We start from the raw sequence: 115343 nt of genomic DNA, 5'->3' as shown, positions 1-115343 counted from the left end.
TCACCGACTTCGCCGCGGCCGACTCCGCGCGGCTGCGCGAAGCCGAGGTCCTGCTCACCGGCTGGGGCTGCCCGCCTCTCACCGAGCAGGCCCTCGAACTCCTCCCGTCCCTGCGCGCGGTGGTGCACACCGCCGGCACCGTCAAGGGGCTGATGACGGAGGCCGCCTGGCGGCGCGGGCTGTCCGTCACGAGCGCGGCCGAGGCCAACGCCCAGCCCGTCGCCGAGTTCACGGTCGCCGCGATCGTCTTCGCCAACAAGCGCGTCCTCACTACCGCCCGGGCCTACCGGGAGTCGCGCAGCCAGCTCAACCCGCTCACGCTGTACCCCGGGATCGGCAACTACGGCCGGACGGTCGGCATCGTCGGTGCCTCGCGCATCGGCCGCCGGGTCATCGAGCTGCTGCGCTCCTACGACGCCCACGTGCTGGTCCACGACCCATACCTGGACGGGGACGAAGCGAGAGCCCTCGGGGTCGAGCCCGTCGACCTGGACGAACTGATGGGCCGCAGCGACGTGGTGAGCGTGCACGCGCCGCAGACCCCCGAGACCCGCCACCTGATCGACGCCCGCCGCCTCGCCCTCATGCGCGACGGCGCCACCCTCGTCAACACCGCACGCGGCACGCTGGTCGACACCGAGGCGCTGACCGCGGAACTGGTCCCGGGCCGGCTGCACGCCGTCCTCGACGTCACCCACCCCGACGTGCTGCCGGCCGGCTCGCCGCTCTACGACCTGCCGAACGTGCTGCTCACCCCGCACATCGCCGGGTCCCTCGGCAACGAACTCGGACGTCTCGCGGCCTGCGCGGCCGAAGAGTTGGAGCGGTACGCCCGAGGACTCCCCTTCGCCTACGCCGTCCACCCGGCGAGCCTGGCCCACTCGGCCTGAACACCCGCCATCCGCCACCCGCCACCCCCACCTGCCGTCCGCCGCCGAACCCGGAAGCCCCTCATGACGCTCGGTCCCCCCTCTCCCTCCACCGGTCCAGCCGAGACCGCCATCCTGCCCACGCCGGGGCAACTCGCCTGGCAGGAAGCCGGATTCGGGATCTTCCTGCACTTCGGCATCAACACCTTCAACGGCGTCGAGTGGAGCGACGGGACCCTGGACCCGGCCACCTTCCGGCCCGCGCAGCTCGACGCGAGCCAGTGGGTGCGTACCGCCGCCCGGGCCGGAGCGAAGTACGTCGTGCTGACCGCCAAGCACCACGACGGCTTCTGCCTCTGGCCGACCGAAACCACCGCCTACTCCGTGGCCTCCTCACCCTGGAAGGACGGAGCGGGCGATGTGGTCGCCGAACTGGCCGAGGCCTGCGGGGAGGCAGGTCTCGGCCTCGGGCTGTACCTCTCCCCCTGGGACCGCAACGCGGACTGCTACGAGCGGCCCGCCGAGTACGACTCCTTCTACCTCCGCCAGCTGGCCGAACTATGCACCCGCTACGGACCGTTGTGCGAGCTGTGGTTCGACGGCGCGGGATCAGAGGGACGCACGTACGACTGGGACGCCGTCATGGCCGTGATCGACCGGCACCAGCCGGACGCCATGGTCTTCAACATGGGCCGCCCCACGATCCGCTGGGTCGGAAACGAGGAGGGGCTCGCCGCCGACCCCTGCCGCTACGTCACACACTCCACGGGCATCAGCCTGTACGACGAGCGGCAGGCCGAGCTCGAATCGGCCGCCTACCTGCCGCCCGAGTGCGATGTCCCGCTCCGCGCCGACTGGTTCTGGCAACCCGGGAACCACGACACCCTCAAGAGCCGCGAGGACCTGCTGGAGATCTGGTACTCCTCGGTGGGACTGGGCGCCGGCCTGCTCCTGGGCGTCCCGCCCGACCGGCGTGGACTGATCGACGACGCCGACCGGGCCCGACTCCTCGATTTCACCGGAGAGTTGGAGCGACGCCTCGGCGATCCGCACGCCTCGGTCCTCACGGCCGACGGGCACGACCTCCTCGCGGACTTCGGCCGGCCCGTCCGCGTGGACCACGTCGAACTGCGCGAGGACCTCACCCGCGGCCAGCGCGTGGACGGCCACGAGGTCTGGGCGGACGACCGGCTGATCGCCTCCGGCCACACGGTGGGGGTCCGGCGCGTCCACCGGGTGGAGCCTCTCACCGTACGGGAACTGCGCATCCGGCTGACCGGAACCGGGACCCGCCTGGCCGCGGTGACGGCGGCCGGACCGCAGCAGCCCGAGCCCGGCGGGGCGGGCTAGTCGGCGACGCCCCCCGTGCTCTGGCAGGCGGTCCGCTGGCGGACCCTTACCGCAGCCGGGCCGGCTACGGCGCGTCGGCCGCGCCCGCCACCGCGACCGGCGACGTCGCACCCGCCACGGACAGCCGGGGCTCGCCGGTCCCGTCCGCGGGGACGGTCCAGACGTCGCTCGCGCGGCCGTCGGCGCCCGGCAGGGCGTAGGCGACCGTCCCGTCGTCCGTCCAGGCCGCCTGGTCGTCCACGCCGCGGGTTTCGGCGAGCGGGGTCTCGGCCATCGTCCGCAGGTCGAGGACGTACAGCCGCCAGGGTGCGGCCGGGTCGTCGGACACCTTCTTCTTGAAGGCGACCCGCGTGTTGTCGGGGGACAGGGAGGGACATTCGACGTTCTCCCGCAGCGTCCTCGCCGACCAGTCGCCCATGTTCCCCTCGACGAGGTACGTACGCCCCTTCGTGGAGACGGTCGCGTAGAAGCGGCTGTCGTCGCGGGCGAAGCTCACGCCCCAGTAGTTGACGTCGGGGGAGTGGTAGCGGACACCGTCGATGGTGAGCGGCATCTCCTCCAGGGACTTCACCAGGTACCCCGTGCGCAGGTCGAGGACGGCCGTGCGGGTGGAGAAGCCGGTGGTGGAGTACGAGTCCCCGGTGGCGAACACCGTCCAGGCGAGCATCTGCCCGGACGCGGACACCCGCGCCCGGGTCGGAACCCCGGGCAGGGTCTTCCGGCTCACCTCGCGCAGCTGCCGGTCGAGGACGACGGCGTACGTCTTCGGCAGCACCCCGGGCTCGGCGCGCAGGCAGAGGGCGGTGCCCCCGGCGGCGTGGAACCGGTCGCAGACGGGGCCGCCCGCGGTGCGCTCCGCTCCGCCTCCCGTCGCGGGCAGGGGCTGGTGCGCCACCCGCCCCGTGGCGGTGTCCCGGAAGTACAGGGCGGGACCGTCGAGGGTGAAGGAGGCTTCGGCGGCGCCGCGTTGACCGGCCGGCCGGTTCCCGGCGTGCAGGGCGTACCCGGTGGCGGAGCCCGCGAGGAGGACGACCGCGGCAGCCGTGACGGCGGTACGGGCCCGGCCGCCGAGCCGCCGCGCGGGCGCCGGGGTGGTGGGCGGTGCGGTGGGCGGTGTGGTCATGAGGTGCTCCTCTCACTGGTGGGGGACTGCGCCGACCCCAGGGCCGGGGTAGCCGTATCGCCCGTATCGCCCGGAGCGTGCGCATCACCCGCATCGCCCGGCGCGCCCGGATCGCGCGGCAGCAGTGTCCAGCCGCCCGCCAGCGCGGCGAGCAGCAGCGCCGCGGCCCCCCAGAGCGCGGGTCGCGGCCCCCACACCGTCCACGCGGCGCCGAATCCCGCCGCGGCGAGCATCCGGGCCAGGGCCTGGCCGGTCTGGAGCACGGCGAGCCCGCCCGCCCGGCCCCCGGCGGGCAGTACCGGCCCGGCGAGGGCCATCAGCACCCCGTCGGTGGCCGCGTAGAAGATCCCGAGCAGCGCGAGGACGGCCGCGAGGAGCAGCGGGGCCGGCCCGCCGTCCGGAGCGAGCAGGACGAGGTAGGCGCCGAGCAGGGCGAGGTGTCCGTACAGGAACGGCCGCCGGCGCCCGACCCGGTCGGCGATCCGGCCCACCGGGACGGCCAGGAGCAGGTAGCCGGCGGCCGCGCCGAGCGGCAGCAGCGGGAACCAGCCGGGATCCAGGCCGAGTCGGCGCTGGAGCAGGAGGTAGACGAAGGCGTCGCCGATGGTGGCGCCGCCGAGCAGGGCGGCGGCCCAGAGGATCCGCCGGAAGGCGGGGTCGCGCAGCGCCCCGAAGGCCTTGCTCCGGGGCGGAGTCGGGCCGGGCGCGGCGGTCGGGCGGCCGTTGCCGGGAACGTAGAGGACCAGGAGCAGCACGCCGAGCAGGCCGAAGCAGAAGCTGGCGACGAACACCGCGTCGTACGCGCCCGCGGTGGCCCAGAGCAGGGCGAAGGCGGCGAGCGGGCCGAGCAGGGCGCCGGTGGTGTCCATGGCCCGGTGCACGCCGAAGGACCGGCCGAGTTCGCCGGGAGGGCTGTTGAGGGTGATCAGGGCGTCGCGTGGCGCCGTACGGATGCCCTTGCCGACCCGGTCGGCGGCCAGGGCCGCGGCGATCGGGCCGGTGGCACCGCCCGCGAGCAGCAGGCCGAGCCGGGAGCAGGCCGAGACGGCGTAGCCGATCCCCGCGACGTGCTTGTACCGGTGGCCGCGGTCGGCGAGGTGCCCGCCGAGCAGCCGTACGACCGCGCCGGCTCCTCCCATCAGCCCGTCGAGGAAGCCGAATTGGAGGGGGGAGAGGCCGAGTCCCAGGACGAGGTAGAGCGGCAGCACCGCGCTGACCATCTCGGAGGAGACATCGGTGACGAGGCTGACCGTGCCGAGCGCGAGGACGGCGGCGGGGACGCGCCGGCCCGCCCCCGTGGTGGGGGGCGGGGCCGGAGCGGCCCGGCGGCCTGTGGTGGCCAGGTACATCAGTGGCAGGTGTACTTCGGGCTGGTGTCCTTGACCGTGCCGTCGGTGGCGACGTAGGTCCAGCTGTAGGCCGAGTCGGTGAAGTCCAGCTTCAGGACCCCGTAGGTACCGCTGATCCGCTTCTGGCTGTTGGGCTGGACGTCCTCGATGTCGTACGGGTCGGCGCCGCCCATGCCGCCGACGATCTCGGTGATCCCGTCGGCGGTGGCGTTGCCGTTCGGGTCCTGCGGGGCGAACCGCTCGTAGTGGTGGTCGTGGCCGCCCAGCACGAGGTCGGCCTTGGCGCCGTACAGGATGTTCCAGACGGGCTTGCTCACCGGGTCGTTGCCGTGCCCGCCGGAGGAGTACAGCGGGTGGTGCCAGTAGGCGGCGATGCAGCCCTTGGTGTTCGCGGCGAGGTCGGCCTTGAGCCAGTCGATCTGGGCCTTCTGGTCGAAGGAGTTGGAGTCGAGGGCGATGAAGTGCCAGTTGCCCTCGTTGAAGCTGTAGTAGCTCTTGCCCTGGGGGTAGGCGACGGCCCCGAAGTAGGCCTTGTAGCCGGCGAGCGGTCCGGCGGGGTCGTAGGTCTCGTGGTTGCCGGGCACCGGGCGGGTCTTGTCCTTGAACGCGCCCCAGGAGGTGTCGTAGTAGTTCCGGTAGTCGGAGAGCCGGGCGTCGTCGTACTGGTTGTCGCCCATCGTCAGATAGAACTTCGGGTTGATCTTCTGGGCCTGCGCGGCGGTCTTGGGGTGGGCGCAGGAGCTGTCCGAGGCGGTGCACTGGGCGGCGATGTCGCCGGCGGCGACCACGGTGAAGGCGCCGGTGGGCGGGGGAGTCCCGCCGTCGAGGGTGCCGTACACCTCGACCTCGTACAGGGAGTACCCGTAGGAGGTGCCGCGGGCGGTTCCGTACACGCGCAGGTAGCGGCCGCTGCCGGAGAGGCCGGTCCAGTCGTCGGTGCCGCCGTTCCCGGCCGTCTCGTTGGCGAGACGGGTCCAGGTGGCGCCGTCGGCCGAGATCTCGACGCGGTACGTCTTGGCGTACGCAGCCTCCCAACGCAGCGCCACCCGCGTGACGTTGGCGTTCGCGCCGAGGTCGACGCGGATCCACTGCGGGTCCTTGCCCTCGAGGCTGGCCCACCGGGTGGTGGAGCTGCCGTCGAAGGCGTTCTGCGGACCGAAGCTCGAACTCTCCACGGAGGACGCCGTGGCGGTCTTGCCGCGCGAGATGAGGGGGTCGGCGGCGGCGCCCGCCCGTTCGGGATAGGCGAGCAACAGGCCGCCTACGAGGAGGAGTACGGCGGTGAGGACCACACCGATCGTGCGGCGTGATGTGTGAACATGAGGCGTGCTTGGGGTGTTCAGGCTCATTCCTGACTCCCTGGCCTGGTGGGTGGCGAGAGCTGGCACCGGTACGAGACCCCGTGTCCCTGCCCGGGTGCGGGCAGGGACGGGCGTGGTCACAGCGGCCGGGTCAGAGCTCTCGCTGAGCGCGTCATGCCCACGGGTACGGGCACCGCGCCGAGCCGCCGAAGCGGGATGCTAGCAAACAGGAAACTTTCCTACCAGTCATTCGCGGCAGGAGAATCGGCCCCGGCAGGAGACGTGGCCTGCGGCGGAGACCGAGCCGGAAGCGGCGACCGGGTCTGCGGCGGGAGCGTTCAGGAGATCGCGTACCACTGGCTGGCCCAGCCGGTGTTGATCGTGCTGGTGGACTGCTCGGCGAGGTTCAGGCCGGCCGGGAGCGAGGTCTGACCGGTCAGGACGGTGCTGTAGCGCAGGCTCGGCGGGTTCAGACCCGCGTTCACCGAGATCCCGGCGCCCGTGGCCTTGAGGGTGAGGGCGTTCGTGGCCCAGTCGCCGTTGAGGAGGAGGGCGACGAAGTAGGTGCCCGGAGCGGCGGAGAACGGCTTGGCGAGGGGGAACGGCTTGGCTATCGCGTCGGTCATCAGCAGCGGGGAGATGTCCGCGGTGGACGCGACCAGGGTGCCCTTGGCGTCGTACACGCCGAGGTAGCAGTCGGACAGCCGGGCGTTCGGGTCGATCCCGGCCAGGCCCAGCCAGATGTTGGACCAGGTGAGCTGCTCGCGCAGCACCATCCGGACCAGGGTGACCCGTCCGCCGACCCCGGCCGCGGACTGGGCGGTGACGTGCCCCGCGTCGTTCGGATCCCCGGTCCAGGCCAGCAGGTTCTGGTCCTGCGGCCGGGGCCCCTCGTACCCGGCGCCCCCCGGCACCGGCGCGGGGGAGGCAGCTGCCGACGGGGAGGCGCCGACGGCCCCGTTCCCGGCCGTGCTCCCGCGGGACGCCGAGCAGCCGGACAGGACGAGGGCCGCCGCGAGCATGGCGGCGAGGCCGGCCGAGGCGGTGGTGGTACGGGTGCGCATGGTCCCCCCATGAGGTGCCGAAGTGCGAAGGAAGCCATGGTCACACGGGCTGTGCCCGCTCCGGACAGGCCGCCCCCGCTCCGAACGGGCCGCCCCCGCTACTGGCCCACCCTCCCGTCGACGCACTCGCGCAACAGGTCGGCGTGCCCGCAGTGACGCGCGTACTCCTCGATCCGGTGCACCATCAGCTCCCGCACCGCGATCCCGTCCTTCGCCAGCCGCTCGCCCAGATCCGGATGCGCGGCCAGCGCGGCGTCGGTCGCGGCCTGCTCGCGCTCCAGATCGGCGTACGCCCCGTCGACCATGTCCTGCTCGGCGACGGCTCCGTCGAAGTCCCCGTCGCGTCGGCCGTACAGCTTCGGCAGCGGCTCGCCGTCGGTGATCCAGCTCTGCCAGTCCCGTTCCACCTCGGCGAGGTGGCGCACCAGACCGAGCAGCGACATCGTGGACGGCGGGACCGACCGCCGGGCCAGCTGCTCCGGATCCAGGCCCTCGCACTTCATCCGCAGGGTCAGGCGGTAGTCCGCGAGGAAGTCCTGCAATGTGGCGAGCTCACCCTCCGCACTGCTCTCCCCGCTGTTACGGGGGTCGTCGTCCGGGTCCGCCCACATGTCGGGGTAGACGGTCGCCCGGGTCCATCGCTCGCCTTGATCGCTCATGCGTCCCATGTTCGTCAGCGGGGGAGCGATCTCGCCAGCGGGTTTCTCCTGGAACGCAGAATGGCAAGGAGGTATTTCCACTCCTTGCCACTCTCAACTTATAGCGCAGCGGGGGGCTTGCGGCAAGGCCCCGGCGGTGACGCAGAATCACTGGCCGAAGGCGGAACCTGCGGAAATGGTGATTGCGTGACGAACGACGTGCCCGACGTGACCGACGTGACCGTTGTCGGCGGTGGACCGACCGGATTGATGCTGGCCGCCGAGTTGCGCCTGCACGGCGTCCGCGTGGTCGTGGTGGAGAAGCTGACCGAACCGACCGGAGAATCCCGCGGCCAGGGCCTGCACACGCGCAGCGTCGAGCTGATGGACCAGCGCGGCCTACTGGACCGGTTCCTCGCCGCCGGCGAGAAGTTCCAGGTCGGCGGCCTGTTCGGCGGCATCATGAAGCCGTGGCCGGACCAGCTGGACACGGCGCACCCGTACGGCCTCGCCATCCCGCAGCCGGTCACCGAGCGGCTGCTCGGCGAGCACGCACTCGAAGTCGGCACCGAGATCAGGCGCGGCCGCGAAGCGGTCGGCCTGAGCCAGGACGAGGACGGGGTGACCGTCGAGCTGGCGGACGGCACGCGCCTGCGCTCGCGCTACCTCGTCGGCTGCGACGGCGGCCGCAGCACGGTGCGCAAACTCCTCGGCGTCGGCTTCCCCGGCGAGCCCGCCACGGTCGAGACCCTGTTGGGCGACATGGAGGTGACCGAGGATCCGGAGACGATCGCCGCCGTCGTCGCCGAGGTCCGCAAGACCCAGCTGCGCTTCGGCGTCAGCGCGGGCGAGAACGGGACGTGCCGCATCGTCGTACCCGCCGACGGCGTGGCCGAGGACCGTACCGCGCCGACCCTGGAGGAGTTCAAGCAGCAGCTACGGGCCTTCGCGGGCACCGACTTCGGCGTGCACTCGCCGCGCTGGCTGTCCCGCTTCGGCGACGCCACCCGGCAGGCCGAGCGCTACCGGGTCGGCCGGGTCCTGCTGGCCGGCGACGCGGCGCACATCCACCCGCCGACCGGCGGACAGGGGCTCAACCTCGGCGTCCAGGACGCCTTCAACCTCGGCTGGAAGCTCGCCGCCGCGGTCAACGGCTGGGCCCCGCAGGACCTCCTCGACAGCTACCACGCCGAACGCCACCCGGTGGGCGCCGCCGTACTGGACAACACCCGCGCCCAGATCACCCTGCTCGGAACCGAAGCGGGCCCCACCGCGCTGCGGGAACTGTTCGCGAAACTGATGGACTTCGAGGAGGTGAACCGGTACGTGACGGGGATGATCACCGCGGTCGAGGTCCGCTACGACTTCGGCGAGGGCCACGAACTGCTCGGCCGCAGGCTGCGGGACGTGGAGCTGAAGCGCGGACGCCTCTACGAGCTGATGCACACGGGCCGCGGAATCCTGCTCGACCAGACCGGCCGGCTCTCGGTCACCGGGTGGGCCGACCGGATCGACCACGTAGTCGACGTCAGCGGGGAACTGGACGCGCCCGCCGTACTGTTGCGCCCGGACGGCCACGTGGCCTGGGCCGGCGAAGACCAGCACGACCTCGACGCCCATCTGCCGAAGTGGTTCGGCGCCGCCACGGCCTGAGCGCGCGCGGCCGCTCCCCGGCTCCTACCGGTACTGGTTCCTGTACTCCTCGCCCGTCGGGCCGAAGTCCATGAAGGGGGTGGCGAGGAACGCGATGAGGAGGAGCACGCCGACGATGCCAGAGGACAGGGGGAGGATCCCGGGTATCCACCGCCCCGCACCGTCGGCGCGAACGGCCTTGCCGGAGTCGAGCGGGTCGTAGCTGACCTCGACACTGGGGCGGCCGCTCGAGTCGAGGAACCTCCTCGGGTTCCCGTCCAGGTCCGAGTACAGGTAGAGCCACGGCTGCGCGGAGTCGTGTGCGTAGTCGGCCGTCACCGTGATCCCGTGCCGGGGCAGGCGCCAGGGCCTGAGGCCCTCCGGGGCGAGCAACCAGGCCGCGATGGTGAACGTGAAGCCGACGCCGCCGGAGAGGACGGTGAAGACGACGTTGACGGGGTCCGCGAAGAACACGACGACCACGCTCATGGCGATGATGGCGAGGAAGGACCCCGCCACGAGCCACTTGAGCTTCCAGTACACGGCTTCCCTCGGGGTCCTGGCCTCCGGCTCGCGCCCGGTGGTACGGGTGATGACGAGGGCGGAGCCGTCGACCACGGCGGAGCCGGCGCCGGCCGGCGGAAGCGCGGCGTTCACCGCCCGTGCGAAGGCGGTGGCCGCCGCCTCGCTGACGTCCTCGACCCGGTAGACGGTCGGCGCGGTCGCGGCGGGCGCCGTGAGCCTGACCTCGACGGCCCGGCCTTCCGCGTGGACGCGCGCGATCGCCGCGAAGGGGATGCGGTGCTAGTGGGGCGCCCGGCACAGGACCAACTCCTGGTCGGCGACGCGGAGATCCGTCCCCTTCCTGCCGTGGAGGATGGGTATGGAGGGTGTGATCGACATGGCCGGATTCTATGCACGCGGATCCTGTTCGCCGTGCACCACGATGGCGGCCGACAGACTGCGGGGGACGGCCCCGGCATCGAGGAGCACCCGCCATTCCAGGGGGCCGACTTCGAGGAACTCCAGCCGGGTGAGCCCGGCGACCTCCGTGGGGTCGGCGAGCGTGCCGGGGCAGGCGGAGAGGGTTCGCAGGCGCGGCAGCCCGGCCAAGGGCGCGAGACTGAACGGCGGACCGCTCCGCGCCCCGATGGACAGGACCTCCAGCCCGGGGTGGACGGCTGCCTCGATGCTCCGCAGGCTCGACGAGTTGACCCACGCGACGGCCGCCGCGGCCTGCTGGACCTCCCCACTGCCGGACTCCGTACGCGACTCCGGACCCGGCTCCGCACCGGGCCGGTCCAGCGCGAAGTCGGTGAGGGAGTCGGCGACGAGGCCGGCGCCCACGCTCTCCTCGTGGGAGAGGACGACCACTTGTCCGGTGTGGCCGCGGGGACCGGGCGTCAGGTCGACGGCCAGCCGGTCACCGCTCCGGGCAGCCGCCCGCGGAGCGTCCGCTCCAGCAGCGCCGGGTCCGCCGACGGCGCCGGCGCCGCTCCCGGCACCGGATCGGGCAGTCGGTGCCATGGCTCGGGCAGCGCCCCCTCGACGAGGACGAGCGCCCCCGGATGCGGACCGAGGCCCGCCTCCACGGCTGGGCTGGGCTCCAACAGGTGAAGCAGCGCCCTGCCCGCCGGCTCGACCTCCAGCACGAACGACACCGCCTCGACGCCGTCCTTCGACAGGGCGCCGCGCACGCGCTCGACGGCGCGGAACCGTAAGAGGGGCCACTGACACCCGATCCGCATCAGCTCCGTCGGGCGAGCAGCTGCCGCCATCGTGGTTGCTCGGCGATCAGGCAGGCTGAGGCCAGCACCGTCACGGAGACGGCGGCCCACGTCGACCAGACCGCCCACGAGGCGGCGACAGCCGCGACCAGGTGGAGCAGGACCAGACCGACGGTGACCACGCCGGGGACGGGTACGAGGATGCGCTCCCTCGGCACCCCGTGGTCACCGGGCGTACCGAAGAGCGCCACCGTGGCGAGAAGAAGGACGACCGACGCCACGGCGAGCGGCACGGAGTACGGTGCGAGCACCCAGGGAGTGGCGACCCAGGCGGCCAGCATGCTGAAGAAGCGGAGCGGGTCCGCCAGACGTGTCACACGCCGACTTTCCCACACGGTGCTGCGGTGCGGGACTCTTCTGACAGCGTGGAATAGCCGCCTGCGCGCGGCAGTTGATCACGTCATGACTCAAAATGCCGGTCCCCGCGCCCTGTCCGACGAAGCCCTCTCCCAACTGCTGGGTACGCAGCAGTTCGGCACGCTCGCCACCAACAAGAGCAGCGGCCACCCCCACCTCACCACGATGCTCTACAACTGGGACGCCGAAGCGCGCATCGTGCGGTTCTCCACCACCGCCGACCGCGTCAAGGTCCGTCAGCTCAGGCGCGATCCACGTGCGGCCGTACACGTTCCGGGCGGCGACGTGTGGTCGTTCGCCGTGGCCGAAGGCGAAGCCGAGGTCTCGGAGGTCACGACGACACCGGGGGACGCGACCGGGCGGGAGCTGCTCGCGATGGTGCCGGAGGCCGCGAAGCCGCAGGACGAGGACGCCTTCTTGGAACAGCTGGTCGCCGAGCGCCGCGTGGTCATCCGCCTGAAGGTGTCCCGGCTGTACGGGACGGCACTCGACATCAACGGCTAGGACCGGTCGGCTTGGCCCCGCAGGGACGCGCGCAGCAGAGCGTGGTCCTCCGTCATGCCGTGCGGGCCGACCAGGACTGCGGCGAGGCGGAGCTCCTCGGTGCTGCCGCGGCCGGCCTCCTCCTGCCGCAGGAGGAGGCGCAGAGGCTGCAAGTCCCCCGGCTGCCGGTCGTACTGGGCTGCGCGCAGGACGCTGGCCCGCCGTACGGGATCGTTCGCGATCGCGTCCCAGCAGGTGCGGTCCACCCGCATCCGGGCCAGAACGGCCCGGCCGGGAGCGAACACCGCCTGCCAGAGCGGCGGACGAGGAAGCCGGTCCTGCAACTCGTACGCGCAGCCTTCCTCCGCGTTCACCAGGAGGAACTCGGGCTCGGTCCGCAGAAGGCATTCCCGGAGCCTGCGCAGTCCCAGCCCACCGAGCAGCGTGCTGCGATCGGCGTCCAGCCCGGGGGCGTAGGCGCTCCGGATCTCGTCCTCGGCCCCTCGTCCAAGTCGCCGCCGGCGAGGCCCGCTTCACCCTCGGAGCTCGCGTGCAGCACGGCCTCGTCGGTGCAGAGGAAAGGGTTCCGCCAGCGTCGTCGCCCGCCCGCCACGGCCCTCAGCGGCACTCCGTTCGCCAGACGGACCTCTTCCACGTGCTCGGCCCGGTCGAGGTCGAAGCCGAAGGATTCCGCGGCCCGTCCCGCCAGATCAGGATCCCGGCGCAGGACGGCGAGTACGCGGTCGCGGCGCGTCACGGCCGGACGCCGACCGACGGGTTCTGGCCGCTCTTCCGTGCCGGGTCGACTGCCCGCGTCCAGCTCACGGCGTAGTACAGCAGCCGCGCGTCCTCGCCGACCGGGAGCATGCCGGCGGCCGTCATGACGTGCTGCGAGGCCGTGTTCTCGCGGTCGGTGTCGCCCGACACCGAGGCCGCCCCGTGCGCGCGGGCGTGTTCCAGCAGGGCCCGCAGGGCCTCGGCGGCGTAGCCCCGGCCCCGTACGGCGGGCACCAGCCCGTAGCCGGCGACCACCCGGCCCTCCTCGTCGGCAGGGCCGTGGAAACCGGCGCCGCCGATCAGCAGCCCGTCGGAGCGGCGCTGGATCTCGAACGCCCCGTACGGTGCGGGGTCGCCCGTGTCGGCCAGCACCCGCAGGTACCGCTCGGCCCCGGCCCGGTCCCCGGCGTCCGGATACCCCTCGGCCCAGCGGTCCTGCGGACCCGGCGTTCCGGCAACGACCCGCCGGGCCCGGTCCGCGTCCAGCGGGAGGAGGACGAGGCGTGGGGTCTGCAGAGGGTCCATCCCCCAGGAGATACCAGGCCCGCTCCGCTCACCGCACCCGGATATCAGCTGCCGTCTCCGGGGGCTCGCGCCGGTCGGCCCCCACCCCGCTCCTGCGGGGCGAGGCGTTCAGTCGTCAGCGATCTGCAGGGCCAGCGCGAAGTGCACGCCGTCCGTTCCTGCGAGCAGGCTGTCGAACAGCGGGGTGAGCCCGTTCACGGCGCCGCACCCGGCGTCGTGGTTCGTCCACCAGCTCGCCTCCGGCCCGAGGAGGGACACCACCCGGTCCGCCGCGCGCTCCGCAGCCTCGACGGGCAGGTGCCGGTGGTCCGGCCAGACGAGGTCGACGGTCGCGACCCGGACCAGGAACGCGGCGGCCTCGTGGGCTTCCACCGGTTCCAGTGCGGCGCAGAGCTCAGGGACGGACGGCGGAACGTACCCGGGCAGGAAGCGCCGCCAGGCGTCGTCCACCGCGACCTCGGCCAGCAGCATGCGGACCCGGGCCGCCAGCTCCGGCAGGTCGGGATCCACCTCGGCGAACCGCCCGGTCGCCACGTACACCCGCATCGGCGTCGCCAGCGCCACCATGCCGGCTTCCAACTCGGCCAGGCCCCCCATAAACGTCACCCCCGGATTCTGCCGCACGCGCCTGGGCTCGCTCCCTGGCCCTCCCCAGGCCCTCCTTACGGTGGACTGCACGTCACAGCGGTGCGCGGCGTTGGGCCGGGATCGGAGATGCTCGGACGGCTGGCCACGCTCTGCGGCGTGACGAGATCAACAACGGCCATCACCGAGTGCAGAGCCCTGCCGTCGTGCAGGCGAACAATGATTCGTTCGCACACGGCCGGCACGACCTCCCGGCTGCCGTGATCTACAGCCCTGACGCGGTGTTCTTGCTCGTGGACATCTTCCAGGTCGGTTGTTGAAGGACCAGGTCTTCCCCCTGCTCATCGCTCCGGAGTGCACGGCGATGACGATGATGCTGCCGAGCCACTTCTGGCCATCACCCATCTGAAGACACCGGACGGGGCGCACTGTTGCCGCCTACGAGGCCGCCTTCGTCGCCGCCTGACGCCTTCCACGCATACGAGAACTTGGCGTGCCGTAGCGTCCGGGCCCAGGTTGCCGCCGCCCCTTGGCGAGGGCTATGGCGCGGTCAGCACCCACCACTGCCGCAACGTACGGAGAGTCGCGGGAGCCGGCGTCGAGAGTAACCGTCGGGGCCGAAGATCTGGCCGGCCAGAGCATTCGGCGCTCCGTTGCCCGAGAGGGCGAACCCGCCAACGCCGAAGTGCCAACTGGAGCGCCAAGAACCCCTAACAGAGGCAACTGGTCTGCTGGTTGGCGCGCGACCGGCTGTGGAGATCATTACTCTGCAGGGGTGTTGTCATATGACGAGTTGACCCTGCCGGAGCGCGAGCTGTGGGACGCCTTCCCCGAGGGGAGGCGAGTTGATCTGCGTACAGGCCTGCCCGAGGCGGACGCTCCCTCCGTGGGTGCTCAATGGGGTCCCGAACGCACCATCCGCGCGGCCGTTGTGGCGGCGTTGCTGCTCGGCGCGAACGACGATCGGTCCGGTGGCGTGGCCGCCCTGCGACTCGCCGGGACGCGTATCACCGGTCGTCTCGACCTGTCCGGGGCGGAGATCCGCCACACGTTCTCCCTGGTGGGCTGTCGGCTGGACGAGGCGGTGCGGCTGCGCGGGACCACGACCCGGACGATCGAGATCACGGACAGCTGGGTTCCGGGAATTGATGCCGAACTCGCCCGGATCGAAGGTGACTTGGATCTGAGTCGGTCGAGTGTCGAAGGTGGCTCCCTCATATTCGTCAACGCCCGCATGGCCGGGAATCTTCTGCTCTCGGATGCGAAGATCTCAGGCCCGGAAGAGTGGGCGGTGCTCGCGGGTGGCCTTGTCCTGGACGGCGGCGTCTTCGCGAGTCGGCTCACCACACGAGGCGGGTTCCGGCTGCCCGGCGCACGGCTGCTCAGAGGCCTGGTCCTGCAAGGCGCACGGCTGGAGAACACGGGGGGTGTCGCACTTGCCGCCGGTGATGTGACCGCCTCGGCCGTGGACTGCTCCCAGGGGTTCACCGCACAAGGAAGTGTGCGGTTGCGCGGGGCTCGCATAGAGGGTCTGCTGACCTTCGAAGGAGCCCGTCTGGAGGGGGACGGCACGGCCCTGGACTGCATGGCGATGCAGGTGGGGGACTTCGACTACCGACCCGCAGCACCGCGCTCAGGGCTGGTGGACCTCCGGTTCGCACAGGCCACCGGGTGCCAGGACGGCGAGCGGAGCTGGCCCGGGAAGGTGCTTCTGGAAGGGTTCACCTACGGTTCCATCCGCTTCCGGGATCCGGCGTCACCAGCGGACGACGGCGGAACGCCGGTCAGGGACGAGGTGGCCCGCCGCCTGGCGTGGGTCCGCCGGAATCCCGGGTATGCCCCGCAGCCGTACGAGCAACTCGCGGGCTGGTACCGGCGGATCGGCCACGACGACGACGCCCGCCGCGTGCTCCTGGCCAAACAGCGTCACCGACGCCGCACCCTGGCCCTGCCGGCGCGGGCGTGGGGTCGCCTGCTCGACGTGGCCGTGGGCTATGGCTACCGGCCCTGGTTGGCAGGTGTCTGGCTCCTGACGTTGACGCTGTTGGGCACTCTGGTCTTCGGTACCGACACTCCCACCCCGGTGAAGCCGGGTGAAGGAGTTCCGTTCCAACCCCTTGTCTACACACTCGACCTCTTGATTCCCATCGGTGGTCTGGGACAGCGCGCGGGGTGGTACTGGTCGAACGACCTCATCCAGGGGTTGGCCTACCTGCTGATCGTCTTCGGCTGGATGCTCACGACCGCCGTCATCGCCGGTGTCACCCGCACCCTGCAGAAGAACTAGCGATCGGCAGCCGAGTGGGGCGGTGCCGCTGCCAGTCCAGCGGCCACGGGCAGCCCCGGTTCCGGAGCGCGGCGAGCTCGGCTGTACCCGGGGGAGTCGGGTCGCATCCGGGCCCTGCTTGACCTGCTTGGACGGCCCCGGTCACCGCAGGCCGACGGCCCGGGGCCAGAAACATCCGACGCATCCCCTCAGGATGCGGGCCCGGGTCGGCCGGCCCCCGTCCGGTGTCCCCGTAGTGGCGATACCCGGTGGAGCTGGTCGAGCGGGAGACGCAGGATGGCGCGGGCCCCTGTGTCTTCCCGCCCCCGGCCTACGAGGAGGTACTGGCCGCACCGGTCCCTCTCACCGAGGACCCGCTGGTTCCTGCTTCCTCTGCTTCCTCTGCTGGGAGAGGGCTGGTTGGTCACAAGCAAGGGGGACCGGTACCACCGTGAGCGACTTCGTGGATGTCGTCGCGTCGTTCCCATCGGAACCGTAGTCGGCGGAAGCCGCGGAGCCGGGCGATGGCCCGTTCGACAACCCACCGGTGGATACCGAGGCCGGGCCCATGAGGGACGCCGCGGTGAAACGTGAGACCGGCCAGGCCGTGCGCGAACGTCCTCTCGTAGCCTGTCGACATGCCCCGCCATGCCCCGCCATGCCCCGCCGCGACCAGTGGACGTTGAGCAGTTGTTTCCCGAGGTGGTGCCCCTCCGGAAGGAGACCGTGCGGCTTCACCCACGTGTGGGTGAGCCGACGAGCCGAGACAGCTCGGTCGGAGGCCCGCTGCTGTGGCCGGCCGAGGAGGCCTGGTCGTTGTGCTCCGAGCATGAGGGGTCACCGATGGTGCCTGTCGTGCAGATCTACCGCACCAGCGTTCCTGGCATCGTCCCGTTTCCTGAAGGGTGCGATCTACTCCAAGTTCTCTGGTGCCCACGGAAGCACAGTGGACATCGTTGGATCGTTCCGCACGTCCAATGGCGAGAGGCGGGCTCGGTCGGGAAGGTGTTGGAGACTCCGCCATGCCCGGCGGAGCTGTGGAAGAACTATGTCCCACGTCCTTGTGTGGTGCATCCAGAGCTGGTGACGGAGTACCCCTATTGGGATCTGCATGACGACATGTGGGACGAGTTGGAGTTCCGATTCCTGGACCTGGACCAGGAGACGGGCTGGGACTACCAGAGCCACCTCTCCACCGCACCCGGGACGAAACTGGTTGGCTACCCCGGCTGGTGCCAGGAGCCGGACTGGCCGGAATGCTCCGAATGCGGGAATCGAATGGAACACCTGCTGACAGTGGAGAGCACGGAAGCTGACGCGGTGTCCCGGCGTGCCTGGACCCCGGTCGAAGAGGGACACACTCCCTCCGCGGGTCCAGGCTTGGTGTTGGGCGACCTTGGCGGTGTGTACCTTTTTGAGTGCCACGTCTGCCCCGGGCGTCCTTTCACACACCGCTACGACTGCGCGTAGCGCACGAAGCCCGGCCCCTTTTCCTGCGAGTCAAGGGGTCTGTGTACGGCCGGTCCGCGTGACGCGTGGCCACAACTTGCCTGTTCCGGCACGTCCTGTCACGGAGAGGCGAGTTCTCGCGTCTGATGCAATTCACATCCCTTGGCCTCGAATATCCGCGTGCTGTCCGAGGTGGTCACCATCGGTTGCCTCGTCCAGGCCTCGGCGTGTTCCCCTTCGCAGGTGCCCTGGCCGGCCTAGGAGCCGCGAGGGCGACCGTGATCGCGCTGCATCAACTCATCGCAGGACGCCGGGGAGTGCGGGCGGGCAGGTGATCAGCCCGCCCGCACTCCCGAGGCGCTTCTATGCTGCCGATGTCAGTGCCATCCGCCGCGAGCCCGTTCGGCTCGGCATCAGGTCACCGGCGTCCCAGGGAAACACTCCTAGTTGGTCTGGGTGTACTTGTTCCAGCCCTCGTCGAGGTACGAGCGGGCGGAGAAGGACTTGGTTCCGCCCAGGCCGGTGCTCTTGTGGAGCCAGACCTCGCCCTTGGCGTCCGTACCGATGATGTCGGCGCGGCCGTCGCCGTTGAGGTCGCCGGGTGCGGTCAGGGTGGTGTACGCGTCCCAGCCCGTGGCACCGACGTCCTCGCGGCCCGAGGCGAACGGCTGTGCGGCGTCGCCGGTGCCCCGGTACATGTACAGGTGGCCGTCGAGTCCGCGCCAGACGATGTCGGGGCGGCCGTCACCGCTGATGTCTCCGGCACCGACGATGAGCGAGGTCTTCCAGCCGCTTCCCACCCGGACCGGGTTGGCGAAGCCGGTGGCGCTGCCGGTGTTGGACCGCAGCCACAGGACGCCGGAGGTGTCGACCGTCAGCAGGTCCCCCTTGCCGTCGCCGGTCAGGTCACCCGGGCCGAAGATCAGTCGGGTGTTGGTGAAGTCGCCCTTGACTGTGGAGCCCGTGATCAGCGTGGTCAGAGTGGAGCCCGTGAGGACGTAGCGGGTGACCCTGTTCTTCTGGTCCACGCCGGCCGCACTGAAGAGCTTGGCGCCGGTCGGCACGCTCTGGGCCAGCTTCTGCTGCTTGCCGTCGAACCGGCCCGTGGTCAGGTTCGTGTACGCCCACACGCCCCCGGAGGCGTCGACCGCCGTGATGCCGTGCTTGCCGTAGACCGGGGTGACGCCGGAGTTCACGACGACGTCCGCCTGGGTCCACTTGACGCTCATCGGACCGCCCCCGAACATCCTGGTGTCGAAGACGCCGTTGCCCTTACTGGGGTAGAAGTACACGGTGCCGTCGGTGCCGATGGCGTTGAGGCCGTTCTTCGAGCCGGCGGAGTAGTCGGCGGCGAACAGCTTGCTGTAAATGTTCCAGCCGCCCCCGACCAGAGTGCGGGCCTTGAAGGGGGCGGATGCAGTCCCGGTCCCCTTGTAGTAATAGAGATTGCCGTCGGGAGACTTGGCGACGAGGTCGCCGTGGCCGTCGGTGTCGAGGTCGCCGGTGCCGACGATCTGGTCGTAGATGCCCCAGCCGCCGCCGATCTTCACGCGGGCGGCGAACGGGTTGCCGGTGGTCGCGCCCGTGGCCCGGTAGAGGTAGAGGTCACCGGAATAGGTGCGGGCCACGATGTCGGGGCGGCCGTCGCCGGTGATGTCGTTGGTGGCGATCAGCTTGTTGTAGATCTGCCAGCCGGTACCCGTCCAGGTGGGCGCCTGGACGGCCGTCTCGTACGCCTGCTGTAGGGATACGCGACCGTCGGGGAGCCAGCGCAGCAGTTCGGTGCCCCAGCCGCCCCGGATGTTGCCGAGCGCGACGACGTCCCGCGCGACCTCGGTGGTGTCACCCAGCCCGTAGGCGTGGCCGGAGTCGGAGCCGTCCAGCTCCTTGATCGCAATCCCGGCGTTCAGCGGGGTGCGGTAGACGCGGTCGCCGTACCAGTCGTTGTTCAGGTCCAGGCGCGGCTTCAGCTCCCTGGCAGCCAGAGGCGTCTTGTCGGCAGCGGCGGAGCCGTCGTGTCCGGCGCCGGAGGCCGGCCCGGCCGAGAGCAGGGTACCCGCGGCGAGGGCCACGGCGGTGGCGAGCGCGGTGCGCCGCAGGCGATGGGAGCGCGAAGAAGTCGTCAAAGGATCCCCCCAGGATCTTGATCGAAGCCGGGGGAGGCAGGCCGCGCCCATGCGCGCGATGGCAGCGCCGGGCCGTGTGGCGTGTGCGTTTCCCCCGAGAAGTGCTCGCATCCTATGCATACGCTGGGATGGCCCTTTCCCCGAGGCCTGGAATCCCCGGATCCCCGCCTTCCGCACCCTCATAAGTGCAGGTAAACGCCGCTAAACGCCCTGTGGGGAGAGCTGCCCTGGGGAGCTCCGTTGTCAGACGCAGTCGGCGAGATCAGGGTGGTGAACGCCACTCCGATCACTCCGCCGCGGCCGTTCGACGTGACCGCGGTCTTGCCTCAGCCAGCCCTGCTGGCCCTGCTGGCCCTGCTGGCGCGCACGGCGATGCGGTTGCGTCCCTGTCCCGGGGCACCGACACCGCAGCTGATCCCCGTACAAGGACTCCACCGGCTGTGACGGCTTCGACCCCGGGTGCCCCACCGCGGTCCAGATCGGCAGCGGCTACGCCCAGCAGCTCTACATCTGCCCGGCGGCGCCGGAGCACCCCCACACTGAGCAGACGCAGTAGCCGCGGCCAGTGCCGGAGCAGCACAGCACGGGCCGATGGGCGCGCGGCACGGCGGGCCGGTGTGGAGAACTCGCGGACTACCGTGCGCACAGCTGACCGACCCGTCCGCCCCGACGGGGCCCGACCATGTCAGACACCCCCCCCGCATCCGCGGCATCGGATGACTCCATGCCTCCAACGCAGCAGTACCCGGGACACCTGCACAGGGTTCTCCCCGAAGTCGTCGCAGGTAGAGGCGCGTGCCGTAGCCCCGCGGGCCAACGAGAACGCGCATCGCGGCCAACTACAAGGTTCTGACCGCTGTTCCGTGATGCCTACGCCAGCCGCGGGATGGCGCCAGCCGGCGAGTGCCGCCCGGTTCCACCGCTCGACCCTGATGACGGTCCTACTGAGCCGTTGCCCGTCTTGCCGATCTTGCTCCGGCCCGAGGCCGGGCGGGCGCTCCGTCATGTTCTGCGGGACGGTTCAGAGATGGCCGAGGGCTGGGTCGACACCACTGAAGCGGAGGCCTGGCGAGCGACGGTCCAGACGATCATTTGCGGCCTGGACGTCGCTCCCTGACTGGAGGCGCTCGGAGTGCCCGGCTGCAGGACCGTTCCTGCAGGAGATTCACGGAAGAGCGGTCAGAACCAACCGGAGCGCTCAGGGGTCAACTGCAGCACCAAGATCCAGAGGCTGCTGGTGGAGGCTCAGTCATGCACAGCCTGCGAGTGTCCCTGCCTGCAGAGGACTAATGTCGTGGCCCGGCGGTTGCCGCGCGTGGCATGATCAGCCGCATGATCGAATTCTCCGCGCGGAAGGGCGGCCACCGCCCCGTCCGATGAAGTGGCTGGACGAGGCCGTGTCCGCCGGACATGCCACGACCGCCGCCCACCCTGCCCGCATCGCGATCATCGACGCGATACGGGCCGATCGCGCCGGCCCTGTAGCCGTCCGGCTGCTTCAGCTCTCACGGTCCGACGATGCGTTCGTACGTCGTGAGGCCACGGAACTCCTGTCATCCGCCGGGGACAGGCGCCCTTGGCCTGAAGCCGCCGAGGCCGCGCTCGCTCGACTCACCGACCCTGACGAAGAGGTACGGCGCCGGGCCGCGTATCTCGTCGTGCACGCCGGAAGCCGCGATGTCGCGCTCCGGGCTCTCGGTGAACTCACCGAGCCCGTGGTGCGTACTGCCCTCGCCGATTGGCTTCGGGGCTCCGTCGCGCACCTGCATGACGACCCCTTGGCCTCCGTCCGCTTCCTTGCCCGGCTGCAGACCCTGAGCGGCGCCCCTCCGCGGCAGTGGCTGCTGCTCGATAGGGCGCTGCTCGTCGATGCCCGGGAGGCGGCGCGCCACCTGGACGGAGTCGGGTGGCGCTGGGGTTGGGTCCTGTGCAGGCTGGGGCGCGAGCGTCACGTCTACACCCTGGTGACACGACTCGTCGGTGATTCCGCCACCCGGGACATCGGCGCCGGCTTGGCTCGGGAGGCGTGTCATCACTGGCGGGCGGCCCCGGTCGAACTCCTGCCCCTGCTGGTCCGTCATTGTGGAGAGGGGATCAGCCCGGCCATGGCCAAAGCCCTTACCACCGCCTCCATTTCGGAGGCTGCCATGCGGACACACCGCGCACTGATCGCCGCGGTCCCCTTCGCTCCGTATCCCAAGGCCCATCGACCTTCAGGAAGCCCGCCGCCGTCGTACGACAGCGCCGCGGCTGCGGCGATCCTTCAAGCCAAACCCGTGGACACCGGGCGACTTCAACGTGCCCCCGAGATCTTCTCGGCCCTGCTGGACGCGGGCCCGCTGACGTTCCGGCAGGCTGCCCAGCTGTACCACCTCACCTTCAAACGGCCTGGCCGCATGCAGGCGGCATGCGCTCCGCTATGGCTGCGGCACGCCGGTCCCACGGCGCTTCCCCGCCTTCTCGCTCTCATGACACCGCACCTAGGTGATTACGGGATTGGCGAGTACTACGCGGAAGGCCTCGCACGCATGGGCCGGCGAGCGATCCCGGCGCTGCCGTCACTGACGGCGCTGATCGACCGGCGTACACGCATACCGGTCAACGACTCCACAAGGGACGGCGAGGCGATGCTGGACGAGCGCCTGCTCGCTGCCGCGATCGACGCCCGTCGTGCGATCCTCGCCGACACCGCTTCCTGATCATCGTCGCCGCTCCACCCCGCCCAGGAAGTCCAGCGCCAGCAGTACGAACTGCTCAGCCACCCGAACCGTACGACCGCCGCGTCACCGCCAACACCGGCCAATCAGACCGCTAACGGCCAAGTCCCCGCCCAGGGAGTCGACGGCGGAGGCGACGCCGCCGGTCAGGGCGTCGGGGAGGCGCTCGTGAGTGACATCCAGTCCCGGACCGTCTCCTGGTGCGAACCGTTCGCTGTGCTCGCGGCCACTGCCTCGGCTTGCTCGATGGAGCATGGCGCTCCTGCGCGGGTGAGCAGGACCAGTGGCCACCCGGGTCCCGCGCCGACCGGCTCCCCATCGAAGGGCGTCCACTCCCAGGGACCGTCGAACCGCCATGCCCGGCCGGTGGCGTCGGCGACCTCATCGCCCAGGTCGAGTTGGGGGTACGGCCGCATCAACAGTTCGAAGTCGAAGGGGATCCCGTCGCCGGGATGAATGGTGTACCCCGAGCCGTCGAGATGGCTCCCGTCCGGAAACTCGCGGTAGGACATGCCGCGGCGCAGCGCCGTCACCGTCTGTCGCGGGCGGGGCAACCAGCCCGTCTCAAGGGGCGGGTCATGGTGATCGACGGCCGTCACGTGCACCACGGTCGGCGGCACTCCAACCCGGCAGATGTCTCCTGCCTTCAGATGGTGGGGCGGCGGTTCGGTTCGGAACAGTTCCGCCTGCACTTCAGGCGCGACGTACTCGCCAGTGTCCACGCCCAGGGCAACGACGCCGTTCCAGTGGATGAAGTCGTTGTCGCTGTCGATTTCCCACCAGGGCCAGCGCACGGACACGTTGTCCCAGGTCACGCCCTGCTCAACCCTGGCCGGTGTGAAGGGGCAGGTGACCGACAACACGTCGCCGACCCGGAAGTCACGCGCATCCGCATCCATCATCGGGCCAGGGTAGAGGGGGCCTCATTCACGTCCCGCCGGGGCCTACTCACCGGGCTGACCCGGGCGTGGGGCCAACCACAACGCTCAGAGGCCAACTGCTGTGCTGAGCCACAGGATGACTGAGCGCCAGAGTTGGCGACGGTCGCCAACTGAGGTGCTGACCTCGATGTCGAGGCGGTCGAGGCTGTCGAGTCGGCGCTGCGGCGCCGGTCTCCGCTGGATGGACGTTGATGGGCGCGGGAAGGCCGACTCCGTGTCCCTTCTGCCGGGGGCGAATGGTGACGGTGGCGGAGTGACAGCGACCCCAGGGGTCGGCGGTCCGACTCGGAGCCCGAGCCCGCATCCTCCTGCAGTCGTAGACATCACGGAAGAGCGGTCGGAACCGACTACGGCGCTCAGTCGCACAGGACCGGTCGAGGGCGCTGGGCTGTTCCGGGAAGTCGCGCTGTTCGAATTATGTTCGATACGGTGGTTGTATCTGGTCAGGGTGGCTGGAAAGGGGTGGTCAGTCGATCGGAGGTGGCTCATGGGCGTCGGTGCGCACCTGCATGCCGCGAGTGGCTACTCGGCCCGGTACGGCGCCTCGCACCCCTCTGACCTGGTGAAACGGGCCGTCGAGCGGGGTATCGGGACGCTCGCGCTCACCGATCGCGACACCGTCGCGGGGGCGGTCCGGTTCGCGAAGGCGGCTGCTGGGGCGGGGGTCCGGCCGGTCTTCGGTGTCGACGTCGCCGTCGCCCCCGCCCCCGCCGTCGGATCCGGCGGCCGGGCCGCCCCCGCCGGGGCGCGGCCGCGGACGCCCGTGCGGGGTGGTGCGTACGTGGTCGAGCCGCCCCTGCGGGTCACCCTCCTCGCGCGGGACGCGGCCGGATGGGCCCGGCTGTGCCGCCTGGTCTCCGCCGCTCACGCGGTCGGCGCCCACGCGGTCGGCGCCCACGCGGTCGGCGCCCCCGGCGCCCCCGCTCACGCGGCTGCCACCCGTGCCGGGGCCACCCGTGCGGCCGAAGCCCCCGCCGACGCCTCCCATACGGCGGCAGCTGCCGCCATAGCCGCATCCTCCGCCTCCGCCTCCGCCTCCGCCCTGGCCCCCCCACCCGTCGTGTCCTGGCCCGTCCTGGAGCGCTACGCGGACCAAGGACTGGTGGTCATGCTCGGCCCGATGTCCGAGCCCGTACGTGCCCTCGCCGCCGGCCGGCCCGATCTGGCCGAGCGGCTCCTCGCCCCCTGGCGGGAGGTCGTGGGCCCGGGGCTGCGGCTCGAGGTGCTCTGGTACGGGGTCCCCGGCACCGGGCCGGGCTCGCTGCGTCTGGCCGCCCGCACCCTGGGGCTGGCCGACCGGCTCGGCATCCCGGCGGTGCTCACCAACGCCGTCCGCTACGCCGACCCCGCCCAGCACCGCATCGCCGACGTACTGGACTCCGCCCGGCTGCTGCGCCCCATCGACCGCCGCCGGCTGGACAGCGGCGAGCGCTGGCTGAAGGGGCCGGACGCGATGGCGTACGCCGCCGGGCGGATCGCCGCGGCCACCGGCCCGGGAGCCGGCTCGGGCGCCGCCTCGGACCCGACCCGTACGGCGGAGCTGCTCGCGGAGACCGTACGTACGGCGGAACTGTGCACCGTCGACCCGGTGGCCGACCTCGGCATCGGCATCGGCCCCGCCCCCGCGCGGCGCAGTTTCCCCGAGCCGGAATCGGTGGGCGCCGGACCCGGACCGGACGAGGCCGCGGCCCTGCTGCGCCGCCGCTGCGCGGAGGGGATGTTCGCGCGCGGCCTGGACCGCGACCGGCAGGCGGTCCGGCGCCTCGAGCACGAGCTCGGCGTGATCGGGAAGCTGGGCTTCGAGTCGTACTTCCTGGCGGTCGCCCAGGTCGTCACGGACATCCGGGCCATGGGCATCCGGGTCGCCGCCCGCGGATCCGGCGCCGGGAGCATGGTCAACCACGCCCTCTTCATCGCCACGGCCAACCCCCTCGAACACCACCTGCTCTTCGAGCGCTTCCTCAGCGTCCGCCGCCGCTCGCTCCCCGACATCGACCTCGACGTGGAGTCGGCCCGCCGGCTGGAGGTCTACGACCGGATCATCGAACGGTTCGGCACCGAGCGCGTGGCCGTCGCCGCGATGCCGGAGACCTACCGGGCCCGCCACGCCCTGCGCGACACGGGCCTCGCCCTCGGCCTGCCCCCGCAGACCGTCGACACGATCGCGAAGTCCTTCCCGCACATCCGGGCCTGCGACATCCGCGGAGCCCTCGCCGAGCTCCCCGAGCTCAAGGAACTCGCCGCCGAAGCCGCCTCGTACGGTCCGCTGTGGGAGCTCGCCGAGGGCCTGGACGCCCTGCCGCGCGGCTACGCCATGCACCCGTGCGGAGTGATCCTCTCCGACGCCGCCCTCCTGGACCGGCTGCCGGTGCAGCCCACCCCGGGCGGGCGCTACCCCATGGTCCAGGCGGACAAGGAGGACGTCGAAGACCTCGGCCTGGTCAAACTGGACGTCCTGGGCGTACGGATGCAGTCGGCGATGGCGCACGCCGTCGCCGAGGTCCGCCGCACCACCGGCCGCCAGCTCGACCTCGACAACCCCGACCACGTCCCCCTCGCCGACCCCGGCGCCTTCGCCCTCATCTGCGCCAGCGACACCGTGGGCATGTTCCAACTGGAGTCGCCCGGCCAGCAGGATCTCGTCGGCCGCCTCCAGCCGCGCGGGGTCCAGGACGTCATCGCCGACATCAGCCTGTTCCGTCCGGGCCCGGTCAAGGGCGGCATGCCCGCCCTCTACATCGCCGCCCGCCACGGAGCCGCCCCCCGCTACCCGCACCCCGACCTCGAACCGGTGCTCGCCGACACCTACGGGGTGACCATCTGGCACGAGCAGATCATCGACATCTTCGCGGTGATGACGGGATGCGACCGGGCACTGGGCGAGCTCGCGCGCCGCGCCCTCGCGGGACCGGACCGGCTGCCCCGGGTGGAGGCGTGGTTCCGGCAGCGGGCGGGCGCCCGCGGCTACGCCGCCCCGGTGCTCGACGAGGTGTGGGGGATCGTCGCGGCGTTCGGCGCGTACGGGTTCTGCCGCGCGCACGCCGTGGCCTTCGCCGTACCCGCCCTCCAGTCGGCCTGGCTCAAGGCCCACCACCCCGCGGCCCTCTACGCCGGGCTGCTGGAGCACGACCCGGGCATGTGGCCCGCCCGGGTGATCGTCTCCGACGCCCGCCGCCACGGTGTGTCCGTACTCCCCGTGGACATCAACCACTCCGCGCTTGAACACCGTGTCGAGCGGACGGCGGACGGGGCCTGGGCGGTACGGCTCTCGCTGTCGACGGTGAAGGGCGCCGGCGCCGAGGAAGTGGCCCGCATCGCAGCCGGCCCGCCCTACGCCTCGCTGCAGGACTTCTGGGAGCGGGCCCGCCCGGCGCTCCCGACCGCCGAGCGCCTGATCCGGATCGGCGCACTCGACGCCCTGCGCGGCCGCCTCACCCGCCGCGACCTCCTCCTCCAGGTCTCCGAGCTCCACCGCCACACCCGGGGGCGCGCGGTCGACGGCCAACTCGCCCTCGGCGGCGCACTCGTCACCGCCGCACCGTCGGGGCTGCCGGAGATGACCAGCCGCGAAGCGCTCAACGCGGAGATCGAGGTGCTGTCCATCGACGTCTCCCAGCACCTGATGGAGCACCACCACCGGCTGCTCCGCGAGATCGGCGCCGTCGACTCCGCGCACCTGGGCGCGATGCGCCCGGGGCAGCGGGTCCTGGTCGCCGGAGTCCGCGCCTCGACGCAGACACCGCCGATCCCCTCGGGCAAGAGGGTCATCTTCGTGACCCTGGAAGACGGCCGGGGCCTCGTCGACATCGCGTTCTTCGAGGACAGCCACGACGCCTGCGCCCACACGGTCTTCCACTCCGGTCTGCTCCTGGTCCGCGGCACCGTCGAGGCCCGCGGGCCTCGCCGCACGGTGGTCGGCCAGATGGTCTGGAACCTCGAGGAGATCGCGGTCGCCCGTCGCGACCGGGGCCCCGAAGCCGCCCTAGCCCTGCTGGGCCGCGCCGATCCGGCCCCCACACCGGCCCAGGGCGCCGCCCCGCAGCGCACCCTCGCCAACGGCACCAGCGGAGCGCGCCTCCACCCGTACGCGGACCTCCAGCCCGCGGGCACCCGCGCCGCCGACCTCAAATCCCTCGGCTACACCAGCCCCGGCTCGGCGGGGTGACCACCGTGCGGCAGAGCGATCGGTCAGAGGAGGTGGCGGGCACGAAGCAACCGGTGTTCTTCCACATCCGGCTCCACCGTCGGGACGGGGGCCGCGGGCTGCCCGAGCTGATGGAGGTACTCGGCCGGTTCACCCCGGTTGCCCAAGCGCTGCCGCCTTCGGCCGCGATCGCGCAGATGTCCGGCGCTCTTCGGCTGTTCGCCGTGGACCCCGTGGGTCTGGCGAACAGGCTCCGCCTCCAGGTCTTCGCGCTGCACGGGCTCGACATGTCGGTGGGGGTCGGCCCGTCGTGGTCGGTGGCGGCCATGGCGTCCGCCCGCGCCGGGGGAAGAGGGCTGCTGCTGGTCATGCCGTCCGAGATCGGCTCGTTCCTCGGGCCGCTCCCCATCGAGGACCTCTACGGGATCCAGCGCACGGCGGCGGCGCAGCTCCGGACGCTCGGGGTCGACACCATCGGGCAGTTGGCGGATCTGCCCGCCGTCACGGCGGCACGGGTCCTCGGCAGGCCCGGGCAGGCCCTGCTGGAGCAGGCGCGGGGAATCGACCGCCGTACCGTCGCCCCCGCGCGGGAGCCGGTGTCGGTCAGCCTTCGGGCCGACTTCCCCAGCGATGTCCTCGACGGCCCGCGGGTACGTGCCACCGCGCTCCGGCTCACCACGGAGCTCGCGGCCCTCCTGCGCTCACGCGGACAGGCCGCGCGTACCGTCACCGTGGCTGTCCGCATGGCCGACCGGAGCGAACTGGCGAAGACCCGGACCCTGCCGATGGCTTCCGCTCACACCGATGACGTGCGCCGGGTGGTGTACGAGGTTCTGGACGGCTTCGGGCTGCAGCGTGCCCGGATCCGCCGGATCGCGCTGACGGCCCAGGCCGTCGACGGCGCGCAGGCGCCGACGCAGCTGACCTTCGATCCCGTCCGTGAAGCACGGGTGCGTGCCGAACCGGTCATCGACGCCCTCAACCGCCGCTACGGGCCGGGCACGGTCGGCCCGGCGGCCGTCATCACGACGGCGGCCTGAGATCCGGAGGCCTGAGGCCCGACTGTCTGACCTTCGACGATGGAAGTCAGGCCGTCGAGGAGTGCCTTGAGACCGAATTCGAACAGCGCGTCGAGGCGCAGGTCGTAGCCGTCCCCGAAGGCTCCGACCACCTTGGTGAAGGTCGGGAAGCGGCCGGATTCCACCAGTTCCCGCAGGGCGGGGGCGCGACTGTCCATCCACTGGTCCTCCGACTGGCCCGTGGTGGCCTCGGCGTGCGCCTCCATCTCCAGGTGCACCGCCAGGCCCTGGACATGGCTGTAGATCAGGACGTGGATGTCGAACAGCGTCGTGGGGTCGAGGCCGTGGCCGTCGAGTGCGCTCAGTACCCACTCTCCGTGGACCATCAGATTGGGCACGAGCAGCGGGCGCGTGAGGGAGCCGAGCTGGGCCAGCCACGGGTGCTTCCGGTACAGGCTCCACAGGGTCCGGGCGCCGAGCTCGATGCGGGTACGCCAGTCCGCGGGTGCGTCCCCGCGGTAGGACTCCTCGCCGAACGCCGCGTCGGCCATGTGCAGGACGAGGTCTTCCTTGCTCAGGACGTACCGGTAGGTCGACATCGCCGCGACGCCGAGCCGGGCCGCGACGCCGCGCATGGAGAGGGCCGAGAGCCCTTCGGTGTCGGCGATCTCGATGGCGGTACGGACGATCCGGTCGAGGCTCAGCTCCTGCTCGGTGTCCGGGGCGGGTGACGGGCGCCTGCGGGCCGGCGCGGAGACGGCGGTTGCGGCGACGACCGTGCCGATCCGGGGCCGGGCCTCGACGAGCCCCGCCAGGCGCAGGGTGGTCAGAGCCTTGGTGGCGGTGGCGAGCGCGACGCCCCATTCCCGGGCGATCTGCCGGGTCGATGGAACCTTGTCCCCGGGGGTGAGCTCACCGTCCGCGATGCGTTGCCGGATCACGGCGACGATGCGCAGATAGGGCGGATCACCGGCTGAGCCCGTGGTCTTCGTCACGTCCTGCCGCCTTCCTGTCCTGTACTAGTGCAGAGGGTAGCAGTGACAATGTCGAACGGAAGGGAACTGCCCTAGTACAAGCCTCAGAACAGGCCGGTTGAGCAGGCTGTGCGTACGTCGTACGTTCAGGTCGCGTACACCGTACGAACCACTAGAGGAGCCTCTCATGCAGACCGTACTCATCTCCGGTGGCGGCATCGCCGGCCCCGTCCTCGCCTACTGGCTGCGCCGCCACGGCTTCGCACCCACCGTCGTCGAGCGCGCTCCGGGTCAACGCCCGGGAGGCCAGGCCGTGGACATCCGCGGGGTCGCGCTCGAAGTCGTGGAGCGGATGGGCCTGCTGGAGCAGGCGAGCCGGGTACGGACCCGGATGCGCGGCATGTCGGTCCTCGACCCCGACGGCCACGAGGTCGACCGCTCCACCGAGGCGACGTTCAGCAGCGGTCGGCTCGACAGCGAAGACATCGAGGTGCTGCGCGAGGACCTGGTACGGATGGTGCACGAGCACGCGCGCGCAGGCGTCGAGTACCTCTTCGGCGACAGCATCACCGCGCTCGACGAGGACGAGACCGGCGTGCGCGTCGACTTCGCGCACGGGCCGTCCCGCGCCTTCGACCTCGTGGTCGGGGCCGACGGCCTCCACTCCACGGTACGGCGCCTGGCCTTCGGCCCGGAGGGGCGGTACGCCCATCATCTGGGCAGCTACCTCTCGGTGTTCAGCGCGGACAACTTCCTGGGCCTGGACGACTGGCAGATGTGGCTGCGGGACGGCGACGCGGGCTTCGGCATCATGCCCGTGCGCGGCAACACCGAACTCAGGATCGCCTTCGGCTTCGAATCCGCCCCCCTGGCCCACGGCCTCCGCGACGGCGCCGCCCTGCGCCAACTCGTCGTCGACAAGCTCGCGTCGATGCGCTGGGAAGGGACCCGCCTGGCCTGGGCCGCCCGGCAGGCGCCCGACTTCTACTGCGACGCCATGGCCCAGATCCGCATGGACCAGTGGTCGCAGGGCCGGGTGACTCTGCTGGGAGACGCGGGCTACTGCCCTTCCCCCCTCTCGGGGCAGGGCACCAGCCTCGCCCTCGTGGGCGCCCACGTACTGGCCGACTGCCTCGCCCGGGACAACGGTGACCACCGGACCGCGTATGCCCGCTACGAGCAGCGGATGCGCCCCTTCGTCGCCCTCAACCAGGCCCTGGCCACCGAGAATCCCGGTGGACCCGCCTCCGAGGCATCCCTCGGGCACGCCAAGAACGCACTCTCACTGGACGGCTGATGCCCTGCCACGAATGAACGAATGAACGAACGAACGGACGGACGGCGAAGGCGGCGGACCTTCGCCCCCGCCGTCCCGATCGAGCCGGGCTCCGGGAGGAACCCGCCATTTCCGTCCGGGGTGGGTTCTCGGCGGGCCGAGCGGGGTTAACGTCCCCGAATGTCCTCGAACACCCAGGCGCCTTCCGCCAGTTCACCCAGTCGTCGCGTCCTCCTGCGCACCGCCCTGGCCGGCACGGCGGCCGCCGGGTCCGTCGGCTCCGTCCTCGGGCTCGGCTCCGTCTTCCCGGCCTCCGCCTCCGAGGCCTCCGCCGAAGCGGTGGACGGGGCGCGTCCGCGGAGTCCGGAGGAGGCGCTGCGGCGGCTCGCGGCCGGCAACCGGCGCTGGGCGGCGTACCGCCAGCAGCACCCGCACGAGTCGCGTTCCGTACGCCTCCAGGTGGCGCGGGAGCAGCACCCCTTCGCGATCGTGCTGGGCTGCGTGGACTCCCGGGTGCCGCCCGAGCTCGTCTTCGACCAGGGGCTCGGTGATCTGCTGACCGTGCGCGCGGCGGGCGAGGTGCTGGACGAGGCGGTGCTCGGCAGCATCGCGTACGGGGTCCTGGAGCTCGACGTCCCCCTGGTCCTGGTCCTCGCCCACCAGTCGTGCGGGGCCGTCGGCGCCGCGGTCCACGCCGACGAGACCGGTACCGAACTGCCCGCCCACATCCAGTATCTGGCCGAGCAGATCCGGCCCTCCATCGACCACGGCCGGCACGGCGAGGCCCGGGTCGCCGCCACCATCGACGCCCACGCGCGCCGGACCCGGGGCCTGCTGGCCGCGGAGCCGGATCTGGCCGGCAGGATAGCCGCCGGCCGGCTCGCCGTGGCGGTCGCGCGCTACGACCTGGTCGACCAGAAGGTCCGCATGCTGCGTACCGAGTAATATCGTTCGGATATCGCCTGGCAGCGCATCGCCGGCACACAAAAACACCCCGTACCGATTGACGGCCGGAGTGTTTGTCTGCGTATATTTGATGTTTCACATCAAGGCAGAGCTGAGATGTGAAAAAGCTTATGAGGACACCGTATCGCGTCAGGAGTGGAATTGTCAACCGAAGAATTCCGGAATGAGCAGCAATTCATCACGTCCCTCTACGCGCGCCTCGACGACCTGCGGGAGCACGCCGAACGCGCCGTGCAGGGTGCGCTCGGCGAGGCCGGCAGCGGGTTCCAGGCACGGCTGGAACGGGATGTCGTGGTCGCTGAACAGTCCGGTCTGCTTTCCGCTCTGAACTCCGGCGAAAGCGGTCTGTGTTTCGGCCGGCTGGAGTTCTCCGACGGCTCGGACCACCACATCGGCCGCATCGGAATCAGGCAGGACGACAGGGAGCGCACCCCTCTCGTCCTCGATTGGCGCGCCGACGTCGCACGACCGTTCTATCTCGCGACCGGGTATTCCCCCATGGGACTGCGCCGGCGCCGCCACATCACCACCCGGGGCCGCGAGGTCACGGCCCTGCACGACGAGATCCTCGACCTCGCCGACACCGAGCGCACCGGCCACGAGGCGGCCGACGCGGACGCCGTGCTGCTCTCCGCGCTCGACGCCGCCCGGACCGGCCGGATGCACGACATCGTCCAGACCATCCAGGCCGAGCAGGACCGCATCATCCGCTCCACCCACCGCGGAATCCTGGTGGTGGAGGGCGGCCCGGGCACCGGCAAGACCGCCGTGGCCCTGCACCGGGCCGCCTACCTGCTCTACGCGCACCGCGAGCTGCTCGCCAAACGCGGTGTACTGATCGTCGGGCCGAACCCGGCCTTCCTCGGCTACATCGGCGAGGTCCTCCCGGCCCTCGGCGAGACCGGCGTGCTGCTCGCCACCCCGGGCGAGCTGTTCCCCGGTGTGCGCGCGAGCGCCGTGGACCGCCCCGGCGCCGCCGCCGTCAAGGGGCGCGCCGAGATGGCCGGCATCCTCGCCCGCGTCGTGAGCGACCGGCAGGCGCTGCCGGAGACCGTGCCCCCGGGCAGCGGCGAGGACGCCGACCTGGTCCCCGAACCGGCCCTGGAGATCGACCACGACGACTACGGGACGCTGCTGCTCGACCGGACCATGGCCCACGAGGCCCGGGACCGGGCCCGCGCCACCGGACTGCCGCACAACCTGGCCCGCCCGTACTTCGCCTTCCGGATCATCGACGCGCTCACCGAACAGCTCGCCGACCGGCTCGGCGCCGACCCCTACGGCGGCCCCAACCTCCTCGGCCCCGACGACATCGCCCAGCTGGGCAAGGAGATCGCGACCAGCGCCGAGGTGCACGCCGCCATCGACACGCTGTGGCCCCCGCTCACCCCCCGGCAGCTGATCGCCGACTACCTCGCCGAGCCCACCCACCTCCCCGAGCGGGAGGCCGCGCTGATCCGGCGTACGACGACGGGCGAGGCGGACTGGACCCCGGCCGACGTCCCGCTGCTCGACGAGGCCGCCGAGCTGCTCGGAGTCGACGACACCGCGCGGCGCGCCGCAGAGGAGCGCGAGCGCCTCGAGCGCGTCGCGTACGCGCAGGGCGTCCTGGACCTGTCGGCCGGGTCGGAGTCGTACGAGTTCGAGGACACGGAGAACGAGTTCCTCGCGGCCCACGACATCATCGACGCCGAGCGGATGGCGGAGCGCCAGGAGGAGGCCGACCACCGCAGTGCGGCCGAGCGGGCCGCCGCCGACCGCACCTGGGCCTTCGGGCACGTCATCGTGGACGAGGCGCAGGAACTGTCCGCCATGGCCTGGCGCCTGCTCATGCGGCGCTGCCCGACCCGTTCGATGACGCTGGTGGGCGACCCGGCCCAGACCGGCGACGAAGCCGGCTGCGGTTCCTGGCAGCAGATCCTGGCGCCCTACGTGGAGGACCGCTGGGAGCTGGTGCGCCTCGGCGTCAACTACCGTACGCCCGCCGAGATCATGGAGCTGGCGGCAGCCGTTCTCCGGGCCCGTCACCCCGGCTTCGAGCCGCCGAGCTCGGTCCGTTCCACAGGGCGCCGGCCCTGGGTGAAGCGGACCGGAGACCTGGCCGCGGCGGTGGCCGACGCGGTACGGGAGAGTGCACCGGCCGAGGGCCGCCTCGCGGTGATCGCCCCGCGCGCGCTGCACGGGGAACTGGCGGCCGCGCTGCCCGGCGTACGGGCGGGGAAGGAGCCCGACCTCACCCGGCCGGTGGTCCTGCTCGCACCGCGGCAGGCCAAGGGCCTGGAGTTCGACACGGTGATCGTCGTGGAACCGGCCGACCACGAACCGAGCGACCTCTACGTGGCCCTGACGCGCGCGACCCAGACCCTGGGGGTGCTCCACACCGGCCGGCTCCCGGAGGGCCTGGCCGAACAGCCGTAGCCGGGCCGGGGCCCACGGCCGGCAGCGGCGCGGTGTCCCGTACCGGAGGAACTCACCCGGCCACCCGGGTGAGTTCGGGCGCGGAACCCTGCCGCCGCGGCTCCGGGCCCGCTACAACCAGGGCGTGATCGAGAAGACGACGGCGCGCGGCCTGTCCGCACTCGCCGCGACACTGGCGGCCGTGCTGGCCGTGGCCCTGGCCCCCGACCCGGTGCGCGCGGCCGAAGGGGCGCCCCGCACCGGCTTCGAGGCCGCGTACGGAGCGCACTGGACCAGCGAGGCCCAGGAGCGGGAGCTGCTCGACGCGGTCGGCCGCCACGGCGAGCGCGCCACCGTCCGGGCCATCGGCAGGACCGTGCGCGGCCGTCCGCTGCGGCTGGTGAGCCTGGGCCGGGGCCCCGTCACCGTGCTGCTGGTGTGCAGCCAGCACGGAGACGAGCCGGCCGGGCGCGAGGCGTGCCTGAGCACCGTACGGGATCTCGCCCACGCCCGGGACACGGCGGCCCGGCGCCTCCTGGAGACCGCCACGCTGCTCGTGATCCCGACCGCCAACCCGGACGGGCGGGCGGCCGGCACCCGCACCAACGCCGGGGGCACCGACATCAACCGCGACCACATGGCCCTGACCTCGCCCGAGGCGCGAGCGGTGGCCGCGGTGCTGCGCGACCACCGGCCGCACCTCGTGTACGACCTGCACGAGTACCGGGCGACACCGGGGACGTACGACAAGGACCTCTTCGACCTCTGGCCGCGCAACCTCAACACCGACCCGGCGGTGTACGCGCAGTCCCGCGCCCTGTCCGACGCGTACGTACGCGGCGCGGCCCGCGCGGCCGGCCACTCCACCGGGACCTACGGCATCCGCACCGACGCCGTCACCGGCACTCCGCTCGGGCAGTCGGCGGGCGACGGCCAGGAGCGGATCCTGCGCAACACGGCGGGCGTCAAGCACGCGGTCGCGCTGCTGATCGAAAGCCGCATCGAAGCACCCTCGGGCGCGGCCGGGGACGCGGAGCGGGCCGACCCGCCCCTCAACCACCGCCGCCGGGTCGGCTCCCAACTTGCCTCCCTGCGCGGCCTGTTCGCCTACGTCTCCACGCGTACGGGCCCCCTGGCGGCGGCCTCGGACGGAGCCCGCCGGGCGGCGGGGAGCGCGGCGGGCCCGGTCCTGCTGGGCGGCGCGGACAACGCTCCCGCGACCGGGGGCGAGATCCTCGCCCATCCGCCCTGCGGCTACCGGCTGACCCCGGCCCAGTACGCCGCGACCGGCAGCCGCCTCGCCCTCCACGGGGTGCGGGCCGTACCCGTCGCCGACGGCGGCGCGTTCGTCCCGCTGGGCGGGCCCGTACGAGCCCTCGTGGTACTCCTCCTCGACGGCCGGGCCCCGCACCGGATCGCAACGGGGCAGCCGGTGCCGCACTGCTGACGCCCCGTCACTCCGGGTGGAGGCGGCGGAACCGGTGCGCACCGCGGCCGGCCAGGACGCCCCCTGCGGCCGGCCACAGGGGGAAGCGCGCTGGTCAGCCGGATGCCGTGAGCTATGTTGGGATCACGGAGTGGCACGAGAGGGAGGTCCGCCGGTGTCATCGGGGCAGCAGGCGCGCGCACAGGCGGCGGCGATCACGCCGGGCGGGCAGCCGGTCGACCACGAGCGGGCCCCGGCCGACCGGGTCCGGGCGCTGTTCGACGGGCACCCGCTCTCACCGGGCCAGCGCCGGATCGCCCAGTACCTCGTCGACCACCTCACCGAGGCGGCGTTCCTCTCGATCACCGAGCTCGCGGAACGGGCCGGCGTGAGCCAGCCCTCCGTGACCCGCTTCGCCTCGGCCCTCGGCTTCAGCGGCTACCCGGCCCTGCGCGACGTGCTCCAGCCGATCGCGCTCAGCGCGGTGGCCGGCGCCCCGGACAGCCCCGAGCAGACCCGGCGCAACGAACTGCAGGCGGCCGTCGACGCCGAGATCGAGAACCTGCGCACCGTGCGGCAGCTGCTCGCCGACACCGACCAGGTGCTCGACATCGGGCGGGAACTGGCCCGGTCGGTGCCGCTGACGGTCCTCGGGCTGCGGATCTCCGTCTCGCTGGCGGAGTACTTCGCCTACGCGGCCCGCCGGATCCACCCCGACGTGCGCCTGGTGACCGGCGGCGGCAGCGTCGCCTCCGACGCGCTGCTGCAGGCCCGGGCGGCGGGCGGGAGCTGGGTCCTGGCCTTCGCGATGCCCCGGCACGCCAAGGAGACCCTGGCGGCGCTGCGGGTGGCCCGCGGCGCGGGGCTGCGGATCGCGCTGATCACGGACCGCACGCTGGGGCCGCTGGTGGAGGAAGCCGATGTGGCGCTGACGGCCGGTACCGGTTCGCGGCTGGTCTTCGACTCGTACTCGGCGCCGGGCGTCCTGTCCGCGGCGCTGCTCCAGGCGATGGCGGACGCGGACCCCGAGCGGACGCAGGCCCGGCTCGAAAGTTATGAGCAGGCCGCGGACCAGCACGGCTTCTTCCTCTAGGGCGAACCGGGGTGAGGTGTCATATTCACACCACCCTTACACATGAATATTTTCATACCCTTGCTTACTCAACGGTATATATGTTTACTGATGGCGGCGCGGTCATCCGTCGAGATGCCAGGGAGGGTGTCCCCACACCCTCCTAGAACCAGATACCGGCGTGACGTTTCTCCTCCTCACGTCACGCCAGGTGTCCCGTCCGGCTTTCGGATCCCGCAATGCCTCTGCGGCCTCGGCCAACCCCTGGGCCGAGGCCGCCCAGTACCTCTCCACCGGTGATCGACGACCGGTGACGGGTGTCGTTCGTCCACGGTGGGCGCGGGTCGTCCGCGGCCGGCGCGGTGCGTCCGATCGGTTGGCTCTCGGCCCTGCCCGGCGGTGTGACGGGACAGACGGGCGGGGCCTCTTTAGGTTCGAGGGTGCTCACAGCCCCCCTCGAAAGGTGAATCCATGCGTTCCGTACGCTCCGCGCTCTCCGTGGTCGCCGCCGGTCTCATCGTCCTCGGCTGCGCCTCCGCCGCCTCCGCCGATGTGACCGTCAACGCCCCGTCCGAGAAGTCGTACACGATCGTCTTCGGCGACTGGCTCCAGTTCGCCGCCGACGACGTGTTCAACGCGGGCCTCAACAACACGGTGGGTTCCAACAACTGAGCACGGGCTCCGAGGTCCCCGCTCGTCCGGCCCCGCCGGACGGCCGGGGACCCGGCGCGTCACCGGCCCGTCAGCCGGTGGCGACGCCGACGAGCTGCTCCGCGATGGTGTCCGCGGAAGGGAACCTCAGGCCCAGGGTCCCGACGTGCTTCCAGTGCAGGGTGCCGTCCGGCGCGATGACGAAGACGGCCCGCCGCAGACCGATCACGGGAGCGGCGACGCCGAAGGCGCGGGCCACCGCACGGTCCGTGTCGGCGAGCAGCGGGATCCGCAGGCCGCGGGCCCGGGCGAAGTCCTCGTGGCTGTCGACGCCCTGCGGGCTGATGCCCCACACCTGGGCGCCGCACGCGGAGAGCGCCTCCAGCCCGTCGGAGTAGGAGCACAGCTGCGTCGTGCAGACGGGGGTGTTGTCGCCGGGGTAGAAGGCGAGAACGACCGGGTTCCCGCGCTGCTCGCCGAGCGCGTACTGCCCGCGGACGAACACGTCCTCGCTGAGCAGGCCGCCGGGGAGCGAGAAATCGCCCACCACATCGCCCACGTCCGGGATTCGGGTCACGATGGCCGCACCTCTCTGTCGTAGAGGGGCGTACGGTACCCGGTCGCGCCCGCCGTGTCGCAGCCCGGGGACCGGGGCCGGGGGCGACGGGCCGGGGGCGACGGGGCGGGGCGGGCGCGACCGTGCGGTCTCAGCGGCGGTGCATCGTGTGCAGGGCTTCGAGGAGCACCTTGGGGTCGTGGCCGCCCTTGTAGACCGGCGGCGGCTGCCGGTCCAGGTGCAGCAGCCGGGCCACCGCGGTCCACGCGGTGCGCACCGAGTACTCGACGGTGAACACCACGTCGTCGGGGACCTCGGCGTACTGGCCGATGAAGGCCAGGTTGGTGGAGCCCTCCGGGACCACCTCGGGCCGGTCGCCGGCCTTGCGGACCAGGAACTGGCTGGTGATGTACGGCATCAGCGCCGGAACGACGACCGAGGACTCCAGGATCTGCTCGCTCTGCTCGAGGCGCAGGTGTCCGAGGACCTCGGTGAGGATCTCGCGGCCCGTGCACTCGGCCATCGTCTTGCCCACGTGGTCGCCGGGCTTGTCCGGGAACAGGGCGTACCCCCACCAGACGTAGGTGCCCTCGGGCTGCTCGTGGAAGTGCGGCTGGTGGTTCAGGACGATGGTCAGCAGCCAGCCGGAGTCCTTGAAGGTGATCAGGCCGCCCTTGCCGGCCTCGCTGCCGGAGAACTCCTCCATGGCCTTGAAGAAGGTGGGGTCCTGGGTGGTGACGGTGAAGGAGCCCCAGGTGGAGTCCGAGACGGAGGAGTCGAACACCGAAGGGTCGCCCAGGTGGGGGCGCTTGGCCGCCAGGGTCTGCCACAGGCGCCACGAATCGTCCGGCGCGGAGGTGTCCAATACGGCGGGGGTGTCGGTGGATCCCAGGGTCGAGTTCGCGGTCATCGATCCGTTGGTGACGAACACCAGGTCCTCGGCGGCGACGGGGATCCGCGCGGCCGCGCCCTCCCGCGTACAGGCGAGCGCGGTGGCGGTGGTGCCCTCGCCGTCGGCCAGCTCCACGTCGGTCACGGTGGTGTTCATCGAGAACACGACGCCGTTGCTCCGCAGCCAGCTCTGCAGCGGGCGCACGATCGAGTCGTACTGGTTGAAGCGGGTGCGGTAGATGCCCGACATGGTGTCGAAGGTCTTGAAGAGGTGCACGAACCGGTTGAGGTAGCGCCGGAACTCGATCGCCGAGTGCCAGGGCTCGAAGGCGAAGGTCGTGCACCACATGTACCAGAAGTTGGTGGTGAAGAACGCGGGGGTGAAGCAGTCCGAGATCCGCTTGCCGTCGAGCCGTGACTCGGGAGAGGCCACGCACGCGACCAGGTCCAGGCGGTCGCGCTCGGAGAACCCCATCGAGCGGGTGTCGACCCGCAGGCCGGAGGAGTCGACCAGGCGGGCCTTGTCGTTCCAGGCGAAGTCCTCGTGGAAGGCGAAGGTGTCCTCGGTGACCGAAGTGCCCGGGGCGTCCAGCGAGGGGATGGAGCGCAGCAGGTCGTACGTGCACTCGAAGTGCAGCTCGAACATCCGGCCGCCGCGCATGGTGTAGCCGTTCTCGGGGTCTCCCGCGGCGTCGAGGCTTCCGCCGGTGCGGCCCTGAGCCTCCAGGATCGTGATGTCCGAGCCCGCGAAACCGCCTTCCCTGATCAGCAGCGCCGCCGCCGACAGGGAAGCGATGCCGGCACCCACCAGATAGGCCTTGGCCACGATGTGTCTCCTCGCCCCGGCCGCACGCACCCCGGTCGGCCGCACGGTCACCCGCCCAGCCGACCATCCCCCGGGCCCTGCCGCGACTCGGGTGCGCCGTTGGACGGGTGCCGGGCGATACCCCGCACTCCGCTTGCAAGAATTTTGCGTATGAGGGACTGGTTTTTGCGTACCCGACTGGTAGCTTGGTCGCGTGAGCACCCAGAGGCTAGCCCAGGTGGCCGAGATGGCCGGCGTCAGCACGACTACGGTGAGTCGCGTACTGAACGGCAACAGGGACGTGGCGCCCGCCACCCGCGAGGCGGTCCTGACGGCCGTCGACGTGTGCGGGTTCGAGCGCCCGGTGGAGTTCCGCAAGGAGCGGGCCCAGCTGATCGGGCTGGTGGTGCCCGACCTCCAGAACCCCGTCTTCTCCGCGGCGGCGGAAGCCCTCGCCGGACTGCTCAACGGCCAGGGCCTGGTCCCCGTGCTGTGCACGCGCACGGCCGACGGGGTCTCGGAGTCCCACTACGTCGACATGCTGCTCGGGCAGAACGTCGGCGGCATCGTGTTCGTCGGCGCCAGCTACACGGACATAGGCGAGGCCCAGGGCCGCGAGCTGCGCCGCCGCGCGATCCCCGTCGTCCTGGTGAATCCGGCCGACGAGAACCCGGGCGTCGCGCAGGTCTCGGTGGACGACGCCGGGGCCGCGGAGCAGGCGCTGGCGCACCTGTCGGCGCTCGGCCACGAGCGGATCGGGATGATCGTCGGCCCCTCCGGGCATGTCCCGTCGGTCCGTAAACTCGCAGGTTACGCCGCCTTCAACGCCCGGCGCGGGGTCCCGGCCCAGGAGTGGCGACCGCTCGTCGCCCACGCGCTCTTCACGATGGAGGGTGGCGCCACGGCGATCACCCAGCTGCTCCCGCGCGGGGTGACGGCGATGGTCTGCGCGAGCGACGCCCTCGCCCTCGGCGCCATCCGCGGTGCGCGCCGCCGGGGCTTGAGCGTGCCGGCCGAGCTGTCCGTCGTGGGCTTCGACGACTCGCTCTTCATGGTCGCCACCGATCCGCCGCTGACGACGTCCCGCCAGCCCGTCGCGGCCATGGCTTCTGCCGCGGTGCAATTCCTGACCGAGCAGATCCGTACCGGGGTGGGCCTGTCCGCGGAGATCCTCTTCGACACCGAACTCATCGTCCGGTCGTCCACCGCGCGCCTGTCCCCGGGGCGCTGACGGGGGAGCGGGTGCGGGGTGGGAGGGAGAGGGCCCGGCTGCCGCCGGGCCCTCTCCGCGTGTCGGGGGGAGGGCTTTGAGGTGACGATCTGGCGTCACGTTCTGTCACATCCCTGAATCCTGACGCTTAGTGTCTTGCGTAACATTATTGACTTCTTGCGTTCACGGCTTCTACTGTCGCGCCATCGAAGCCCGACCCGCCCGGAAGGCCTGTTCGCATGGATGGCATCACCAGACGTCGCGCCCTGTTCATCTCCACCGCCCTTGTGGCGAGCCTCGGAGTCGCCGCCTGCGGCGGCACACCCACCCCGGCCGGCGACAAGGCCGGCGGGGTGGTGACGATCACGGTCAACGGCATGCCGGCCACCACGCAGGCCGCCGACCGCAAGGACTTCGAGGAGCTGGTCAAACAGTTCGAAGCGGCGCACCCGAAGATCAAGATCGATGCTCGCGAAGGCCAGATGGACCCCAAGACCTTCGCGGCGAAGCTCGCCGGCGGCCAGCTCGAAGACGTCTACTACGTCTACTTCACCGACCCGGCGGGCCTCATCCAGCGCAAGCAGGGCGCCGACATCACCCCCTACCTGGCCGGCGTCCCGTACCTCTCCGACATACGCCCCGAGCTCCAAAAGGTCTTCCAGGACAAGCAGGGCAAGACGTACGGCCTGCCCACCGGCAACTACTCCATGGGCCTCGTCTACAACCGCGAGCTCTTCCGCAAGGCCGGCCTGGACCCCGACAAGCCGCCGACCACCTGGGAAGAGGTCCGGGCCGCCGCGAAGAAGATCGGCGCGCTGGGCGAGGACACCGTGGGGTACGCCGACTACAGCAAGAACAACCAGGGCGGCTGGCACCTGACGTCCTGGCTGTACTCCATGGGCGGCGATGTCGCCACCGAGGAGAACGGCAAGTGGAAGGCCGCCTTCGACAGCGACGCGGGCCGCAAGGCGCTCCAGACCCTGCACGACATGCGCTGGACGGACCGGAGCATGGGCACCCGCCAACTCCTGGAGATCGGCGACGTTCAGAAGATGATGGGCTCCGGCAAGCTCGGTATGTACATGGCCGGACCCGACAACATCCCCACCATCGTCAAGCAGTTCGAGCGCAAGTACGAGGAGTTCGGCCTGGCCGCCCTCCCCGGCACGGCCACGCTCGGCGGCGGCGACGGCTTCATGTTCAATCCCAAGGCCACGCCCGAGAAGATCAAGGCCGGCCTGCAGTGGGTCCAGTGGAAGTACCTCAACCCCGACCGGGAGGAGGAGAACGTCACCAAGTTCTCCGGCCTCGGCGTCCCGATCGGCCTTCCCCAGCCCAACCTCTTCGGCGGCGCGGCCCAGAAGAAGATCGACGCCATCCACGTCGCGCACGCCAACGTGCCGCAGGAGAACTACAAGCCGTTCGTCGACCGCAGCCCCCGGGTCGAGGTCAAGGTCGAGCCGCCGAACGCCCAGCAGCTGTACACCGTCCTGGACGGTGTCATGCAGTCCGTCCTGACCAAGGAGGACGCGGACATCGACACCCTGCTGAAGGACGCCGCCGCCCGCGCCGACTCCATCCTCGCCACGGTGAAGTGACATGTCAGCCCTCCCCACCTCCGAGGCCCCCCTCCGAGGCCCCGGCCCGGCGCACCCGGAACCTCCGCCACCTGCGGCCCGGAAGCCTCCGGAACCCCGGCCGCCCCCGGCGGGGGACCGGGGCCGCACGCGGAAACCCGGCCACGGGACGCCGCCGCAGGCTGCGGGAGAACCTCGTCGCCTACCTCTTCCTGGCCGCCGGGCTGATCTGCTTCGCGCTGTTCGCCTGGTACCCGATCGTCCGCGGCGTCCTCCTCGGCTTCCAGCAGGTGACCTTCGCCCAGCCGGCCGAGTGGGTCGGCCTGGACAACTTCCGCCGTCTCTTCGACGATCCGCTCTTCGCCACCGCCTGGCGCAACACCGGCTACTTCACGCTCCTGGCGCTCGTCTTCGGCTTCGCCGCCCCGTTCGTCACGGCCGTCGTCCTGAACGAGCTCCGGCGCGGCCAGTCGTACCTGCGGCTCACCGTCTACCTCCCGGTGATGCTCCCGCCCATCGTCACCATGCTGCTGTGGCGCTGGTTCTACGATCCGGGCCCGGGCCTCTTCAACAACGTGCTCGGCATCCTGCACCTGCCCGCCCAGCAGTGGCTGGAGTCGGAACACCTCGCGATGATCTCCCTGGTCCTCGTCTCCACCTGGGCCAACATGGGCACCACGACACTCATCTACCTGGCAGCCCTCAGCGGTATCCCCGGGGAGCTCTACGAAGCAGCCGAACTCGACGGGGCCTCCATCCGCCGGCGCCTGTGGCACGTCACGATCCCGCAGGTCAGGTTCATCCTCCTGATCACCCTGCTGCTCCAGGTCATCGGCACCATGCAGGTGTTCGTAGAGCCCTTCGTCCTCACCGGCGGCGGCCCCAACGAGGCCACCGTCACCATCCTGCTGCTGCTCTACCGCTACGCCTTCGTCTACAACGACTTCGGCCTGGCCAGCGCCATGAGCACCCTGCTCTTCGTGGTCCTGGGCCTCTTCGCCGGCCTCTACCTCCGGCTGACCCGGACCAAGGACTGAAAGGAGGGCCGCATGGCCGCCACCGAACCCCGTTCCCGCACACTCATCGCGCCCGCCGAACTGACCCGGCCCGTCGGCCGGTTCCTGCACCGCTTCGTCCTGGGCGCGACCCTGACCGGCTTCACCCTGGCCTTCGTCTTCCCGCTCTACTGGATGACCACCGGCGCCCTCAAGTCCTCCGCGGAGCTGGCCCAGCCGCATCCCACGCTGCTCCCGAGCAGCTGGCACCCGGAGAGCTACACGGAGGCCTGGACGAACACGGGCCTCGCCGGCTACTTCTTCAGCACCTTCCTGCTCGCCTTCGGAGCGCTGCTCTTCCAACTCGTCATCGACGTCTCCGCCGCGTACGCGCTGTCCAAGCTCCGCCCGGTCCTGGGCAACGCCGTCCTCGCGATGATGCTGGCCACCCTGATGCTGCCGGTGTCCGCCCTGCTCGTCCCCACGTACCTCACCGTCGTGGACGTCCCCCTCGTCCACGTGAACCTGATCAACACGCCGTTCGCGATCTGGCTGCCCGCCGCGGCGAACGCCTTCAACGTCTTCATCCTCAAGCGGTTCTTCGACCAGATCCCCGCCGAACTGCTCGACGCGGCCCGGATCGACGGCGCGGGCACGGTACGGATCCTCGTCTCGGTGATCCTCCCGCTGTCCCGTCCGGTGCTGGCCGTCGTGTCGATCTTCGCCGTGGTCGGAGTCTGGAAGGACTTCCTCTGGCCGATGCTCGTCCTGCCGGACGAGAGCAAGCAGCAGGTCACCGTCGCCCTGAACCGCCTGGCGGAGTTCATGCCGGCCAACCAGCTCCTCGCCGGCATGGTCATGGCGAGCATCCCGCTGCTGGTCCTGTTCCTCGTCTTCCAGCGGCACATCATCTCCGGCCTCACCGCCGGAAGCCTCAAGGGCTGACCTCCCCTTCCCAACCCTCCCCGGGACACATCCCCACCCCGGGCCCGTCACCCCTGCCCGACACCGCCCCCGCCCGACACCGCCGCAGCGACGGACCGCCGCGGCGGCCCCCACCGCGCCCTCCCGCCCCCCCCGGGTACGGGGCGCGCCTCCCGAAAGGACACGACGCCGTGTCTTCTCTTTCGTCCTCCCCCTCTGCGTCTCCCCGAGGAACCCGCACCAGAGCCGCACGCCTCATCTCCCCGCTCCTCCTCACCGCCCTGACCACCACCTGTCTCGCCGGCACCTTCGCCGCCACTTCGTACGCCGTCGCCGCCACCCTGGAAGCGGAGTCGGCCGCCCTCGCGGGCGGGGCCCGAGCCGAGTCAGCACATTCCGGTTTCACCGGCGCCGGTTACGTCGGCGGCTTCACGGACGGCAACAAGGGGTCCGCCTCGGCGTCCTTCGCGGTGCAGTCGGCCGCGGCCGGTACGGGTTCGGTGGCGATCCGGTACGCGAACGGCACGGGCGCGGCCCAGACCCTGAGCCTCTACGCGAACGGGGTCAAGGTCCGTCAGGTGTCGCTCCCGGCCACCGCGAACTGGGACACGTGGGCCACCCGCGAGGAGCCGCTCCCGCTGGCGAACGGAGCCAATACGCTCGCGCTGACCTTCACGACCGCCGACTCCGGCAACGTGAACCTCGACAGCCTCACCCCCACCAGCCCGACGACCACGCCCACCGACCCGCCGCCCGGCTCCCTCAGCCACCAGGCCGAGACCGCCTTCGCCTCGGGCGGCCCCGCCTCCGCCTCCGCCGTCACCGGCTTCAGCGGCGCCGGCTATCTGACGGGCTTCACCGCCACCGGTGCCCGAGCCGTCTTCTCCGTCTCCGCGCCCACCGCCGCCACCCGGCAGGTGGCCGTGCGCTACCGCACCCCCGGGGCGAACGCCGCGACCATCACCCTGACCGCGAACGGCGTCCCCGTACGCCGCCTCACCCTCCCCGCCACTTCGGGAGCCTGGGCCGGATTCACCACCGACGCGCCCCTGCGCGCCCAGCTCAACACCCTCACCCTGCGCACCGAGACCGGGGACAACGGCGACCTCCAGCTCGACGGCATCGAGGTCACCGGCTCCACTGCGAACGCCACCCGCGGCGCGAGCCTCCCGTACACCGCCTACGAGGACGAGGCCGGCGCGACCAACGCCTCCGTCACGGGGCCGGACCGCACCTACAAGACCCTGGCCTCCGAGGCCTCGGGCCGCCGGGCCGTCGTACTCGACCAGACGGGGGAGTACGTCCAGTTCACCCTGGCCAAGGCCGCCAACGCCGTGACCGTGCGCTACTCGATCCCGGACAACGCCGCCGGCACGGGCAACAGCGCCACCCTCAGCTTCTATGCCAACGGCGTCCACTCCAAGGACCTCGCCCTCACCTCCAAGTACAGCTGGGTCTACGGCGCCTACCCCTACGGCAACGACCCGGGGCAGGGCGACGCCCACCGCTTCTTCGACGAGACCCGCACCCTCACCGGTGACTTCCCCGCCGGCACCGTGCTGAAGTTCCAGAAGGACGCGGGGGACACCGCCGCCTCCTACGCCATCGACCTCGTCGAGACCGAGACGGCCCCGGCGGCCGCCACCATGCCCGCCACCGGTTTCGTCTCCGCCGCCACCCTCGGCGTCACCGCGAACGACGCCGGTGACGACACCGCCGCCCTCAACACCGCACTGTCCACGGCCACCGGTCAGGGCAAGGGCCTGTGGCTGCCGGCCGGCACCTACGACATCTCCGGATCCGTCAACCTCACCGGAGCCGTCGTGCGCGGAGCCGGCGAATGGCACACCACCCTGCGCGGCAAGAACGGCAAGGGCGGCCTCTTCGGGCGCGGCGGTACCAGCACCGTGCAGGACCTGGCGATCACCGGGGAATCCGACCACCGCGACGACGCCAACAGCGATGCCGCCGTGGAGGGGGACTTCGGCTCCGGCTCCACCCTGCAGAACCTGTGGATCCGGCACAGCAAGGTCGGCCTGTGGATCGACGCACCGACCCGGGGCCTGCTCGCCACCGGCCTGCGCATCCGGGACACGTACGCGGACGGGGTCAACCTACACAAGGGCACCACGGGCAGCGAAGTCTCCCAGAGCAGCATCCGCAACACCGGTGACGACGCCCTCGCGATGTGGTCGGAGGCCCAGGCCGTCACCGACTGCGTGCTCCGCTTCAACACGGTCCAGCTCCCGCTGCTCGCCAACGGAGCCGCGATCTACGGCGGCAGCGGCAACCGGATCGAGGACAACCTGGTCGCCGACACCGTGACCGGCGCCGCCGGAATCGCCGTCAGCACCCGCTTCGGCATCCCCTTCAGCGGACCGGCGACCGTCCAGCGCAACACCATCGACCGGGCCGGAGGCTACGAACCCAACTGGGCGAGCAAGCTGGGCGCCCTGTGGGTCTACGCCGACACCTCCGAGATCACCACGCCGGTGATCCTCCAGGACAACGACATCCTGGACAGCACCTACAGCGGGCTGCTCGTCTCCTGGCAGAAGAACGTCGGGAACCTGACCGTGAAGAACACCAGGATCGCCAAGGCCGGCGGCTACGGCATCGAGATCAACGCGGCCGGATCGGGCACCTTCAGCGGGGTCGCGGTCACCGACGCCGCCACCGGCGGCCTGAGCCTCGCCGGCGGATTCGCCGTCAGCCGCGGAGCCGGCAACTCGGGCTGGTAGCAACACCGCCCACCCCTCCACCCCTCCGCCCTTCCGCCCCTGGAACCCGGTTCCCGGTCACCCCAGACACCCCGCCCGACCGGGCCCCGTACCCGGGCATCCCTCTCCACCCGCGCCGCGGCCCGCCCGTGTGCCCGCCCCGCGCCCGTGGGCGGGGGCCCGCACCACCCCGCCGTACCTACCGCACCAGGAGACCCCGTGTCCCAGAGCGCCCCCCGCCCCGCCGCCTCCCCCTGGTGGCGGCACGCGGCGATCTACCAGATCTACATACGCAGCTTCGCCGACGGGAACGGCGACGGCATCGGTGACATCGCCGGTGTGCGCGAGCGGCTGCCCTACCTGCGCCAACTGGGTGTCGACGCGCTCTGGTTCAACCCTTGGTACGTCTCTCCGATGGCCGACGCCGGCTACGACGTGGCCGACTACCGCGACATCGACCCCCTCTTCGGCACACTCGCCGAAGCCGAGGAGCTCATCGCCGAGGCCCACGGCCACGGCCTCCGGGTCGTCGTCGACCTCGTCCCCAACCACTGCTCCGACCAGCACCCCTGGTTCGTCCGGGCCCTCGCCGCCGGCCCCGGATCCCCCGAACGCGGGCGCTTCTGGTTCCTCCCCGGGCGCGGAGCGCACGGCGAACTGCCGCCCAACGACTGGAACTCGTACTTCGGCGGCCCCGCCTGGACCCGGATCACCGAGGCCGACGGCACCCAGGGCCCCTGGTACCTCCACATGTTCGCCCCCGAGCAGCCCGACCTGAACTGGGAACACCCGGACGTCGGGGCCGAGTTCGAAGACGTCCTGCGGTTCTGGCTCGACCGGGGCGTGGACGGCTTCCGCATCGACGTCGCGCACGGGCTCGCCAAGAAGCCCGGACTCCCCGACGTCGGCGAGAACCCCGACCCCACCGACCTGCCCTACCAGGACGTCGACGCCGTCCACACGGTCTACCGCGACTGGCGCAAGATCCTCGACACCTACCCCGGCGAGCGCGTGTTCATCGGCGAGGTCTGGCTCCCGGAGGCCGAGCAGTTCGCCCGCTACCTGCGCCACGACGAACTGCACTCCGCCTTCAACTTCGACTACCTGTGCTGCCCCTGGGACTCCGGGGCCCTGCGCAAGGTGGTCGACGCGACGCTCGCCTCGCACGAGCCGGTCGGCGCCCCGCCCACCTGGGTGCTCTCCAACCACGACACCATCCGCCACGTCACCCGCTACGGCCGCGCCGACACCTCCTTCGACATGGGCGACAAGCGGCTCCTCGACCCCAGCGACACCGGACTCGGCCGCCGCCGGGGCCGCGCCGCCGCCCTCGTCTCCCTCGCCCTGCCCGGTGGCGTCTACGTCTACCAGGGCGACGAACTCGGCCTGCCCGAGGTCCAGGACCTGCCCGACGAGATCCTCCAGGACCCCACCTTCGTCCGCTCCGGCGGCGCGGACCGCGGCCGCGACGGCTGCCGCGTCCCGCTGCCCTGGGAGTCCGGCGGCCCCTCCCTTGGCTTCTCCGCCCCGGCCGCCGATCATGTCCCGGCCGCCGCCGGGACCGCCCCGGCCGCGCCCTGGCTGCCCCAGCCGGAGCAGTGGGCCGAGCTCAGCGCCGAGGCCCAGGACGGGGACCCGGACTCCGTCCTCACCCTCTACCGCGCAGCGCTCGCACTGCGCGGCGCCGAACTGGCGGGGCTGCCCGAAACGCTGGAGTGGACCGACGCGGTTCCGGACACCCTCTGCTTCGACCGGCCCGGCGGCTTCCGCTGCCTGACCGCCTTCGCGAGCCCGCTCCCGCTCCCCGGCGGCGCCCGCGTCCTGCTGGCCAGCGGTCCGCTCGACACCGGTACGGACGGCCGGCCCGTACTGCCCCGGGACACCACGGTGTGGCTGCGCATGGCCGGATAGCACCGGCACGGGTGGGTGGCACAAGGGCGACCCCGCGACGCGGGCCATCCGCATCGTGAGATGCGGTGTCACATGTCGGCGACGGCATGCCAGACTCCTCGCATGCGCCAGCAGAAGATTAGCGCCGGCGTGCCGGCCCGGAGCTGAACTGAGACCACCCCAGCAGCCCACCGCCCGCACGCAGACCTCTCGCATCCGCGAGGGGTCTTCTTGTTTTCCGGGACCACGCACTCCGCCCCAGGACAGGAGCCCTCTCCTCATGACCCGCAGCGATGTTCTCCCCGCCGTCGACGACGCCGTGCGCACCGGCGACACCGCCTGCCACACGCTGACCATGACCGTCCGGGACGGCGGACACGCGCTCAACCGCATCTCCGCGATGCTCAACAACCTGTCTGTCAGGACCCTGTCCTTCAGGGCCGCCGACGGAGGCGGCCTGGCGGTGTGCGAGATCGTGGTCCCCGTCGCCGACTCGCCCCGCGCCCAGGCCAAGCTCCGGCGCTGCGTCGAGGTGGTCGAGCTGAGCGCCCACCCGGCGGGGGAGCCCCGGACCATCTGAACGGGTTGCAAGGGATTGCTCCGGCGATTACTTGACTGACCGTTCCAGTATCTCGTAGAGTACGGGATGTGGCCAGGACCAAGGAATTCGATCCGGACGCCGCGCTGCAGTCGGCTCTGGAGCTGTTCTGGCGGCGCGGCTACGAGGCGACGTCGATGGCGGACCTCGTCGAACAGCTCGGCATCGGGCGAGCCAGCCTGTACGCCACCTTCGGGAACAAGCGCGAGCTCTACCTGAAGGCGCTGGACCGCTACAACGGGCAACGCGACCCCGGCCTGCTGCGCGAGCTGTCCCAGCCGGGGCCCGCGCTGCCGGCCGTGCGCACGGTGGTACGCCGCTTCGCCGCCGAGTCGAGCACCGACGGACTGCGGCTGAACGGCTGCTTCGTGACCAACACGGCAACGGAGTTCGGTATGCACGACCCGGCGGCGGCCAGCAGGGTCGAAGCGAGCTGGAACCACATCGAGACCCTGCTGCACTCGGCACTGACCAGGGCCCAGGCCCAGGGCGAACTGCCCGCGGACCGCGATCCGCGGATGCTCGCCAGGATGCTGCTGGTCCTGATGCAGGGCATGCGCGTCGTGGGCAAGGCCTCGCAGGACCCGAACCGGGCCCGGGACGCGGCGGAGCAGGCCCTGGCGCTGCTCGACTGAGGGCGTGACCGCACGGAGCCTCCCTTCGGGGAGGTTCTTTTAAAGACTTCATTCTGGAATGTACGGTCTAGTTCAAATCTGAGGGGGAGTAATGACCGTCAAGCAGAGCACCGCACACACCACGACGACGCTCACCGCGTCCGGATCCAGGGCGGCCCGTCCGGCGCCCGGCCCGGCCTTCGCACTGCTCGGCACCGTGCAGATGACGCTGATCTTCGCGCTCACCTCGCTCATCGTGCCGCTGCCCGCGATCGGCCGTGAATTCACCCTGGGCCGCGATGACTTGATGCTCCTGAGCGCCGCCTACGGGCTGAGCTTCGCCGGCCTCCTGCTCTTCGGGGGCCGCCTCACCGACCGGTTCGGCGGGCGCCGGGTGCTCACCGCCGGCCTGCTGCTCTTCGCCGTGGCCTCCCTCGCCGCACCGTTCGCCCAGGGATCCGGGATCCTGCTCACCGCCCGCTTCGCCCAGGGGGTGGGTGCCGCGCTCACCGCACCCGCCGCCATGGCCGTCCTGCGGGCGGTCTTCCCCGAACCGGCCGCGTTCGGAAGGGCGATGGCCACCTGGGGCGGGCTGTCGGTGCTCGGCGCGACCGCCGGGAACCTCCTCTCCGGGGTCATCTCCGCCCTGACCACCTGGCGGCTGTCCTTCGCCGTACCGGTCGCCGTGGCCGTCGCCGCACTGCTCCTCGCTCCCCGGCTGCTGCCCGCGACCCCGGCGGGCGAGGGCCGCTCCCTGGACCTGCCGGGCGCGCTGCTGGCCACCGCCGGAATCAGCCTCGCCAGCTACGGCTTCGTCCTCACCGACGTCCAGTCCTGGGGATCGGCGAGCGTCCTGGTCACCCTGCTCACCGCGGCGGCGCTCCTGCTGGCCTTCCCGCTGGTGGAACGCCGGGTCCGCGACCCCCTGCTGCCGCTCGGATTCCTCCGCGACCGGCGCCGGGTCCTCGCCCTGGCGGCCATCGGCCTGACCGCCGCCGGCACGGCCGTGACCTTCGTCCTCCTCTCTCTTCACCTCCAGCAGGAACTCGGCTGGTCGGCGCTGAGCACTTCCGCCGCCTTCCTCCCCTTCGCGGTGGCGCTGCTCGTGGCCGGCCGGGTGGCGGGTCCCCTGGTGGCCCGGTACGGGGCGCCCCGCGTCACCACCGCCGGGCTCGTGGTCGCCGCGGCCGGACTCGTACTCCTCGCGCTCACCGGGCTGGCCGCGGAGATCCCGTACGCCTACGGCCTCCTCCCCGGGCTGCTCCTGCTGCCCGCCGGCACGGCGGCCGCCTTCGCGGGGGCCGCGGTGCTCGCCACGGACGGGGTGGAGCCCCACCAGGCGGGACTCGCCGGGGGCGTCATGAACACCGCGATGGAGCTCGGACCGACGGTCGTCTTCGCCGCCGTGCTCTCCCTGGGCTCCGACACGGTCTCGCTCGCCGCCACGGCGGTGGCCTTCGCGGCGGTCGGCTTCCTCAACACCCGGATCAAGTAGCCGGGCACCTCGCCACCGGGGCGCTCGCATCCGCCCCGACACGGGCCGCCCCGACACGGGCCGGAAATGGGTCCGGCCCCCTTGACGCCTGGGCGTCAAGGGGGCCGGACCTTTCGTAGCGGGGACAGGATTTGAACCTGCGACCTCTGGGTTATGAGCCCAGCGAGCTACCGAGCTGCTCCACCCCGCGTCGTTGTGAACATCACTGTACGGGATACCGGGGTCGCTCCCGACCACCACCGAACCGCCGCCGAAAAATCCCTGCCCACCGGGACGGAAAATATGCGCGGGCGAAGTGAGAATTTCCGGACCGGGGGATGGGGTGCGTTTTATTTTCCCGCCGATCCGACCCCGGCGTGCTACTGTGGTTTGAGTTGCAGTTGTGGTTCCCAAAATTTCGAGCACCTCGGCCCACTCCTCTCGTAGGAGCAGGGCGAGTGTTCTTGTTTTTCCGGCGTTTTCCGGGCTGGGCAATCATCGGCGACTTGAGGTTCGCACAGTGCGGATCTCTGGGCTGTGCCCCGAAGGAGATAAAAACATGGCTAATGGCACCGTGAAGTGGTTCAACGCGGAAAAGGGCTTCGGCTTCATCGAGCAGGAGGGTGGCGGTCCTGACGTGTTCGCCCACTACTCGAACATTGCCTCGCAGGGCTTCCGTGAGCTTCAGGAAGGCCAGAAGGTCAGCTTTGACATCGCGCAGGGCCAGAAGGGCCCGACCGCCGAGAACATCGTCACCGCCTGACGTTCACGCGTAACCGCGTAGCTGGGGCCCGCACCTTGGGGTGCGGGCCCCAGCTCGTTGCGTTTTTGGATCCGCGGGCCGTCTCGGCCCGCGTGAGCGGCGCGACGGGGAAACCTGTCCCAGCGCCCCACCGTTCGGCCGATGGATGCACTCCTCGGCTCCCCACCCGCATGCGGCGCATATTTCGCCGACACATAGGGTGATAATCCTTATCTGACTGGTCGATCGAAGTTCGATTCGACTGCGTCATATCTTTTTATGCTCCGGCTCATTCTTGTGAATCCTCGTGCGGCCAGTTTTCCGCTGCCGAGAACTCCTCGATGTGCGCCGTATCGAGGAAGGTTCTGCATGAACCGCACGACCCGCATGAATGACCGCTCTTCGTCCTCCCGTTCGGGTGGATCCGGCAGCTCCTACGGCTCCAACAGTTCCTACGGTGGCTCGTACGGCGGCTCCTCCGGCTCCTCCAGCCGTTCCGGCAGCCGCTTCGGCTCCTCGGCCCCCAGCCGCTCCGGCGGCGGCGGCCCCAAGCGTTCGGGTGGCGGCGGCTACGGGCGCCGTCCCGCCGCACCTCAGGGCGAGTTCGCCCTGCCGGTGACCGTGGTCCCCGCGCTGCCCGCCGTCGAGGCGTTCGCCGACCTGGCGATGCCGGCGCAGCTGCTCACCACGCTCACCCGTGAGGGCATGACCACCCCGTTCCCGATCCAGGCGGCCACGCTGCCCAACGGGCTCGCGGGCCGGGACGTCCTGGGACGCGGCCGCACCGGCTCCGGCAAGACCCTGGCCTTCGGCCTCGCGCTGCTGGCCCGTACCGCCGGTCAGCAGGCCGAGCCGGGCCAGCCGCTCGCGCTGGTCCTCGTACCCACCCGTGAGCTCGCCCAGCAGGTCACCGCGGCCCTCACGCCCTACGCCCGCGCCGTGAAGCTGCGGATCGCCACCGTCGTCGGCGGCATGCCGATCCACCGCCAGGCCGGCGCGCTGCGCGCCGGGGCCGAAGTGGTCGTCGCCACCCCGGGCCGGCTGAAGGACCTCATCCAGCGGGGTGACTGCCGGCTGAACCAGGTCGCGATCACCGTCCTCGACGAGGCCGACCAGATGGCCGACATGGGCTTCATGCCCCAGGTCACCGCCCTCCTCGACCAGGTGCGCCCCGAGGGCCAGCGGATGCTCTTCTCCGCCACCCTCGACCGCAACGTCGACCTGCTGGTCCGTCGCTACCTGACCGACCCCGTCGTGCACTCCGTCGACCCCTCGCAGGGCGCGGTGACCACGATGGAACACCACGTCCTGCACGTGCAGAACTTCGACAAGCAGGCCGCCACGACCGAGATCGCCGCCCGCGAGGGCCGCGTGATCATGTTCCTGGACACCAAGCACGGCGTGGACAGGCTGACCGAGCACCTGCTGAGCAGCGGAGTGCGCGCCGCGGCGCTGCACGGCGGAAAGTCGCAGCCCCAGCGCACCCGTACCCTCACGCAGTTCAAGTCCGGACACGTCAGCGTGCTCGTGGCCACGAACGTCGCGGCCCGCGGCATCCACGTCGACAACCTCGACCTCGTCGTCAACGTGGACCCGCCGACCGACCCCAAGGACTACCTGCACCGCGGCGGCCGTACTGCCCGCGCCGGCGAGTCCGGCAGTGTCGTCACCCTGGTCCTGCCCAACCAGCGCCGCGATATGGTCCGTCTCATGCAGGCCGCCGGCATCACCCCGCAGACCGCTCAGGTACGCTCCGGCGAGGCCGAGCTGAGCCGGATCACCGGCGCCCAGGCGCCGTCCGGCGTTCCGGTCGTCATCACGGCCCCCGTCAGCGATCGGCCCAGGGGCGGCACCGGCGGCGCTTCCCGGGGCCGTCGCAGCCGGCCCGCTCAGGACCGGCGCAGCAGGACCGCCGCCACCGCCCGGGGGCCGCAGCGCCAGTCCCCGGCCACCACGGCGGCTTAGGCAATCCCGCCCGGATCCTGCCGGACCGGGCACGGACGGTTCTCTTCTTACCTGTGAGGCAGCATGCGCTTCGTCATCGCCCGCTTTCCGTTCGACCTGACCAAGGCCGGGGTCCTGGAATCGATGAAGGGCGTCAAGCCCGAACCGATCACCGGTGACTCCGTGGTCATAGGGCGCCGCTCCTACCCCGTGAAGCAGGTCGGCGCCGTCATCACCCGCCAGGACCGCCGCGACTTCACCGCCGCCGAGGTGATCAGGGCCCTGACGGCACTGGGCTTCACCTGTCGCCCGCTGGAGACGGCCCCGGCGCCCGCCGCGGCCATGACCCCGCTCCAGAAGGCGTCGGCCATGCTCGGCGCCCCCTCGGGCGTGTAGCGGGAGCAGCGGGAACAACGCGTACGGAGCCCAGGGCCCCGGTCGGCACCAACCGACCGGGGCCCTGGGCCTTTTGCGTGGGCCCCCGACTCGGACCTGGCTCAGGGCTGGCTCAGACCCGGCTCATGCCCGGGTCCAGCGCGGGCCCGTCGCGCTGGGGGCCGGCGGGGGCTCGGCCCCGTCCAGGCGCAGGCTGCGCAGCGTGGCTTCCGTCTCGCGCTGGAAGTGCGCGTAGGTGATCAGCCGCTCCCACAGCGGGTCGGGACGGCCCGGAACGGTGGCCCCGCGCGCCTCCCACTCGCGGGCGAGCTGCTCGAAGACGACCGCCCCTCCCGAAGGGGCGGCGCTGCCCGACTGCTGCCGGGGGATGCCCCGCGCCAATGCGGCGGGGGCGCGCTCGGGTGCCCGGTGCCGGGCCGGGGACGGGGAGACGGCGTGAGGAGTGCCCATGCCCGCCCCAACGATTCTGCGGGCCCCCGGGTACGCCTCCCGGCCCGGCGGGATGGAGCACGCGGCCCGACGCGCGGTCTGGACACAGCTGCGCCCCACCCCTCGTACGGCCGGGAGGTGGGGCGCAGCGGCCGGCGGAGCCGTCAGGAGACGTTGGCGCGGACGCTGTCCCCGATCAGACCGTCGGTGTAGGTCACCGTCTTCGCCGTGAAAGCACCCTTGCCGGTGATCGTGCCGGTGATGTTCTCGCCGGGTGCCAGATCGACGGTGTCGATCTGGTTCTCGTCAGCTGCGAGTTCGGACACGTGCTTGGTGCCGTTGGTGTCGGTGATCGTGAAGTACAGCGGGTTCACGTTGATGGTCTTCGCGCTGTTGTTGGTGATCGTCACCGACAGGCTCGTGTAGTTGCTGCCGTCCGCGAGGATGCTCTTCTTGAACTTCGTGTTCTTCGCGACCACGACGACCGCGGACTTCTTCTCCGGCTTCGCCGACGGCGCGGCGTCAGGAGCCTTTGCCGGCGCGGACGACGAGACCGGTGCCGGCGCCTGGGCGGCGGGCTCCTTCCCCGCCTTCGGGCTGCTCTCGCCGCCGACCAGCGCCCCGACTATGCCGATCAGCACGAAGAGGCCGACGATGCCGAGGCACGAGAACCCGACGATCTTTCCGGTGCTGTTCTTCTTCGGCTGCTGGGGAGGGGGCGTGTTGCCCCAGCCGGGCTGCTGAGGCGGTCAAGGCTGCGGGTAGCCGTACCCGGGCTGGGGCTGCTGACCGGGCTGCTGGCCGGGCGGCGGGAACTGGTTGGACATGCGGGACCCCCACAAGATTGGTGCGAATCAGGTCACCGTATGGGTACATGGGTACATGGGTGCGCATGGGGTGCGGTGTCCGAACTGTGATACACCAGCGGCTACTTGACCCGCGGGATCCGCCGCTACGACCGCGCAGAAGCGGTCCCGGACTGCCCGAACCAGCGGACAAGGAGGGGAAGAAGTGAGTGAGGCTCGATCAGATCAGCCAGAAACAACGGAACATGGCCCGCCGCCTCGCCGTCCATGACGCGTGACCTCATGGCTGACCAAATCCGATGGCACCGGCAGGCTTCGGGCGGCGAGACTGCGTAGGTGAACCCACTGCCGGCGACTCCGTGCCCGCTCCTCGAGCCAGGACCGGACCCGCGCGTCCACGGCCTCGTTCTCGACTACGAGGGCATGCACGACCTGGTTTCCGAACTGGTCCTGCCCGGCGGCGCGTCGATGTACGTCATGAGCGCGATGGAAACCTCCCGCGAGCTCATCCGGCACTCCTACTACCGGTACGAGTTCGCCACTGCCGCCGTCACGCACTCGCTGTTCGCCCTGGAGCAGGTCCTCGCCGAGCGCCTTGACGTCGACGAACCGCTCCAGGGCATGATCGGGCTGGCCACCGCCACAGGGCTCATCCCGGGCGAGCTCGCCACCCGACTCGAACGCAGCCGTCAGCTGCGCGACAAGCTCGCGCAGGGCGCCGTGACCAGTGCCGCCGTGGGCCCGACCGGGGCCGTCGCGATGGTGCGTGCCGTCTTCGACGCCGTTTCGCTGCTCCTTCGGGCACCGTCCGGGGCAGAAGCGACAGCCGCCGACTCGCGCGCTGCACCGTCCGGAGCCCGGCTTGCCCGGCTTGCGGAGGAACACCGGCGCGCACCGTATCCCGACAGCTTCCGCGGTGTGGACATCGAGGGTGTGGAACTGATCCTCCTGGACTCCGATGTCGCCGGACTCGTCCACTGCGAGCTGAACGGCGGGCTCGACGACAACGGGATCGTCATTCTCTGGAGGTGCATCGCCGACCTCGACAAGGTCGAGCCGCTGATCAACTCGGAGTACTGCGCCTCCTACTTCAGGAAGCTCCGGACGCTGGCCCGACTCGCGGCAGCGCGCCACATACCCGCCGCGACCTGACGCGCGGGGCGCACCCGGTCAGCCCAGCCGGGTGGGTGAAGAGGCTGTTGGGGCCAGGATGTGGGGGGAGCCGGTGCCGTCCGCCGGGACCGTCCAGAGGTCCGTGGTGTCCACGGAGCCTTCGGTGGGGAGGGCGTAGGCGAGGGTGCGGTCGTCGAGCCAGAGTGCCTGGTCGTCCACGCTGCGCTTCTCCGCCAGCGGGTGCTCCCTCAGTGTCTTCAGGTCCAGTACGTGTTCGCGCCACAGGGACGCCCCGCGCTGGACCCGCTTCTTGTACGCGACCCGGGTCTCGTCGGGGGACAGGGACGGGCACTCGACGTTCGAGGCCAGGGTCGTGACGCTGCGCCTGGCGATCGATCCCTTCACCAGGTACGTCTGGTTGTTCGTGCCCAGGGTGGCGTAGAAGGTGTCGTCGTCCTTGGAGAAGGTGACGCCCCAGAAGTTGGCGTCGCTCGCGCTGTACGGGCGGCCGTCGAGCTCGATCGTGTACTTCTCCAGGTCCGCGTCGAGCGCCCCCGTGCGGGTGTCCACGATCGAGGTGCGGGTGGAAAAGAACGCGGAGCCGTAGGACTCCCCGGCGACGAAGACCGTCCAGGCGGCGAAGCGGCCGCTCGGGGAGACCCGGGCCCGGGACGGGGTGCCCGCGAGCGGGAACGTGCGCACCGTGCGCAGTTCGGAGTCGACGATCAGTGCCCGGTTGTCCTGGGCGAGGGCGCCCGGGGAGGAACTCAGGCACACGCCGGTGCCCGCCGAGGCGTGGAACCGCAGGCACGTGAGGCTGGATGCGGTCCGCTCGTCCTGCCGGGAGCGGTCCGGTACGGAGACGAGGGCTCCGCGGTGCGGGCCCTGTGCGCCGTTGAGGAAGGCCAGGCCGCCGCGCCGGTCGAGCGTGACCTTGCCCGGGGTGGCCGTCGGGTCTCCCGCGCGGGTCTGCTCGGACCGGGCGGCGGCGCGCACCACCAGCACGCCGGCCACGCCTCCGAGGAGCAGCACGGCCAGGGCGAGTACGAGCAGCCGGCGTGAGCGCGTCATCGGTTTCCTCGGGTGCGTCGGGGTTGCGGGGCCGCGGCGGTGGCGCCGTCCGGGGCCGTGGGGCGGAGTACGAAGCCGGCGACGGCCGCGCAGCAGCACAGGCCGGCCGCGGCGGCGGCGAGCGCCGGGCCCGAGCCCAGTACCGTCCACGCGGCGCCGAAGGCCAGTGAGCAGCCGAAGCGGGCCAGGGCCTGGCCGGTGCCGACGAGCGCGATGCCGGTGGCCCGCAGCTTCGCGGGGACGGTCGCCGCGACGGCGGCGGGCAGCACCCCGTCGGTGGCGGCGTAGAACATGCCGTGCAGGGCGAGGACCAGGTACGGGAGCGCGGGCAGGCCGGGTGCCCACAGGAGCAGCCCGTATCCGGCCAGCAGGAGGGCGTGCCCGGTGAGGAACACGGTGCGGCGTCCGATGCGGTCCGCGAGGGCGCCGGCCGGTACGGCCAGCAGCAGGAACACGGCCGCGGTGCCCAGGGGGAGCAGCGGGAACCACCGCTCGCCGATGCCGGTGCGGTCCTGGAGCAGCAGGTAGAGGAAGGCGTCGCTGACGGTGGTGAGCCCGAGCAGGGCCGCGCAGCCCGCGAGGGCGCGCAGCCGGGGCAGCCGCAGCAGGCCCAGCGCGTCGCGCAGGTTCACCGCGTCCGGCTTCGGGGAGGCCGCCTCGTCAGGCGCGGGTGCGGGCTGCCGCGGGGCCGGCACCGGGGGAGCGGCGGGCTTCGGGCGGGTGGACTTCGCGCGGGCGTGACCCGGCTCCGTGCCTGACGGGACGAACAGCAGGAGCACCACGACGCCCAGGGCGGCCACGCAGGCGCTGACCCCGAAGACGGCGTCGTACCCGTCGACCGTCACGCTCAGGATGAAGAAGGCGGCGAGGGGCCCGAGCAGCGCCCCGGTGGTGTCCATGGCGCGGTGCACGCCGAAGGCCCGACCCTGTAACTCGGGTGGTGTGGAGAGGGAGATGAGCGCGTCGCGCGGTGCGGTGCGCAGGCCCTTGCCGGTCCGCTCCAGGGCGAGGATCAGCGCCACCGGGCCGAGGCTGTGGGCGAGCAGCAGCAGCGGCTTGCACAGCGCGGACAGTCCGTAGCCGATGCCGGCGATCAGCTTGTGGTTGCGGATCCGGTCGGCGAGGTGGCCGCCGGTCAGCTGCACCAGCGCGCTGACCCCGTTGTACAGGCCGTCGAGCGCGCCGAAGCCGAGCGGGCTCAGGCCCAGCCCGGCGACGAGGTAGAGCGGCAGGACGGCGGTGACCATCTCCGAGGAGACATCGGTGATCAGGCTGACCGAGCCCAGTGCGAGGACGGCCGAGGCGACCGCGGGTCCGCGGACGGGGGATCCGTCGGCGGCGGACTTCGCGTCCTCGGGCGCGGAGCGGTCCGCGAGGTACATGCTTTCGAACTCCCGGTCCGGCGTGCGTCTGTGCGGTGAGCCAGTCGTGCGTGCGAATGGCACCCTAATGGTTGTACGGGCCAACTGGGCCGGGTACGGGCGGATTCGGCCGCCCGGCCCTCTTGGCCGCTCAGGCCTGGCGGCTGCTCTCGTCGCGCAGCCAGGTGGAGAAGTCCCCGGTACGGATGGCCTTGCGGGCTCCCCGGCGGGCCACGAGGGCCGCCACGACGAACACCACCACTCCGGGGAGCAGTTGCGGACGTGTTCGGAGCAGCGCCCGCAGGTCTCCCGTACCCGTGCGCGCGGACGGCGGGGGCGCCGCGGCCGGCCCGGAAGCCCGTGCGGCCTGGAACCGCTCCAGCTCGGCCGAGGAAGTCGCCGCCCGCACACGGCGCTTGATCAGGTCGCCCCAGGTGCGCGGCGGGAGGACCACGACCCTGGCCGACTCCACCACCCGGCGCTCTCCCGGCGCGAAGGCCAGGGACGCGGCCAGGTCGTCGGCCATCAGCGGCGGCAGGGCGGCGAGCCGGGCGTGCCCCGGCTCGGTCACCGCGATGACCCCGCGCCCGAACAGTCCCTCGCGGACGGCCGGCAGCAGCTGCCAGACCCGGTAGTAGGCCCGGACCGGCCAGGCGCAGCCGGTAAGCGGAATGTCCCGGCCGGGTGCCGCAGCGAGCAGGGCCGGGCTCCCGGCGAGGGTGTCGGCGAGGGCCCGTACGTCGGCCGCGCCGACCACCACGTCCGCGTCCACGTACAGCCGGGGGAAGCCGCGTGCGTGCTCGTCGCCCACCCGAAGTGCGTGGTGTTTGGAGGGAGTCGGGGTCTCGATCACCCGTACGCGGGGGCCCCGTGCGGCGGCCACCGCGGCGGTGTCGTCCGTACAGCCGTTGCACACCACGACGATGTCGGGTCCCGCGGCCGGGGCCCCGTCCAGGAGTGCGTCGAGGAGCCGGCCGATGACCCGGCCCTCGTTGTGGGCCGGGATCACGATGCTGGTCACCCCGGAAGTATGCACGCCCGAACGCCCGTACCGACCGTTTCCTCCAACTCTCCCCGGGGGTACGCCCCGTGGTCTAGATTGAACGCAGCCGACCGGATTGGGCGTGCTTCGGCACTGCCGTGGTCCACGCTGCGATCCAGTCGGAGCAGGGTAGTTGGGGCAGGTTACGGGTTCGGCGGCTTGGGGGAACAGGCCGCCTGTCCGTGGCCGGCCGGCGCGAGGGGTGCCGGACGGCCGGGGGGCGGAAGTACGTGCAACACGTACGGCATCGGTCGTGGGGGCCACCACCGTCGGGCGGGTCACGCACGGGTCGCGCAGGCGCCCGGCATGCCCTCGACGGCACCCCCTTCCTTCGCACGCGTTCCGGCCATGGGTCGTCGACACGCCCGCGGGCGTGCGCGGAAGGAAAGGGAACGCTGTGAAGGACACCGCGAAGGACGCCGGGCGGGACGCCGCGGGCGCAGGTGCGGGTGCGGGACGGACCGAGCCGTTAGGGGTCGCCGTCGTCGGAGCGGGCTACTGGGGCCCCAATCTCGTCCGCAACTTCCAGTCCAGTCCGGAGTTCCGCCTCCGCTGGCTGTGTGATCTGAACGTCGACCGGGCACGGCAGGTGCTCGGCGGCTACTCCACGGTCCAGGCGACCGCGGACTACGCCGCGATCCTGGCCGACCCCGCCGTCGAGGCCGTCGCCGTGGCGACCCCGGCCGGTACCCACCTCGACGTCGCCCTGGCCGCCCTGCGCGCCGGCAAGCACGTCCTCGTGGAGAAGCCGCTCGCCGCCACCTACGAGGACGGACTGAGGCTGGTGAACGAGGCCGAGGAACGCGGCCTCACCCTGATGTGCGACCACACCTACTGCTACACCCCGGCCGTGGCCCGCATCCGGGACATGGTCCGCTCCGGCGAACTCGGCGACATCCAGTTCGTGGACTCGGTGAGGATCAACCTCGGGCTGGTCCAGAAGGACATAGACGTCCTGTGGGACCTGGCCCCCCACGACCTCTCGGTCCTCGACTTCATCCTCCCGGACAACGTCCACCCGGTCGCCGTCGCCGCGCACGGGGCCGACCCGATCGGGGCCGGCCAGTCCTGCGTGGCCTACCTGACGCTCCAGCTCAACACCGGCGCCATCGCGCACGTGCACGTCAACTGGCTGTCCCCGGTGAAGGTCCGCACCACGATGGTCGGCGGCTCCAAGCGCACCCTGGTGTGGGACGACCTCAACCCCTCGCAGCGGGTGGCGGTGTTCGACCGCGGCGTCGACCTCACGGCGCCGCAGGAGATCGGCGCGGACGAGCGCCGCGACATGCTCGTCTCCTACCGGACCGGCGACATGGTGGCCCCCGCCCTCGGCGAGAAGGAGGCCCTGCGCAGCATGGTCGAGGAGTTCGCCGCGGCGATCAGGACGGGGCGGCCCCCGCTCACCGACGGCCGGGCCGGACTCCAGGTCCTCGACATCCTCGAAGCGGCCTCCCGCAGCCTGGAGTTCAAGGGCGCCGTCGTCGGACTGCGCACCGGACGTTGAGCGCCCCGAACACCTCCCGGACCGCGTGCGGCGCGCCGGGCACAGCAGGGAACACCATGACCGACTCAGTAGGGGCAGGGCGTTGAGCAGCGTACGAGGCAAGAGGATTCTGGTCACCGGCGGAGCGGGCACGATCGGCTCGCACCTGGTGGACCTGCTGGTGGACAACGGGGCGCGCGAGATCGTCGTGCTCGACAACTTCGTACGGGGACGCAGGGCCAACCTGGCCCGCGCCCTGCCGAGCGGGGTCGTGGACCTGGTCGAGGGCGATATCCGGGACATATCCGCCGTCCGCAAGGCGACCGAGGGGGCCGACTTCGTCTTCCACCTCGCGGCGATCCGGATCACCCAGTGCGCCGAGGAGCCGCGGCTGGCCAACGAGGTGATGGTCGACGGGACGTTCAACGTACTGGAGGCCGCCGCGGCCGCCGGCGTGGGCAAGGTCATCGCCTCGTCCTCGGCCTCGGTCTACGGGATGGCGGAGTCCTTCCCGACCACCGAGCGCCACCACGCCTACAACAACGACACCTTCTACGGGGCCGCGAAGGCCTTCAACGAGGGAGTGCTGCGCAGCTTCCACGCCATGTACGGGCTGGACTACGTCGCACTGCGCTACTTCAACGTGTACGGCCCCCGGATGGACATCCACGGCCTGTACACCGAGGTGCTGATCCGCTGGATGGAGCGGATCGCCTCCGGCGAACCGCCGCTGATCCTCGGCGACGGCACGCAGACCATGGACTTCGTCGACGTCCGCGACATCGCCAGGGCCAACCTGCTGGCCGCCGAATCGGACCTGACCGACGAGGTGTTCAACGTCGCGAGCGGCTCCGAGACCAGCCTCCTCGACCTGGCCAACGGCCTCCTGGAGGCCATGGGCGCCGAAGGTCTGGCGCCGGAGCACGGACCGGCCCGCGCCGTGAACGGGGTGACGCGCCGGCTCGCGGACACCTCGCAGGCCGCCGCCCGGCTCGGCTTCACGGCCGGGATCGACCTGCGCACCGGGCTGCGGGACCTGGTCGACTGGTGGCGGGCCGAGCGCGTGGCGGACGCGGAGTCCGCAGCTGCCGCCGGGGAGGCCGGCCGATGAGCGCCCAGGACGCTCCCGCCCCCGCTCCCGCCCGGATCCCCGTCATGATCCCGTGGCTCGGCGAGGACGAGGCACGGGCCGCCGCCGACGCGGTCCTGTCCGGCTGGGTGGCCCAGGGGCCCAGGGTCGCGGAGTTCGAGCGGGCCTTCGCCGAGCGGGTGGGCGCGGAGCACGGCATCGCGGTGAGCTCCTGCACCACCGCCCTGCACCTCTCGCTGATCGCGCTCGACCTCGGTCCGGGCGACGAGGTCGTCGTTCCCTCGCTGTCCTTCATCGCCACGGCCAACGCGGTGCGCTACGTCGGCGCGCACCCGGTGTTCGCGGACGTCGAGGAGGCCACCGGGAACCTGACCCCGGCCACCGTCGAAGCCGTCCGCACCCTGCGCACCAAGGCCGTGATCGCCGTCCACCAGGGCGGGGTCCCGGCCGACGTGCACGCCCTGCGTGCCGCCTGCGCCGACTGGGGCCTCGCCCTGGTGGAGGACGCCGCCTGCGGCATCGGCGCCACCGTCGGCGGCAAATCGGTCGGTCAGGGGGCCCTGCTGGCCGCCTGGTCCTTCCACCCCCGCAAGGTGATCACCACCGGCGAGGGCGGCATGGTGACCACGGACGACGCCGCGTGGGCGGAGCGGCTGCGCCGCTTGCGCGAGCACGGCATGAACGTGTCCGCCGCGCAGCGGCACGCGAGCAGCAAGCCGATCGCCGAGAGCTACCTGGAGGTCGGCTACAACTACCGGATGACCGACATCCAGGCCGCGGTCGGCCTGGTGCAACTGGGCAAGCTGGACGAGATCGTGGCCCGCAGGCGCTTCCTCGCCGCCCGGTACGCGCAGCTCCTCGCCGGGATCCCGGGCCTGACCCCGGTCCGCGACCCCGCTCACGGCGAGGGCAACTTCCAGTCGTACTGGGTGCTCCTGGCCGAGGACTTCCCCGTCGGCCGCGACGAGCTGCTCGCCGTGCTGGCGGAGGCCGGCATCTCGGCCCGGCGCGGGATCATGGCCTCCCACCTGGAGCCGGCGTACGCAGATCACGGTGCGGCGGCGCTGCCGGTGACCGAGCGGATCACCCGCGACTCGCTGATCCTGCCGCTGTTCCACACGATGACCGAGGAGCAGCAGGACCGGGTGGTGGCGGTGCTGCGCGAACAGGCCGACGGCGGATGAGCGGGCCGCACGGTCGCACGACCGGAACCGCGACATCCGAAAGCCTGCTCATCGTCGGCGCGGGCGGGTTCGCCCGGGAGACCGCCCAGGCCGTACGGGACGCGGCCGCCGCGGACCTGGCGGCCGGCAGGGTCCCGCGATGGCTGCTCGCCGGGCACCTGGACGACGATCCGGCCCTGCACGGCCGGGACGTCGACGGCGTTCCCGTCCTGGGCGGCAGCGCCCTGGTGCACGAACGCCCGGCCGCCCGCGTGGTGGTCTGCGTCGGCAGCCCCCGCGACTACGGGGTACGGGCCCGCCTGGTGCGGGGCCTGGCCCTGCCCGAGAGCCGGTACGCCACCGTGGTCCACCCCACGGCGGCGCTCTCCGGGTCCTCGGTCCTCGGTCCGGGCACGGTGCTGCTCGCGCACTGCGTGCTGACGGCGGCGGTACGGGTGGGGTCCCACGTGGCGGTCATGCCCCACGTGGTGCTCACCCACGACGACGAGGTCGGGGACTTCGCGACCCTGGCCTCCGGGGTCCGCCTCGGCGGCGGGGTACGGCTGGGGCGCGGCGCCTACGTGGGCGCCGGCGCGCTGGTCCGGGAGTACGCGCAGGTCGGCGCCTGGTCGCTGACCGGCATGGGAAGCACGGTCCTGGCCGACGTGCCGGCCGGCGAGGTGTGGGCGGGAAGCCCCGCCCGCCGGCTGCGCGAGGCGGGGGGCCCGGCGCTCGACGAGCTGCGGGCCGATGAGTTGGAGACCGGCCGGAGGCCGGAGACACGGATGGGGAGCACAGCCGCATGAACCAGATACCGCTCGTCGACCTGAAGGCAGCGCACGCCGAGGTCGCGGACGAATTACGTGCGGGATTCGACCGGGTGCTGGCCGACACCGCCTTCATAGGCGGCGAGGAGGTCCGGGCCTTCGAGCGCGAGTACGCGGCCTTCGCCGGGGTCGCCCACTGCGTCGGCGTGGCCAACGGCACCGACGCCCTGGAACTGGCCCTGCGGGCGAGCGGAGTGGGCGTCGGCGACGAGGTCGTGCTGCCCGCGAACACGTTCATCGCCACCGCCGGCGCGGTCGCCCGGATCGGCGCCCGGCCGGTGCTGGCGGACTGCCTCCCCGACACCCTGCTGCTGGACCCGCAGGCCGCGCTCGACGCGGTCACCAAGGCCACCCGCGCGGTGGTCCCGGTCCACCTGTACGGGCAGTGCGCCGACACGGCCGGTCTGGCCGCGGGCCTGCCCTCGTACGCCAGGCTCGTCGAGGACGCCGCGCAGAGCCAGGGCGCCTCCCGGGAGGGCCGCACCCCCGGCAGCGGCGGTATCGCGGCGACCAGCTTCTACCCGGGCAAGAACCTGGGCGCCTACGGGGACGCGGGCGCGGTGGTGACCGACGACGAGGAGGCGGCCGACCTCGTCCGGGCGCTGGCCAACCACGGAGGCGTGGCCAAGTACCGGCACGACGTCGCCGGTTTCAACAGCAGGCTCGACGGTCTGCAGGCCGTGGTGCTGCGGGCCAAGCTGGCCCGGCTCGCCGGGGGGAACGAGGCCCGCCGGGCCGCGGCCGCCCGCTACGACGGGCTGCTGGGAGACCTGGCGGCCACCGGACGCCTCACCCTGCCGGTCACGGCGCCGGGCAACGTCCACGTCTGGCACCTGTACGTCATCCGGGTCAGCGGCGCGGACCGCGACGCGGTCGTCGGCAAGCTCAACGCGGAGGGCATCGGCGCCGGCGTGCACTATCCGGCCCCGGTCCACCTCACCCCGGCCTTCGCCCACCTCGGCCACGGCCGCGGGGCCTTCCCGCACGCCGAGCTGGCCGCCGACCGGATGCTCTCCCTCCCGCTCTTCCCGCAGATCACCGCCGCCCAACAGCAGCGGGTCGTGGACGCGCTCTCAGCAGCGCTGCGCTGACGCTCCGGCGTCGAATCACCAAGCCCCTCCCAAATGAGGTTCGGATGAACAGAAGGACAAGGCTGCTGCGGTACGGGCTCTACACCGTGGTGGCAGCCCTGATGGCGGCGGCGCTGCCGCCATCGGTGGCGGTCGCGGCGGACCCGTGCGGCCCCGGCTCCAACGCGATCGTGTGCGAGAACTCGAAGGCGGGCACACCGATGTCCGACTGGTTCGCGCCCAGCGCCTACGGCGACATCAAGGGTTTCCCGGCCAAGGAGAGCGTGCAGGCGGGCGAGACCCTGCAGTTCAAGATCCAGTCGCCGACGGCGTACAAGGTGTCGGTCTACCGGCTCGGCCACTACGGGGGTGACGGGGCCCGCCTGATGTCGACCCCCGCCCAGGCCGCGCAGATCCACCCGGCGAACTTCCCGCAGGGGGGCAACCCGCAGAGCTGCACCACCAAGCCCTCCACCGGCCTGGTCGACTGCGGCAACTGGCCGGTCACCTCGACCTGGACGGTGCCCTCCGACGCCGTCTCCGGCCTCTACATAGCCAACTTCGACCAGGCGGACGGCAACGGCGTCATGCCCTACCCGTTCGTGGTCCGCAACGACTCCAGCCACTCCGACATCGTCGTGCAGACCAGCGACCAGACCTGGCAGGCGTACAACAACTACGGCGGCCAGGACCTGTACGACGGCGGCGGGCCCGCGCCCGACGGCCGTGCCTACGAGGTCAGTTACAACCGGCCGATGGACATCGGCGGCGAGAACGGGATCTACGGATCCGAGTACCAGATGGTCGCCTGGCTGGAGCGCAACGGGTACGACGTCAGCTACATGTCGGGCATCGACATGTCGACCAAGGGCGCGACCCAGCTGCAGAGCCACAAGGTGTTCATGTCCTCGGGGCACGACGAGTACTGGACCCAGGACCAGTTCACCAACGCCCTGAACGCCCGTCACGCGGGCGTGAACCAGACCTACTTCGCCGGTAACGAGGTCTTCTGGAAGACCCGGCTGACCCCCAGCATCGACGGGGCCAACACGGCCAACCGGACCCTGGTCTGCTACAAGGAGACCAAGCTCTCCTTCCCGCAGCCCAACGGCATCCCCGACCCGAGCGGGATCTGGACGGGCACCTTCATGGACCCGGCCAGCGCGACGAACGGCCGGCCCTACCAGCCGCAGAACCAGCTCACCGGCTCCCTGTTCAGCGTGAACGGCTACCGCAGCGACGCGATCACCGTCCCCGGCGCCTACGCCAAGATGCGCCTGTGGCGGGGCACCACCGTCGCGAACCTGACCCCCTCCCAGACCGCCACCTTCCCCGTCGGTACGCTCGGCTACGAGTGGGACAGCGACGTGGAGGACGCGGCGCGCCCGCCCGGGCAGATCGCGATGTCGTCCACCACGGTGGACATCAACGACGGCAAGTACCGCCTCGACTACGGGAACACGTACGGCAACGGGACCGCGACGCACAGCCTGGTCGCCTTCCGGGACCAGATCTCGAACGCCCTGGTCTTCGGCTCCGGCACCGTGCAGTGGTCGTGGGGCCTGACCAACATGCCGACCGGGAACCCGGACGACGCGGTGGTCACCGAGGACAAGCGGATGCAGCAGGCGACGGTGAACATCTTCGCCGACATGGGGGTCCAGCCCAAGTCCCTGCAGAGCAACCTGCTCGTGGCCACCGCCTCCACCGACACCACCGGCCCCGCCATCACCGTGACCAGCCCCGCGGCGAACGCCACGGTGCCCGCCCTGCGGCCCGTGACCATCACGGGCACCGCCTCCGACAGCGGCGGCGGAGTCGTGGCCCGCGTGGAGGTCTCCACCGACGGCGGAACCACCTGGAAGGCCACCACGGGAGTCGGGTCCTGGAGCTACAAGTGGACCCCGACCACCCCCGGTGCCGCGCAGATCAAGGTCCGCGCCGTGGACGACAGCGTCAACATCGGCGCCACCACCACCGTGCCGCTGACCGTGGGCCCCCAGGAGTGCCCTTGCACCGTCTGGCCCGCCGCGGCCGTGCCGGGCACCGTCAACGCCGGCGACGGCAGCGCCGTGGAACTCGGCGTGAAGATCCGCTCCTCGGTGCCCGGTTCGATCACGGGCGTCCGCTTCTACAAGTCCCCGGCCAACACCGGCACCCACACGGGCAGCCTGTGGAGCAGCTCCGGCCAGCGCCTGGCCACGGGCACCTTCACCAACGAGACGGCCTCGGGCTGGCAGCAGCTCAACTTCTCCTCGCCGATCCCCGTCAAGGCCAACACCACCTACATCGCCTCCTACTTCGCCCCCAACGGCGGATACTCCTTCGACACCACCTTCGCCTCGGCCGCAGCCGGGCTGGCCCCGCTCACCGCACTGAAGAGCGGCACCGACGGCGGCAACGGCGTCTACCGCTACAGCGGCACCGGCGGGTTCCCGTCCACCGCCTCCTCCGGCAGCAACTACTGGGTCGACGCGGTCCTCGACACCGCCACCGCGAGCACGACGCCCCCGACCGTCACCTCGACCACCCCGCAGTCGGCGGCGACCGGCACCGCGATCACCACGACCGTGAAGTCCACCTTCAGCACGGCCGTGGACATGGACACCCTGGTGTTCACCCTCAAGGGCCCCGGCGGCGTCAACGTCCCGGGCAGCAAGATCCTCGACGTGTCCAACAGCGCTACCTTCACCCCGTCCTCCGAACTGGCGCTGAACACCACCTACACGGCATCGGTGCAGGCCGCCGACCTGTGGGGCAACGCCATGGCCGCGCCCGTCACCTGGACCTTCACCACCAGCGCGACCCCGCCGACGGTGACCTGCCCCTGCTCCCTGTGGGGTCCGAACGCCACCCCGACCACCGCCAACGTCGGCGACGACACCAACTCCGTCGAACTGGGCACCCGTTTCCAGTCCTCGGTCGCCGGCTACGTCACCGGAGTCAGCTTCTACAAGGGCCCCGGGAACACCGGCACCCACACCGGCAGCCTCTGGACCACCACCGGCACCCTCCTGGCCACCGGAACCTTCGGCAGCGAGACCGTGTCCGGCTGGCAGCAGCTGCACTTCACCACCCCGGTGGCCATCACCGCGAACACCGAGTACGTGGCCTCGTACCACGCGCCGAACGGCAAGTACTCCGTGGACGGCGGCTACTTCACCGCCGCACACCGCTCCTACCCGCTGGTGGCTCCGGCGAGCGGCAGCGGCGCCGGCCCCGTCACCGGCAACGGGCTCTACAAGTACGGGGCGGCCACGGTCTTCCCGAACAACACCTTCGGCTCGGTGAACTACTGGGTCGGCCCGGTCTTCACCACCACGGCCCCCGTCGCGCCCGAAGGGGGATCCACGGAGGTGTCCGGCCAGTGAGCACCGTCAGCGTGGTGATCCCCTGCTACAAGTACGGCCACTTCCTGGCCGACTGCGTCAAGAGCGTCCTGGACGAACAGGAAGGCGTCGACGTACGGGTACTGATCATCGACGACGCCTCGCCCGACGACTCCGCGGACGTCGCGCGCGCCCTCGCGGCGGCCGACCCCCGGATCGAGGTCCGGGTCCACGAGAAGAACCAGGGGCACATCGCCACCTACAACGAGGGCCTGCTGGAGTGGGCGGACGGGGACTACGTCGCCCTGCTCTCCGCCGACGACCGGCTGGTCCCCGGCGCCCTGGTACGCGCCGCGGCCCTGCTCGACGCCCACCCGCAGGCCGGTTTCGCCTATGGCAGGCCGCTGCGGTTCCAGCACGGCGGTCCGCTGCCCGCGGCCCGCACCCGGAGCACCGGCTCGGTGGTCTACCCGGGCCGGTGGTGGCTGGAGCGGCGCTTCCGGGAGGGCACCGGATGCATCACCTCACCCGAGGTGGTCGTGCGCACCAGCCTCCAGCGCAAGGTCGGGGGCTACGACCCGGAGCTTCCGCACGCCGGGGACATCGAAATGTGGATGCGGCTCGCCGCCCACGCCGACGTGGGCTACGTCCGGGGAGCCGACCAGGCCTTCTACCGGGTCCACGGCAACAACATGTCCACCACCGACTTCGGAGGGCAGCTCGACGACCTGCGCCAGCGCCTCGTCGCCTTCGACTCGGTGCTGGAGAAGTGCGGCGGCCTGCTCCCGGAGGCGGGCCGGCTGTCCACCGCGGCCCGCACCCGGCTCGCCCGGTACGCACTGCGGCGCGCCTACCGGGCCTACGACCGCGGGCGCACCGGGGTGGTCCCGGTCGAGGAACTGGAGGCCTTCGCCGCCGAATGCCTGCCGCAGTACACCTCGCTCGCCGAGTACGGGGCACTGCGCAGGCGCCGGCGGATCGGGGCACGCGTGATGCCGTACCTCCAGCCGCTGGTGCTGTCCGCCGTCGCCGACCGGGGACGCGAATGGCTCTGGTGGCAGTCCTGGAAGCGCCGAGGGATCTGATGACACCGCACCACCGCCCCGAACGAGGGGCGTTGGCGGCCGGGCGGCCCGCTGTCTCAGCGGGCCGCCGCGGTCGCCGGCACGGGGCTCTCGTCCCGCTGCGGCCCGCTGCCCCCGGCGTCGGCGCCTTCGCGCCGGCGCCGGGCGCGGCCCGCCAGGAACCGATCGGTCCACAGCGCGCAGGCCACCCCGGCGACCAGGGCCAGTACCGCCGTCCCGGCCAGCCCACGGCTCTTGGTCCCCAACTGCGCCACCGCGGATGGCGGTACGAGCAGGGTGACGCTCATCCGGCCCGCCGCCGGTATCCGCTGCTCGGCCTGCATGTCCGAGAGGTGCTTCCCGTAGACCTCGACGACCTTGAGCACCGAACGGTCGGCCGTGGCCGGGTCCGTGTGCTCGGCCTGGATCTGGAGGGAGGGAATCAGATAGCGCGGGGTGACGCTCGTGCCGCTGTTGCGCGGGATCAGCCGGTAGGTGCCCGCCACCCCGGCCGCGCGCAGTTCGGCCTCTCCGTCGGAGGAGTCCAACTGCTGTACGGCGGCCAGGGATACGGCGGCCAGCGGCGGCTGCAGATTGGCGAGCTGGTTCGGCTGGTTGCTCGTCACCGGCGGCTTGAGGACGACGATCGCGGTGCTCACGTAGGTCGTGGTGGGCCGGAGCACCTGGAGCGCCCCGGCAGCCGCCACCACGCCCGCCAGGAGCAGCACGTACCAGCGGCGGCGCAGCGCGCGGAACAGCTCACCAGGCGACAACAGGATTCCTTCCGTCGTGTTCGATCTTCCCAGGACGCCGGGCAACACGCCAACGGTTCCCGGGTGGTTGGGGAGGAGGCTTCATGAACATCGGTGAGATAGGAGCGGTGCTGCGGCGCCGCTGGTACGTCATGGGGCCCCTGACCCTGTGCGGGGTCCTCGCGGGTGCCCAGCTGTACCAGTCGGTCCCGGTGTCCTACCAGTCCCAGAGCTCGGTGGCCCTGCTCGACTCCACGGCCGTGGCCCAACTGGCCCCCGCCTTCGGCAACCCCATCGCGAACGCGGGCGGTTCGCTCGTGGTGACCGCCGACGTGCTCATCAGAACCCTGTCGGGCGCCGACGCGGCGCGGGACCTGCACGGTCTCGGGGTGACCGACCCCTACACGGTCGGCTTCGCCGCGAACGCCTCCGGCCCGATGCTCACGCTGACCGTCACGGGCACCAACCGGAACAAGGTGCTCAAGGAGACCAGTACGCTCACCGACTTCGCCGGGGAGCAGCTCAACGCGCTCCAGGCGGCGGCCAAGGTGCAGCCCGCCTACTTCGTGCAGACCGCCCCCGTGGTGCTGCCGCAGACCCCGAAACCACAGCTCAAGACCCGCTACCAGCAGGTACTGGCCGTGGTCATCGCCGGCCTGGTCGCCGGCTTCACCGCCTCCTTCGTCCTGGAGAGCGTGCTGGCGGGCCGCCGGCGCCGGCGCGAGGCCGCCGAGGCCGCGGCCGGTACGGCCAGGACGCGCGGGCGCAAGCGGACCCGCCACCGCGAACTCGACGCCACCGCCCTGCTCACCGGCTACATGGGGCTGGCCTTCTTCATCCCCTCGAACCTGACCCTGCCGGGTCTCGGCGGCGTGGGCACCCCGGCCAACGTCTTCGCGCTCCTGGCCCTGTTCTGGTACCTGGCGACCTGGCTGACCGGCCGGATCAGACCGGCCCCCGGCACCCGGCTGCCCCGGGTCGTCATGTGGCTGCTGGCGGTCTCGGTCCTGGCCTCCTACCTGGCGAACGCCTCCCGGGGAAGCTCGCAGAAGGAGGTGCTGGGCGCCGACCGGGGGCTGATCGGACTGCTGGTCTGGGTATCGCTGGTGGTGCTGATCTCCGCCGGGATCCAGGACCGGGCCCGCCTGGACGTGCTGCTGCGGCGGGCCGTCGTGATGGGGGCGGTGGTCGCCGCCATCGGCTACTACGACTTCTTCACCGCGACGAACATCGCCGAGAAGATCAGCATCCCCGGACTCCAGTCGAGCGTTGCGCAGATCACCACCCTGGACCGCGGGGCGTTCACCAGACCGCGCTCGACCACCGCGCAGCCCCTGGAGTTCGGCGGCATGCTCGCCCTGCTGCTGCCCTTCGCGATCCAGCAGGCCTTCGATCCGGTCCGGGCGCACCTGACCCGCTGGCGCCGCTGGGCGCCGGTGGCTCTGATGGGCGGCGCCCTGCCGCTGACGGTGTCGCGGACCTCCATCATCGGCGCCCTCATCGTGGTGCTGGTGATGGTGCCGAGGTGGAAGCCGCAGCGCCGCTGGACCGCCTTCGGCCTGCTGCTCGGCTCGGTGGCCGTCTTCAAGGTCATGGTCCCCGGGCTGATCGGCACGATCACCACGCTCTTCGCGTCCTTCGTGTCCAACTCCGACAGCAGCACCCAGGCCCGCACCGTGAAGTACAGCGCGATCGTGCCCTACCTGGAGGAACGCCCGCTGTTCGGCCGGGGTTTGGGCACCTTCACCCCGGACCTCTACTTCTTCACCGACAACCAGTACATGCTGACCCTGGCGGAGATGGGCCTGCTGGGCCTGCTCGCCCTCCTGGCGCTGTTCCTCACCGGGATCCACCAGGGCGGCGCCATCCGCCGCCTCGCCGCCGACGAGTCCGACCGGGAGCTCGGCCAGGCCTTCTTCGCCTCGGCCCTCGTCGGCCTGGTCAGCGCGGCCACCTTCGACGCCCTCAGCTTCCCGATGTTCGCAGGGATGTTCTTCCTGACGATCGCCGCCGGAGGCAGCTACCTCGGCTTCATCCGGCGCTCCGCGCCCGAGCCCAGAACCACGGAGTCCTTATGCCTTTCGACAGCGCAGTCCCCGACAGCGCAGTCCCCGACACCGCAGCTTCCGACGGCGCAGCCTCCGGTACCCCAGCCGGCACCGTAGCCGTCGTCGTGGTGACCTGGAACAGCGCCCGGGTGATACCCGATTTCCTCGCCTCCCTGCCGCAGGCCATGACCGGGGTCGACTGGCGGCTCGTCGTCGCCGACAACGACTCCGCCGACGGCACCGTGGACCTCATCCGGTCGCTGGCTCCGCAGGCCACCGTCGTCGAGACCGGCCGCAACGCCGGCTACTCGGCCGGGGTGAACGCCGCGCTGACGGCCGCCGCCGAATGGGAGGGCGGCTTCCAGACCGCCCTGGTGTGCAATCCGGACATCCGGATGCGGCCGGGCTGTGCGCAGCTGCTCGTCGGCGCGCTCGGCGACCCGGTGGCCGGCGGGGGCCGGGTGGGGATCAGCGTCCCGCAGCTGTACGAGGAGGACGGGACGCTCTACCACTCGCTGCGCCGGGAGTCCCAGCTGACCCGGGCCCTGGGCGAGGCCGTGATCGGCAACCGTCGTGCGGGACGCTTCCCGCGGTGGAGCGAGCTGGTCACCGATCCGTCGGCGTACGAGCGCAAGACGGTCGCCGACTGGGCGTCCGGCGCGCTGATGGCGCTGTCCCGGGAGTGCCTGGACGCCTGCGGAGCCTGGGACGAATCGTTCTTCCTGTACTCGGAGGAGACCGAGTACTGCCTGCGGGCCCGCGACCGCGGCTTCGCCACCCGGCTCGAGCCCGCCGCCTCGGCCGTCCACCTCGGCGGAGAATCGCAGGTCTCCCCGCGCCTGTGGGCCCTGCTGACCCTCAACCGCGTGCGCCTCTACGGTCGCCGGCACTCGGCGCCGGCCACCATGGCCTTCCACGCGGCCGTGCTGCTACGGGAGACCTCCCGGGCGGCGCTCGGCCGCCCGGCGAACCGGGCCGCGGCGCGCGCCCTGACCAGCCGGACCGCCCTGCGCGCCACCCCGGGGCCCTGACCGGGCCGGACATCAGGCGGCGGGGGCCGGCCCGGCGGGGGCCGGCCCCTCCCAGGCGGTGTAGAAGCTCTCCGGGTTGACCAGGTAGCGGACGGTCGGCCGGGGCAGGTGGCGGACCTCGTGGCGCCGGCTGTAGCGGCGTACGAGCTCCCAGTCCTCGCGGGGCAGGACCTCGGGGGTCCGCCGCAGCCGGCTGAAGTACAGGGCCGGGGTGCGTCGCGCCACGAAGGCGTTGGTGTCGAGGAAGGCCTCGTGCGCCGAGCGGCGGCGGTCGAAGGGCACCGACAGCACGTCCCGCTGCGATCCGTCGGGGAGCACCCGGCGCAGCGCCGTGTACACCGCATCGGGTCCGCCGGGCGACTCCAGGACCGTCAGGGCCTGCTCCAGATGGTCCGGCTCCCACAGGTTGTCGTCGTCCAGGAAGGCCACGTACCGGGAGCGGCTCAGCCGGATCCCCACGTTGCGCACCACCCCGGCCGTGGCCGTGTTCCGGGCCAGCGATACCGCGAAGAGCCGCGGATCCGAAGGGAGTTCGGGCAGCCCGGCCCCGTCGTCCACGACGAGGACCACCTGGTCGGCCACGGTCTGCGCCAGCGCCGAGGCCACCGCGGCGCGCAGGGCCTCGGGGCGCCGGTGGGTGGCGATCACGGTGGCGACCAGGGCGGCCGGCGGCCGGCCCAGGAGCGGGCCGAGCCTGCTGGTCTCCGCGTTCTCGAAACGGCGGAGCCGCAGCGCGGAGGGGGCCAGAACGAGCTTGTTCCTGGCCTCGAAGAGCACCAGCCAGCCGAAGGTCCGCTTCAGCAGCTCCCAGGGGGCCCGGGCGATGGTGCGCACGTCATGTCCTCTCGGTGGTCAGGGGGAGGGCTCGGGGACGACGGGCCGCCCGTCCGACATGCGGTTGCCGCGCCACACGTTGCCCGCGCCGCCCGCGTTCCACGCGGCGACCGCCCCGTAGAGCCCGCTGTGGGGGTGGTACTGGGTGGAGAACACGTTGTCGGTGACCTGGATGCCGGTGGCTCCCGGGCCGCCGCCGTAGAGCGCGTACGCCCCTCCGGCCAGCCAGTTGTTGTCGACGATCACGTTGGAGACCACGCCGGTGTCGGCGAAGAGCCCGAGCGCGGCGCTGGCGCCCTTGTCCACGGGGACGGAGTTCAGCAGCGTGTTGTGGCGGACCGTCAGCCGGCCCTTGTTGCCGCCGCCGCTGATCACGGCATCGGTGTGCTGCCACTCCCCGCCGAGGTTCCGGAAGGCGACGATGTCGTGCACGTAGTTGTCGTGCAGATTGCCCTGCCCCATGGACAGTGCGTTGCCGAACACCGAGACGTCGCACCAGCCGACCTCGACGGAGCTCTCGCCCATGTTGGAGACCGCGTAGTTGACGCCTCCGTTGTCGGGGCCCTTGCCCGGCACCGCGGTGATCGTGGTGTGCAGCACCCGCAGGCCCTTGAAGCCCGGACGGAGGTTGATGCCCCACCAGTTGGCCGAGGTGATCCTGCTGTCGATGACGGTGACGTTGTCGGCGTAGACGTCGAGCGAGCCGCGGATGTCCCAGCCCCTGATGACCATGCCGTTGGTCTTCACCGACATGTTCCCGACGTCGTGCCGCTCCAGCGCGATCCGGGGACCGGTGGAGCGCGCGTCCGGGAAGCCGCAGGCGCCGGGCGAGGTGGCGTTGCAGACGGGGCCCGGGGCGGGCGGCGCACTGCTGCCCGACGGGGGAGGAGTCGGCGACGGGGAGGCGGGGGCCGCCGGGGTCGCGGAGGGGCTCGGACTGACCGGCGCGGACGGCGAGTCGGTGGGCGCGGCGGTCGGAACGGGCAGCGGGAGGGGTTTCTCCTCGCCGGGGCACTCGAGGGCGCTCTCGGGGCAGGAATCGGCCGCCGACTCGCTGCGGCCCGTCCGCTCGGCCTGGTAGAGGGTCAGGGCGGCGACGGTTAAGAATCCGGCCAACAGCCAGGCCCACAGTCGTTTGCGCACGCGTGCCATGGTGTCAGTCCTTGATCGTCGTGGCGGCGGCGGCCGGTGCGGCGCCGCGCAGGAACCCGAAGCTGGGCAGGACGCACACGGCGTAGCACAGGGTGGCGGCGGCCGCGGTCGCCAGGAGCGCGAGGACGCCGTCGCCGAGGAGCCGTTCCAGACCGAGGACCACGGCCGTCATCACGGCGCCGCCGAGGAAGGGCCAGGCGCAGGCGCGCGCCACGGTGCCCAGGCCGACGCCGCCCCGGTACAGGGCGATGAGGAACACCGGCACCACGACGGCCCCGGCGACCAGGACGTGGCCCTGGGCCACCCCCTCGATCCCGCCCGCGCCCGCGCCGACCACCAGCACCGGGACCAGGACGGCGAGCCACAGCCCCTGGACCCCGATGAGGGAGCGGCGGTGGCCGATCGCCACCAGGCAGTCGTAGGCCAGTTCACAGCCGATCCGGACCAGCCCGAGCCCCATCAGCCACGGCAGCGCGGCGGCGGCGGGCAGCCAGCGCGCCCCGTAGACGAGCTCGACGATCGGCCCGGCGAGGGCGGCCAGCAGCACGCAGAGCGGGACCGTGCCCGTCATCACCACGCCGAGGGCGCGGCCGAAGCCGCCTGCCAACGCGCCTGGGGAGTCGGCCAGCCGGGAGAACCCGGCGAAGGAGACCCGGCGGGCCGCCTCGGAGATGATCCGTACGGGCCAGCCGGAGATGTTGAAGGCGAGCACGTAGAAGCCGAGGGCCAGCTGGTCGAGGGAGGAACCCACCACCATGGTGTCCACGTTGACGACGCCGAGCGCGAGCATGCTGGCCCCGGCGAGCGGGAGCCCGAAGCGCAGCAGGGCCCGGGCCTGCTCCCGGTCCCAGCCGAACTTCAGGGTGCCGGGCGCGGCCAGGCAGCAGCCGATGAGCGCCGCCACGTTGCCCGCGACGGAGCCCCAGGCGAAGCTCATCGCGCCCCAGCCCTGGACGGCCAGCAGCAGGGTCACCCCGGTGCTGAGGACGAAGTTGACGGCGTCGATGGCCATCCGCCGGCCCTGCTGGAACTCCCGGGTGAGGAAGCCGGCGGGCACCTGCGAGAGCCCGTCGAGGACCACGCACACGCACATCACCCGCAGTACGCCCGAGGCCTCGGGCGAACCGAGCACCCGGGCCACCAAGGGGGCCGCCGCGAACAGGCCCGCGTACAGCAGCAGGCTGGAGGCGGCGCTCAGGGTGAGGACGGTCGGGGCGAAGCGGCGGGGGTCGCCCTCCCAGCGCACGATGGCGAGGGAGACCCCGAGCTCGTTGGCGGAGAGCAGGACCAGCAGGACCGTCTGGGCGATTCCGTAGACGCCCCAGGCCTCCGGGCCGAGGAAGAAGCGGGCGAGGATGATGCCGGTGACGAAGTTGCCCAGGCGCATCACCATGGTGTTGACCAGGCTCCACCGGGCGGCGGATCCCACCTTGCGCGCCAGGGACGGAGCCTCGGGCGGGACCTCCGGCGGGTCCTGGGCGGCGGTGTCCGTGGTGGGCGTGGTCACGGCGATGCCTTGGAACGGAAGGCCGAGGAGGGCAGGACCTTGAGCGCCATGGTCGCCGTGGGGTCGACGGCGCCGTTGTGGTGGGCGTCGGGACCGGGACCCGTACCGGGGTCCTCGGGCGGCCCCTGGTCGCCTTCCACGGCCTTGCGCCGGCCGGGCTTGTCGGCCTTGCGGCGCCGGGCCTCGACGAAGAAGGTGGCCACCAGGCTGAGTACGAAGCCCAGCGCCGCCGCCATGACCAGGTACTGGAGCCGGGTCTTGGTCTGTGCCTCCGGCTTCTGCGGGGGCACGATCGTCGCCATGCGGATCATCGCCTCGGGGGTCACCGACTGCTGGGCCTGGAACTCCAGGAGCCGCTTCTCGGCGTACGCGGTGAAGAGCTTGTCGGAGTGCAGCACCGCGGCCGGGTCGGTGCCGGTGACGCTCAGCCACATGAACGGTCCCTGGGCGTTGTCGGCGATCTTCGCCTCGTACAGGCCGGTGAGTCCCTGGGCCTTGAGGTCGGCCTTGGAATCGTCGGAGTTCAGGTTGCGGGCCAGTCCGTCGGCCATGCCGGTGAGCGAGGCCTGGGTGCTCAGGAAGGGATTGCCGTCGAAGGCCACCGTGGCCTTCTTCGAGTTCAGGAGGGTCACGGTGCTCTGCGACCGGTACTCCACCGGGACCAGCAGGTACACGCCCGTGATGAGCGCGGCCGTGAGCAGCAGTCCGGGCAGCAGCACGTACCAGCGCCTGCGCATGACCCGCCAGATCTCCGCGAGGTCCATCAGCCTTCTTTCGATCCAGGTGGAACGGGGGTGGAAACGGTGCTGTGGCGGGAGGGGTTCGCCGGGCCCCGGCGAACCCCTCCCGCCACAGCGCTAGACGACGGGCTTGGTGCCCGGGACGAGGTCGGTGGGCCGCGGCCGGGTCGCCGTGCTCCCGCCATCGAGGAGCACCTGCGCGATGCGCTCGCTCGCGCGGCCGTCCCACAGCTCGGGGCAGCGGGGCGCGGGCGGATCGTCGAGCACCCGGTGCACCGTGGCGGTGATGCGGTCGGGGTCGGTGCCCGCCAGGACGTTGGTGCCCTGCTCGACGGTGATCGGGCGCTCGGTGTTCTCCCGGAGGGTCACACAGGGCACGCCGAGGGCGGTGGTCTCCTCCTGGATGCCTCCGGAGTCGGTGAGCACCACGCGGGCGGAGTCCTGCAGGGCGATGAAATCGAGGTATCCGGCGGCCGGCACCAGCCGGATCCCGCCGGGTACGCCGATCTCGGCCAGCCGTTCGGCCGCCCGGGGGTGCACCGGCAGCAGCAGCGGGCAGCGGCCCGCGATCTCGCCCAGCGCCTTCAGCAGCCCGCGCAGGGCGTCCGGATCGTCCACGTTGGCCGGCCGGTGCAGGGTGACCAGGCCGTACCCGCCGCGGGTGAGCCCGTAGCGGTCGAGGACGTCGGAGCGCCTGGCCCGGTCCAGATTGGCGAGCAGCGTGTCGATCATGACGTTGCCGACGACGTGGATCTGGTCCTCGCGGTACCCCTCCGCCCGCAGGTTCACGGCGGCGTCGGGGGAGGGGGCCAGCAGGTAGTCGCTGAGCCGGTCGGTGGCGACCCGGTTCACCTCCTCCGGCATGCTCCAGTCCCGGCTGCGCAGACCCGCCTCCACGTGGGCCAGCAGCGGCCCGGCCTTCGCGGTGACCAGGGCGCAGGCCAGGGTGGAGTTGATGTCCCCGACCACCACGACGGCGTCCGGGACCAGCTCGTCGAGCAGCGGCTCGAAGGCCTCCATCACCCGGCCGGTCTGCAGGGCGTGGCTGCCGGACCCGGCTCCCAGATAGCGGTCGGGGGAGCGGATGCCGAGGTCGCGGAAGAAGACGTCGTTCATCGACTCGTCGTAGTGCTGGCCGGTGTGGACGAGGACGACCTCGGCGCCGCGGCGCTCCAGGGCGTCCATCACCGGCTTGATCTTCATGTAGTTGGGCCGGGCACCGGCCACGCAGATGATTCGGGTCATGGCCTCAGAGAACCTCCACCGTGGGTCCCGACAGCCGGTTGCGGCAGTCGAGGATCAGCGAGGCGTGCTCGGTGATCAGCGCGTAGTCGAAGGAGTCGTGGTCGGTGAGCAGGACGACCACGTCGGCGGCGGCCAGCTCCTTGCGGGTCACCTCGACCCGTGAGAGCCGGGCGTCGACCTTGACGCTCTCCACCACGTGGTGGTCGGCCGCGCGCACCTTGGCGCCCATGTCCAGGAGCAGTTGGGAGACGCGTACCGCCGGAGACTCCCGGGCGTCGCCGGTGTTCTTCTTGTACGCCAGTCCCAGCAGCAGGATCCGGGAGCCGTTGACCGAGCGCCGCTTGGAGTTGAGCGCGTCCATGACGCGGCGCGCCACGTACTCGGGCATGTGGCTGTTGATGTCGTTGGCCAGCTCCACGAACCGGAAGTTCTGGCCGAGTTCGCGCTGCACCCGCCACGACAGGTACGAGGGGTCGATGGGCAGGCAGTGGCCGCCGACACCGGGGCCCGGGGTGAACTTCATGAAGCCGAACGGCTTGCTGGAGGCGGCCTCGATGGTCTGCCACACGTCGATGTCGAGGTGGCGGGCGAACATGGCTATCTCGTTGACCAGGGCGATGTTCACGTGCCGGAAGGTGTTCTCCAGCAGCTTCGCGAGCTCGGCCTCCTTGGGGGAGCGCACCGGCACCGTGGTGTCGACGAGGCCCGCGTAGAAGGTCTCCACGGCCTTGAGCGAGAGGGGGTTGACGCCGGAGACCACCTTCGGCGTCTGCTGGAATCCCCACACCTTGTTGCCGGGGTCGATGCGCTCGGGGCTGTAGCCGAGGTGGAAGTCCACCCCGGCCGTGAGGCCCGAACCGTCCTCGAGGATCGGGCCGAACAGCTCCTCGGTGGTGCCGGGGTAGGTGGTCGACTCGAGCACGACGGTGGCTCCCGGCCGCAGGAAGCGGGCCAGGGTGTGCGCGGACTCCTCGATGTAGCGCAGGTCGGGGGCACCGTCCTGCAGGGGGGTCGGGACGGTGACGACCGCGACGTCGAAGCCGCCGCAGTCCCGGGCCTGGTCACTGGCCTGGTACGTGCCCAGTTCCAGTGCCCGGCTCAGCCGTGCGGAGGAGACGTCCTCCACGTACGACTCGCCGGCGGCGAGGCTCTTGACCCGCCGCGCGTCCACGTCGTAGCCGACCACCTGGTGTCCCACCTCGGCGGCCCTGATGGCCAGCGGAAGGCCGACGTATCCCTGTCCCACGACGACGACGCGCATCAGTGACTCCTGTTCGCGGAACCGGAAGGCGGTGTGGACGGTGTGCGGCGGATGAGTTCCCGGACCGTCATGAGGAGGAAGGCGGAGTTGGTGGTGACGTAGCGCTTGCCCAGGCGGCGCGGTTCCTGGAGGGTCCGGTAGAACCATTCGAGCCCCATCCGCTGCCAGACCAGGGGGGCGCGCTTGGTGATGCCGGCCAGGATGTCGAAGGAGCCGCCGACGCCGTGCACCACGTGGGCGCCGGCGCGCTTGCCGTAGCCGGCGGTGAAGATCTCCTTCTTGGGCGAGGTCATGCCGAGGAACAGCATCCGGGCGCCGCTCGCGGCCACCGCATCGGCGATCTCACCCTGTTGGGAGTCCTCGAAGTAGCCGTTGCGGCTGCCGGCCACGCGCAGTGCGGGGAACCGCTCGGCGATCCGGCCGAGCATGAGGTCCAGTACGTCCTGCGTGGCGCCGAGCAGGTAGACGGGGATCTCCGCGGTCTCCGCCGCTGCCAGCAGCCGCATGAACAGGTCGATTCCCGCGACCCGTTCGGGCAGCCGGACCCCGAGGACGCGACCGGCCCACACCACGGCCTGGCCGTCGGCCATGACGAGGTCGCAGCCGGCGACCGCCGCGGCGAGGCGGGGGTCGCGGCGCATGTTGACCAGCTTGGCGGCGTTGACCATGCCGATCTCGATCTGTTCCCCGCGCCGCACGGCGTCGAGGCAGCGCTGGACCGCCTCGTCCATGGTCAGGGGGTCGAGCGCCACTCCGAAGAGGGACTGTCTGTGCTTCATCTGCCGAGCCTCCCGAGCCAGGCGTGGAGCAGCCAGCCGAACTCGTAGGGCCTGCACTCGCGGTCCACCGCCAGGGGGCGGAAGATCCGGTCGAGCGGGGCCAGCCGGGCCCGCGGTGCGACCCGGGTGGTGAGTCCGCGGGCGGCGCGCACGGCCTTGGCGGGATCGCCGCGGTAGACCTTGCGCCAGGTGACCCCGTACTCCTCACGGATCATGGGCTCCCGCGGGGTGCCGTCGGGCCCGCTGATCTCGGGCACCTCCGTCATCCAGCGCAGACCGCGGCGGATCTCCGAGCCGAAGTCCGTGCCACCCGCTTCGGCCAGGTCGAAGAGGGCCGTCGGGGCCATGGCGTGCTGGTGCACGCTGTAGACGGGGTAGCCCTCCACCACGCCGCCCGTGCGGGCGTCGTAGTGCCACCACCACTGTCCGCCGTCCCCCTGCAGGGCGCAGATCCGGGCGGCGCAGGCGTCGGCGGCCGCGAGGGCCTGCGGGTCCGGGGCGCTCGCGTGCAGCCGGGCCAGCGCCTGGAGGGGATACGTCTGGTCGGCGAAGCAGGCCACGTGGGAGCGGTATCCGGAGACCAGCCCCGGGCCGGTGGCGTGCGGGAACAGCGGGCCGTCCCCGACCCTGGCCGCCAGCAGGCGGTCGCGGGCGGCCGCCAGCCGGTACTCGACGTCCACCGAGGTCCGGGCCGCGGTGAGGGCGGAGAGCACCCAGGCGGCTTCCACGGTGTACTGCGGACGCCCGGGGACGTCCAGTTCGGCCACCCTCGCCACGGCGTCCGCGAGCTTGGGGTGGCCGGTCTCGGCCGCGGCCCAGGCGATGAGCGCGGCGTCGCCGAGGTTCGTGACCGCGGGCAGCCGCTCCACCAGGAGCGCGGTGAACTCCGCGGCGCTGTGGCCGCCGAAGAGGGCGCGCTGGCGCTCCTCGGGGAGGAACCGCGCGCCCAGTGCGGTGATCGCCGCGTACCGGGTGCTGGTACCGCGCCGTTCCACGCGCCTCGTGCCTTCGGGGGAGACGGTCCCCACCCGGGTGAAGACGAAGGTCTCCGCACCCGGCAGGTACATCTCGGGCAGCCCCGCCTCGGCCAGTGCGAGCAGCCGCTCGGCGAGGGCGTGCAGCGACGGGTCCTCGTGGGCCAGTGCTTCTAATCGTCTGGCGGTCACCGGTTCCCCACCCCGGTTCCCCGCGTGCCCTGCTCGCCCTGTATGTCCGAGCTGTAGCCGTACGGCTCCAACACACCTACCCCCTCTGAAATCGTTCCTAGGACAGACCCGGCGGTCGTCGTCCGGCGGAGGGGACTGCGCATGACGGTGCGCGTGCCTACGGTGTGATCCCCCCGATGGCACGAGCGCTCCGGGCCCGCTGGATCCCCCTCCAGCGAAGTTCCGGATCGGGGCGCGCGCGGATGGCGGCGGCGGACGGGCGCATGGTCCTGCGCCGGCCGTCACCGTGTCTGCGATTGCCCTCGTCGTGTACAACCCCCCACTGAACACAGCCTGTTGCCTGCTCAGATCCCGTGTACAGGGACAAGGTATGCCCAAGGATGTTCATTGATTGTGGTTTTGAGGAAATGCCATTGACCCAAATTGCCGACGTTGCGTCAGGTGCGCTCGGCCAGCGTTCCGTCGGTCTCGTCGTGCAGGGCGCCGGTGCGCGGGCACTCCCAGACGCCCGGCTCGCCATTCCGTTCCACCAGGCGGACACCGGCCCGGCCCACCCAGCCGATGCGCCGGGCGGGCACTCCGGCCACGAGCGCGAAGTCCGATACGTCCCGGGAAACGACGGCGCCGGCCGCGACGAGCGCCCAGCGTCCGATCCGGACCCCCGCGACACACACCGACCGGGCTCCCAGGGAGGCTCCCTCGGCCACCACGACCCCGGCCGCTTCCCAGTCGCCGCCGCGCTTCTGCCGGCCGTCGGGATCGACGGCCCGCGGGTAGAAGTCGTTGGTGAGCACCACGGCGGGGCCGATGAACACCCCGTCGCCGAGTACGGCGGGCTCGTAGACCAGCGCATAGTTCTGCAGTTTGACGTTGTCCCCGATCCGTACGCCGGGACCGACGTACGCTCCGCGTCCCACGATGCAGTCGCGTCCGAGCGTGGCCTCCTCCCGCACCTGCGCCAGATCCCAGATGGTGGTCCCCTCCCCGATTTCGGCCGTCTCGTCGACCTGGGAGGAGGGTTGAATTCGGACACTCACGGGGCGGTCCCCTTACGGCTCGCGAGGCGTTCGGATGTACCTCGCATTGAGGTACGGAGGGAGCATATGCGGCATCGGCCCCGCTCGTGCCGTAGATCAACCGACTGTTCACGCAGTGGACTTGGCGGGGCCGCGGTCGTGGGGCGGCCCGGCCGTCTTAAGGTCGTCCGATCGCTTCCTTAAGTGGAACCTAAGGTTCGCGATCCTCGCCCCGAATCGATCAAATGTCCGTTTCGGGGCGGCTAGCGTGCTGCCGCACCCCGGAAACCCCCAGAACCCAGAACCCCGAACCCCCCGACCCCCCCCAGCAATTCAGAGGCAGGCACGCGATGGGCAGCACGACCGGTCACCGGCGCAGGACGAGCACGAAGGCGAAGGCCGTGGGCGGGACGGCGGTGGCGGCGCTGATCGCGGCCGCCGCCTTCACCTTCACGGGTACGGCCCAGGCCGCCTCGATCGGCGCGGTGTACACCAAGTCGAGCTCCTGGAGCGGTGGTTACACCGGCACGTACGTGATCACCAACAACACGAGCCGGACGCAGACCGGTTGGACCCTCGAGTTCGACCTGCCCGCGGGCACGACGATCGACTCCCTGTGGAACGGCTCGCACACGGTCAGCGGCCGCCGCGTCACCGTGAAGCCGGCGGCATGGAACAAGGAACTGGCCGCGGGAGCCTCCGTGACGGTCGGCTTCGCCACGAGCGCGAGCGGGAACCCGGGCAACCCGACGGCCTGCCGGATCAACGGAGCCAAGTGCTCGGCGGACCCGGGCCCGACGCCCCCGCCGGGCGGCCGCCCCACCACCGCCCCGACCGCCGCCCCCTCCACCGTGCCGACGCCGGCGCCGACGGCCGGTACGAGCGCTCCCGCGACCCCCAGGCCCACGGGACAGCCGACCGGGCCCGGCCGGCCCACCGCGACGGCCACCGCCACGACCCCGCCCCCGACCGGAAACCCGGCCGGCGCCGCGCGCTTCGCGCCGTACGTCGACACCTCCCTGTACCCGGCCTACGACCTGGTCGACACGGCGGCCAAGACCGGCGTCAAGGAGTTCCACCTCGCCTTCATCACCTCAGGCGGCGGCTGCGCCCCGCTCTGGGGCGGGGTCACCGCGCTCGGAAACGACAAGGTCGCCGCGCAGATCGGCGCCCTGCGGGCCAAGGGCGGGGACGTGCGCGTCTCCTTCGGCGGCGCCGCCGGGCACGAACTGGCCCTGAACTGCGGCTCCGCGCAGGAACTGGCCGCCGCCTACGGCAAGGTCGTCGACCAGTACCGGCTGACCAAGGTCGACTTCGACATCGAGGGCGCGGCCCTGCCCGACACCGCCGCCAACACCCGCCGCGCCCAGGCCATCGCCCAGCTCCAGGCCGCCCACCCCGGGCTGGACGTGGCCTTCACCCTGCCCGCGATGCCGGAGGGGCTCACGCAGCCGGGCGTGGCCCTGTTGGCGGACGCGAAGAAGGCCGGCGTGCGGATCCACGGAGTCAACATCATGGCCATGGACTACGGCCCGGCCTACAGCGGTGACATGGGCCGGTACGCGATCCAGGCCGCCACGGCCACGCAGGCCCAGATCAAGGGGGTCCTGGGTCTCTCCGACGCGGCGGCCTGGAAGACCGTCGCCGTCACCCCGATGATCGGCGTCAACGACGTCACGAGCGAGATCTTCACCCTCGCCGACGCCACCCAGCTCGTGGACTTCGCGAGCGAGAAGGGCATCGGCAGGCTGGCGATGTGGTCCGCGACCCGCGACCGGCAGTGCCCGGCCGGAGTCGTGAACTACGCGGACGCCACGTGCAGCTCGATCCTCCAGCAGCCCCTGGCCTTCACGAAGGCCTTCGGCGCCTTCCGCTAGGGCCCGGGCCCTCGGGCGCGCCGCACGGCCGCTCGCCGCTCCGGCGGTTGGCGGTCGGAGCGGCGAACGGTCGGCGGCCGACTCAGGAGCTCGTGAGGATGACGAGGCGCTGGGTCGCGCGGGTCATCGCGACATAGCGGTCGACGGCGCCTTCGATGCCCTCGCCGCCTTCGCCGAAGGTGTCCGGGTCGATGAGGACGACGAGGTCGAATTCGAGTCCCTTCGACAGCGTCGGAGTCAGCGACCGGACGCGGGACGAAGCCGGGAGCGCGGCGGCGTCCACGGCGCCGGCCGCCCCGGCGGTGTCGGCGGCGATGACGCAGGCGACCCCGTCGGCCTGGGCGTCGAGCCAGTCGCCGAGGACCGCGGCCAGGTCCGCGACGCTGCCGTGGGTGACGGGGATGCCGCTGCTGCGGACGGAGGCCGGCACGTTCGCGTCGGGCAGTGCGGCGCGGATGGCCGGCTCGGCCTCGGCCATGACCTCTTCCGGGGTGCGGTAGTTGACGCTCAGGGAGGCCATGGTGATCCGGTCGAGCCCGGCCCGTTCGAGCCGCTCACGCCACGACTCCGTGAACCCGTGCCGCGCCTGCGCGCGGTCCCCGACGATCGTGAAGCTCCGCGAGGGGCAGCGGGCCAGCAGCATCTGCCATTCGGCGTCGGTCAGTTCCTGCGCCTCGTCCACGACGATGTGGGCGAACGGGCCGGCGAGCAGGTCGGGTTCGGCCCCGGGCAGCGCGTCCCCGTCGATCAGCGCGTCCTGGAGGTCCTGTCCGCGCAGCATCCCCACCGCGCCCTCGCTCTCGTCGATCTCGGTGTCCTGGAGCAGCCGGTCGATGACGTCGGACCTGCGCGCCCGTTCGGCGGCGACGGCGGCCTCGCGGCGGCGCCTGCGCACCGAGGCCTCGGCGTCTCCGAGCCGCTGCCGGGCCGCGTCCAGGATCGGCAGGTCCGAGACCGTCCAGGCCTGGGCGTCCGCGCGCTGGAGGAGGGCCACGTCGTCGCGGCCGAGCCACGGAGCGCACGTGCGCAGGTAGGCGGGCACCGACCACAGGTCTCCGACGAGTTCGCCCGCGTCGAGCATGGGCCAGGCGCGGTTGAGGGTGGTGATCAGGTCCCGGTCCTGGAGCAGCGAACGGCGCAGCAGCTGGGGCGAGACGTCGCTGTCGTCCTTGTCCATCAGGATCGCGAGCAGCTCCTCCAGGATCTGGTCGCGCGCCTCGTTGTGCGGGGTGCCCGGTTCCACCGCCCCGAACGCGGCCGCCCAGTCGTCGGCGCCCAACCAGATGTCGGACCAGTGGCTGGAGACCGTCAGCCCCTGGGTGGGCGGCTCCTCGTAGATGCGGACCGCCGCGTCCACCGCCTTCACCAGGTCGGCGGAGGATTTGAGGAGGGCCGCGCGCGGGTCCGCCTCGACGCCCGCGCCGGCTCCCTCGGTGACGAGGTCGCGCAGGGTGCAGGTCTGCACGCCCTCCTCGCCGAGGCTGGGCAGCACGTCCGAGACGTAGGCCAGGTAGGGCCGGCTCGGGCCGACGAACAGCACGCCGCCGCGGCGGTGGCCGAGCCGGGGGTCGGAGTAGAGCAGGTGGGCGGTGCGGTGCAGGGCGACGACGGTCTTGCCCGTGCCGGGCCCGCCGTCGACGACGAGGGCGCCCCGGGATCCGGCCCGGATGATGGCGTCCTGGTCGGTCTGGATGGTGGCGAGCACGTCGCGCATGCGGGCCGACCGGTTGCCGCCGAGGCTCGCGATGAAGGCGGACTGGTCGTCGAGCGCGGCGCGCCCTTCGAGGCCGTCGGCGCAGAACACCTCGTCCCAGTAGTCGCTGATCCGGCCGCGGGTCCAGCGGTACCTGCGGCGGCTCGTCAGCCCCATCGGGACGGCGTGCGTCGCCGCGAAGAAGGGCTCGGCCGCGGGGGAGCGCCAGTCCAGCAGCAGCCGGTTCCCGGCGCTGTCGGTGAGGCCGAGGCGCCCCACGTACACGGGCTCGGAACCGTCGGCGGGGACCATGTGCCCCAGGCACAGGTCCAGCCCGAAGCGGCGCAGGGTGCGCAGCCGACTGGTCAGGCGGTGGATCTCCGCGTCGCGGTCCATGGCCTCCCGGCCGATGCCGCCGGGCGCCTTGCGCGTGACCTCCAGGCGGTCGGACAGTTCGGCGATCGTCTGCTCCAGGCAGTGCGAGACGGCGGCGAAGTGCCGTTCGTCGCCGTCGATCAGAGCCGGGTCGGCCTTGGGGGAGAGGTGGTCGGGAAGTTCGAACGCACTGGTGGCGGTTGCGGTGGCGGTTCCGGTTGCGGTGGCCGTCGACTCGACGGAACCGTGTGATTCAAAAGCTGACATATCAGCACGCACTGAGTGAATCTCCCACTTTTCATCAGGTTCTGGCCTCGGTCCGCGATTCTGCCCCAGGCCGGGGGCCTTGCCGCAAGCCCCCCAGTGCGCTATATGTTGTACATGGCAAGGAGTGTGTATTCCTCCTCGCTCCTCTGAGTCCCCTCCTCCACCAGCCCGATGCGGCTCGGTGAGGCTTGCCGAGGACGCCCGCTGAGGACGGCTGGTTACAGTACGGCCATGACTTCCGAGGCCGTATCCCTCCACCTCACGAAGCCGGCCCCGGCCCATGTGGTGGCCGTACTCGCCTTCGACGGAATGGCGCCCTTCGAACTGGGCGTGGTGGTCGAGGTGTTCGGCCTCGCCCGGCCCGAGCTCGGGGACCTGCCCTGGTACGAGCTGCGCGTCTGCTCGGCGGAACCGGGCCGGGACCTGCGCGTGGTGGGCGGGTTCACGCTCCGCGCCGAGCACGGGCTCGACGCGCTCGCCGCCGCGGACACCGTGATCATCCCCGGAGTCTCCCCGGCGGGCGGGACCATCGCTCCCTCGCTGGTCGACGCCCTCCTCGCGGCCCATGCCCGGGGTGCGCGCCTGGTCTCCATCTGCTCGGGCGCCTTCGCGCTCGCCGCGACCGGCCTCCTCGACGGCCGCCGGGCCACCACCCACTGGCGCTACGCCCGCACGCTCGCCGAGCGCCATCCCGCGATCGAGGTCGACGCGGACGTCCTCTACGTCGACAACGGCGACGTGCTCAGCAGCGCGGGCAGCGCCGCCGGCATCGACCTCTGCCTCTACCTGGTCCGCGCCGACCACGGCGCCGCCGTCGCCAACACCGTGGCCCGCCGCTTCGTCGTACCACCCCATCGCGAGGGCGGGCAGGCCCAGTTCATCGAGGCGGCGGTCGGCGAGATGGGCCCCGACGGCGCCGACGACGGCATCTCCCGGAGCATGGCCTGGGCCCTTCAGCGGCTGTACGGCCCGCTCTCCGTGCCGGCCCTGGCCCGCGCGGCGAACATGTCGGAGCGTTCCTTCCTCCGCCACTTCACCCGTCGCAACGGTGTGAGCCCGATCCGCTGGGTGGTCTCCCAGCGGATCTCGGCGAGCCTGCCGCTGCTGGAGTCGGGCGAGGGGACGGTGGACGAGGTGGCCGCGGCGGTCGGCTTCGACTCCACCGCGACGTACCGCCACCACTTCACCCGGCAGATGCGGACTACGCCGACGGCCTACCGGAAGGCGTTCGTCAGGGTCACCGTACCTCTGGCGGGATCTTGACGAGTGGAGGCGTTTACGCCACTCGTCGCAGGGGTGGCGGGAACAGAGGATGGAGTCATCGCCGCAAGGGAGTCCACCCGGCCGGCGAGCCCCCGCCCTTCGCCCCGCACAAGGAGTTCCCCATGTCCGCGACCGCCTCCGCCGCCCCTGTCTCCTCCGCCTCTGCCTCCATCGGCGTTTCCACGCAGCCGACCAGCGCCGTCCTCTCCGTCCCCGCCGCCGCTCCGGGCGTCGCCGCGGCCCACTACGCCGCCCGGCTCGCCTTCGAGGCGGACGTCTCGGACGTACGGGCCGACCTGCTCGCCGGCGTCCCGGGTCTGGTGGTGGTCGACTCCCGCAGCGAGGCCGCCTGGGACCAGGGCCACATCCCGGGGGCGCTGCACCTTCCGACGGCGCGGATCGCGGAGCTGGCGCCCTCGCTGATCGACCCGTCGCTGACGGTCGTCACCTACTGCTGGGGCCCCGGCTGCAACGGCGCCACGCGTGCGGCCCTTGCCTTCGCCCGGCTCGGCTACCAGGTGAAGGAAATGCTCGGCGGCTTCGAGTACTGGGTCCGCGAGGGCTTCGCCTTCGAGACCGCCCAGGGCACCGACCAGCGCGCCATCGACGATCTGACCGCCCCGCGCTCGGGCATCTCCTGCGCCTGCTGAAGGCCGTACGGTCCCGCTTCCTCCGGAAGGTCCCGTTCCCCCAGGAAGGGCTCGTGCCCTCAGACCGCCAGTGCCGTCGTGATCACCAGGGGAGGCTTCGCCCGCTCGGCCGACCAGGTGCGGCCGGCGGCGAGGTCCGCGTCGACGAGGCCGGGGAGGCCGAGGGCCTCGTCCACCGTCGGGCGGTGCTGGCCGAGGTCCGCGAACCCGGCCCGCAACAGCAGGGCCGGGTAGAAGTCCACGGGCCACGCGTGGTTCGGCATCACCTGCCAGCTGCCGTCCGTGCGCCGGAGCCGTACGGGCAGCTCGTCGCCCGGGGCGTACTCGCCACCGGGGTCGCCGATGCTCAGCGAGGCGTACTCCGTCCCGCTGCACGCGGGATCGGTGGCCAGCAGGACGAAGGGTCCGCCGGGCCGCAGGATGCGGCGGATCTCCCGGAACACCGCGAGCACCGCTTCCGCGGTGGGCAGTGAGGCCAGGACGTGGTTGCACATCACGGCGTCGGCGCTGCCGTCCGCCAGGCAGGCCGCGCGCCCGTCCGTGACCAGGTGGAATTCGGCGACCGCCGTCCCCGCGCCACGGGCCAGCGCGAGCATCTCCGGGGAGGTGTCCACGCCCAGCACCTTCGCTCCGAGCTGCCGGGCCGCCCGGTCGGCGACCTTGCCCGGCCCGCATCCGTAGTCCACCAGCACGGATCCGCTGCCGACCCACGGGGCCAGGGTCCGGAAGACGAAGGGGTACCCGAGCATCCAGTCCGTGGCCGCCTCCACGGAGGCGAAGGCCCGCGCGCCCTCCGGTCCGGACCAGGCGACGGGCTCCTGCTCGCCGCCGTGGTCCGCACCGCTCGCCGGGGCTCGCGCGGCTCGTCCGGTTTCCTCTGGCCAGTCGCTCACAGTTCCCACTATCGGGGCGACAGGCCCTCGTCCGCATCCCGCTCCGCGGCCTCGGCGATCCGTTTGACGGCTGCCAGCCGTCGGTCCCAGTCGGCGGCGAGGGTGGCCATCCACCGGGCCGTCGCGTCCAGGGCCGCGGGCCGCACGGTGTACCGGACCTCGCGGCCGACCCGGCTGCCGGAGACCAGCCCGGCGGCGTCCAGGACGGCGAGGTGTTTGACCACCGCCTGCCGGGAGACGGGCAGTCCCTCGGCCAGGGTGGTCGCGCTGACCTCGCCGTGCGCGGCGAGCAGGCCGAGCAGCTTGCGCCGGGTCGGGTCCGCCAGCGCCACGAGGACGTGGTCCACGGCCTCGTCGGCGCCGGGGTGCTCCCCGCTCACGCGGCCGGTTGTTCGGCGCGCTTCTTGAAGGCGTCGAGCACCTGCGGCCAGCCGCCGGTGTTGTCCTTGAGCGCCTTGCCGCGCAGCTCCTCGGACCCGGCCAGGGCCGCGAACCCGCTCTCCACGACGCGCAGGCGCGTCTTGTCCCCCTCGCGGCTCAGCGTGAACTCCACCAGGGTGCTGTTGTCCTCGCGGAGCTCCTGCCCGGGGAAGGCGCTGGCCCACCGGTACGCCAGGTAGGTCGGCGGCTCCACCTTCTCCACCCGTACCGGGAACTCGCCGTACTCGCTGTTCTTCGCCACGATCGACTCCCCTTCCCTGGCCACCGTGCCGGCCAGGCTCCCCTCGTCGGCCACCCAGAAGCCCGGCTCGGCCACCAGGGACCAGACCCGCTCCAGGGAGGCCTCGATCAGGGTGTCGCGTTCGATCCGGTCCGTGTTCATCAGGGACTCCTTCGTCGCAATCCATTGAGTGGTTCGACGCAACTGAACGATTCAGTGCAACTCCAGGGTTGCACGTCGCCCGATGTCGCGCAACCGCAAGGTTGCACGAGGACGGCTGGTGCCGGTTCGCCTACGCTCGGGTCCATGGTGCAGAGCAGCGCGCAAGACGTGGACGCGTACCTCGCCGAGGTTCCCGGCGAGCGCAGGGAGGCACTGACCCGGCTGCGGGAGCTGTGCCGCACCGAGCTGCGCGGATTCGCCGAGGTGATGGCGTACGGGATGCCCGTGTACGAGCGGGAAGGCGTCGGGGAGATCGCCTTCGCGAGCCAGAAGCAGTACATCTCCTTCTACCTGATGCGCGGCGACGTCCGCGAAGCCTTCGCGGAGCGGCTCGCGGACCACGACATGGGCAAGGGCTGCCTGCGCTTCCGCAGGCCGGAGAAGATCGACTTCGTACTCCTGAAGGACCTGCTGCGGGCCACGGCGGCCGGTCCCGGGACCGTCTGCTGACCGCCGGGACTAGGCCGTCTCTTTCGGATCTTGCCGGGTCCGCGCCGCCCGGCACCGCACCTCGCCGCGCTGCCGGGGCACCCGAGTACGTCCAGTACGCGGGTGCCCCGGCAGCACGGCGAGGCACGGCACCGGGCGACGCGGACCTGACCGACAAGATCCGAAAGAGACGGCCTAGGGGCCCTCGGAACAACTGAAAAGAATTCTGCGCAGGCTGTCACAACCGCCGACCCGCCGGTGTCTTGTGTCCGAACCCTCGAAACGAAGGAGACGGACACCATGGCCGAGAACACCCGCGTGATCGTGATCGGCGGAGGATACGCCGGAGTGATGGCCTCCAACCGCCTGAAGCAGCGCGAGGACCTCACGGTCACCCTGGTCAACCCGCGTGCGGTCTTCGTGGAGCGGATCCGCCTGCACCAGCTGGCGGGCGGAACCCACGACGCCGTGGTCGCGTACGAGAAGGTCCTGGCCGAGGGGGTGGCCCTGCTCGTCGACTCCGTCGAACGCATCGACACCGCCGAGCGCGGCGTGACCCTGGCCTCGGGAGGCAGGCTCGCCTACGACTACCTCGTCTACGCGGTGGGCAGCGGCAGCGCGGACCCGACCGTGCCGGGCGCGGCCGAGTTCGCCCACCCCATCGCCACCCTGGAGGACGCGCAGCGGCTGCGGCCGGTGCTCGACGCCGCGCCGGCGACGGCCGCGGTGACGGTGGTCGGCGCCGGCCCGACCGGCATCGAGACCGCCGCCGAACTGGCCGAGCAGGGCCGGGCCGTGACCCTGGTCTGCGGCGGGGTGCTCGGCCCGTACCTCCACGCCCGCGGGCGGCGCGCCGTGGCGCGGCGGCTGACGGCGCTCGGGGTGAGCGTGCTCGAAGGCCCGGACACCAGGGTGACGGCCGTGACGCGCGACGCCGTCCGGCTCGCGGACGGCCGCGAACCGGCGTCCGCGGTGACCATCTGGACCGCCGGTTTCGGCGTCCCGGACCTCGCCGCGCGCAGCGGGTTGAGCACCGACGCCCTGGGCCGCCTGCTCACGGACGAGACGTTGACCAGCGTGGACGACGAACGCGTCTTCGCGGCCGGGGACTCGGCGGCGCCCTCGGGCCTGGCGCCGCGGATGAGCTGCCAGGCCGCGACGCCGATGGGCGCGCGGGTCGCCGACACGGTGCTGAGCCGGATCGGGGGCGAAGAGCCGGAAACCCTCAACTCGGTGTTCGCCGGCCAGTGCATCAGCCTGGGCCGAGGCGCCGGCATCTTCCAGTTCGCCCACAGGAACGACACCGCGCTGTGGTTCCACATCGGCGGCCGGACCGGCGCGAAGCTCAAGGAAGTCGTCTGCAAGGGCACCGTGAAGCACCTCGCCGCGGAGGCCGGCAACCCGGGTTCGTACGGCTTGCACCGCGTGTCGGGAGGCGACGCACGCGGGCAGCGTCTGGAGGCCGGGCAGGGCGGGATCAGGGCCGCTGCCGAACAGACCGCTTGAGCCCACCGGCCGAGCCGGTGATCATGAACGGATTCGAACGATGCGAACCGCCTGAAGGCCGACGGAAACTGATGGAAGAGAACCCACCATGGACACTCCCTCGCAGGCTCCTGATCCGGCGACCGAGACCTTCGTCGCCCACCGCAACCTGCTCTTCACCGTCGCCTACGAGATGCTCGGCTCCGCGGCCGACGCCGAGGACGTCCTCCAGGAGACCTGGCTGCGCTGGGCGGCCGTCGATCTCGCCGCGGTCACCGATCGGCGCGCCTACCTCGTACGGATCACCACCCGCCAGGCGCTGAACCGGCTGCGCACCATGAGCCGCCGCAAGGAGGCCTACGTCGGCCAGTGGCTGCCGGAGCCGCTGCTCACCACGCCGGACGTGGCCGAGGACGTGGAACTGGCCGAGAGCATGTCGATGGCGATGATGCTGGTCCTGGAGACGCTCGGGCCGACCGAGCGCGCCGTCTTCGTGCTCCGCGAGGTCTTCGGCCTCGACTACGAGGAGATCGCGACCGCCGTCGACAAGACACCGGCGGCCGTCCGGCAGATCGCGCACCGGTCCCGCAAGCACGTCGACGCCCGCCGCCCCCGCCAGACGGTCTCCGCGAGCGAGACCCGGGCGGCCGTGGAGTCGTTCCGGCGCGCGTTCGAAACCGGGGACCTGCAGGGCCTCCTCGACGTGCTCGCCCCCGAGGTCGTCTACATGGGCGACGGCGGCGGCATCAAGCACGCCGCACTGCGGCCGATCGTCGGCGCCCTCAGCGTGGCCCGCGTCTTCGCCGGCATGTCGGGCAAGGCCGCCAAGGGCGGGATCTCGTTCTTCTTCGCCCCCACCATGGTCAACGGGACCCCGGCCCTGGCCGTCCACATCGACGGGGAGCTCGACGGAGTCATCGCCTTCCACGTCCAGGACACCCGCATCACCGGCCTCTACTTCGTCCGCAACCCGGAGAAGCTGTCCCACGTCGCGACCGAGACGACGCCCACCCTGCGGTGAACGACGGGCGGTACCTGCCCGGCGGGGGAGGGCTGGCAGCATGTCACCCATGCCCTCCCCTCCCTCCGCGGGTCCCGAGCCCGCACCCGCCGGACCGGTCCGCCACCAGGACCACGGCATGTGGCTGGCCCGGTACACCGGCCGGATGCTCGTGGTCTGCCCGCGGTGCGGCGGGCGCGCGCTCGTCCTGCCGCGGCCCGGCCTCCCGGAGCCGAAGTACTCCAGCGCCCTGCTCTTCCAGCCCCGCCGCCTCGCCTGCGCGGGCTGCGGAGCGGTCGCCGACTGGACGGCGCAGGAGCGGGGCGCCGCCCTGGTCGGGGTCTCGGTCGGCGGCACCGAGGACCCCTTCTTCCGGCGCCCGCTCTGGCTGCAGACCCGCTGTGCGGGACGGATCCTGTGGGCCTACGACGAGGAGCACACCGAAGCCGTCGCCGCCTACGTGGGCGCCCGGCTGCGCGAGCGCCACGCCTCCCCGACGCTGTCGATGTTCGCCCGGCTGCCGGCCTGGATGAAGTCCGCGGCACGCCGCGACGAGGTACTGGCCGGCCTGGAGACCCTGCGGACCCTCGCCCGGCTCTCGGCCCCCGCCGACCGCTCCGACGCGGCCCACGAGCGGGGCGACCGCCCGCGCCACCAGGGCAGCGTGCTGTTCCGCGGCGGCCCGTACTAGAACCGGGCCGGTGACGCCGGCCTCGGCCGGGCGGGTGGGCCGCGGAGGCGCGCACCGGCCGAACGCGGCGCGCACCGGCCGAATGCGGTGCGCCGGGGGGACCCGTACGTGTGGCGCTGGGAGGGGATGCCGGGGCGAGGGGCCGCCATGCGGGTACCTCGCATCCGAAACCCCGTCGCAGGAGGAACCCATGCTCGGAACCGACTACCGCACCGGCTCGCCCAACTGGATCGACCTCGGGAGCCCCGACATCCCCCGGGCCGCGGCCTTCTACCGGGCCGTCTTCGGCTGGGAGTTCCACCTTCTCGGGCCCGAGACCGGCGGGTACGGGTTCTTCCAGGCGGACGGGAAGAACGTCGCCGCGGTCGGGCAGCTCGACCCGGGGGCGACCTCCGCCTGGACCGTGTACTTCCGGACCGACGACGCGGAGGCCACCACCCGCGGCGTGCGCGACGGCGGGGGCGCCGTCCGCGTCGAGCCGATGGACGTCATGGGGGAGGGCGTGCTCGCCCAGTACACCGACCAGCAGGGCGCCGAGTTCGCCATCTGGAAGCCGGGCCGCACGGCGGGACTGGAGCTGACCTCCGCCGACAACGCGCTGTGCTGGGTGGAACTGCACGTGCCGGACCCGAAGGCGGCGCTCGGCTTCTACGGGACCCTCTTCGGGATGCGCTCCCGGGAGATGGAGGCGCCCGGCATGACCTACCAGGTGCTCAGCACCGCCGACGGGGACCAGGAGGACGCCTCCTTCGGCGGGGTGGCACCGCTGAGGGAGGGGGAGACGGACGCGCGCTGGGTGCCGTACTTCGCCGTCGCGGACGTGGACGCCGTGGTGAGCACCGCGCGGACCAGCGGCGCCGCCGTGCTGATGCCGGGCGCGGACGTGCCCGGCGTCGGACGGATCGCCTGGCTGGCGGACCCGAGCGGGGCGGTCTTCGCCCTGCTCGAGGCCGCGCCGCGGGCGGAATGACGGACCGCTTCCAAGCCTGAGACGGTCTAGCCGGTGAAGGCTTCGACGAGCGTCCAGACGGCCAGGACCGCCATGCACAGGGCGCCGAAGCGCTGGACGGTCTTGAGGGGCACCCGCTTGGCGATGAACCGGCCCACGATCAGGGCGAGGGCGGAGACCGACATGAGGGCCGCGGCCGAGCCGATGGCGGTGGGCAGCCAGCCGTTGGTGGCGGCGAGGTTGGCGGTGGTGATCTGCGTCAGGTCACCCCACTCGCCGATGAAGACGGCCATGAACGCCGTGGTGAAGACGGGCCAGAAACCGGTGACGGCCCTGGCCGCCGAGTCCGCCTCGTCGTCGTCCGCGCCCGAGCGCATCATGACGACCGCGCCGAAGGCGAACAGGGCGGCGGAGACGAGCTTGACGGCCATGTTCGGCAGCATGCCGATCAGGCTTCCGGCACCGACCGCGATGGCCACGTGCACGATGAACGCGGTGGAGGTGCCGAACCACACGTACAGCGGCCGCATCCGGGTGCCCATGGCCAGGGAGGCGAACATGGTCTTGTCGGGGAGCTCGGCGAGGAAGATCAGACCGAAGGCGGTGAAGATCGCCACGGGGTCGAGAGTCATTCCGGGTGCTGCTTTCTGCTGGAGCCGGGCTCTGATGGCTCGGATCGGCACCCAGCGGGAGGCGACGGGAAGAACCACTCGGCCCGGCACGACGAAGCGGCCCACACGGTGATGTGGGACGGGTCATGCCTTGGCCGAAGGTCTCGTCCGCCCCGCACGTGAAGCGCGGTGGCCCGGTGGCCGGGACCCGTCGAGGCGTCCAGTATGTCGACCAGCGGTTTTCGGGACTACTCCCCTTCGCTGCGGACAACTCTAACAGCGGCGGCGAGTGCCCCGGGAGGGCCGGAGGTCCCGGGGCCCCTATCCGAAACGGACCGGGAGGTACGTGACCCCGTTGATGAAGTCCGAGCGCAGGCGGCGCACCTCCCCCGAGAGGGACACCTCCGGATGGCGGCGCAGGAGCTCCCGGAGCAGGGCCTTGATCTGGGTACGGGCGAGGCCGGCCCCCAGACAGAAGTGGGGGCCGCCGCCCCCGAAGGTGAGGTGCTCGTTCGGGGTGCGGCGGATGTCGAAGGCGAAGGGGTCGGCGAAGACCTCCTCGTCGCGGTTGGCGGAGGTGTAGTACGTGACCACCTTCTGCCCCTCGGCGACGGGCCGCCCGTGCAGGACGGTGTCGCGGGTGGCGGTGCGCCGGAAGTTGTGGATCGAGCCGCCCCAGCGCAGGAACTCCTCCGTCGCCGTGGTCCACAGGGCTTCGTCCCCGGGGGCCGCGGCCAGCTCGGCGCGCGCCGACGGGTGGTCGATCAGGGCGATCAGGGCTCCGGAGAGCAGGTTGCGGGTGGTCTCGTTGCCCGCGACGCAGAGCAGGACGAAGAACATGTTGATCTCGTCCGGCGAGAGCCGGTCCCCGTCGACCTCGGCGTGCACCAGCGTCGAGAGGATGTCCTCCCGGGGGCGGGACCGCCGCTCGTCGGCCAGCGCGTCGCAGTAGGCGTAGATCTCGGCGGCCGCGAGATCGCTGTCGTGCTTGCCGGCCGACAGCTCGGGGTCCTGGGAGCCCGCCATCCGGTTGCTCCACTCGAAGATCAGCCGCTCGTCCCCCTCGGGCACGCCGACCATCTCGCAGATCGTCTGGATCGGCAGCCACGCGGCGACCTCCGCGACGAAGTCCATGTCACGGCCCGGGGTGACCGCGCGCTCCACCAGGGTGACCGCCCGCTCCTGGATCCGGGCCGCGAGCCTGCGTACGACCCGGGGCGTGAAACCCGCGCTGACCAGCGAGCGGTACCGGGAGTGGCGCGGGGCGTCCATGCCCAGCAGGACCAGGCGCAGGGTCTCCAGGGACTCCGGGTTCTGGTCGCGGATCATGAACGAGCCGAGTTCGGTGGACCACAGCTCGGGGTCGCGGCTGACGGCCTTGACGTCGGCGTGGCGGGTGACGGCGTAGAAGCCGGCGTGCGGGCCCGGCACCTCGTGCCAGTGGACCGGGTCCTCGCGGCGCAGCCGGGCGAACTGGGCGTGCGGGACCTCACGGGCCCAGGTGTCCTCGAGCAGGTCTATCTCGCCGGTGGGCAGCACGGGGCGGTTCCCTTCGTCGGACGGATCGGATCGGATCGGGCGGATCGGACGGTGTGGCGCGGGATCGGAGCGGCGCGGTGCGGGATCGGTGTGGCGCGGATCGGAGCGGCGCGGATCCGAGTCGTACGGGTCAGCGGGCCCGGCCGAGTCCCAGGACGGCGCCGAGGGCGTCGACGACGAGCCCGTCGGGGACGGCGCGCGGTTCGAGGCGGTGCTGCATGGCAAGTCCCAGGAGGATGCCGAGCACGAGGGCGCCGGTTTCCTCCGGTGTACGGGTCAGGGGGGTGCCGGTGGCCTCGGCCCAGTCGGCCAGGCCCTCGCCGAGCTGCGCACGTACCTCGGCGTACCGCTGGGCGAGGCGGTCCCCGATGAGGGGGCCGCGGGCGGCGTGCAGCCACAGCTCCGTCTCCAGCAGCAGCCACGAGTCGTCGTGCTCGGGGTGCGGGCGGGTCAGGCTGCCCCACATCGCGGAGAAGTGCACGGCGGGGTCGGTCGGGTCGCCAGCCGCGATCTCGGCGGCCAGTTCCCCGCTCGTGCGCTCCTGCCAGACCTCGAGGAGCGCCAGCAGCAGGCCCTCCTTGCCGCCGAAATGGCTGTAGAGCGCGCCCGTGGTGCGCCCGGCCGCCTCGGCGACGGCTTCGGCGGAGACGGCGTGGAACCCCTTGCGGGCGAAGAGGTCGGCCGCCGCGTCGATCAGGCGGGCGCGGCTCTCGGACTTGCGCTGCGCCTGCGGTGTGCGCTGCCCCTGCGGGGTGCGGCGCCGGGGCTGTTCTGGTGTGCGGGACGGCTCCACCGGGCCTCCTCCGAGGTGTGGGTCGTATCGGGACGCCGAGTCGTATCGGGCGCCGAGTTCCATCGGTGCCCGGTTATATCGGGCTGCCGATATAAGTTGCGCCCGCCCTGATGAAGTGTCAAGTGGTACAGCAGGACCGCACGGGTGCCCGGTGGCACGCTGAAAGGGTGCGCGCCGCCCTGGTGGAGCTCCGTACGGGCACCGGCCCCCTGCCGACGGCCGCGCGGCGGGCCGTCCGGGTCACCCTCGCCGCCGGCATCGGCTTCTACGGGTTCCTGTACGGGCTGGACCGGCCGGTCGAGGCCACCTACGCGCTCTTCGCGGCCGTCGCGCTGGCCGGGCTCTCCCGGATACCGGGCAGCGGACACCTGCGGGCCCGGATGGTCGCCCGCGTGCTCCCCGCCGCCTGTGTGCTGGTGGTCCTGGGCACCTGGCTGTCGGTGCGGACCTGGGCCGCCGTGGCGGGCATGCTGGTCTTCGGCTTCTGCGTGGCCTTCTCCTCGGCCGCCGGACCCCGCCTGGCGGGCGCCGCGCCCGGGCTGCAGCTGCTGTACATCCTGCCCAGCTTCCCGCCGTACGCCCCCGACATCCTCGGCCAGCGCCTGACCGGCACCGTCGCCGGGGTCCTGCTGCTGATCCTCGCCGAGGCCACCGTGCTGCCCGACCCGGTCGTCCCCGGCTACCGGGACCTGGCCGCCGGAGCCGCGGCCGAGGCGGCCCGGTGCGCCGCCGTGCTGGAACGGCCGCCCCACACCCTCCCCGCGGCGGAGACCGCCCGTGCCTCGGAGCGGGCGCAGTCCCTGCGGCCCTCCAGGGTCGGGGAGGCGCAGCGGCCCGCGGGGCCCGGCGTACGGGAGCGGGCGCTGGCCCACACCGGGCTGGCGGCGCGCACCCTGCTGGCCCGGCTCCGGTCCCTGCCCCCGCCGGAGCCCGGCCCGCCGGCCGGGCCGGACGGGCTGGATCTCGTACGGGCCGTGCGCGAGTCGGCCGAGGGGACGGCCGCGCTGCTCGGAGAGGGGAGCGCGCCCGAGACCGGCTCCACCCGGCTGCGGGACCTGCAGGTCTCCCTCGCCCGGACCCCCGTGACCGGGCCCGGGCCCGGGTTCCGCAACGCAGCGCTGGTGGAGCTGGCGGACGCCGCCCTCGTGCTGCGCGGCGCCGCCGGGATAGCCGTACGGGGGCGTGCGGGGGCCGCGGACGCGGCGGGACCCGGGGCGGGTCCGGTGTCCGGGCCTGCCGACCGGTTCTGGTACGCCGGGGAGGGGCCGGTGCGGCTCTGGTGGTACCGGCTGGCCGCGAACAGCGGGCCCCGCTCCGTGCACTTCCAGAACGCCGTCCGGATCGGACTGGCCCTCGCCGCAGCCCGCGCCGTCGCCGGACTGGACACCCTGCCGCACGGCTTCTGGGCCATGCTCGCCGTCCTCAGCCTGACCGGCACCAACGCCGTGCAGACCCGCGCGACCGTCCGGCTGGCCCTGATCGGCACCCTGGTGGGCGCGGTCGCCGCCGGCGGGGCCCTCGCGCTGGCCGGGGAGGTGAGCACGGTGTACGCGATCGTGCTGCCGCCGCTGATGCTGTTCGCGTTCTGCGTGGGACCCGTGCGCGGCGTGGGCTGGGCGCAGGCCATGTTCACGCTGGTGGTGGCCATGGCCTTCGCCCAGCTTTCCCCCGTCACCTGGCAGTTGGCCGAGGTCCGGTTCCTGGACGTACTGGTCGGCAGCGTGATCGGGATGGTGTGCGGCCTGCTGGCCTGGCCGCGCGGCGCCCACGACGAACTGGGCCGCGCCGTGGCCGAGCTGCTGCACGCCGCGGCCGACGACGTCCAGGCGGCCACGGACGCCTTCGGGCGGGCCCGCGCGGTGGAGCCCGACCAGCGGGTGCGGCACGCGCTGGCCATGGCGGAGAGCGCGTACGCCCAGTACCAGACGGAGCGCCGGCATCCGGCCGCCGCCGCGGGCGAGGACTGGCAGGCGGCGATGATGACCGGCCACCACGTCCTGTGGGGCGGCCGCAGACCCCCGGGCGCCCCGCCCGGCCCGCGCGAGGAGGCCGTGGTGCGGGAGTACGGGGCCTGGGTGGCGGCCGGCCTGCGCCGCGCGGCGGCGGCCGCGGACCCGGTGCACGCCACCGGACCCACGGACCCCGGTCCTGCCGGCCCCGCCCCCCGCCGGTCCGGACCCGAGGACGCCCCGCCGGTGTTCTACACCGCGATGGCCTGGCTGGACTCGCTGGCCGCGGACCTCACCCTGCTCGACCGGGGAGCCGCGGCCGGGGACGGAGCCCGGGCCTCCGGCCGGGCCTGAGCGCGCGGCGGTGCGCCCGGAGCGGGGCTCTGCGATCGTGGAAGGCGGGGTACCGGCGGTAGGCGGCGGGGGCTGTGGTGAGGAGCGGTCATGTCCGGACTGTTCGAGGCGAGCGTCGAGATCGACCGGCCCGTCGCCGAGGTGTTCGCGTACCTCGCGGACGGGCGCAACGACCCCGATTTCAGCCCGCGCGTCCAGCGGATCACCCGGACCCCGGACGGGCCGACCGCCGTCGGGACGGTCTTCCGCAGCACGGTGAAGGACGCCGGGATGAAGACCGCCCGGGAGTTCCGGATCACCGGGCTCGACGCGCCGGGGCGGATCCGCTGGACGGAGCTGAGCCGGAACCTGGTGACCGCCGAGGGCGGCTACGACCTCGCGGAACTCCCCGGAGGCCGGACGCGGTTGCGCGTCTTCAACACCCTGACCGGGCACGGTTTCGGCCGCCTCCTCGTCGGCCTCGCCCTGGGCGCGGCGCGCAAGGACGCCCCCGACTTCGGCCGCCGGATCAAGGCGGCGGTGGAGGCGTCCCCACGGGCCGGATGAGGACCGGGCCGGGTCGCCCGGTCCCTTCGCCGTGTGCGGGTCAGAACCGTCCGGGTCCGGACGGAATCGGGAGCGGCTTCGCCGGCGCCCCCTGCTTGTCCGCGCCCGGTGACGGCGCACGGCAGGTGATGTCCTCGGCCGGCAGCCGACCGGTGGTCAGGTAGGCGGTGACCGGTGCGTTGGCGCAGGAGGAGGGGTCGGCCAGGTACACCCCGTGGCCCTCAGCGCCCTGGGCCAGCACCATCCGCGAGCCCTTCAGCGCCCGGTGCAGGCCCTGGCCGCTGGCCAGCGGGGTCTGCGAGTCCCATTCGTTCTGCACGGTCAGGACGCCCGCCCGCGCCTTCATCGGGGTCTGCGCCTCGAGCGGTCGCGGCCAGAAGGCGCACGGCTTGATGTTCGAGGCGAAGTCCCCGTAGAGCGGGTACGCGGCCTTGTCCCGGACCGCGTCGCGCCGGTAGCGCTCGGGATCGCTCGGCCAGGAGTCCGTGTCCCCGCACACCACGCTCCAGAAGACGGCGACGTCGTTGTCGGAGGCGGGCTCCGCCGGGGCCCCGGACCGGCCGGCGAGCGCCCGTTTCATGTCGAAGTCCGGCCCGGAGGCGCCGGGTACGGCGGCCGGCTTCCCCTCGGCCGCCTCCTTCAGCGCCACCACCAGCGGGGTGACCTCCGCCGGATAGAAGAACAGCGCGCGCGCACGCCGGATGTCGTCACCGCTGATCTTCTCCCCCTGGAAGACGATCGGATCCCGGTCGGCGCGCGCCACCAGGTCCCACAAGGTCTTGGACACCGCCGCCGGGCTCTCGCCGAGGTGGTACTCGCCCGAGCGCTGCGCCGCCCACCGCGTCCACCGGGCGAAGGCCGGCTCGGCCTCCGTCGCCCAGACCTGGAACATGCCCCGCCAGATCAGGTCCGGGTCCACGCCGCTGTCGAGCACGAAGCGGTCGGTCCGGCCGGGGAACATCTGCGTGTACACCGCGCCGAGGTACGTCCCGTAGGAGTAGCCCAGGTACGAGAGCTTCCGCTCGCCCAGGACGGCACGGATCGTGTCCATGTCGCGGGCCGTGTTGCGGGTCGTGATGTACGGGAGCACGGAGCCGGCCTTCTCCCGGCACTTCTCGGCGATGGTCCGCGCCCAGGCCACGTCGGAGGGGAAGGACCCGGGCCGGTACGGCCGGTCGATGCCCCGCTCGGCGTCGGCCAGCCCGCAGCTGATGGGGCTGCTGGCGCCGACCCCGCGCGGATCGAAGCCGATGAGGTCGAACCGCTCGCCCACCTCCGCGGGGACGGCCTCGCCGAGGGCCAGCGGCAGATCGAGCCCGCTCCCGCCCGGCCCGCCCGGATTCATCAGGAGGACCCCGTGGCGCTTGGCGGGGTTCGTGCTCCGCACCCGGGATATCGCCAGGTCGAGGGTCCGCCCCCGGGGCCGCCGGTAGTCGAGCGGCACCTTGATGGAGGCGCACTCGTACGTGGCCGGCAGATCGGCGGCACACCGGTGCCAGGCCGGCTTCTGCCGCAGGTACGCGGCGTCGGCCTGGGCGGTGTCGGCTTGGACGGCGTCGGCCTGGGCGGTGTTGGCGGACAGGAGGCTGTCGGAGGACAGCAGGACGCTGTCGGCGGACAGGGGAGTGCCGGCGGACAGGGCGGAAGCCTGGGCAGCCGTGAACAGCGGCACGGTGCTCGCGAGGAGCCCGGCGGCGGCCAGGAGGGATGCCAGTCGTTTCTTGCGCACGAGGGCCGTTCCTTTCGGATGGGCTGTGGTCCGACCCCACCCTGGGTCACCGCGCGGTCCGGGCGAATCAACCTCAGGGGCCGGGCCGTCTACTCCTCATGAATGACCGGAAAACCGGACAACTGGCCGAGGTGCAGGGGTTTTTGTCCTCACGTTAGATGCCGGGAGCGCGGACCGTGCGGCGGCCTGGCGCGCGGCACCGTAGCAGCCTTTCGGGGGGTCGCCCGGATGTTTGTCCAGTCCGGATGGGCCTTCGGTGGGGGAGCCGTGACCGGCACTAGCGTCCCTTGGCACCCGGGGACCCGGGGAGCCGCGTGCTCCCCGCGGCTCCCGGGCCGTCCCGGGAGCCAAGGAGGCACAGTGCTGTCAATCCGTCGGACGAACGTCGGCGGCATGTCGGTCGCTTCGCGACACGTGATGGGCACGGGCATCGTCATCGGCGCCCTCGCCCTCACGCTGATCGCGCTGCTGATACCGGTGCGGAGCTTCGGCGGCAGAACCGCCACGGCCGCCCCGGCGCCCTCATCCGTCGTGCCGCCCGCCCCGGGCCCCGCTTCCGCCTCCACCTCCGCCGACGACGACGGCGCCGGGGTGATGAACACGGCCTTCGGGCCGCTGACCCCGCAGGACCGCGAGTTCGTGCGCAAGGTCCGCCTCGCCGGCCTGTGGGAACTGCCCGCGGGCCGGCAGGCACAGGAGCGGGGGACCCGCAGGTCGGTGCGGACGGCCGGGGAGCACCTCGTGGAAGGGCACGCCGAACTGGACCGCAGGGTCCTGGAGGTGGGCCAGGCGCTCGGCATGGAACTGCCGGACCGGCCGTCCGGTCAGCAACAGGCCTGGCTCGACCAGCTGGACCGGGCGCAAGAGTCCACGTACGAGCGGCTGTTCGTGCAGCTGCTGCGGCGGGCGCACGGCAAGGTGTTCACGCTCGTCGCCCAAGTGCGGGCGCAGACCCGCAACTCCGTGGTCCGTGAGCTCGCCACGGACGCCAACACCACGGTCCTGGACCACATCGCGGTCCTCGAAGCGAGCGGACTCGTCGATTTCGAAGGCCTCGCGGACAGCCCGCCCACGGCGGCACCTCCCACGTCCGTCCCTCCCGCGGCGGCTCCTCCCACCGACACCCGACCGAGTAAGTGAAGTGATCACATGCGCGAAAACGACTCCACGGAAGGCCCGGCACGCCGGGACAGGTCAGGGCACAAACGCAGGACCCGCCCCCTGTACAAGGCGCTCGCCGCGGCCTCCGCACTGGTCCTGGGCGGCGGCGGGGTGGTGATCGCGGGCCAGGTGGCCTCCGCGGGCCAGGACCCGGCGCGCCGGGCACCGGTGACGGCCACCATCGACTGCCCCGACGTGGGCGAGAGGCTGCGCGAGGTTCCCGATCAGGTGCGCGGCGAGGTCGACCGGGAACTCGCAGGTCTGGACACCCAGATAGCCGAGGCCTACCAGCGGCTCGCCACCGGCCGGGCTCCGGCGGACGCGCTGCTCGGCGAGCTGAAGGGCCGGCGCGACACGTCGATCGGCCGGGTCTCGGAGGCGATCGGACGGACCGCGGCCCGCCCCGACGGCCTGGCGGAGCTCAGCGCCTGCGCGATGCGGGAGGCCCCGGCCGCCGAGGACGCGGCCGCCCGGGGTGGCGCGGACACCGCCCTGAAGGGAGGACCGGCCCGCTCCGACTTCGTCGCCATCGGCTCGGTGAAGCCGAACGTACGGCGCCCGGCCCCCAAGTCCGGTGCCTCCAAAGGCTCCTTCTCCGTGGAATGCGGCCGCAACGACGAGCGCCACCTCAACCCCGACAACGTGATCGTCGCCCCCGGGGTGAGCAACGGCGCCCACCACATGCACGACTACGTCGGCAACCGGACCACGGACGCCTTCTCCACCAACAACAGCCTCGCCGCCTCCGCGACCACCTGCACGAACGGCGACCTGTCCACCTACTACTGGCCGGTGCTCAGGCTGCGCGACGGCAAGGCCGAGCAGGACGCGGGCGCCCCCGGCGGCGGCCAGGACGCCAACGTGGGCACGATCCTGCGCCCCAAGCAGGTGACCATCCAGTTCAAGGGCAGCCCCGTCTCCCGGGTCGCCGCCATGCCCCGCTTCCTGCGGATCATCACGGGCGACGCCAAGGCCTTCACCAACGGACCGGCCAACGCCAACGCCTCGTGGAGCTGCACCGGCTTCGAGAACCGGCAGCTGAAGGACAAGTACCCGATCTGTCCCAAGGGTACCGACGTGGTACGGACGTTCGCCTTCCAGAGCTGCTGGGACGGAAAGAACACGGACAGCGCCAACCACCGCACCCACGTGGCCTTCGCCGGCCGCGACGGCTCCTGCCCGGCGGGCTTCAAGGCCGTCCCGCAACTGGTGCAGCGGATCGTCTACGCGACGCCCCCCGGCGCACGCTTCGCGGTGGACAGCTTCCCCGAGCAGCTGCACAAGCCGGTCACCGACCACGGCGACTTCATCAACGTCATGCCGGACGAGCTGATGGCGCGGGCGGTGCGCTGCGTCAACGGCGGACGCACCTGCCGCTGACCCGGCAAGAGGCGGTGCCGGCCCCGGAGCAATGCTCCGGGGCCGGCACCGCCTCGTCCGTCTCTTCCCCTCTGTCCCTTCTCCTCCGTCCCTAGAGCCCGTTGACGCGCGCGATGCGGCCGTCGCCCGGGGAAGGGCGGAAGTCGGCGGGCACCATGCGCGACCGCCGTCCTCCCCGGACCGGGCGCAGCCGGACCTGAGCCATCAACCGGCGGCTGCGCAGGGCCAGTTCCAGTTCGAAGCGGGTGCGCGGGTCCCGCAGGCCGGGACCGAAGAGCTTCTCCAGCTGGCGCATCCGGTAGCGGACCGTCTGCGGGTGCACGCTCAGCGCCTTGGCCGCCTCGGGCGCTCCGCCGCCCTCCAGCCAGGCGAGCAGGGTCACTTCGAGCCGCTCGCTCTGACGCGGGGTGAGGTCCGCCAGCGGCCGGAGCCAGCGTGCGGCGAGTGCGTGGGCGAGCGGCTCGTCCTGGAGCAGCAACAGCGTGGAGAGGTGGTCGTCCACGAAGACGGTCCGGGCGTCGGGGCCGGACCGGGCCTGCGCCGGGACCAGCGCGAGCAGGCGTACCGCCCAGCGCAGGGAGGAGGAGGTGTCGCCGGGGGCCACCGGGTGTCCGACCACGGCGAGCCGGCCGCGCAGGGCGCCGTCCAGGGCGGTACGGGCCTCCGGGTCCGCGGTGGGGACGAGCAGGCACGGCTGGCCCGAGACCATTCCGCCGAGGCAGTCGTCGAGGAGGGCCGCGAGCTGCTGGGTCTCGCCGGGCGAGGCCAGGGCGACCGCCCGTACGGCGACGGGGAGCGGCCAGCCGGCCGGTCCGGCCAGTTCGGCCAGTTCGGCGAGGACCGTTTCGCGGTGCGCGGTGTCTGCCGTGAGCAGGGCGAAGAGCTCGCGCCGGGCGTGCTCACGGACCGAGCCGAACCGTTGTAAGGGCACCGCTTGGAGCGGTGGCAACTCCCCGCCGCGGAAGACCGCGTGTGGGTCCGGGTGCGGGTGTGGGGCCGGGTCCGGGTGCGGGTGTACGTGTGGGTGTGGGTGTGGGTGTGGGTGTGCGTGGGGGTGGGGCCGGGCGTGTTCGGTTTCGAAGGCCGCGGCCGCCGCCGTGGTGGTGGGTCCGGGGCCGGACCGGGGCTGCGCGTGGAAATCCGACGGCTCCTGCGCGCGGGCCGCGTCGGCCCCGTCGGCGGCGCCGGCCTCCGTACACCCGGCGGCGCCGGCACCCTCGCGGTAGCCGAGGGCGGTGAGCAGGGCGCCCTCCATCCTCCGTCTGACCACCTCGTCGCCGATGTCCTCGACGAGCGCCGAGAATCCGGGGACGGTCTCCCGCAGTTCCTCCACCATCCCCGCCGCCAGCGTGGGCAGTTCCTTGCGCAGGACCCGGGTCCACTCGCCCCGCGGGCGGGACCAGATGCGGTTCAGAAGTTCGCACATTGTTACCTCGTTCAAGCCGGGGTATGGCCTGCCCCGTGGGACGGTGGCAAGCCCGCAGTCCCGCGGCATCGGCTCGATCGCCGTCGGGGAGGTGCGGCGGCGGATCAGGTGTCAACCCCGTCGCAACCGCACCACTGGAAGGGAATCTTCCGGGGATGTTCGATGCGATGGCTGTGCGAGGGCCAGAAATTATCACGTTTCGATAAATCCTGTGGAGGACTTGCATACCTCCACGATGCTTCTGCACTCCGGCCCCCGCTCCCGGCCGGCCCGGTGGGTCAGGTGCCCATCTCCCGCCCGCCGAGGAGTGGTTGCGACGTCGACCCCCGGGCGCCGAGCGCGAGGTGGAAGTGCTCGGGTCCGGACGTATGGGAGACCACATGCCCTTGCTCCAGCCCCGCCCGCCCGGTCGTTCGCACCGGGCCCGCCGTACGAGAGGCCGTACCCGGCGCCATGCCGGAGCGCCGTCCGGGCCGGTGTCCGCAGCCGTCTCCCCGACGGCGTCGACACCCGCGATGCCCGCCATGCCCGCGACCCCGAGCGCCTCCGGCCGGCGGGCGGTGCGGCGTCCGCCGCTGCTGTCCGCCGCCGGGGGGCCGCACCCCGCGGCTCTGGGCGCGGCGGCCCTCGCCGCCCTGGCCGCCCTGCTCGTGGCGGCCCGCGCCGGCGCACTGACCCGGCTGTGGGACTTCCTCGACCACGCGGCCGGAGTGCTTTCGCTGGTCTCCCTCACCGGCGCCGTCCTGTGGGGCCTGGCGGCCACCGACCGCAGACTGCTCGCCTCCGGGCACCGGCTCGTCGCCCAGGCAGCGCACCGCGGTCTGGCCGTCGCCGGACTCGGGTTCCTCATCCTGCACGTGTGGATCAAGGTCGCGCGGTCCCGGACCGACGCCGCCGCCGTGGTCCTGCCCTTCGCGGACGGCCAGCGCCCGCTGCTCATCGGCCTCGGCAGCCTGGCCGGCTACGGGTTCGTCGCGGTGGCCGTCTCCGGCGCCGTCCGCGGTGCCTTCGCCACCCGGGGGCGCTCGCTGTGGTGGCGGGCCCTGCACATGGGTGCGTACCCGGCCTGGGGAGCCTCGCTGGTGCACGGGCTCAAGTCCGGTCGCGCCGCGAGTGGGTGGGTGACCGCCGGCTACGCCCTGTGCCTGATCGCCGTCGCCGGCCTGCTGGCGCTGCGGCTGCGCGCGAAGCTCCGTACGCTCGCCGCCGCTCGGCCGTCCGGCGCACCGGCCGCACCGGCCGCGCCACCGGCGCAGTCCCCGCCGCACGCGCCGTCCGTACCTTCCCGGGCCCCTGGGCAGGCGCCGCCGAACCGGCCGGCGCCCTTCGTGCGCAGGCCGGCGGAGTGGGCGGCGGAGCTGCTGACCGCACGTCTGACCCGGCAGCCGGCGGCCACGGTGTTCCCGGCCCGCCCGGAACGGGCCGCGGATCCGTCCGCGGGTCCGCGCGTCCCGCCGTCCGTCCCGCCGCGGTCCGGCTCGCCGTCGCCCGAGCCGCTCGACGGCGTACGGAGCGGCTGGTGAACGGCGGTGACGGGACGCGTCCCGCCCTCGGCTGCGTGGGAGGGCCCCGACTGCTGGCCGGACTCGACGCCGCCGAGCGGCTGGACCGGGCCGGCCATCTGAGCGTGCACGGCGCGCTGCCCCGCTACTCCTCCGAGGAGCTCGTCGAACTCGCCGAGGGGATCGCCCTCGGCGGACGCGGGGGAGCGGGTTTCCCCTTCGCCCGCAAGCTCCGGGCCGTCATCCGGTCCGCGAGAGGGCAGGACGGACGCAGCGCCGTGGTGGTCAACGGGACCGAGGGGGAGCCGAGTTGCATGAAGGACGCGGCGCTGCTCCTCTACGTGCCGCACCTCGTGCTCGACGGCGCGCTGGTGGCCGCCGCCGTGCTCGGCGCCGAGGACGTGGTCGTCGGCGTCACCCGGCCCGACGTGGAGCGCTCGCTCACCGAAGCCGTCGCCGAACGGGGCCCGGCCGGGCGGCGCGTGCGCGTCGTCCGCCTCCCCGAACGCTTCGTCACGGGCGAGGGCAGCGCCCTCGTGAACGGCCTGGAGGGCGGCGCCGCCCTACCCTCCGGCCACCGGACGCGGACCAGCGAACGGGGACTCGGCGGCCTGCCCACCCTGCTGTCCAACGCGGAGACCTACGCACAGCTCGCCGTCGCCGCCCGCCTCGGTGCGCCCGCGTACGGCACGGCGGGGCTGCCCGACGAACCGGGTACGACCCTGCTGACCGTCGCCGGAACGACCGTCGTCGAGGTACCCCTGGGCACGTCCCTGGCGTACGTACTGGACCTGTGCGGCACGGTGCCCGGACAGGGGGTGCTGGTCGGCGGCTTCCACGGCCGCTGGCTGGACCCGGGGGCGGCGCGCGAGGCGCTGATCTCCCGGAAGTCCCTGGCGGCCTACGACGCGGTACTGGGCGCCGGCGCGGTACTGCCGCTCCCCGAGGACACGTGCCCGGCGGGCGAGGTGGCCCGCGTCGCGCGCTGGATGGCACGGGAATCGGCGGGCCAGTGCGGTCCGTGCGTGCGGGGCCTGCCCTCGCTCGCCGACGCCGTGGAACGGCTCGTGGCGGGTGGGGGCGGGGCGGCCCTCGACGCGGTACAGGCCCGGATGCGGGGGGTGCGCGGCCGGGGCGCCTGCTCCCACCCGGACGGCACGTCCTCGTTCGTGGCCTCCGCGCTCGCCGTCTTCCCCGACGAGTTCCGTGACCACGCGCTCGGCAGCGGCTGCGGACGCCGCGTGCTGGGAGCCCTGCCGCTGCCCGCGGACGAGAGCCCCGAACGGCTCGTCGTGGACTGGACGTTGTGCAAGGGACACGGCCTCTGCGTGGACCTGCTGCCCGATGTCGTGCGCCTCGACGAGGACGGCTATCCGGCGCGCGGCGTCATGCCGGTCCCCGGCCCCTTGCGGCCGAAAGCACTGCGAGCGGTGCGTCGTTGCCCGGCTCTCGCGCTCCGCATCCAGGAATGAGTTCACGCTTTGGCGTGATCTGACAAATTCCCGCGCCATCGAATGCGGTGGCTCCCGCAGACCTTATGAATGTTCCGACGGAAGCGCGCCGGATGGAAACCGAAGGAGAGAACCATGGGCAACAGGAACCGGGCGACCACGGCCGCCGCCGGATCGGTGCTGACGGTACTTCTGCTCGCGTCGGGATGCGGCAGCGAGGACGGAGACGCCCGTACGGTGACCGTCCGGGCGGCGGGAGCGGAACGGGCGGTGGGCCACGGCGCCGGAGACGGCAACGGCAACGGCTACGGGGCGGCGCCGGAAGCGGATGCGGACGCGGACGCGGAGGCCGACGCCGAGGGCGACGCCGAGGCCGGGGCGGGGTCGGGCTCGGACCTCACCGACGAGGATCCGGCCCCGGCCGGAAAGCTGGCGGTCCGGGAGATCCCCGAGGTCGGCAGCGTGGTCACGGACGTGGACGGAGGCACCCTCTACCGGTTCGACATGGACACCGCTCAGCCGCCCCGGTCCAACTGCGAGGACGCCTGCGCCACCCTCTGGCCCGCCGTCCCGGCGGACGGCGCCCAGGCCCCGGCCGGCATCGACGCCGGGCTGCTCGGCTCGGTCGAGCGGTCCGACGGCAGCCGCCAGCTCACGCTCGCGGGGTGGCCCGTGTACCGGTACGCGAAGGACACGCGGCCGGGCGACGCGAAGGGCGAGGGCGTCGGCGGCACCTGGCACGCGCTGGCGGCGGACGGCAAGAAGGCGGTGGACGCCGGAAAGGCTGCGGGCACCGGAAAGGCTGCGGGCACCGGAAAAGAATCCGCGCCGCTCTCCGCCGTGAACGACGCGAAACTCGGAAAGCTCATGGTGGACGCCCAGGGCCGCACCCTCTACCGGTTCGGAAAGGACAGCGCCTGGCCGATGAAATTCGGCTGCCTCGACGCCTGTTTGAACACGTGGAAACCGGCCGCACCCGTGGAAGCGGAAAAGGCCGTCGGAATTCCCGCCGGGCTGGTCGGATCCGTGGAACGACCCGACGGAACCCGTCAATTGACGATCGACTGCTGGCCGGTCTACCTCTTCACCGGAGACACCGCACCGGGCCAGACCAACGGACACGGCCTGCAGGGCCTCTGGTTCGCGGTGGACGACGCGGGCAAGAAGATCCCGGCGGCGGGCTGACCGGCCGTGCCCGACACGGGAGACGCGGCGCCCCGGGTGCCCCGCGCGATCGCCGTGCTCGCCGCCCTCCTCCTCGCCGCCTTCCTCAGCGCGGCCTGCACGGCGGGCACGGGCGGTACGGGCGGAGGGCGGGAGGCGTCCCCGGCCCCCGCCCCCGCCCCCGCCCCCGCCCCCGAGACACTGGACCGGATCGCGACCGCCCTGGGCTGCAGCCCCGAGGTGACGGTCGACGCGCAGGAGGTGCGCGAGGGCGCCTGCGCGGTGGAGGGACGGGCCTTCCGGATGGCCACCTTCAGCACGGCCCAGGGCCGAGCCGCGTGGCTGGCGGAGTCCCGGCAGTACGGCGGCACGTACCTCGTCGGAGAGCGCTGGATCATCACGGGGCCCTCGGCGGACGCCCTGACCCCGGCCCGCGCCGCCCTCGGCGGAACCCTGGACTCGGCGCCCGGTCACACCCATGGCGCTCACCCCGCGGCGATCCCGGCGCGCACGGGGGCGCGACGCGCCGCCGACGCCTGAGAGCACGGATGCCGCACCGGCGGTACGTACGGTCGGAGCAACCGTCCCGAACCGTCACCTCCACCCACCCCACCACCACCGGCCTCGCGCGCACGGCCACCGCCGCCCCGCGGCCGGAGCCCTGCGCGCGAGCCTCCCCCGCCCCGCCCGTCGTTGAGCGGAGAATCACAGATGGCACAGCCCACCCCCCGAGGGCCTGTCGTCAAACTCCCGTCTGCCGCGCGGCGTCTGGCACGTGCTCTCGCCGCACCGGGCGAAAGCCAAGTACGTCCAGTACGCGGGCTTCCGCCCGGCACGCCGAGAGCACGCACCAGACGCCGCGCGGCCGCCCTTCGGGCGACGACGGGAGTTTGACGACAGGCCCTCGTCCTCAAGCCCGGCACGGCCTGGGCCGATGCCTGGCGGCGCGCTCTCGCCGCCGCCCCGGAGGCCTTCCGCGAGGACGGCGTCCTGAACCTCTGGGCCGGCGCCTGGCAGAGCGACGGCCACGCCCTGCCCGCCACCAGCCCCGTGGACGGCAGTCCGATCGCGGGCCCGCCCCGGCTAGACGCGGGCACCGCGACGAAGGCGGTACGGGCCGCCCTCGACCAGCACCGCGCCTGGCGGCAGGTACCGCCGGCGGAGCGCCGGGCCCGGGTCACCGCCGCCCTCGACGCACTCACCGAACACCGCGACCTGCTCGCCCTGCTCCTGGTGTGGGAGATCGGCAAGCCCTGGCGCCTCGCGTGCGCGGACGTGGACCGGGCGATCGAGGGCGTGCGCTGGTACGTGGACCACATCGACAGGATGCTGGAGGGCCGGACCCCCCTCGACGGCCCGGTGTCCAACATCGCCAGCTGGAACTACCCGATGTCCGTCCTGGTCCACGCGATGCTGGTGCAGGCCCTCGCGGGCAATGCCGTCATCGCGAAGACCCCCACCGACGGCGGCCTGGCCTGCCTCACCCTCGCCTGCGCCCTCATCCACCGCGAGAACATCCCGGTGACCCTCGTCAGCGGCAGCGGCGGCGAACTCTCCGAGGCACTCGTCCGCTCCCCGGAGATCGGCTGCGTCTCCTTCGTCGGCGGCCGCGACACGGGCGCCCGCATCGCCACCGCCCTCACCGACCTCGGCAAACGCCACATCCTCGAACAGGAGGGCCTCAACACCTGGGGCATCTGGGAACACACCGACTGGCCCGCGCTGGGCGCCGCCATCCCGAAGCTCTTCGACTACGGCAAGCAGCGCTGCACCGCCTACCCCCGGTTCGTCGTCCAGCGCACCGCCTTCGACGCCTTCCTCGCCGCCTACCTCCCCGCCGTCTCCGCCGTCCGCACCGGACACCCCCTCGCCGTCGCGCACCCGGACGACCCGCTGCCCGAGCTGGACTTCGGCCCCCTCATCAACGCCGCCAAGGCCGAGGAGCTCACCGAGCACGCCGCGGAAGCCGTGGACCGCGGCGCCATCCCACTCTTCCGCGGCACGCTGGACCCGGCCCGCTTCCTGCCCGGCCAGGACACCTCCGCCTACGTGGCCCCGCTGACCCTCCTCAGCCCGCCGGCCTCCTCGCCCCTGTACCACGCGGAACCCTTCGGCCCGGTGGACACGATCGTGCTCGTCGACACCGATGCCGAGCTGCTGGCGGCGATGAACGCCTCCAACGGGGCCCTGGTCGCCACCCTCTCCACCGACGCCCCGGCCACCTTCGACCGCCTCGCACCCCAGATCCGCGCCTTCAAGACCGGCCACGGCACGCCCCGCTCGCGCGGGGACCGGGAGGAGCTCTTCGGCGGGTTCGGCGCCTCCTGGCGGGGCGCCTTCGTCGGCGGCGAACTCCTGGTCCGCGCGGTCACCCACGGGCCCGCCGCCGAACGGCTCCCGGGCAACTTCCCGGAGTACCAGCTGACGCCCTGAGGAGGCGCCGAGGAGGCGCTGCGCCGGGGCCCGGGCGCGCTGATTACAGTGAGATCACCGCCGTGCCGCGCGGAACGCCAAGGGGGCGGACCGCCGCGGCCCGGCAAGAGCCTGGAATGGAGCCGCAGATGGAGAGTCCCAGCCGTACCGCGCTGATCGAGGACCTGATGGGGCGCTTCCCGCACGTGCCCCGGGAAGCCGTGATCAAGGAAGACCTCCTGCGGGGCGGCATGGCCTTCGACGAGTCCGCGCTCAGCGGGGGCGCCGACGGGGCTTCGGGCGACGTCAAACCGAAGTCGTACTTCATCTTCTCCTTCGACCACCGCACCCTCCCGGAGCTCGGCGCCGCCGCGCTGAACCGGCCGCCGGAGGAGATCGTGCTCACGGGCGGCCCGTACGAGCTGCGCCGCACCGTGGTCTCCGTACGGGTCAACCCGGACTCCCCGTACGTGGTGCGCGGCGGGGAGGACGGCGCGCTCGGCCTGTACCTGGACGGCGCACGGATCGCCGACGTCGGCCTGCCGCCGATGCCGGAGTACTACCGGCACAAGCTGTCGAACGGCAAGTCGGTGATGGAGGTCGCGCCGACCATCCAGTGGGGCTACCTCATCTACCTGACGGTCTTCCGGGTGTGCCAGTACTTCGGCGCCAAGGAGGAGTGCCAGTTCTGCGACATCAACCACAACTGGCGCCAGCACAAGGCGGCCGGCCGCCCCTACACCGGTGTGAAGCCGGTCGACGAGGTGCTGGAGGCGCTGGAGATCATCGACCGGTACGACACGGCGGGCATCTCCCGGGCCTACACCCTCACGGGCGGCTCGATCACCTCCCAGGTCGGCGGCCGTGACGAGGCCGACTTCTACGGCCAGTA

96 protein-coding genes, 1 tRNA gene and 1 pseudogene (2 of these 98 cut by a window edge) are annotated in these 115343 nt (G+C 72.2%); 56 read left to right on the top strand and 42 right to left on the bottom strand.

Annotated elements, in window-relative coordinates; translation table 11 throughout:
- Together ACODT5_RS17985 and ACODT5_RS17980 are read left to right on the top strand one after the other, a co-directional pair.
- Positions 1–890 carry the 3' portion of a hydroxyacid dehydrogenase gene (locus ACODT5_RS17985; RefSeq protein ID WP_422524955.1) on the top strand. Its footprint begins 88 nt before the window's first position, so 890 of the gene's 978 nt are visible here — the last part of the coding sequence; its start codon lies off the left edge, out of view; it ends in the stop codon at positions 888–890.
- 63 nt (positions 891–953) lie between these two features.
- The gene (locus tag ACODT5_RS17980; RefSeq protein ID WP_422520316.1) at positions 954–2219 is read left to right on the top strand and encodes an alpha-L-fucosidase; all 1266 of its coding nucleotides are present in this window, start codon (positions 954–956) and stop codon (positions 2217–2219) included.
- Positions 2220–2283: 64 nt separating this feature from the next.
- Here ACODT5_RS17980 and ACODT5_RS17975 read toward each other — a convergent pair whose 3' ends face one another.
- From ACODT5_RS17975 to ACODT5_RS17955, 5 genes are all read right to left on the bottom strand, one after another.
- On the bottom strand, positions 2284–3342 hold the full coding sequence (locus ACODT5_RS17975) for a TolB family protein (RefSeq protein WP_422520315.1): 1059 nt from the start codon (positions 3340–3342) through the stop codon (positions 2284–2286).
- On the bottom strand, positions 3339–4691 hold the full coding sequence (locus tag ACODT5_RS17970; protein WP_422520314.1) for an MFS transporter: 1353 nt from the start codon (positions 4689–4691) through the stop codon (positions 3339–3341). Before ACODT5_RS17970 ends, ACODT5_RS17975 begins: the two co-directional genes overlap by 4 nt.
- Positions 4691–6040, bottom strand: a complete 1350-nt coding sequence (locus ACODT5_RS17965) for a discoidin domain-containing protein (protein ID WP_422520313.1) — start codon at positions 6038–6040, stop codon at positions 4691–4693. Before ACODT5_RS17965 ends, ACODT5_RS17970 begins: the two co-directional genes overlap by 1 nt.
- Positions 6041–6330: 290 nt before the next feature.
- A complete protein-coding gene (locus ACODT5_RS17960; RefSeq protein WP_422520312.1) occupies positions 6331–7056 on the bottom strand; it encodes a hypothetical protein in 726 nt (241 codons plus the stop codon).
- A 98-nt stretch (positions 7057–7154) separates the two neighbouring features.
- Positions 7155–7724: a DinB family protein gene (locus tag ACODT5_RS17955; protein WP_422520311.1), complete on the bottom strand. Its 570-nt coding sequence runs from the start codon at positions 7722–7724 to the stop codon at positions 7155–7157.
- A gap of 198 nt (positions 7725–7922) precedes the next feature.
- On the opposite strand from ACODT5_RS17955, the gene rox reads away from it, so the two are divergent.
- Positions 7923–9347 carry a rifampin monooxygenase gene (gene rox / locus ACODT5_RS17950; protein WP_422524954.1) on the top strand — a complete coding sequence of 475 codons (1425 nt, stop codon included), beginning with the start codon at positions 7923–7925 and terminating at the stop codon, positions 9345–9347.
- A gap of 24 nt (positions 9348–9371) precedes the next feature.
- On the opposite strand, the gene ACODT5_RS17945 is transcribed toward rox, so the two are convergent.
- The 3 genes and pseudogenes from ACODT5_RS17945 to ACODT5_RS17935 all read right to left on the bottom strand — a co-directional run bounded on the left by ACODT5_RS17945 (position 9372) and on the right by ACODT5_RS17935 (position 11430).
- Positions 9372–9983, bottom strand: coding sequence for a hypothetical protein (locus tag ACODT5_RS17945; protein ID WP_422520310.1), 612 nt, complete (start codon positions 9981–9983; stop codon positions 9372–9374).
- Positions 9984–10247: 264 nt separating this feature from the next.
- Positions 10248–11074, bottom strand: a pseudogene (locus tag ACODT5_RS17940) (hypothetical protein); the annotation flags it as partial.
- Positions 11074–11430, bottom strand: a complete 357-nt coding sequence (locus ACODT5_RS17935) for a hypothetical protein (RefSeq protein WP_422520309.1) — start codon at positions 11428–11430, stop codon at positions 11074–11076. The pseudogene ACODT5_RS17940 and the gene ACODT5_RS17935, both read right to left, overlap by 1 nt.
- 85 nt (positions 11431–11515) lie before the next feature.
- On the opposite strand from ACODT5_RS17935, the gene ACODT5_RS17930 reads away from it, so the two are divergent.
- Positions 11516–11974, top strand: a complete 459-nt coding sequence (locus ACODT5_RS17930) for a TIGR03618 family F420-dependent PPOX class oxidoreductase (RefSeq protein ID WP_422520308.1) — start codon at positions 11516–11518, stop codon at positions 11972–11974.
- Here the strand turns inward: ACODT5_RS17930 and ACODT5_RS17925 are convergent.
- From ACODT5_RS17925 to ACODT5_RS17910, 4 genes are all read right to left on the bottom strand, one after another.
- A complete protein-coding gene (locus ACODT5_RS17925; protein ID WP_422520307.1) occupies positions 11971–12327 on the bottom strand; it encodes a hypothetical protein in 357 nt (118 codons plus the stop codon). The two genes, ACODT5_RS17930 and ACODT5_RS17925, sit on opposite strands and share 4 nt — an antisense overlap.
- Positions 12324–12710 (bottom strand): hypothetical protein, encoded by a 387-nt coding sequence (locus ACODT5_RS17920; protein WP_422520306.1) that lies wholly within the window; start codon positions 12708–12710, stop codon positions 12324–12326. Before ACODT5_RS17920 ends, ACODT5_RS17925 begins: the two co-directional genes overlap by 4 nt.
- Positions 12707–13255 (bottom strand): GNAT family N-acetyltransferase, encoded by a 549-nt coding sequence (locus ACODT5_RS17915; protein WP_422520305.1) that lies wholly within the window; start codon positions 13253–13255, stop codon positions 12707–12709. Before ACODT5_RS17915 ends, ACODT5_RS17920 begins: the two co-directional genes overlap by 4 nt.
- A 108-nt stretch (positions 13256–13363) precedes the next feature.
- Positions 13364–13852: a hypothetical protein gene (locus tag ACODT5_RS17910; RefSeq protein ID WP_422524953.1), complete on the bottom strand. Its 489-nt coding sequence runs from the start codon at positions 13850–13852 to the stop codon at positions 13364–13366.
- Between the two features lie 763 nt (positions 13853–14615).
- Between ACODT5_RS17910 and ACODT5_RS17905 the strand changes: the two genes are divergently transcribed.
- Positions 14616–16127: an oxidoreductase gene (locus ACODT5_RS17905; protein ID WP_422520304.1), complete on the top strand. Its 1512-nt coding sequence runs from the start codon at positions 14616–14618 to the stop codon at positions 16125–16127.
- Positions 16128–17998: 1871 nt separating this feature from the next.
- Here ACODT5_RS17905 and ACODT5_RS17900 read toward each other — a convergent pair.
- Complete coding sequence (locus tag ACODT5_RS17900; RefSeq protein WP_422520303.1) at positions 17999–19681, bottom strand: FG-GAP repeat domain-containing protein; 1683 nt, start codon at positions 19679–19681, stop codon at positions 17999–18001.
- A gap of 240 nt (positions 19682–19921) precedes the next feature.
- Here ACODT5_RS17900 and ACODT5_RS17895 point away from each other — a divergent pair, with 240 nt between their 5' ends.
- From ACODT5_RS17895 to ACODT5_RS17885, 3 genes are all read left to right on the top strand, one after another.
- Entirely contained in the window at positions 19922–20125 is a 204-nt protein-coding gene (locus ACODT5_RS17895) for a hypothetical protein (protein WP_422520302.1), read from the top strand.
- Positions 20126–20567: 442 nt separating this feature from the next.
- Positions 20568–20798 carry a DUF4259 domain-containing protein gene (locus tag ACODT5_RS17890; RefSeq protein ID WP_422520301.1) on the top strand — a complete coding sequence of 77 codons (231 nt, stop codon included), beginning with the start codon at positions 20568–20570 and terminating at the stop codon, positions 20796–20798.
- Positions 20799–21057: 259 nt separating this feature from the next.
- A complete protein-coding gene (locus ACODT5_RS17885) occupies positions 21058–22380 on the top strand; it encodes a hypothetical protein (protein ID WP_422520300.1) in 1323 nt (440 codons plus the stop codon).
- Between the two features lie 164 nt (positions 22381–22544).
- Here the strand turns inward: ACODT5_RS17885 and ACODT5_RS17880 are convergent, their stop codons facing one another.
- On the bottom strand, positions 22545–23300 hold the full coding sequence (locus ACODT5_RS17880) for a hypothetical protein (protein WP_422520299.1): 756 nt from the start codon (positions 23298–23300) through the stop codon (positions 22545–22547).
- Between the two features lie 526 nt (positions 23301–23826).
- On the opposite strand from ACODT5_RS17880, the gene ACODT5_RS17875 reads away from it, so the two are divergent.
- Positions 23827–27504 (top strand): DNA polymerase III subunit alpha, encoded by a 3678-nt coding sequence (locus ACODT5_RS17875; protein WP_422520298.1) that lies wholly within the window; start codon positions 23827–23829, stop codon positions 27502–27504.
- Between the two features lie 32 nt (positions 27505–27536).
- Positions 27537–28523 carry a DinB/UmuC family translesion DNA polymerase gene (locus ACODT5_RS17870; RefSeq protein WP_422520297.1) on the top strand — a complete coding sequence of 329 codons (987 nt, stop codon included), beginning with the start codon at positions 27537–27539 and terminating at the stop codon, positions 28521–28523.
- On the opposite strand, the gene ACODT5_RS17865 is transcribed toward ACODT5_RS17870, so the two are convergent.
- Positions 28472–29497 (bottom strand): TetR/AcrR family transcriptional regulator C-terminal domain-containing protein, encoded by a 1026-nt coding sequence (locus ACODT5_RS17865; protein ID WP_422520296.1) that lies wholly within the window; start codon positions 29495–29497, stop codon positions 28472–28474. The genes ACODT5_RS17870 and ACODT5_RS17865 overlap by 52 nt on opposite strands.
- 166 nt (positions 29498–29663) lie before the next feature.
- On the opposite strand from ACODT5_RS17865, the gene ACODT5_RS17860 reads away from it, so the two are divergent.
- The 6 genes from ACODT5_RS17860 (at position 29664) to ACODT5_RS17835 (ending at position 37285) form a co-directional block, all read left to right on the top strand.
- Positions 29664–30773 carry an FAD-dependent monooxygenase gene (locus ACODT5_RS17860; protein WP_422520295.1) on the top strand — a complete coding sequence of 370 codons (1110 nt, stop codon included), beginning with the start codon at positions 29664–29666 and terminating at the stop codon, positions 30771–30773.
- 159 nt (positions 30774–30932) lie between these two features.
- Positions 30933–31697, top strand: coding sequence for a carbonic anhydrase (locus ACODT5_RS17855; protein WP_422520294.1), 765 nt, complete (start codon positions 30933–30935; stop codon positions 31695–31697).
- Positions 31698–31859: 162 nt separating this feature from the next.
- On the top strand, positions 31860–34136 hold the full coding sequence (locus ACODT5_RS17850) for a HelD family protein (RefSeq protein ID WP_422520293.1): 2277 nt from the start codon (positions 31860–31862) through the stop codon (positions 34134–34136).
- Between the two features lie 124 nt (positions 34137–34260).
- On the top strand, positions 34261–35562 hold the full coding sequence (locus ACODT5_RS17845; protein ID WP_422520292.1) for a M14 family metallopeptidase: 1302 nt from the start codon (positions 34261–34263) through the stop codon (positions 35560–35562).
- 154 nt (positions 35563–35716) lie between these two features.
- Entirely contained in the window at positions 35717–36634 is a 918-nt protein-coding gene (locus tag ACODT5_RS17840) for a MurR/RpiR family transcriptional regulator (RefSeq protein WP_422520291.1), read from the top strand.
- 450 nt (positions 36635–37084) lie between these two features.
- Positions 37085–37285, top strand: a complete 201-nt coding sequence (locus ACODT5_RS17835; protein ID WP_383941088.1) for a hypothetical protein — start codon at positions 37085–37087, stop codon at positions 37283–37285.
- A 70-nt stretch (positions 37286–37355) separates the two neighbouring features.
- Here the strand turns inward: ACODT5_RS17835 and ACODT5_RS17830 are convergent, their stop codons facing one another.
- Positions 37356–37841, bottom strand: coding sequence for a peroxiredoxin (locus ACODT5_RS17830; protein WP_422520290.1), 486 nt, complete (start codon positions 37839–37841; stop codon positions 37356–37358).
- A 130-nt stretch (positions 37842–37971) separates the two neighbouring features.
- Complete coding sequence (locus ACODT5_RS17825; protein WP_422520289.1) at positions 37972–39537, bottom strand: oleate hydratase; 1566 nt, start codon at positions 39535–39537, stop codon at positions 37972–37974.
- Positions 39538–39730: 193 nt separating this feature from the next.
- Between ACODT5_RS17825 and ACODT5_RS17820 the strand changes: the two genes are divergently transcribed.
- The 9 genes from ACODT5_RS17820 (at position 39731) to ACODT5_RS17780 (ending at position 51539) form a co-directional block, all read left to right on the top strand.
- The gene (locus ACODT5_RS17820) at positions 39731–40747 is read left to right on the top strand and encodes a LacI family DNA-binding transcriptional regulator (RefSeq protein ID WP_422520288.1); all 1017 of its coding nucleotides are present in this window, start codon (positions 39731–39733) and stop codon (positions 40745–40747) included.
- Between the two features lie 218 nt (positions 40748–40965).
- On the top strand, positions 40966–42324 hold the full coding sequence (locus ACODT5_RS17815; RefSeq protein WP_422520287.1) for an ABC transporter substrate-binding protein: 1359 nt from the start codon (positions 40966–40968) through the stop codon (positions 42322–42324).
- Positions 42325–42395: 71 nt separating this feature from the next.
- Positions 42396–43340 (top strand): carbohydrate ABC transporter permease, encoded by a 945-nt coding sequence (locus ACODT5_RS17810; protein ID WP_422524952.1) that lies wholly within the window; start codon positions 42396–42398, stop codon positions 43338–43340.
- Between the two features lie 12 nt (positions 43341–43352).
- A complete protein-coding gene (locus ACODT5_RS17805; RefSeq protein WP_422520286.1) occupies positions 43353–44243 on the top strand; it encodes a carbohydrate ABC transporter permease in 891 nt (296 codons plus the stop codon).
- Positions 44244–44413: 170 nt separating this feature from the next.
- A complete protein-coding gene (locus ACODT5_RS17800; RefSeq protein ID WP_422520285.1) occupies positions 44414–46963 on the top strand; it encodes a carbohydrate-binding protein in 2550 nt (849 codons plus the stop codon).
- Between the two features lie 198 nt (positions 46964–47161).
- Complete coding sequence (locus ACODT5_RS17795) at positions 47162–48853, top strand: glycoside hydrolase family 13 protein (RefSeq protein WP_422520284.1); 1692 nt, start codon at positions 47162–47164, stop codon at positions 48851–48853.
- Positions 48854–49112: 259 nt separating this feature from the next.
- Positions 49113–49412 carry a hypothetical protein gene (locus ACODT5_RS17790; protein ID WP_422520283.1) on the top strand — a complete coding sequence of 100 codons (300 nt, stop codon included), beginning with the start codon at positions 49113–49115 and terminating at the stop codon, positions 49410–49412.
- A gap of 68 nt (positions 49413–49480) precedes the next feature.
- The gene (locus ACODT5_RS17785) at positions 49481–50065 is read left to right on the top strand and encodes a TetR/AcrR family transcriptional regulator (protein WP_422520282.1); all 585 of its coding nucleotides are present in this window, start codon (positions 49481–49483) and stop codon (positions 50063–50065) included.
- A 91-nt stretch (positions 50066–50156) separates the two neighbouring features.
- Complete coding sequence (locus ACODT5_RS17780; RefSeq protein ID WP_422520281.1) at positions 50157–51539, top strand: MFS transporter; 1383 nt, start codon at positions 50157–50159, stop codon at positions 51537–51539.
- Positions 51540–51655: 116 nt separating this feature from the next.
- Here the strand turns inward: ACODT5_RS17780 and ACODT5_RS17775 are convergent.
- Positions 51656–51729 (bottom strand) — tRNA-Met (locus tag ACODT5_RS17775).
- 348 nt (positions 51730–52077) lie between these two features.
- Between ACODT5_RS17775 and ACODT5_RS17770 the strand changes: the two genes are divergently transcribed.
- The 3 genes from ACODT5_RS17770 (at position 52078) to ACODT5_RS17760 (ending at position 54600) form a co-directional block, all read left to right on the top strand.
- Positions 52078–52281 carry a cold-shock protein gene (locus ACODT5_RS17770; protein WP_053678014.1) on the top strand — a complete coding sequence of 68 codons (204 nt, stop codon included), beginning with the start codon at positions 52078–52080 and terminating at the stop codon, positions 52279–52281.
- A gap of 348 nt (positions 52282–52629) precedes the next feature.
- Positions 52630–54225 carry a DEAD/DEAH box helicase gene (locus tag ACODT5_RS17765; RefSeq protein WP_422520280.1) on the top strand — a complete coding sequence of 532 codons (1596 nt, stop codon included), beginning with the start codon at positions 52630–52632 and terminating at the stop codon, positions 54223–54225.
- Positions 54226–54288: 63 nt separating this feature from the next.
- Positions 54289–54600, top strand: coding sequence for an SCO5918 family protein (locus ACODT5_RS17760; RefSeq protein ID WP_422520279.1), 312 nt, complete (start codon positions 54289–54291; stop codon positions 54598–54600).
- Between the two features lie 123 nt (positions 54601–54723).
- On the opposite strand, the gene ACODT5_RS17755 is transcribed toward ACODT5_RS17760, so the two are convergent.
- Positions 54724–55050, bottom strand: coding sequence for a hypothetical protein (locus tag ACODT5_RS17755; RefSeq protein ID WP_422520278.1), 327 nt, complete (start codon positions 55048–55050; stop codon positions 54724–54726).
- A 143-nt stretch (positions 55051–55193) separates the two neighbouring features.
- Entirely contained in the window at positions 55194–55670 is a 477-nt protein-coding gene (locus ACODT5_RS17750) for a DUF4352 domain-containing protein (RefSeq protein WP_422520277.1), read from the bottom strand.
- A 501-nt stretch (positions 55671–56171) separates the two neighbouring features.
- Here ACODT5_RS17750 and ACODT5_RS17745 point away from each other — a divergent pair.
- Entirely contained in the window at positions 56172–56987 is an 816-nt protein-coding gene (locus ACODT5_RS17745) for a hypothetical protein (RefSeq protein WP_422520276.1), read from the top strand.
- Between the two features lie 18 nt (positions 56988–57005).
- Here ACODT5_RS17745 and ACODT5_RS17740 read toward each other — a convergent pair whose 3' ends face one another.
- The 3 genes from ACODT5_RS17740 to ACODT5_RS17730 form a co-directional block, all read right to left on the bottom strand.
- A complete protein-coding gene (locus ACODT5_RS17740) occupies positions 57006–58019 on the bottom strand; it encodes a TolB-like translocation protein (protein ID WP_422520275.1) in 1014 nt (337 codons plus the stop codon).
- Entirely contained in the window at positions 58016–59401 is a 1386-nt protein-coding gene (locus ACODT5_RS17735) for an MFS transporter (protein ID WP_422520274.1), read from the bottom strand. Before ACODT5_RS17735 ends, ACODT5_RS17740 begins: the two co-directional genes overlap by 4 nt.
- Positions 59402–59531: 130 nt before the next feature.
- The gene (locus ACODT5_RS17730; protein ID WP_422520273.1) at positions 59532–60401 is read right to left on the bottom strand and encodes a glycosyltransferase family 2 protein; all 870 of its coding nucleotides are present in this window, start codon (positions 60399–60401) and stop codon (positions 59532–59534) included.
- A gap of 418 nt (positions 60402–60819) precedes the next feature.
- On the opposite strand from ACODT5_RS17730, the gene ACODT5_RS17725 reads away from it, so the two are divergent.
- From ACODT5_RS17725 to ACODT5_RS17695, 7 genes are all read left to right on the top strand, one after another.
- The gene (locus ACODT5_RS17725) at positions 60820–61926 is read left to right on the top strand and encodes a Gfo/Idh/MocA family protein (RefSeq protein WP_422520272.1); all 1107 of its coding nucleotides are present in this window, start codon (positions 60820–60822) and stop codon (positions 61924–61926) included.
- Between the two features lie 82 nt (positions 61927–62008).
- On the top strand, positions 62009–63016 hold the full coding sequence (locus tag ACODT5_RS17720; protein WP_422520271.1) for an NAD-dependent epimerase/dehydratase family protein: 1008 nt from the start codon (positions 62009–62011) through the stop codon (positions 63014–63016).
- Positions 63013–64179, top strand: a complete 1167-nt coding sequence (locus ACODT5_RS17715) for a DegT/DnrJ/EryC1/StrS family aminotransferase (protein WP_422520270.1) — start codon at positions 63013–63015, stop codon at positions 64177–64179. The genes ACODT5_RS17720 and ACODT5_RS17715 overlap by 4 nt, the downstream gene beginning before the upstream one ends.
- On the top strand, positions 64176–64964 hold the full coding sequence (locus ACODT5_RS17710; protein ID WP_422520269.1) for a NeuD/PglB/VioB family sugar acetyltransferase: 789 nt from the start codon (positions 64176–64178) through the stop codon (positions 64962–64964). Before ACODT5_RS17715 ends, ACODT5_RS17710 begins: the two co-directional genes overlap by 4 nt.
- A complete protein-coding gene (locus ACODT5_RS17705) occupies positions 64961–66076 on the top strand; it encodes a DegT/DnrJ/EryC1/StrS family aminotransferase (protein ID WP_422520268.1) in 1116 nt (371 codons plus the stop codon). The genes ACODT5_RS17710 and ACODT5_RS17705 overlap by 4 nt, the downstream gene beginning before the upstream one ends.
- Positions 66077–66120: 44 nt before the next feature.
- Complete coding sequence (locus ACODT5_RS17700; RefSeq protein ID WP_422520267.1) at positions 66121–69426, top strand: DUF4082 domain-containing protein; 3306 nt, start codon at positions 66121–66123, stop codon at positions 69424–69426.
- Positions 69423–70469: a glycosyltransferase gene (locus tag ACODT5_RS17695; protein ID WP_422520266.1), complete on the top strand. Its 1047-nt coding sequence runs from the start codon at positions 69423–69425 to the stop codon at positions 70467–70469. The genes ACODT5_RS17700 and ACODT5_RS17695 overlap by 4 nt, the downstream gene beginning before the upstream one ends.
- A 56-nt stretch (positions 70470–70525) precedes the next feature.
- Here ACODT5_RS17695 and ACODT5_RS17690 read toward each other — a convergent pair whose 3' ends face one another.
- Positions 70526–71221 carry a hypothetical protein gene (locus tag ACODT5_RS17690; protein WP_422520265.1) on the bottom strand — a complete coding sequence of 232 codons (696 nt, stop codon included), beginning with the start codon at positions 71219–71221 and terminating at the stop codon, positions 70526–70528.
- An 83-nt stretch (positions 71222–71304) separates the two neighbouring features.
- Here ACODT5_RS17690 and ACODT5_RS17685 point away from each other — a divergent pair, with 83 nt between their 5' ends.
- Both ACODT5_RS17685 and ACODT5_RS17680 read left to right on the top strand, forming a co-directional pair.
- Entirely contained in the window at positions 71305–73365 is a 2061-nt protein-coding gene (locus ACODT5_RS17685) for an O-antigen ligase family protein (RefSeq protein WP_422520264.1), read from the top strand.
- Between the two features lie 11 nt (positions 73366–73376).
- A complete protein-coding gene (locus ACODT5_RS17680) occupies positions 73377–74279 on the top strand; it encodes a glycosyltransferase (RefSeq protein ID WP_422520263.1) in 903 nt (300 codons plus the stop codon).
- 12 nt (positions 74280–74291) lie between these two features.
- Here ACODT5_RS17680 and ACODT5_RS17675 read toward each other — a convergent pair whose 3' ends face one another.
- The 9 genes from ACODT5_RS17675 to ACODT5_RS17635 form a co-directional block, all read right to left on the bottom strand.
- Positions 74292–75113 (bottom strand): glycosyltransferase family 2 protein, encoded by an 822-nt coding sequence (locus ACODT5_RS17675; RefSeq protein ID WP_422520262.1) that lies wholly within the window; start codon positions 75111–75113, stop codon positions 74292–74294.
- Between the two features lie 18 nt (positions 75114–75131).
- On the bottom strand, positions 75132–76256 hold the full coding sequence (locus ACODT5_RS17670) for a hypothetical protein (protein WP_422520261.1): 1125 nt from the start codon (positions 76254–76256) through the stop codon (positions 75132–75134).
- Between the two features lie 13 nt (positions 76257–76269).
- On the bottom strand, positions 76270–77772 hold the full coding sequence (locus tag ACODT5_RS17665; protein ID WP_422520260.1) for an oligosaccharide flippase family protein: 1503 nt from the start codon (positions 77770–77772) through the stop codon (positions 76270–76272).
- Positions 77769–78536, bottom strand: a complete 768-nt coding sequence (locus ACODT5_RS17660) for a YveK family protein (protein WP_422520259.1) — start codon at positions 78534–78536, stop codon at positions 77769–77771. The genes ACODT5_RS17665 and ACODT5_RS17660 overlap by 4 nt, the downstream gene beginning before the upstream one ends.
- Positions 78537–78629: 93 nt before the next feature.
- Entirely contained in the window at positions 78630–79757 is a 1128-nt protein-coding gene (gene wecB / locus ACODT5_RS17655) for a non-hydrolyzing UDP-N-acetylglucosamine 2-epimerase (protein WP_422520258.1), read from the bottom strand.
- A 4-nt stretch (positions 79758–79761) separates the two neighbouring features.
- Positions 79762–81018 carry a nucleotide sugar dehydrogenase gene (locus tag ACODT5_RS17650; RefSeq protein WP_422520257.1) on the bottom strand — a complete coding sequence of 419 codons (1257 nt, stop codon included), beginning with the start codon at positions 81016–81018 and terminating at the stop codon, positions 79762–79764.
- Complete coding sequence (locus tag ACODT5_RS17645) at positions 81018–81797, bottom strand: WecB/TagA/CpsF family glycosyltransferase (protein WP_422520256.1); 780 nt, start codon at positions 81795–81797, stop codon at positions 81018–81020. Before ACODT5_RS17645 ends, ACODT5_RS17650 begins: the two co-directional genes overlap by 1 nt.
- Complete coding sequence (locus ACODT5_RS17640) at positions 81794–82963, bottom strand: hypothetical protein (protein ID WP_422520255.1); 1170 nt, start codon at positions 82961–82963, stop codon at positions 81794–81796. Before ACODT5_RS17640 ends, ACODT5_RS17645 begins: the two co-directional genes overlap by 4 nt.
- 437 nt (positions 82964–83400) lie before the next feature.
- Positions 83401–84000: an acyltransferase gene (locus ACODT5_RS17635; RefSeq protein ID WP_422520254.1), complete on the bottom strand. Its 600-nt coding sequence runs from the start codon at positions 83998–84000 to the stop codon at positions 83401–83403.
- A 329-nt stretch (positions 84001–84329) separates the two neighbouring features.
- On the opposite strand from ACODT5_RS17635, the gene ACODT5_RS17630 reads away from it, so the two are divergent.
- Positions 84330–85856 (top strand): cellulose binding domain-containing protein, encoded by a 1527-nt coding sequence (locus ACODT5_RS17630; RefSeq protein WP_422520253.1) that lies wholly within the window; start codon positions 84330–84332, stop codon positions 85854–85856.
- 82 nt (positions 85857–85938) lie between these two features.
- Here ACODT5_RS17630 and helR read toward each other — a convergent pair whose 3' ends face one another.
- Entirely contained in the window at positions 85939–88191 is a 2253-nt protein-coding gene (gene helR / locus ACODT5_RS17625) for an RNA polymerase recycling motor ATPase HelR (protein ID WP_422520252.1), read from the bottom strand.
- A 231-nt stretch (positions 88192–88422) separates the two neighbouring features.
- On the opposite strand from helR, the gene ACODT5_RS17620 reads away from it, so the two are divergent.
- Positions 88423–89454 (top strand): helix-turn-helix domain-containing protein, encoded by a 1032-nt coding sequence (locus ACODT5_RS17620; protein WP_422520251.1) that lies wholly within the window; start codon positions 88423–88425, stop codon positions 89452–89454.
- Between the two features lie 122 nt (positions 89455–89576).
- Positions 89577–90104, top strand: a complete 528-nt coding sequence (locus tag ACODT5_RS17615) for a rhodanese-like domain-containing protein (protein WP_422520250.1) — start codon at positions 89577–89579, stop codon at positions 90102–90104.
- Between the two features lie 59 nt (positions 90105–90163).
- Here ACODT5_RS17615 and ACODT5_RS17610 read toward each other — a convergent pair whose 3' ends face one another.
- From ACODT5_RS17610 to ACODT5_RS17600, 3 genes are read right to left on the bottom strand one after another with little or no spacing between them, the layout of a single operon-like run.
- The gene (locus ACODT5_RS17610; RefSeq protein ID WP_422520249.1) at positions 90164–90997 is read right to left on the bottom strand and encodes a class I SAM-dependent methyltransferase; all 834 of its coding nucleotides are present in this window, start codon (positions 90995–90997) and stop codon (positions 90164–90166) included.
- Positions 90998–91005: 8 nt separating this feature from the next.
- A complete protein-coding gene (locus tag ACODT5_RS17605) occupies positions 91006–91377 on the bottom strand; it encodes an ArsR/SmtB family transcription factor (RefSeq protein ID WP_422520248.1) in 372 nt (123 codons plus the stop codon).
- Positions 91374–91820, bottom strand: coding sequence for an SRPBCC domain-containing protein (locus ACODT5_RS17600; protein WP_422520247.1), 447 nt, complete (start codon positions 91818–91820; stop codon positions 91374–91376). Before ACODT5_RS17600 ends, ACODT5_RS17605 begins: the two co-directional genes overlap by 4 nt.
- Positions 91821–91964: 144 nt before the next feature.
- Here ACODT5_RS17600 and ACODT5_RS17595 point away from each other — a divergent pair, with 144 nt between their 5' ends.
- The 5 genes from ACODT5_RS17595 (at position 91965) to ACODT5_RS17575 (ending at position 96455) form a co-directional block, all read left to right on the top strand.
- A complete protein-coding gene (locus ACODT5_RS17595; protein WP_422520246.1) occupies positions 91965–92330 on the top strand; it encodes an iron chaperone in 366 nt (121 codons plus the stop codon).
- Between the two features lie 279 nt (positions 92331–92609).
- Positions 92610–93815 carry an NAD(P)/FAD-dependent oxidoreductase gene (locus ACODT5_RS17590; RefSeq protein ID WP_422520245.1) on the top strand — a complete coding sequence of 402 codons (1206 nt, stop codon included), beginning with the start codon at positions 92610–92612 and terminating at the stop codon, positions 93813–93815.
- A gap of 88 nt (positions 93816–93903) precedes the next feature.
- Complete coding sequence (locus ACODT5_RS17585; protein WP_422520244.1) at positions 93904–94815, top strand: RNA polymerase sigma-70 factor; 912 nt, start codon at positions 93904–93906, stop codon at positions 94813–94815.
- A 49-nt stretch (positions 94816–94864) separates the two neighbouring features.
- A complete protein-coding gene (locus ACODT5_RS17580) occupies positions 94865–95485 on the top strand; it encodes a hypothetical protein (protein WP_422520243.1) in 621 nt (206 codons plus the stop codon).
- Between the two features lie 190 nt (positions 95486–95675).
- Entirely contained in the window at positions 95676–96455 is a 780-nt protein-coding gene (locus ACODT5_RS17575; RefSeq protein ID WP_422520242.1) for a VOC family protein, read from the top strand.
- Between the two features lie 26 nt (positions 96456–96481).
- Here ACODT5_RS17575 and ACODT5_RS17570 read toward each other — a convergent pair whose 3' ends face one another.
- The 3 genes from ACODT5_RS17570 to ACODT5_RS17560 form a co-directional block, all read right to left on the bottom strand.
- The gene (locus ACODT5_RS17570; protein WP_422520241.1) at positions 96482–97066 is read right to left on the bottom strand and encodes a TMEM165/GDT1 family protein; all 585 of its coding nucleotides are present in this window, start codon (positions 97064–97066) and stop codon (positions 96482–96484) included.
- A gap of 300 nt (positions 97067–97366) precedes the next feature.
- On the bottom strand, positions 97367–98584 hold the full coding sequence (locus tag ACODT5_RS17565; protein WP_422520240.1) for a cytochrome P450: 1218 nt from the start codon (positions 98582–98584) through the stop codon (positions 97367–97369).
- Positions 98585–98714: 130 nt separating this feature from the next.
- Entirely contained in the window at positions 98715–99377 is a 663-nt protein-coding gene (locus tag ACODT5_RS17560) for a TetR/AcrR family transcriptional regulator (RefSeq protein ID WP_422520239.1), read from the bottom strand.
- A 167-nt stretch (positions 99378–99544) separates the two neighbouring features.
- On the opposite strand from ACODT5_RS17560, the gene ACODT5_RS17555 reads away from it, so the two are divergent.
- Both ACODT5_RS17555 and ACODT5_RS17550 read left to right on the top strand, forming a co-directional pair.
- The gene (locus tag ACODT5_RS17555; RefSeq protein WP_422520238.1) at positions 99545–101680 is read left to right on the top strand and encodes an FUSC family protein; all 2136 of its coding nucleotides are present in this window, start codon (positions 99545–99547) and stop codon (positions 101678–101680) included.
- A 90-nt stretch (positions 101681–101770) separates the two neighbouring features.
- Complete coding sequence (locus ACODT5_RS17550; protein ID WP_422520237.1) at positions 101771–102226, top strand: SRPBCC family protein; 456 nt, start codon at positions 101771–101773, stop codon at positions 102224–102226.
- Positions 102227–102266: 40 nt separating this feature from the next.
- Here ACODT5_RS17550 and ACODT5_RS17545 read toward each other — a convergent pair whose 3' ends face one another.
- Positions 102267–103955 (bottom strand): alpha/beta hydrolase, encoded by a 1689-nt coding sequence (locus ACODT5_RS17545; RefSeq protein WP_422520236.1) that lies wholly within the window; start codon positions 103953–103955, stop codon positions 102267–102269.
- Between the two features lie 360 nt (positions 103956–104315).
- Here ACODT5_RS17545 and ACODT5_RS17540 point away from each other — a divergent pair, with 360 nt between their 5' ends.
- Entirely contained in the window at positions 104316–105095 is a 780-nt protein-coding gene (locus ACODT5_RS17540; protein WP_422520235.1) for a DUF4142 domain-containing protein, read from the top strand.
- Positions 105096–105104: 9 nt separating this feature from the next.
- Positions 105105–106496: a DUF1996 domain-containing protein gene (locus tag ACODT5_RS17535; protein WP_422520234.1), complete on the top strand. Its 1392-nt coding sequence runs from the start codon at positions 105105–105107 to the stop codon at positions 106494–106496.
- A 91-nt stretch (positions 106497–106587) separates the two neighbouring features.
- Here ACODT5_RS17535 and ACODT5_RS17530 read toward each other — a convergent pair whose 3' ends face one another.
- The gene (locus ACODT5_RS17530) at positions 106588–107922 is read right to left on the bottom strand and encodes a PucR family transcriptional regulator (RefSeq protein WP_422520233.1); all 1335 of its coding nucleotides are present in this window, start codon (positions 107920–107922) and stop codon (positions 106588–106590) included.
- Between the two features lie 524 nt (positions 107923–108446).
- Here ACODT5_RS17530 and ACODT5_RS17525 point away from each other — a divergent pair.
- The 6 genes from ACODT5_RS17525 to ACODT5_RS17500 all read left to right on the top strand — a co-directional run.
- Positions 108447–109445 (top strand): hypothetical protein, encoded by a 999-nt coding sequence (locus tag ACODT5_RS17525; RefSeq protein WP_422520232.1) that lies wholly within the window; start codon positions 108447–108449, stop codon positions 109443–109445.
- On the top strand, positions 109442–110896 hold the full coding sequence (locus tag ACODT5_RS17520) for an NADH-ubiquinone oxidoreductase-F iron-sulfur binding region domain-containing protein (protein ID WP_422520231.1): 1455 nt from the start codon (positions 109442–109444) through the stop codon (positions 110894–110896). The genes ACODT5_RS17525 and ACODT5_RS17520 overlap by 4 nt, the downstream gene beginning before the upstream one ends.
- A gap of 114 nt (positions 110897–111010) precedes the next feature.
- Complete coding sequence (locus ACODT5_RS17515; protein WP_422520230.1) at positions 111011–112060, top strand: SCO0930 family lipoprotein; 1050 nt, start codon at positions 111011–111013, stop codon at positions 112058–112060.
- Positions 112061–112066: 6 nt separating this feature from the next.
- Positions 112067–112579 carry a hypothetical protein gene (locus tag ACODT5_RS17510; RefSeq protein ID WP_422520229.1) on the top strand — a complete coding sequence of 171 codons (513 nt, stop codon included), beginning with the start codon at positions 112067–112069 and terminating at the stop codon, positions 112577–112579.
- 510 nt (positions 112580–113089) lie between these two features.
- Positions 113090–114472 carry an aldehyde dehydrogenase family protein gene (locus tag ACODT5_RS17505; RefSeq protein WP_422520228.1) on the top strand — a complete coding sequence of 461 codons (1383 nt, stop codon included), beginning with the start codon at positions 113090–113092 and terminating at the stop codon, positions 114470–114472.
- A 128-nt stretch (positions 114473–114600) separates the two neighbouring features.
- On the top strand, positions 114601–115343 hold the 5' portion of the coding sequence (locus tag ACODT5_RS17500; RefSeq protein ID WP_422520227.1) for a radical SAM protein. The gene runs 604 nt beyond the window's last position; the window shows 743 of its 1347 coding nt (coding positions 1–743); it begins with the start codon at positions 114601–114603; its stop codon lies beyond the right edge, outside the window.

Source organism: Streptomyces tatrensis (assembly GCF_049310065.1).
Classification (GTDB): Bacteria; Actinomycetota; Actinomycetes; order Streptomycetales; family Streptomycetaceae; genus Streptomyces.
The sequence above is the reverse complement of the archived record's forward strand: the minus strand, read 5'-3'. Positions and strand labels throughout refer to the sequence as shown.

Excerpts from the sequence above, each read along its gene's own strand:
- ACODT5_RS17980 (WP_422520316.1), top strand. The coding sequence starts at position 954 with ATGACGCTCGGTCCCCCCTCTCCCTCCACCGGTCCAGCCGAGACCGCC.
- ACODT5_RS17975 (WP_422520315.1), bottom strand. The coding sequence starts at position 3,342 with ATGACCACACCGCCCACCGCACCGCCCACCACCCCGGCGCCCGCGCGG.
- ACODT5_RS17970 (WP_422520314.1), bottom strand. The coding sequence starts at position 4,691 with ATGTACCTGGCCACCACAGGCCGCCGGGCCGCTCCGGCCCCGCCCCCC.
- ACODT5_RS17965 (WP_422520313.1), bottom strand. The coding sequence starts at position 6,040 with ATGAGCCTGAACACCCCAAGCACGCCTCATGTTCACACATCACGCCGC.
- ACODT5_RS17960 (WP_422520312.1), bottom strand. The coding sequence starts at position 7,056 with ATGCGCACCCGTACCACCACCGCCTCGGCCGGCCTCGCCGCCATGCTC.
- ACODT5_RS17955 (WP_422520311.1), bottom strand. The coding sequence starts at position 7,724 with ATGGGACGCATGAGCGATCAAGGCGAGCGATGGACCCGGGCGACCGTC.
- ACODT5_RS17930 (WP_422520308.1), top strand. The coding sequence starts at position 11,516 with ATGACTCAAAATGCCGGTCCCCGCGCCCTGTCCGACGAAGCCCTCTCC.
- ACODT5_RS17915 (WP_422520305.1), bottom strand. The coding sequence starts at position 13,255 with ATGGACCCTCTGCAGACCCCACGCCTCGTCCTCCTCCCGCTGGACGCG.
- ACODT5_RS17910 (WP_422524953.1), bottom strand. The coding sequence starts at position 13,852 with ATGGGGGGCCTGGCCGAGTTGGAAGCCGGCATGGTGGCGCTGGCGACG.
- ACODT5_RS17890 (WP_422520301.1), top strand. The coding sequence starts at position 20,568 with ATGGCGCCAGCCGGCGAGTGCCGCCCGGTTCCACCGCTCGACCCTGAT.
- ACODT5_RS17885 (WP_422520300.1), top strand. The coding sequence starts at position 21,058 with ATGAAGTGGCTGGACGAGGCCGTGTCCGCCGGACATGCCACGACCGCC.
- ACODT5_RS17880 (WP_422520299.1), bottom strand. The coding sequence starts at position 23,300 with ATGATGGATGCGGATGCGCGTGACTTCCGGGTCGGCGACGTGTTGTCG.
- ACODT5_RS17875 (WP_422520298.1), top strand. The coding sequence starts at position 23,827 with ATGGGCGTCGGTGCGCACCTGCATGCCGCGAGTGGCTACTCGGCCCGG.
- ACODT5_RS17860 (WP_422520295.1), top strand. The coding sequence starts at position 29,664 with ATGCAGACCGTACTCATCTCCGGTGGCGGCATCGCCGGCCCCGTCCTC.
- ACODT5_RS17855 (WP_422520294.1), top strand. The coding sequence starts at position 30,933 with ATGTCCTCGAACACCCAGGCGCCTTCCGCCAGTTCACCCAGTCGTCGC.
- ACODT5_RS17835 (WP_383941088.1), top strand. The coding sequence starts at position 37,085 with ATGCGTTCCGTACGCTCCGCGCTCTCCGTGGTCGCCGCCGGTCTCATC.
- ACODT5_RS17815 (WP_422520287.1), top strand. The coding sequence starts at position 40,966 with ATGGATGGCATCACCAGACGTCGCGCCCTGTTCATCTCCACCGCCCTT.
- ACODT5_RS17805 (WP_422520286.1), top strand. The coding sequence starts at position 43,353 with ATGGCCGCCACCGAACCCCGTTCCCGCACACTCATCGCGCCCGCCGAA.
- ACODT5_RS17790 (WP_422520283.1), top strand. The coding sequence starts at position 49,113 with ATGACCCGCAGCGATGTTCTCCCCGCCGTCGACGACGCCGTGCGCACC.
- ACODT5_RS17780 (WP_422520281.1), top strand. The coding sequence starts at position 50,157 with ATGACCGTCAAGCAGAGCACCGCACACACCACGACGACGCTCACCGCG.
- ACODT5_RS17770 (WP_053678014.1), top strand. The coding sequence starts at position 52,078 with ATGGCTAATGGCACCGTGAAGTGGTTCAACGCGGAAAAGGGCTTCGGC.
- ACODT5_RS17765 (WP_422520280.1), top strand. The coding sequence starts at position 52,630 with ATGAACCGCACGACCCGCATGAATGACCGCTCTTCGTCCTCCCGTTCG.
- ACODT5_RS17760 (WP_422520279.1), top strand. The coding sequence starts at position 54,289 with ATGCGCTTCGTCATCGCCCGCTTTCCGTTCGACCTGACCAAGGCCGGG.
- ACODT5_RS17755 (WP_422520278.1), bottom strand. The coding sequence starts at position 55,050 with ATGGGCACTCCTCACGCCGTCTCCCCGTCCCCGGCCCGGCACCGGGCA.
- ACODT5_RS17740 (WP_422520275.1), bottom strand. The coding sequence starts at position 58,019 with ATGACGCGCTCACGCCGGCTGCTCGTACTCGCCCTGGCCGTGCTGCTC.
- ACODT5_RS17735 (WP_422520274.1), bottom strand. The coding sequence starts at position 59,401 with ATGTACCTCGCGGACCGCTCCGCGCCCGAGGACGCGAAGTCCGCCGCC.
- ACODT5_RS17715 (WP_422520270.1), top strand. The coding sequence starts at position 63,013 with ATGAGCGCCCAGGACGCTCCCGCCCCCGCTCCCGCCCGGATCCCCGTC.
- ACODT5_RS17710 (WP_422520269.1), top strand. The coding sequence starts at position 64,176 with ATGAGCGGGCCGCACGGTCGCACGACCGGAACCGCGACATCCGAAAGC.
- ACODT5_RS17705 (WP_422520268.1), top strand. The coding sequence starts at position 64,961 with ATGAACCAGATACCGCTCGTCGACCTGAAGGCAGCGCACGCCGAGGTC.
- ACODT5_RS17700 (WP_422520267.1), top strand. The coding sequence starts at position 66,121 with ATGAACAGAAGGACAAGGCTGCTGCGGTACGGGCTCTACACCGTGGTG.
- ACODT5_RS17685 (WP_422520264.1), top strand. The coding sequence starts at position 71,305 with ATGAACATCGGTGAGATAGGAGCGGTGCTGCGGCGCCGCTGGTACGTC.
- ACODT5_RS17660 (WP_422520259.1), bottom strand. The coding sequence starts at position 78,536 with ATGGACCTCGCGGAGATCTGGCGGGTCATGCGCAGGCGCTGGTACGTG.
- wecB (WP_422520258.1), bottom strand. The coding sequence starts at position 79,757 with ATGACCCGAATCATCTGCGTGGCCGGTGCCCGGCCCAACTACATGAAG.
- ACODT5_RS17650 (WP_422520257.1), bottom strand. The coding sequence starts at position 81,018 with ATGCGCGTCGTCGTCGTGGGACAGGGATACGTCGGCCTTCCGCTGGCC.
- ACODT5_RS17645 (WP_422520256.1), bottom strand. The coding sequence starts at position 81,797 with ATGAAGCACAGACAGTCCCTCTTCGGAGTGGCGCTCGACCCCCTGACC.
- ACODT5_RS17630 (WP_422520253.1), top strand. The coding sequence starts at position 84,330 with ATGGGCAGCACGACCGGTCACCGGCGCAGGACGAGCACGAAGGCGAAG.
- helR (WP_422520252.1), bottom strand. The coding sequence starts at position 88,191 with ATGTCAGCTTTTGAATCACACGGTTCCGTCGAGTCGACGGCCACCGCA.
- ACODT5_RS17620 (WP_422520251.1), top strand. The coding sequence starts at position 88,423 with ATGACTTCCGAGGCCGTATCCCTCCACCTCACGAAGCCGGCCCCGGCC.
- ACODT5_RS17615 (WP_422520250.1), top strand. The coding sequence starts at position 89,577 with ATGTCCGCGACCGCCTCCGCCGCCCCTGTCTCCTCCGCCTCTGCCTCC.
- ACODT5_RS17600 (WP_422520247.1), bottom strand. The coding sequence starts at position 91,820 with ATGAACACGGACCGGATCGAACGCGACACCCTGATCGAGGCCTCCCTG.
- ACODT5_RS17595 (WP_422520246.1), top strand. The coding sequence starts at position 91,965 with ATGGTGCAGAGCAGCGCGCAAGACGTGGACGCGTACCTCGCCGAGGTT.
- ACODT5_RS17590 (WP_422520245.1), top strand. The coding sequence starts at position 92,610 with ATGGCCGAGAACACCCGCGTGATCGTGATCGGCGGAGGATACGCCGGA.
- ACODT5_RS17585 (WP_422520244.1), top strand. The coding sequence starts at position 93,904 with ATGGACACTCCCTCGCAGGCTCCTGATCCGGCGACCGAGACCTTCGTC.
- ACODT5_RS17580 (WP_422520243.1), top strand. The coding sequence starts at position 94,865 with ATGCCCTCCCCTCCCTCCGCGGGTCCCGAGCCCGCACCCGCCGGACCG.
- ACODT5_RS17575 (WP_422520242.1), top strand. The coding sequence starts at position 95,676 with ATGCTCGGAACCGACTACCGCACCGGCTCGCCCAACTGGATCGACCTC.
- ACODT5_RS17570 (WP_422520241.1), bottom strand. The coding sequence starts at position 97,066 with ATGACTCTCGACCCCGTGGCGATCTTCACCGCCTTCGGTCTGATCTTC.
- ACODT5_RS17550 (WP_422520237.1), top strand. The coding sequence starts at position 101,771 with ATGTCCGGACTGTTCGAGGCGAGCGTCGAGATCGACCGGCCCGTCGCC.
- ACODT5_RS17535 (WP_422520234.1), top strand. The coding sequence starts at position 105,105 with ATGCGCGAAAACGACTCCACGGAAGGCCCGGCACGCCGGGACAGGTCA.
- ACODT5_RS17530 (WP_422520233.1), bottom strand. The coding sequence starts at position 107,922 with ATGTGCGAACTTCTGAACCGCATCTGGTCCCGCCCGCGGGGCGAGTGG.
- ACODT5_RS17525 (WP_422520232.1), top strand. The coding sequence starts at position 108,447 with ATGCCCGCGACCCCGAGCGCCTCCGGCCGGCGGGCGGTGCGGCGTCCG.
- ACODT5_RS17515 (WP_422520230.1), top strand. The coding sequence starts at position 111,011 with ATGGGCAACAGGAACCGGGCGACCACGGCCGCCGCCGGATCGGTGCTG.